Annotated in this window: 117 protein-coding genes, 7 tRNA genes, 2 rRNA genes and 2 pseudogenes (2 of these 128 cut by a window edge); 81 read left to right on the top strand and 47 right to left on the bottom strand. The window is 22.1% G+C overall.

Features of this window, described 5'->3' with window-relative positions; translation table 11 throughout:
• The 4 genes from dapF to RJT30_RS01980 all read left to right on the top strand — a co-directional run.
• A protein-coding gene (gene dapF, locus RJT30_RS01995; RefSeq protein ID WP_343190304.1) for a diaminopimelate epimerase crosses the window boundary here: on the top strand, window positions 1-344 show its end. It extends 493 nt beyond the left edge of the window; only the last 344 of its 837 coding nucleotides appear in the window; its start codon lies off the left edge, out of view; it ends in the stop codon at window positions 342-344.
• A gap of 101 nt (window positions 345-445) precedes the next feature.
• Window positions 446-1,702 carry an MFS transporter gene (locus tag RJT30_RS01990; protein ID WP_343190303.1) on the top strand — a complete coding sequence of 419 codons (1,257 nt, stop codon included), beginning with the start codon at window positions 446-448 and terminating at the stop codon, window positions 1,700-1,702.
• A gap of 194 nt (window positions 1,703-1,896) precedes the next feature.
• Complete coding sequence (locus tag RJT30_RS01985; RefSeq protein ID WP_343190302.1) at window positions 1,897-3,399, top strand: inorganic phosphate transporter; 1,503 nt, start codon at window positions 1,897-1,899, stop codon at window positions 3,397-3,399.
• A gap of 376 nt (window positions 3,400-3,775) precedes the next feature.
• Window positions 3,776-4,924, top strand: coding sequence for a hypothetical protein (locus RJT30_RS01980; protein ID WP_343190301.1), 1,149 nt, complete (start codon window positions 3,776-3,778; stop codon window positions 4,922-4,924).
• 83 nt (window positions 4,925-5,007) lie between these two features.
• Here RJT30_RS01980 and RJT30_RS01975 read toward each other — a convergent pair whose 3' ends face one another.
• The 3 genes from RJT30_RS01975 to hslV form a co-directional block, all read right to left on the bottom strand.
• Window positions 5,008-5,754 carry a ferredoxin--NADP reductase gene (locus RJT30_RS01975; RefSeq protein ID WP_343190300.1) on the bottom strand — a complete coding sequence of 249 codons (747 nt, stop codon included), beginning with the start codon at window positions 5,752-5,754 and terminating at the stop codon, window positions 5,008-5,010.
• Between the two features lie 112 nt (window positions 5,755-5,866).
• Window positions 5,867-7,198, bottom strand: a complete 1,332-nt coding sequence (gene hslU, locus RJT30_RS01970; protein ID WP_343190299.1) for an HslU--HslV peptidase ATPase subunit — start codon at window positions 7,196-7,198, stop codon at window positions 5,867-5,869.
• Window positions 7,199-7,206: 8 nt separating this feature from the next.
• A complete protein-coding gene (gene hslV / locus RJT30_RS01965) occupies window positions 7,207-7,737 on the bottom strand; it encodes an ATP-dependent protease subunit HslV (RefSeq protein ID WP_343190298.1) in 531 nt (176 codons plus the stop codon).
• Between the two features lie 172 nt (window positions 7,738-7,909).
• Here hslV and rpmE point away from each other — a divergent pair, with 172 nt between their 5' ends.
• Window positions 7,910-8,110: a 50S ribosomal protein L31 gene (gene rpmE / locus RJT30_RS01960; protein ID WP_343190297.1), complete on the top strand. Its 201-nt coding sequence runs from the start codon at window positions 7,910-7,912 to the stop codon at window positions 8,108-8,110.
• Window positions 8,111-8,140: 30 nt separating this feature from the next.
• Here the strand turns inward: rpmE and RJT30_RS01955 are convergent.
• Window positions 8,141-8,213: transfer RNA gene (locus RJT30_RS01955), tRNA-Gly, on the bottom strand.
• Window positions 8,214-8,503: 290 nt separating this feature from the next.
• On the opposite strand from RJT30_RS01955, the gene pgi reads away from it, so the two are divergent.
• The 8 genes from pgi (at window position 8,504) to cysQ (ending at window position 15,768) form a co-directional block, all read left to right on the top strand.
• Window positions 8,504-10,132: a glucose-6-phosphate isomerase gene (gene pgi / locus RJT30_RS01950; protein WP_343190296.1), complete on the top strand. Its 1,629-nt coding sequence runs from the start codon at window positions 8,504-8,506 to the stop codon at window positions 10,130-10,132.
• 248 nt (window positions 10,133-10,380) lie between these two features.
• Window positions 10,381-11,280: a tRNA (adenosine(37)-N6)-dimethylallyltransferase MiaA gene (gene miaA, locus RJT30_RS01945; RefSeq protein WP_343190295.1), complete on the top strand. Its 900-nt coding sequence runs from the start codon at window positions 10,381-10,383 to the stop codon at window positions 11,278-11,280.
• 213 nt (window positions 11,281-11,493) lie between these two features.
• Window positions 11,494-12,213: an SPFH domain-containing protein gene (locus RJT30_RS01940; RefSeq protein WP_343190294.1), complete on the top strand. Its 720-nt coding sequence runs from the start codon at window positions 11,494-11,496 to the stop codon at window positions 12,211-12,213.
• A gap of 81 nt (window positions 12,214-12,294) precedes the next feature.
• Window positions 12,295-13,593 (top strand): adenylosuccinate synthase, encoded by a 1,299-nt coding sequence (locus RJT30_RS01935; protein WP_343190293.1) that lies wholly within the window; start codon window positions 12,295-12,297, stop codon window positions 13,591-13,593.
• Between the two features lie 277 nt (window positions 13,594-13,870).
• Window positions 13,871-14,215, top strand: a complete 345-nt coding sequence (gene rpsF / locus RJT30_RS01930; protein WP_343190292.1) for a 30S ribosomal protein S6 — start codon at window positions 13,871-13,873, stop codon at window positions 14,213-14,215.
• Window positions 14,216-14,271: 56 nt separating this feature from the next.
• Window positions 14,272-14,499 (top strand): 30S ribosomal protein S18, encoded by a 228-nt coding sequence (rpsR, locus tag RJT30_RS01925; protein WP_343190291.1) that lies wholly within the window; start codon window positions 14,272-14,274, stop codon window positions 14,497-14,499.
• Between the two features lie 33 nt (window positions 14,500-14,532).
• The gene (gene rplI, locus RJT30_RS01920; RefSeq protein WP_343190290.1) at window positions 14,533-14,982 is read left to right on the top strand and encodes a 50S ribosomal protein L9; all 450 of its coding nucleotides are present in this window, start codon (window positions 14,533-14,535) and stop codon (window positions 14,980-14,982) included.
• A gap of 33 nt (window positions 14,983-15,015) precedes the next feature.
• Entirely contained in the window at window positions 15,016-15,768 is a 753-nt protein-coding gene (cysQ, locus tag RJT30_RS01915) for a 3'(2'),5'-bisphosphate nucleotidase CysQ (RefSeq protein WP_343190289.1), read from the top strand.
• 24 nt (window positions 15,769-15,792) lie between these two features.
• Here cysQ and pyrE read toward each other — a convergent pair whose 3' ends face one another.
• On the bottom strand, window positions 15,793-16,419 hold the full coding sequence (gene pyrE, locus RJT30_RS01910; RefSeq protein WP_343190288.1) for an orotate phosphoribosyltransferase: 627 nt from the start codon (window positions 16,417-16,419) through the stop codon (window positions 15,793-15,795).
• A 22-nt stretch (window positions 16,420-16,441) separates the two neighbouring features.
• Window positions 16,442-16,515, bottom strand: a tRNA-Ile gene (locus tag RJT30_RS01905).
• Window positions 16,516-16,618: 103 nt separating this feature from the next.
• On the opposite strand from RJT30_RS01905, the gene RJT30_RS01900 reads away from it, so the two are divergent.
• From RJT30_RS01900 to RJT30_RS01890, 3 genes are all read left to right on the top strand, one after another.
• Window positions 16,619-16,691, top strand: a tRNA-Asn gene (locus RJT30_RS01900).
• A 6-nt stretch (window positions 16,692-16,697) separates the two neighbouring features.
• Window positions 16,698-17,519, top strand: a complete 822-nt coding sequence (sbcB, locus tag RJT30_RS01895; protein ID WP_343190498.1) for an exodeoxyribonuclease I — start codon at window positions 16,698-16,700, stop codon at window positions 17,517-17,519.
• A gap of 14 nt (window positions 17,520-17,533) precedes the next feature.
• Window positions 17,534-18,136: a hypothetical protein gene (locus tag RJT30_RS01890; RefSeq protein WP_343190497.1), complete on the top strand. Its 603-nt coding sequence runs from the start codon at window positions 17,534-17,536 to the stop codon at window positions 18,134-18,136.
• On the opposite strand, the gene RJT30_RS01885 is transcribed toward RJT30_RS01890, so the two are convergent.
• The 6 genes from RJT30_RS01885 to dnaB form a co-directional block, all read right to left on the bottom strand.
• On the bottom strand, window positions 18,126-18,368 hold the full coding sequence (locus RJT30_RS01885; RefSeq protein ID WP_343190287.1) for an oxidative damage protection protein: 243 nt from the start codon (window positions 18,366-18,368) through the stop codon (window positions 18,126-18,128). The genes RJT30_RS01890 and RJT30_RS01885 overlap by 11 nt on opposite strands.
• 33 nt (window positions 18,369-18,401) lie before the next feature.
• Entirely contained in the window at window positions 18,402-19,442 is a 1,041-nt protein-coding gene (gene mutY, locus RJT30_RS01880) for an A/G-specific adenine glycosylase (RefSeq protein ID WP_343190286.1), read from the bottom strand.
• 39 nt (window positions 19,443-19,481) lie between these two features.
• Window positions 19,482-20,609, bottom strand: a complete 1,128-nt coding sequence (gene hemW, locus RJT30_RS01875) for a radical SAM family heme chaperone HemW (protein WP_343190285.1) — start codon at window positions 20,607-20,609, stop codon at window positions 19,482-19,484.
• Between the two features lie 62 nt (window positions 20,610-20,671).
• Window positions 20,672-21,076 (bottom strand): Holliday junction resolvase RuvX, encoded by a 405-nt coding sequence (gene ruvX / locus RJT30_RS01870; protein ID WP_343190284.1) that lies wholly within the window; start codon window positions 21,074-21,076, stop codon window positions 20,672-20,674.
• 56 nt (window positions 21,077-21,132) lie between these two features.
• Window positions 21,133-22,086: a glutathione synthase gene (gene gshB / locus RJT30_RS01865; RefSeq protein WP_343190283.1), complete on the bottom strand. Its 954-nt coding sequence runs from the start codon at window positions 22,084-22,086 to the stop codon at window positions 21,133-21,135.
• A 115-nt stretch (window positions 22,087-22,201) separates the two neighbouring features.
• Entirely contained in the window at window positions 22,202-23,596 is a 1,395-nt protein-coding gene (gene dnaB / locus RJT30_RS01860; RefSeq protein ID WP_343190282.1) for a replicative DNA helicase, read from the bottom strand.
• A 347-nt stretch (window positions 23,597-23,943) separates the two neighbouring features.
• On the opposite strand from dnaB, the gene ssb reads away from it, so the two are divergent.
• From ssb to deoD, 4 genes are all read left to right on the top strand, one after another.
• A complete protein-coding gene (gene ssb, locus RJT30_RS01855; protein WP_343190281.1) occupies window positions 23,944-24,450 on the top strand; it encodes a single-stranded DNA-binding protein in 507 nt (168 codons plus the stop codon).
• Between the two features lie 132 nt (window positions 24,451-24,582).
• Complete coding sequence (locus RJT30_RS01850) at window positions 24,583-25,167, top strand: NifU family protein (RefSeq protein WP_343190280.1); 585 nt, start codon at window positions 24,583-24,585, stop codon at window positions 25,165-25,167.
• A gap of 48 nt (window positions 25,168-25,215) precedes the next feature.
• Window positions 25,216-26,454, top strand: coding sequence for a phosphopentomutase (locus RJT30_RS01845; protein ID WP_343190279.1), 1,239 nt, complete (start codon window positions 25,216-25,218; stop codon window positions 26,452-26,454).
• A 39-nt stretch (window positions 26,455-26,493) separates the two neighbouring features.
• On the top strand, window positions 26,494-27,201 hold the full coding sequence (gene deoD / locus RJT30_RS01840) for a purine-nucleoside phosphorylase (protein WP_343190278.1): 708 nt from the start codon (window positions 26,494-26,496) through the stop codon (window positions 27,199-27,201).
• Between the two features lie 13 nt (window positions 27,202-27,214).
• Here deoD and RJT30_RS01835 read toward each other — a convergent pair.
• Window positions 27,215-27,299: transfer RNA gene (locus RJT30_RS01835), tRNA-Ser, on the bottom strand.
• A gap of 323 nt (window positions 27,300-27,622) precedes the next feature.
• Here RJT30_RS01835 and aroK point away from each other — a divergent pair.
• From aroK to trpS, 4 genes are all read left to right on the top strand, one after another.
• The gene (aroK, locus tag RJT30_RS01830; RefSeq protein ID WP_343190277.1) at window positions 27,623-28,147 is read left to right on the top strand and encodes a shikimate kinase AroK; all 525 of its coding nucleotides are present in this window, start codon (window positions 27,623-27,625) and stop codon (window positions 28,145-28,147) included.
• Between the two features lie 36 nt (window positions 28,148-28,183).
• Window positions 28,184-29,263: a 3-dehydroquinate synthase gene (gene aroB / locus RJT30_RS01825; RefSeq protein WP_343190276.1), complete on the top strand. Its 1,080-nt coding sequence runs from the start codon at window positions 28,184-28,186 to the stop codon at window positions 29,261-29,263.
• Between the two features lie 260 nt (window positions 29,264-29,523).
• Window positions 29,524-30,213 (top strand): ribulose-phosphate 3-epimerase, encoded by a 690-nt coding sequence (rpe, locus tag RJT30_RS01820; protein WP_343190275.1) that lies wholly within the window; start codon window positions 29,524-29,526, stop codon window positions 30,211-30,213.
• A 41-nt stretch (window positions 30,214-30,254) separates the two neighbouring features.
• Entirely contained in the window at window positions 30,255-31,262 is a 1,008-nt protein-coding gene (gene trpS, locus RJT30_RS01815) for a tryptophan--tRNA ligase (protein ID WP_343190274.1), read from the top strand.
• A 1-nt stretch (window position 31,263) separates the two neighbouring features.
• Here the strand turns inward: trpS and tsgA are convergent, their stop codons facing one another.
• The gene (gene tsgA, locus RJT30_RS01810) at window positions 31,264-32,418 is read right to left on the bottom strand and encodes an MFS transporter TsgA (RefSeq protein ID WP_343190273.1); all 1,155 of its coding nucleotides are present in this window, start codon (window positions 32,416-32,418) and stop codon (window positions 31,264-31,266) included.
• Between the two features lie 223 nt (window positions 32,419-32,641).
• On the opposite strand from tsgA, the gene tusD reads away from it, so the two are divergent.
• The 35 genes and pseudogenes from tusD (at window position 32,642) to rplQ (ending at window position 51,970) form a co-directional block, all read left to right on the top strand.
• Window positions 32,642-33,031, top strand: coding sequence for a sulfurtransferase complex subunit TusD (gene tusD / locus RJT30_RS01805; RefSeq protein ID WP_343190272.1), 390 nt, complete (start codon window positions 32,642-32,644; stop codon window positions 33,029-33,031).
• A 1-nt stretch (window position 33,032) separates the two neighbouring features.
• Window positions 33,033-33,395 (top strand): sulfurtransferase complex subunit TusC, encoded by a 363-nt coding sequence (gene tusC, locus RJT30_RS01800; protein WP_343190271.1) that lies wholly within the window; start codon window positions 33,033-33,035, stop codon window positions 33,393-33,395.
• Between the two features lie 8 nt (window positions 33,396-33,403).
• Window positions 33,404-33,691, top strand: a complete 288-nt coding sequence (gene tusB / locus RJT30_RS01795) for a sulfurtransferase complex subunit TusB (protein WP_343190270.1) — start codon at window positions 33,404-33,406, stop codon at window positions 33,689-33,691.
• A 51-nt stretch (window positions 33,692-33,742) separates the two neighbouring features.
• Window positions 33,743-34,117, top strand: coding sequence for a 30S ribosomal protein S12 (gene rpsL, locus RJT30_RS01790; RefSeq protein WP_343190269.1), 375 nt, complete (start codon window positions 33,743-33,745; stop codon window positions 34,115-34,117).
• A 92-nt stretch (window positions 34,118-34,209) separates the two neighbouring features.
• Window positions 34,210-34,680, top strand: a complete 471-nt coding sequence (rpsG, locus tag RJT30_RS01785) for a 30S ribosomal protein S7 (protein ID WP_343190268.1) — start codon at window positions 34,210-34,212, stop codon at window positions 34,678-34,680.
• Between the two features lie 58 nt (window positions 34,681-34,738).
• The gene (fusA, locus tag RJT30_RS01780; RefSeq protein WP_343190267.1) at window positions 34,739-36,841 is read left to right on the top strand and encodes an elongation factor G; all 2,103 of its coding nucleotides are present in this window, start codon (window positions 34,739-34,741) and stop codon (window positions 36,839-36,841) included.
• A 79-nt stretch (window positions 36,842-36,920) separates the two neighbouring features.
• Window positions 36,921-38,105 carry an elongation factor Tu gene (gene tuf / locus RJT30_RS01775; RefSeq protein ID WP_343190266.1) on the top strand — a complete coding sequence of 395 codons (1,185 nt, stop codon included), beginning with the start codon at window positions 36,921-36,923 and terminating at the stop codon, window positions 38,103-38,105.
• A 243-nt stretch (window positions 38,106-38,348) separates the two neighbouring features.
• Entirely contained in the window at window positions 38,349-38,660 is a 312-nt protein-coding gene (rpsJ, locus tag RJT30_RS01770; protein WP_343190265.1) for a 30S ribosomal protein S10, read from the top strand.
• A 40-nt stretch (window positions 38,661-38,700) separates the two neighbouring features.
• On the top strand, window positions 38,701-39,342 hold the full coding sequence (gene rplC, locus RJT30_RS01765) for a 50S ribosomal protein L3 (RefSeq protein WP_343190496.1): 642 nt from the start codon (window positions 38,701-38,703) through the stop codon (window positions 39,340-39,342).
• Window positions 39,343-39,948 (top strand): 50S ribosomal protein L4, encoded by a 606-nt coding sequence (rplD, locus tag RJT30_RS01760; RefSeq protein WP_343190264.1) that lies wholly within the window; start codon window positions 39,343-39,345, stop codon window positions 39,946-39,948. It begins immediately after the preceding gene.
• On the top strand, window positions 39,945-40,250 hold the full coding sequence (rplW, locus tag RJT30_RS01755) for a 50S ribosomal protein L23 (protein ID WP_343190263.1): 306 nt from the start codon (window positions 39,945-39,947) through the stop codon (window positions 40,248-40,250). Before rplD ends, rplW begins: the two co-directional genes overlap by 4 nt.
• 27 nt (window positions 40,251-40,277) lie before the next feature.
• Window positions 40,278-41,099 (top strand): 50S ribosomal protein L2, encoded by an 822-nt coding sequence (gene rplB / locus RJT30_RS01750; protein ID WP_343190262.1) that lies wholly within the window; start codon window positions 40,278-40,280, stop codon window positions 41,097-41,099.
• Between the two features lie 19 nt (window positions 41,100-41,118).
• Window positions 41,119-41,409 (top strand): 30S ribosomal protein S19, encoded by a 291-nt coding sequence (gene rpsS / locus RJT30_RS01745; RefSeq protein WP_343190261.1) that lies wholly within the window; start codon window positions 41,119-41,121, stop codon window positions 41,407-41,409.
• 9 nt (window positions 41,410-41,418) lie between these two features.
• Window positions 41,419-41,754, top strand: a complete 336-nt coding sequence (rplV, locus tag RJT30_RS01740) for a 50S ribosomal protein L22 (RefSeq protein WP_343190260.1) — start codon at window positions 41,419-41,421, stop codon at window positions 41,752-41,754.
• Window positions 41,755-41,771: 17 nt separating this feature from the next.
• Complete coding sequence (rpsC, locus tag RJT30_RS01735) at window positions 41,772-42,473, top strand: 30S ribosomal protein S3 (RefSeq protein WP_343190259.1); 702 nt, start codon at window positions 41,772-41,774, stop codon at window positions 42,471-42,473.
• 12 nt (window positions 42,474-42,485) lie between these two features.
• Entirely contained in the window at window positions 42,486-42,899 is a 414-nt protein-coding gene (gene rplP / locus RJT30_RS01730) for a 50S ribosomal protein L16 (RefSeq protein WP_343190258.1), read from the top strand.
• Window positions 42,896-43,084 (top strand): 50S ribosomal protein L29, encoded by a 189-nt coding sequence (gene rpmC / locus RJT30_RS01725; RefSeq protein ID WP_343190257.1) that lies wholly within the window; start codon window positions 42,896-42,898, stop codon window positions 43,082-43,084. The genes rplP and rpmC overlap by 4 nt, the downstream gene beginning before the upstream one ends.
• A 1-nt stretch (window position 43,085) precedes the next feature.
• Complete coding sequence (gene rpsQ, locus RJT30_RS01720; RefSeq protein WP_343190256.1) at window positions 43,086-43,340, top strand: 30S ribosomal protein S17; 255 nt, start codon at window positions 43,086-43,088, stop codon at window positions 43,338-43,340.
• A gap of 115 nt (window positions 43,341-43,455) precedes the next feature.
• A complete protein-coding gene (gene rplN / locus RJT30_RS01715) occupies window positions 43,456-43,824 on the top strand; it encodes a 50S ribosomal protein L14 (RefSeq protein ID WP_343190255.1) in 369 nt (122 codons plus the stop codon).
• Window positions 43,825-43,842: 18 nt separating this feature from the next.
• Window positions 43,843-44,163, top strand: coding sequence for a 50S ribosomal protein L24 (gene rplX, locus RJT30_RS01710; RefSeq protein WP_343190254.1), 321 nt, complete (start codon window positions 43,843-43,845; stop codon window positions 44,161-44,163).
• Complete coding sequence (gene rplE, locus RJT30_RS01705; protein ID WP_343190253.1) at window positions 44,163-44,708, top strand: 50S ribosomal protein L5; 546 nt, start codon at window positions 44,163-44,165, stop codon at window positions 44,706-44,708. The genes rplX and rplE overlap by 1 nt, the downstream gene beginning before the upstream one ends.
• Window positions 44,709-44,723: 15 nt before the next feature.
• A complete protein-coding gene (rpsN, locus tag RJT30_RS01700; protein WP_343190252.1) occupies window positions 44,724-45,029 on the top strand; it encodes a 30S ribosomal protein S14 in 306 nt (101 codons plus the stop codon).
• Window positions 45,030-45,054: 25 nt separating this feature from the next.
• Window positions 45,055-45,447, top strand: coding sequence for a 30S ribosomal protein S8 (gene rpsH / locus RJT30_RS01695; protein ID WP_343190251.1), 393 nt, complete (start codon window positions 45,055-45,057; stop codon window positions 45,445-45,447).
• A gap of 11 nt (window positions 45,448-45,458) precedes the next feature.
• Entirely contained in the window at window positions 45,459-45,995 is a 537-nt protein-coding gene (gene rplF, locus RJT30_RS01690; protein WP_343190250.1) for a 50S ribosomal protein L6, read from the top strand.
• Between the two features lies 1 nt (window position 45,996).
• Entirely contained in the window at window positions 45,997-46,362 is a 366-nt protein-coding gene (gene rplR, locus RJT30_RS01685; RefSeq protein WP_343190249.1) for a 50S ribosomal protein L18, read from the top strand.
• Window positions 46,363-46,374: 12 nt separating this feature from the next.
• On the top strand, window positions 46,375-46,884 hold the full coding sequence (gene rpsE, locus RJT30_RS01680; RefSeq protein ID WP_343190248.1) for a 30S ribosomal protein S5: 510 nt from the start codon (window positions 46,375-46,377) through the stop codon (window positions 46,882-46,884).
• 1 nt (window position 46,885) lies between these two features.
• A complete protein-coding gene (gene rpmD, locus RJT30_RS01675) occupies window positions 46,886-47,071 on the top strand; it encodes a 50S ribosomal protein L30 (RefSeq protein ID WP_343190247.1) in 186 nt (61 codons plus the stop codon).
• Between the two features lie 21 nt (window positions 47,072-47,092).
• Entirely contained in the window at window positions 47,093-47,548 is a 456-nt protein-coding gene (gene rplO / locus RJT30_RS01670; RefSeq protein ID WP_343190246.1) for a 50S ribosomal protein L15, read from the top strand.
• 5 nt (window positions 47,549-47,553) lie between these two features.
• Window positions 47,554-48,894 carry a preprotein translocase subunit SecY gene (gene secY, locus RJT30_RS01665; protein WP_343190245.1) on the top strand — a complete coding sequence of 447 codons (1,341 nt, stop codon included), beginning with the start codon at window positions 47,554-47,556 and terminating at the stop codon, window positions 48,892-48,894.
• A 23-nt stretch (window positions 48,895-48,917) separates the two neighbouring features.
• The gene (gene rpmJ, locus RJT30_RS01660) at window positions 48,918-49,034 is read left to right on the top strand and encodes a 50S ribosomal protein L36 (RefSeq protein WP_343190244.1); all 117 of its coding nucleotides are present in this window, start codon (window positions 48,918-48,920) and stop codon (window positions 49,032-49,034) included.
• A 90-nt stretch (window positions 49,035-49,124) separates the two neighbouring features.
• Entirely contained in the window at window positions 49,125-49,487 is a 363-nt protein-coding gene (rpsM, locus tag RJT30_RS01655) for a 30S ribosomal protein S13 (RefSeq protein WP_343190495.1), read from the top strand.
• 5 nt (window positions 49,488-49,492) lie between these two features.
• Window positions 49,493-49,888, top strand: a complete 396-nt coding sequence (gene rpsK, locus RJT30_RS01650; protein ID WP_343190243.1) for a 30S ribosomal protein S11 — start codon at window positions 49,493-49,495, stop codon at window positions 49,886-49,888.
• 14 nt (window positions 49,889-49,902) lie between these two features.
• A pseudogene (gene rpsD, locus RJT30_RS01645) lies at window positions 49,903-50,522 on the top strand (30S ribosomal protein S4).
• 25 nt (window positions 50,523-50,547) lie between these two features.
• On the top strand, window positions 50,548-51,552 hold the full coding sequence (locus RJT30_RS01640) for a DNA-directed RNA polymerase subunit alpha (RefSeq protein WP_343190242.1): 1,005 nt from the start codon (window positions 50,548-50,550) through the stop codon (window positions 51,550-51,552).
• Between the two features lie 28 nt (window positions 51,553-51,580).
• Window positions 51,581-51,970, top strand: coding sequence for a 50S ribosomal protein L17 (rplQ, locus tag RJT30_RS01635; RefSeq protein WP_343190241.1), 390 nt, complete (start codon window positions 51,581-51,583; stop codon window positions 51,968-51,970).
• Between the two features lie 48 nt (window positions 51,971-52,018).
• Here the strand turns inward: rplQ and fmt are convergent, their stop codons facing one another.
• Both fmt and def read right to left on the bottom strand, forming a co-directional pair.
• Window positions 52,019-53,026: a methionyl-tRNA formyltransferase gene (gene fmt / locus RJT30_RS01630; protein ID WP_343190240.1), complete on the bottom strand. Its 1,008-nt coding sequence runs from the start codon at window positions 53,024-53,026 to the stop codon at window positions 52,019-52,021.
• A gap of 7 nt (window positions 53,027-53,033) precedes the next feature.
• Complete coding sequence (def, locus tag RJT30_RS01625; protein WP_343190239.1) at window positions 53,034-53,477, bottom strand: peptide deformylase; 444 nt, start codon at window positions 53,475-53,477, stop codon at window positions 53,034-53,036.
• A gap of 205 nt (window positions 53,478-53,682) precedes the next feature.
• Here def and aroE point away from each other — a divergent pair, with 205 nt between their 5' ends.
• The 6 genes from aroE to cysS all read left to right on the top strand — a co-directional run bounded on the left by aroE (window position 53,683) and on the right by cysS (window position 59,816).
• A complete protein-coding gene (gene aroE, locus RJT30_RS01620) occupies window positions 53,683-54,513 on the top strand; it encodes a shikimate dehydrogenase (protein ID WP_343190238.1) in 831 nt (276 codons plus the stop codon).
• 122 nt (window positions 54,514-54,635) lie between these two features.
• Window positions 54,636-54,707, top strand: a tRNA-Glu gene (locus RJT30_RS01615).
• A gap of 114 nt (window positions 54,708-54,821) precedes the next feature.
• Window positions 54,822-57,741, top strand: a 23S ribosomal RNA gene (locus tag RJT30_RS01610).
• A 56-nt stretch (window positions 57,742-57,797) separates the two neighbouring features.
• Window positions 57,798-57,913 (top strand): 5S ribosomal RNA (gene rrf, locus RJT30_RS01605).
• Between the two features lie 166 nt (window positions 57,914-58,079).
• On the top strand, window positions 58,080-58,289 hold the full coding sequence (cspE, locus tag RJT30_RS01600) for a transcription antiterminator/RNA stability regulator CspE (RefSeq protein WP_009874442.1): 210 nt from the start codon (window positions 58,080-58,082) through the stop codon (window positions 58,287-58,289).
• 132 nt (window positions 58,290-58,421) lie between these two features.
• Window positions 58,422-59,816: a cysteine--tRNA ligase gene (gene cysS / locus RJT30_RS01595; protein ID WP_343190237.1), complete on the top strand. Its 1,395-nt coding sequence runs from the start codon at window positions 58,422-58,424 to the stop codon at window positions 59,814-59,816.
• 28 nt (window positions 59,817-59,844) lie between these two features.
• On the opposite strand, the gene folD is transcribed toward cysS, so the two are convergent.
• Window positions 59,845-60,702, bottom strand: coding sequence for a bifunctional methylenetetrahydrofolate dehydrogenase/methenyltetrahydrofolate cyclohydrolase FolD (gene folD, locus RJT30_RS01590; protein ID WP_343190494.1), 858 nt, complete (start codon window positions 60,700-60,702; stop codon window positions 59,845-59,847).
• A gap of 97 nt (window positions 60,703-60,799) precedes the next feature.
• On the opposite strand from folD, the gene RJT30_RS01585 reads away from it, so the two are divergent.
• Window positions 60,800-60,873, top strand: a tRNA-Arg gene (locus RJT30_RS01585).
• A gap of 104 nt (window positions 60,874-60,977) precedes the next feature.
• Here RJT30_RS01585 and htpG read toward each other — a convergent pair.
• The 7 genes from htpG to clpP form a co-directional block, all read right to left on the bottom strand.
• The gene (gene htpG / locus RJT30_RS01580) at window positions 60,978-62,855 is read right to left on the bottom strand and encodes a molecular chaperone HtpG (protein WP_343190493.1); all 1,878 of its coding nucleotides are present in this window, start codon (window positions 62,853-62,855) and stop codon (window positions 60,978-60,980) included.
• 231 nt (window positions 62,856-63,086) lie between these two features.
• Window positions 63,087-63,416: a YbaB/EbfC family nucleoid-associated protein gene (locus RJT30_RS01575; RefSeq protein WP_343190236.1), complete on the bottom strand. Its 330-nt coding sequence runs from the start codon at window positions 63,414-63,416 to the stop codon at window positions 63,087-63,089.
• 104 nt (window positions 63,417-63,520) lie between these two features.
• Window positions 63,521-64,720 (bottom strand): DNA polymerase III subunit gamma/tau, encoded by a 1,200-nt coding sequence (gene dnaX, locus RJT30_RS01570; protein ID WP_343190235.1) that lies wholly within the window; start codon window positions 64,718-64,720, stop codon window positions 63,521-63,523.
• A gap of 240 nt (window positions 64,721-64,960) precedes the next feature.
• Window positions 64,961-66,700 carry a SmdB family multidrug efflux ABC transporter permease/ATP-binding protein gene (locus RJT30_RS01565; RefSeq protein ID WP_343190234.1) on the bottom strand — a complete coding sequence of 580 codons (1,740 nt, stop codon included), beginning with the start codon at window positions 66,698-66,700 and terminating at the stop codon, window positions 64,961-64,963.
• 35 nt (window positions 66,701-66,735) lie between these two features.
• Window positions 66,736-68,457 carry an ABC transporter transmembrane domain-containing protein gene (locus RJT30_RS01560; RefSeq protein ID WP_343190233.1) on the bottom strand — a complete coding sequence of 574 codons (1,722 nt, stop codon included), beginning with the start codon at window positions 68,455-68,457 and terminating at the stop codon, window positions 66,736-66,738.
• 736 nt (window positions 68,458-69,193) lie between these two features.
• On the bottom strand, window positions 69,194-70,471 hold the full coding sequence (gene clpX / locus RJT30_RS01555) for an ATP-dependent Clp protease ATP-binding subunit ClpX (protein ID WP_343190232.1): 1,278 nt from the start codon (window positions 70,469-70,471) through the stop codon (window positions 69,194-69,196).
• A gap of 69 nt (window positions 70,472-70,540) precedes the next feature.
• Window positions 70,541-71,170 carry an ATP-dependent Clp endopeptidase proteolytic subunit ClpP gene (gene clpP / locus RJT30_RS01550; RefSeq protein ID WP_343190231.1) on the bottom strand — a complete coding sequence of 210 codons (630 nt, stop codon included), beginning with the start codon at window positions 71,168-71,170 and terminating at the stop codon, window positions 70,541-70,543.
• Window positions 71,171-71,571: 401 nt separating this feature from the next.
• Between clpP and cyoA the strand changes: the two genes are divergently transcribed.
• The 5 genes from cyoA (at window position 71,572) to cyoE (ending at window position 76,299) form a co-directional block, all read left to right on the top strand.
• A complete protein-coding gene (cyoA, locus tag RJT30_RS01545) occupies window positions 71,572-72,414 on the top strand; it encodes a ubiquinol oxidase subunit II (RefSeq protein ID WP_343190230.1) in 843 nt (280 codons plus the stop codon).
• Window positions 72,415-72,476: 62 nt separating this feature from the next.
• Window positions 72,477-74,471 (top strand): cytochrome o ubiquinol oxidase subunit I, encoded by a 1,995-nt coding sequence (gene cyoB, locus RJT30_RS01540; RefSeq protein WP_343190229.1) that lies wholly within the window; start codon window positions 72,477-72,479, stop codon window positions 74,469-74,471.
• Window positions 74,461-75,072 carry a cytochrome o ubiquinol oxidase subunit III gene (gene cyoC, locus RJT30_RS01535; protein WP_343190228.1) on the top strand — a complete coding sequence of 204 codons (612 nt, stop codon included), beginning with the start codon at window positions 74,461-74,463 and terminating at the stop codon, window positions 75,070-75,072. The genes cyoB and cyoC overlap by 11 nt, the downstream gene beginning before the upstream one ends.
• On the top strand, window positions 75,072-75,440 hold the full coding sequence (locus RJT30_RS01530) for a cytochrome o ubiquinol oxidase subunit IV (protein ID WP_343190227.1): 369 nt from the start codon (window positions 75,072-75,074) through the stop codon (window positions 75,438-75,440). Before cyoC ends, RJT30_RS01530 begins: the two co-directional genes overlap by 1 nt.
• Complete coding sequence (gene cyoE, locus RJT30_RS01525; protein WP_343190226.1) at window positions 75,433-76,299, top strand: heme o synthase; 867 nt, start codon at window positions 75,433-75,435, stop codon at window positions 76,297-76,299. The genes RJT30_RS01530 and cyoE overlap by 8 nt, the downstream gene beginning before the upstream one ends.
• A 9-nt stretch (window positions 76,300-76,308) precedes the next feature.
• Here the strand turns inward: cyoE and RJT30_RS01520 are convergent, their stop codons facing one another.
• The 4 genes from RJT30_RS01520 to ribH form a co-directional block, all read right to left on the bottom strand.
• Window positions 76,309-76,632, bottom strand: coding sequence for a TusE/DsrC/DsvC family sulfur relay protein (locus RJT30_RS01520; RefSeq protein ID WP_343190225.1), 324 nt, complete (start codon window positions 76,630-76,632; stop codon window positions 76,309-76,311).
• A 1-nt stretch (window position 76,633) separates the two neighbouring features.
• On the bottom strand, window positions 76,634-77,074 hold the full coding sequence (gene nusB, locus RJT30_RS01515; RefSeq protein WP_343190492.1) for a transcription antitermination factor NusB: 441 nt from the start codon (window positions 77,072-77,074) through the stop codon (window positions 76,634-76,636).
• A gap of 49 nt (window positions 77,075-77,123) precedes the next feature.
• The gene (gene ribD / locus RJT30_RS01510) at window positions 77,124-78,221 is read right to left on the bottom strand and encodes a bifunctional diaminohydroxyphosphoribosylaminopyrimidine deaminase/5-amino-6-(5-phosphoribosylamino)uracil reductase RibD (protein ID WP_343190224.1); all 1,098 of its coding nucleotides are present in this window, start codon (window positions 78,219-78,221) and stop codon (window positions 77,124-77,126) included.
• Between the two features lie 83 nt (window positions 78,222-78,304).
• Window positions 78,305-78,766, bottom strand: coding sequence for a 6,7-dimethyl-8-ribityllumazine synthase (gene ribH / locus RJT30_RS01505; protein ID WP_343190223.1), 462 nt, complete (start codon window positions 78,764-78,766; stop codon window positions 78,305-78,307).
• A 211-nt stretch (window positions 78,767-78,977) separates the two neighbouring features.
• On the opposite strand from ribH, the gene RJT30_RS01500 reads away from it, so the two are divergent.
• Window positions 78,978-79,051, top strand: a tRNA-Met gene (locus RJT30_RS01500).
• Window positions 79,052-79,135: 84 nt separating this feature from the next.
• Here the strand turns inward: RJT30_RS01500 and recD are convergent.
• The 8 genes from recD to RJT30_RS01460 form a co-directional block, all read right to left on the bottom strand.
• Window positions 79,136-80,872: an exodeoxyribonuclease V subunit alpha gene (gene recD, locus RJT30_RS01495; RefSeq protein WP_343190222.1), complete on the bottom strand. Its 1,737-nt coding sequence runs from the start codon at window positions 80,870-80,872 to the stop codon at window positions 79,136-79,138.
• A gap of 26 nt (window positions 80,873-80,898) precedes the next feature.
• Window positions 80,899-82,971 carry a 3'-5' exonuclease gene (locus RJT30_RS01490; protein WP_343190221.1) on the bottom strand — a complete coding sequence of 691 codons (2,073 nt, stop codon included), beginning with the start codon at window positions 82,969-82,971 and terminating at the stop codon, window positions 80,899-80,901.
• The gene (locus tag RJT30_RS01485; protein ID WP_343190220.1) at window positions 82,968-84,272 is read right to left on the bottom strand and encodes a UvrD-helicase domain-containing protein; all 1,305 of its coding nucleotides are present in this window, start codon (window positions 84,270-84,272) and stop codon (window positions 82,968-82,970) included. Before RJT30_RS01485 ends, RJT30_RS01490 begins: the two co-directional genes overlap by 4 nt.
• Window positions 84,273-84,283: 11 nt before the next feature.
• Window positions 84,284-87,328, bottom strand: coding sequence for an exodeoxyribonuclease V subunit gamma (locus RJT30_RS01480; RefSeq protein ID WP_343190219.1), 3,045 nt, complete (start codon window positions 87,326-87,328; stop codon window positions 84,284-84,286).
• Window positions 87,329-87,397: 69 nt separating this feature from the next.
• Complete coding sequence (gene mscS / locus RJT30_RS01475) at window positions 87,398-88,261, bottom strand: small-conductance mechanosensitive channel MscS (RefSeq protein ID WP_343190218.1); 864 nt, start codon at window positions 88,259-88,261, stop codon at window positions 87,398-87,400.
• 130 nt (window positions 88,262-88,391) lie between these two features.
• Window positions 88,392-89,471, bottom strand: a complete 1,080-nt coding sequence (gene fbaA, locus RJT30_RS01470) for a class II fructose-bisphosphate aldolase (protein WP_343190217.1) — start codon at window positions 89,469-89,471, stop codon at window positions 88,392-88,394.
• A gap of 28 nt (window positions 89,472-89,499) precedes the next feature.
• The gene (locus tag RJT30_RS01465; RefSeq protein WP_343190216.1) at window positions 89,500-90,666 is read right to left on the bottom strand and encodes a phosphoglycerate kinase; all 1,167 of its coding nucleotides are present in this window, start codon (window positions 90,664-90,666) and stop codon (window positions 89,500-89,502) included.
• A 166-nt stretch (window positions 90,667-90,832) separates the two neighbouring features.
• Window positions 90,833-91,417 (bottom strand): YhgN family NAAT transporter, encoded by a 585-nt coding sequence (locus tag RJT30_RS01460; protein WP_343190215.1) that lies wholly within the window; start codon window positions 91,415-91,417, stop codon window positions 90,833-90,835.
• A 240-nt stretch (window positions 91,418-91,657) separates the two neighbouring features.
• Between RJT30_RS01460 and asd the strand changes: the two genes are divergently transcribed.
• Entirely contained in the window at window positions 91,658-92,767 is a 1,110-nt protein-coding gene (asd, locus tag RJT30_RS01455; RefSeq protein WP_343190214.1) for an aspartate-semialdehyde dehydrogenase, read from the top strand.
• A gap of 50 nt (window positions 92,768-92,817) precedes the next feature.
• Here the strand turns inward: asd and RJT30_RS01450 are convergent, their stop codons facing one another.
• The 9 genes from RJT30_RS01450 to prfB all read right to left on the bottom strand — a co-directional run bounded on the left by RJT30_RS01450 (window position 92,818) and on the right by prfB (window position 103,726).
• Window positions 92,818-93,057: a sulfurtransferase TusA family protein gene (locus RJT30_RS01450; RefSeq protein ID WP_343190213.1), complete on the bottom strand. Its 240-nt coding sequence runs from the start codon at window positions 93,055-93,057 to the stop codon at window positions 92,818-92,820.
• Window positions 93,058-93,178: 121 nt separating this feature from the next.
• Complete coding sequence (gene holA, locus RJT30_RS01445; RefSeq protein ID WP_343190212.1) at window positions 93,179-94,189, bottom strand: DNA polymerase III subunit delta; 1,011 nt, start codon at window positions 94,187-94,189, stop codon at window positions 93,179-93,181.
• 30 nt (window positions 94,190-94,219) lie between these two features.
• On the bottom strand, window positions 94,220-96,733 hold the full coding sequence (gene leuS, locus RJT30_RS01440) for a leucine--tRNA ligase (RefSeq protein ID WP_343190211.1): 2,514 nt from the start codon (window positions 96,731-96,733) through the stop codon (window positions 94,220-94,222).
• Between the two features lie 49 nt (window positions 96,734-96,782).
• Window positions 96,783-97,622 (bottom strand): transporter associated domain-containing protein, encoded by an 840-nt coding sequence (locus RJT30_RS01435; protein ID WP_343190210.1) that lies wholly within the window; start codon window positions 97,620-97,622, stop codon window positions 96,783-96,785.
• Between the two features lie 59 nt (window positions 97,623-97,681).
• A complete protein-coding gene (ybeY, locus tag RJT30_RS01430) occupies window positions 97,682-98,032 on the bottom strand; it encodes an rRNA maturation RNase YbeY (protein WP_428994219.1) in 351 nt (116 codons plus the stop codon).
• Between the two features lie 163 nt (window positions 98,033-98,195).
• Complete coding sequence (gene miaB, locus RJT30_RS01425; protein WP_343190209.1) at window positions 98,196-99,518, bottom strand: tRNA (N6-isopentenyl adenosine(37)-C2)-methylthiotransferase MiaB; 1,323 nt, start codon at window positions 99,516-99,518, stop codon at window positions 98,196-98,198.
• 252 nt (window positions 99,519-99,770) lie between these two features.
• Window positions 99,771-101,030: a diaminopimelate decarboxylase gene (gene lysA / locus RJT30_RS01420; protein ID WP_343190208.1), complete on the bottom strand. Its 1,260-nt coding sequence runs from the start codon at window positions 101,028-101,030 to the stop codon at window positions 99,771-99,773.
• Window positions 101,031-101,127: 97 nt separating this feature from the next.
• A complete protein-coding gene (gene lysS / locus RJT30_RS01415; protein ID WP_343190207.1) occupies window positions 101,128-102,621 on the bottom strand; it encodes a lysine--tRNA ligase in 1,494 nt (497 codons plus the stop codon).
• Complete coding sequence (gene prfB / locus RJT30_RS01410) at window positions 102,602-103,726, bottom strand: peptide chain release factor 2 (protein WP_343190206.1); 1,125 nt, start codon at window positions 103,724-103,726, stop codon at window positions 102,602-102,604. Before prfB ends, lysS begins: the two co-directional genes overlap by 20 nt.
• A gap of 116 nt (window positions 103,727-103,842) precedes the next feature.
• Between prfB and RJT30_RS01405 the strand changes: the two genes are divergently transcribed.
• Both RJT30_RS01405 and gmk read left to right on the top strand, forming a co-directional pair.
• Entirely contained in the window at window positions 103,843-104,820 is a 978-nt protein-coding gene (locus RJT30_RS01405) for a hypothetical protein (protein WP_343190205.1), read from the top strand.
• Between the two features lie 59 nt (window positions 104,821-104,879).
• On the top strand, window positions 104,880-105,497 hold the full coding sequence (gene gmk, locus RJT30_RS01400; protein WP_343190204.1) for a guanylate kinase: 618 nt from the start codon (window positions 104,880-104,882) through the stop codon (window positions 105,495-105,497).
• Between the two features lie 13 nt (window positions 105,498-105,510).
• Here the strand turns inward: gmk and typA are convergent, their stop codons facing one another.
• Window positions 105,511-107,325, bottom strand: coding sequence for a translational GTPase TypA (gene typA / locus RJT30_RS01395; protein ID WP_343190203.1), 1,815 nt, complete (start codon window positions 107,323-107,325; stop codon window positions 105,511-105,513).
• Window positions 107,326-107,523: 198 nt separating this feature from the next.
• Here typA and yihA point away from each other — a divergent pair, with 198 nt between their 5' ends.
• Window positions 107,524-108,138 carry a ribosome biogenesis GTP-binding protein YihA/YsxC gene (gene yihA / locus RJT30_RS01390; RefSeq protein WP_343190202.1) on the top strand — a complete coding sequence of 205 codons (615 nt, stop codon included), beginning with the start codon at window positions 107,524-107,526 and terminating at the stop codon, window positions 108,136-108,138.
• On the opposite strand, the gene RJT30_RS01385 is transcribed toward yihA, so the two are convergent.
• Window positions 108,135-109,013 (bottom strand): 5'-3' exonuclease, encoded by an 879-nt coding sequence (locus RJT30_RS01385; protein ID WP_343190201.1) that lies wholly within the window; start codon window positions 109,011-109,013, stop codon window positions 108,135-108,137. The two genes, yihA and RJT30_RS01385, sit on opposite strands and share 4 nt — an antisense overlap.
• 224 nt (window positions 109,014-109,237) lie before the next feature.
• Between RJT30_RS01385 and RJT30_RS01380 the strand changes: the two genes are divergently transcribed.
• From RJT30_RS01380 to cysD, 5 genes and pseudogenes are all read left to right on the top strand, one after another.
• Window positions 109,238-111,040 (top strand): assimilatory sulfite reductase (NADPH) flavoprotein subunit, encoded by a 1,803-nt coding sequence (locus RJT30_RS01380; RefSeq protein WP_343190200.1) that lies wholly within the window; start codon window positions 109,238-109,240, stop codon window positions 111,038-111,040.
• Window positions 111,034-112,713: an assimilatory sulfite reductase (NADPH) hemoprotein subunit gene (gene cysI, locus RJT30_RS01375; protein WP_428994218.1), complete on the top strand. Its 1,680-nt coding sequence runs from the start codon at window positions 111,034-111,036 to the stop codon at window positions 112,711-112,713. Before RJT30_RS01380 ends, cysI begins: the two co-directional genes overlap by 7 nt.
• Before the next feature lie 37 nt (window positions 112,714-112,750).
• A complete protein-coding gene (locus RJT30_RS01370) occupies window positions 112,751-113,488 on the top strand; it encodes a phosphoadenylyl-sulfate reductase (protein WP_343190198.1) in 738 nt (245 codons plus the stop codon).
• Window positions 113,489-113,575: 87 nt separating this feature from the next.
• The gene (cysG, locus tag RJT30_RS01365) at window positions 113,576-114,952 is read left to right on the top strand and encodes a siroheme synthase CysG (protein ID WP_343190197.1); all 1,377 of its coding nucleotides are present in this window, start codon (window positions 113,576-113,578) and stop codon (window positions 114,950-114,952) included.
• Between the two features lie 46 nt (window positions 114,953-114,998).
• Window positions 114,999-115,343 (top strand): annotated as a pseudogene (gene cysD, locus RJT30_RS01360) (sulfate adenylyltransferase subunit CysD); it runs 563 nt beyond the window's last position.

The raw sequence follows: 115,343 nt of genomic DNA, 5'->3' as shown, positions 1-115,343 counted from the left end.
TTATACCAGTTAAAAATTTTAATTATGTAAATGTAAATAAATTAGGAAAATTAATAAGTTCTAATAATTTATTTCCAGAATCTGTTAATGTTGGATTTATGCAAATAATTAATAAAAAAAAAATTTTTTTACGTGTATATGAACGTCATGTAGGTGAAACTAATGCTTGTGGTAGTGCAGCATGCGCTGCAGTAGCAGTAGGTTGTATTAATGATATGTTATCTAATTCTGTTGAAGTAAATTTATTAGGTGGAAGTTTAAATATTAAATGGAAAGGTTTAAAATATGATTTATATATGAAAGGTCCAGCAGTACATGTATATGACGGTTTGATAAATATATAAATTTTTAAAAATCTATTTTTATTATAAAAATCTTAAATATTATTTAAATATAATATTATAAATATATTAAATATTATATATATTTTAAGAGAGGTTTCTCTGTGAATTTATTAAATTATTTATTTAAAATTTTTGTTTTTTTTTCTTTTATTAAAAAGAAAATAATTAAAAAAAAATATATTACCACTGGAAAAAAATCATATAAGTTTTTTATAATATCACTTTTTTGCGCTGGTTTAGCAAATTTTTCTACTTTATATTGTGTTCAACCAATATTGCCTATTTTTTCCAAAGTCTTTCAATTAAATCCAGCTAGAAGTAGTTTATCTTTATCTATTACTACTATTGTTATGGCTATAGGAATGTTATTTACAGGTAATTTAGCTGATGTATTTGGTAGAAAAAGAATTATTTCTTATTCTTTATTTTTTGCTTCTTTTTTTACTATTTTATGTTCTAGTGTTAGTAATTGGCACTCTATAGTTATATGTAGAGCATTAGTTGGTTTATCTTTAAGTGGTGTAACTTCTGTTATATTGACATATATGACAGAAGAAATTAAACCCAGTGATCTTGCTTTATCTGTTGGTTTGTATATTAGTGGTAATACTTTTGGTGGTTTCTTTGGAAGATTTTTTACAAGTTTTATTGTACATTATTATTCTTGGAATATTGCTATTTTTTGTATTGGTTTAATTTCTTTTATAGCATTTACATTTTTTGTATTATATTTTCCTTCTTCTAAAAATTTTATTACTGAATCATTTTGTTTAAAAACTTTTATAAAAAATTTAATTTTACCATTAAAAAATATTCAGTTGAGAATTTTATTTACTATTGGTTTTATATTAATGGGTAGTTTTATTACATTATTTAATTATGTTGGGTACAGATTAATGATTAAACCATTTTACTTAAATCATGTTATAGTAGGATTTTTATCTGTAATTTATTTAATAGGTGTATATACTTCACCTAAAGCTGGTTTATTAACAAAAATACACGGTTATGGAAAAGTGTTAATAGGATCTTTGATCTTAATGCTTTGTGGTTTATCTTTTACTCAATTTAATCAATTAATTATAATTTTTTTAGGATTAATATTATTCACAGGTGGTTTTTTTGCTGCACATTCTATATCTAGTTCGTGGATTGGGCATTGTTCAAGAAATAGTAAAGGTTATTCTTCTTCTGTGTATTTATTTTTTTATTATTTAGGATCGAGTTTTTTTGGAACTTTTGGAGGTTTATTTTGGTTTTTCGGTGGTTGGTTGTATATTTCATGTTTTATTTATTTTTTATTAGGTTTAGGTATTTTTTTTTCAGCAAAGTTAATAAATGTATCACAGCGTATTTAATTTTATTTTAAGAATGTAATATTATATTTTAAATATAATTATTGTAAATAAATATTTTTATAATTATATATTTATTTACAAATTTAAATATTTAAAGTGAATATAATTTTAAAAAATTTTTATTATATTATTAGAATTATATTTTTGAAATTTTATTAATATATTTTTATAATTTTAATGGTTGTGTAAAATTTATGTTACATTTATTACCTAATTTTTATATTAATACCACAACTGTTTTTATTATTTCTTTGTTGTTGGTTGTTTTGTATGAAATAATTAATGGATTTCATGATTCAGCTAATGCTTTAGTAATAGTAGTACATACAAAAGTTTTATCTCCTAAAGTTGCTATTATATATTCAAGTATATTTAATTTTTTAGGTGTGTTTTTTGGTGGTTTAAGTGTAGCTTATGCAATTATACATTTATTTCCATTGAAAGTTATATTTGATACATCTTCAAATAATGGAATAAAAATGATTACTTCAGTTTTAATTGTTTCTATTTTCTGGAATTTTTTAACTTGGTATTTGTGTTTACCTATTTCTAGTTCTCATACTTTACTTGGTTCTATTTTGGGTGTAAGTTGTATTGATGCTTTAATTAAAAACATTTCTATTATTCAAGTATTAAATATTTTAAATTTTAAATATGTTTTTTTATCATTTATTATTTCACCAATAATAGGTTTATTTTTTTCTGGATTATTGCTATTGTTTTTTAAAAAAATTTTAAATAAATTTTATAATAAATGTTATATTAATTTTAAAATAAATAATAAAAAAAAATCTTACAAAAAAAATAAACCGTCTTTAATAATGAAAATTATGTTGATTCTTTCATCTTTTGGTGTAAGTTATTCGCATGGGGCAAATGATGGTCAAAAAGGCGTAGGTTTAATGATGTTGATTTTAATTATCTTAACTCCATCTCAATATTTTATAAATTTTCAACTTACAAAAAGTGAAATTCATGACGTTCAATTTTTTTTTGAAAATTTTAAAACATCAATTTTTAAAAGTAATGAAGATTTAAAAAAAAAATATTTTTTTTCAAAAAATAACAGTTCTCCTTTAAATAAAAATAAATATGAAATTAATAGTACTATATTTATTACAAATGAACAAAAAAATATTTTATATTTTATAAGCTATTTAGAATATATTTTAAATTTATTAGATAATTTTCAAAATCTTACGTATAATGAAAAAAATCAAATTAGAAAACATTTATTATGTATTAATAATATTATTAAAGAAATAATATGTACAATAAAAATAAAAGAAGAAAAAATATATTTAAATAATATGAACATACAAATTTCTAAATTAACACAAAAAACTCCATTTTGGGTTATTTTTTTAATTGCTTTGTCTATTTCTATAGGTACAACTATGGGTTGGAAAAGAATTTTTAAAACAATTGGTACAAAAATAGGAAAAAAAAAAATTACTTATGAACAAGCAATTTCTGCACAAATAGCGACTGCTTTATCAGTAGGTTTTTCAAGTTATTTTGGTTTTCCAATATCTACGACACATATATTATCTTCATCTATAACTGGAGCAATTTTATTTGATGGTTTTCAATTACAAATGCACACAATTAAAAATATTATTTATGCTTGGTTTTTTACTTTTCCTATTGTTTTTTTTCTATCTGGTTTTATTTATTGGTTATTATTAAAAATATAGTTTATTAAATTTTTATAATTTAACATATAATTTATATAAAAAATTTATTTTAAATTTTTTATATAAATTATATATTTAAAAATATATCGAAATTATTTTATTTTTAAAAATAAATTATTGTAAATATTGTTTGTTTAAATTAGTTAAACATGTTATTAATGATTATATAATTTATAATTTATTATGCAACTTTAATTATAAAATTTTTTAATGTATTATTTAATAATAATATTATAAAATAATATTAACATATTTTAATTATTTTGTTGTATATTAAATAATTATATATCATTAACAGCACATTAAAAAGAGATAAAAATTATGAATAAAAATTTTTGCGAATCTCTATTTTATAAACACAAGAGGATGTAATATCATGTCATCTATTCTAGTGGTAGACAAAGAAAATGATGTTTTAATTAATATTAAAAATCGTATAGAAAATTTATTTTTACAAAAAAAAAATAAATTAAATAATTTTCATGATAAAAATAACATAATTTCTGATTCATGCGTATTACATAAAAAAGATGTGGATTATAATATTTACAAAAATCTTATAGATTATTCAGCAAATCCTAAAGAAGAACAAAAAAAAGAAATTAATAAAAAAATTGTTCATGAAAAATATTTAGATGATACATCACTTATGCCAATGTATATGTTCGATCAAGATAGTAAATTAGGTTATAATGGTACAGTAATAACTAATGGTAAATCTGATACATTAAGGATTTCTTCCTTACCAATTGATAAAAAAGATAATATACATATAAATGAAAATTCTATATATTTCACTGATGCAGAGATTTTAGAAAGAATTAATAACCTTATTACAAGTGAAAATAAAAAAAATGAGAAAAAATCTGAAGAAAAAATATTAAATAATATACAAAATAGTAAATATGATGATCTTGTAAATGAAGATAATTTATTAAATGAATATGAATTATCTCCTACTCTTTATGATATTTTGTCTTTTGGAAATGTAGATTATTCCAAGAACACTCCTTGGAAAATATCTAGAATTTTTGATAAATCTATTAAAAATTTTAGTACTAGCGGAGCTTTAAATTATAGTTTTAAATATTTAAGTAGAACTCAAGCATTAAATCCAAATTTTATTCATGATTTAAAAGATTTTGATTTAACTATTAATGGTGTTCAAATAAAATCTGATAAAGAGAAAGATATTTTAGAAAAATTTAAAGAATTAATACCAGAATTAAAATCACAACAATTAATTTCAACATATGTTAATAGAGCTATATTAGCACAACCTTATTTAAATTTGTTAAGAGAAAATCCAGAATTAACACAATTTCGCCCAACAAATTCAATATTAAAATGTAATATTGAAAAAATAAATGAAGATACATACAAAATTTTAATTACTGATATTACAACACTAGAAGTTGGACAAGATGCTGTTACAAAAATTTATGATTCATGTGGTGCTAGAACAGCAATGATTATTTCAAAAGTGGATGATCCAAAATTACAGCATTTATATTTTATTAAATAGTACTACAACTTCATCTATTTATTTTAAAAAAACAAAATAGAGCATTAAATTTATTTACATAATGCTCTATATATTTATTTAATTTACCAATAATTTTCTAGTGTTATATTACCGGTTTTATTTTTTAAATTAATGCTCATTTTTTTTTTTTCTTTTAATATTATACACATTTCTTTTATCATTTGAGGATTTCCGCATAACATTATATGTGTATTTTTTGCATTTATTTCACTTTGAGTATATTTTTCAATCAAATCGTTTTTAAATAATGTTGTAATTCTTCCATTTAAAAAATTTTTTTTTTTTTCTCTACTTAATATTATTTTTACTGTTATTTTGTTTTTATTTTTACTGTGTAATTTATTTATCAAATTTAAATAACTTAAGTCTTTATAATATCTTACACAATGTATTAAAATTATTTTTTTAAATAAATTTATGTTTTTATTTTCAGATAATATTGATAAATACGGTCCAATACCCGTACCTGTAGATATCATCCATAAATTTTCACATTTCGGAATATTATTAATAGTAAAAAATCCAAAAGATTTTTTACTAATAAATATTTTATCATTAATATTTATTTTGTTTAATGTTTGAGTCATAATCCCATTTTTAATTAATACTATATAAAATTCCAAATTTCTATTGTCAGGTGAATTTACATAAGAATATGCTCTATGTATTCTTTTATTTTTTTTAATAATTGATAATTTTGCAAATTGACCTGCTATAAATGGTTCAATATCAGCTTTTAAAATAATACTAAATAAATTTGAAGACCATTTTTTTACTTTTATTATTTTTCCTTCTATCCAATTGCTCATATATGACCCTATTATAAAAATAATGATAGATAAAATTATTTTTTATAATTTATTTTTAATTATTTCAGTAAAATTTTACTTATTTTAAATATTTAATAAGCAATTTAAACATTTATAAAATAAATCTGTTGTAATCTTCATTAGTTGATGATTCATTTAAATATTTAATTACGTATTTTGAATCAATTATTATTTTTTTACCTCTTTTTTTATCAGCATTAAATGAGATATTTTCCATAAGGTTTTCTAAAACTGTATATAAACGTCTTGCTCCAATATTTTCAGTAGATTCATTTACGTTCCATGCTTTTTCAGCAATTCTTTGGATTCCATCTTTTGTAAAATTTATGTTTACACCTTCAGTTTTAAGTAATGCAGCATATTGTACTGTTATTGATATTTTAGGTTCTGTTAAGATTTGTTCAAAATTTTTTATTGTTAAGGCTTTTAATTCTGCTCGTATAGGTAATCTTCCTTGTAATTCTGGTATTAAATCTGATGGTGTAGTAATTTGAAATGCACCGGAAGCAATAAACAATATATGATCTGTTTTTACCATCCCATGTTTGGTTGATATTGAACATCCTTCAATTAAAGGCAATAGATCTCTTTGCACTCCTTCTCTAGATATATCCGGTCCATTTGTATTTCCTCTTTTACAAATTTTATCTATTTCATCTATAAAAACAATTCCATTTTGTTCTACAGATTCAATAGCTTTTTTCTTTAATTCATCATTATTTATTAATTTAGATGCTTCTTCTTCTTTAAGTAGCTTCATTGCATCTTTTATTTTTAATTTTTTGCTGTTTCTTTTTTGGTTTCCTAAATTTTGAAATAAAGATTGTAGTTGACTGGTTAATTCTTCCATTCCTGGAGGGGCCATTATTTCTACTCCCATAGGTGTAGATATAATATTTATTTCAATTTCTTTATCATCTAATTCCCCTCTACGTAATTTTTTTCTAAAAGTTTTAATTGTAGTTAAAGGTTTATTTTTTTCACTTTCTTTTCCTGATTTATTTTTTATAGTAGGTACTAAAACTTCTAAAATTCTTTCTTCTGCCATTTTAGCAACTTTCATCTCATTGTTTTTAATTATTTGAGCGCGAATCATTTTAATTGCAGCATCAGTTAAATCTCGAATTATTGAATCAACTTCTTTTCCTACATAACCTACTTCGGTAAATTTTGTTGCTTCCACCTTTATAAATGGTGCATTAACCAATTTTGCCAATCTTCTAGCAATTTCTGTTTTTCCAACTCCAGTGGGTCCAATCATAAGTATATTTTTAGGTGTAATTTCATGCTTTAATTCGTTATTTAATTGCATTCTGCGCCATCTATTTCTTAATGCAATTGCTACTGTTTTTTTTGCTTTTTTTTGTCCAACTATGAACTTGTTCAGTTCTTTTACGATTTTTCGAGGGGTCATTTCAGACATAAGGATCCTTACTTTTCTGAATTTATTTCTTTAATAGTGAATATGTTATTAGTGTATATGCAAATGTCTGCAGTAATACTTAAAGCTTTTTTAACAATATTATTTGCACTTAATTGGGTATTTTCAATTAATGCTTTTGCTGCAGCTTGTGCATACACCCCGCCAGAACCAATAGCCATAAGATCATTTTCTGGTTGTATTACATCCCCATTACCAGTTATAATTAGTGATGTATTTTTATCAGCTACCGCTAATAATGCCTCTAGTTTTCTAAGAATACGATCTGTTCTCCAATCTTTTGCTAATTCTATTGCTGATCTTTTTAATTTTCCTTGATATATATCTAATTTTTTTTCAAATAATTCAAATAAAGCAAATGCATCTGCTGTTCCTCCTGCAAATCCTGCAATAATTTTATTATTATATAATGTTCTTACTTTTTGAACATTACTTTTCATTATAGTATTTCCTAATGTCGCCTGTCCATCTCCTCCAATAACAACTTTTTTTTTTATTCGTACACTTAATATTGTTGTCATAAATATTTCCTATTAAATTTCTATATAATATAATATTATATTTTAAAAAATTAAATTAATTTTTTTTTTTTTTTTTTTAAATAAATAATTTTTATAAAATTATTTCATTTTTTCGAATAATATTATATTGTATCTTATTTTATGTATAAATTTAATTTAAAGGAAATTAATTATGAAATCAAATCTTCATCCTAAATATTTTCCTATAACTGCTTTTTGTTCGTGTGGTAATATAATAAAAATTTTTTCAATAAAATTTAAAAATATTTATTTAGATATATGTGGTAGTTGTCATCCTTTTTATACAGGTAAACAAAGAAATATAGATAGTGGCGGTCGTATTGAAAAATTTAATAAAAAATTTAATATCTAAGTTTTTTATGTTTAATATTTTAAAATTTTTAGCGGGAAACGAGGTTCGAACTCGCGACCTCAACCTTGGCAAGGTTGCGCTCTACCAACTGAGCTATTCCCGCATATTATATTAAAATTCAATATTTTAATTACTTTCACTAATTATACAAAAACAAAATTTTTAAATTTTATTTACTTTTATATTTAAACAAATATTTATCTATTTGTCCAATAATTTTATGAATTTATTGTTTATATTTTTTTTATTTTTTTTTTTTTATTTTTTAAAGATAAATTTAAATTAATTTTATTATGTAATCAAGATTATTTTTTAAAAAATAAATATTATGTTATTATTAAAATAAATTTAATATGTATTATAAAATAATTATATAAGAAAATAAATATTATTATGAAAAATTTAAATCCTACATGCACTGCATCTTGGAAAAAATTAAATAAACATTTTGAAACTTTTAAAACTGCTCATTTATATAAATTATTTAATGATGATGTAAATAGATTTAAAAAATTTTCTATTTTATTTGAAAATAAAATTTTAGTAGATTTTTCTAAAAATCTTATTGATAATACAACTTTAAGATTACTTATAAATTTAGCTAAAGAAATGCATGTTCCGGAAGCAATATTAGATTTATTTAATGGTGAAAAAATTAATAAAACTGAAAATAGAGCTGTTTTACATACTGCGTTAAGAAATTTAAATAACGATATATATTATGAAAATAAATTAATATCTAATGAAATTCATTCTATTTTAAAAAAAATGGAGTATTTTTCTAATAAAGTGATTTCAGGAAGTTGGTTAGGTTATACTGGAAAAAGTATTACAGACATTGTTAATATAGGAATTGGTGGTTCTGATTTAGGCCCTTGTATGGTTACTGAAGCTTTACGTCCATACAAAAATCATTTAAATATGCATTTTGTTTCCAATGTGGATGCAACACAATTAATAGAAGTATTTAAAAAAATTTCTCCAGAAACAACAATATTTATTATATGTTCAAAAACTTTTACTACTCAAGAAACTATTATGAATGCTTGCAGTGCTAAAAAATGGTTTTTAAAATATGCTCAAAATATTTTATTTTTAAAAAATCATTTTTTTGCGGTTTCAATGAATATTAAAAAACCTTTACAATTTGGAATTGATATTTCTAATATATTTACTTTTTGGGATTGGGTAGGTGGAAGATATTCTTTATGGTCCGCTGTTGGTTTATCTATTATGTTATCTATTGGTTGTAAGAATTTTAAAAAATTTTTAAAAGGAGCATATGCTATGGATCAGCATTTTATAAACACTCCTTTAGAAAAAAATATTCCTATATTATTAGCATTAATAGGTATTTGGTATAATAATTTTTATAATATGGAAACAGAAGCAATTCTTCCATATGACCAATATATGCATAGATTTCCAGCTTATTTTCAACAAGGAAATATGGAATCTAATGGCAAATGTATAGATAGAACAGGAAAACTAGTAGAATGGCAAACTGGACCTATAATTTGGGGAGAATCAGGTACTAATAGTCAACATGCTTTTTTTCAATTATTACATCAAGGAACAAAAATTATACCATGTGATTTTATTGCTCCAATATTTTCACATAATGTTTTAGATGAACATCATATTATATTATTGTCTAATTTTTTTGCACAAACTCAAGCATTGGCATTTGGATCTAATTTAAATTTTTTTAAAAAGGATTATGTAAATTCTAAATATTCTATTTATAAAAATTTTGAAGGAAATCGACCTACTAATACTATTTTATGTAAAAAAATTACTCCTTATATTTTAGGTTGCTTAATTGCTATGTATGAACATAAAATTTTTACTCAAGGTGTTATATTTAATATTTATAGTTTCGATCAATGGGGAGTGGAATTAGGTAAAAAATTGGCACAAAAATTATATTTATCTTTAAAAAATAAATATAATTTTCGTAAATTTGATTCTTCAACACAAGGTTTAATTGATTTATATCACAATTGGAATTTTTTTAATTAAGTTTCTTTATAATTTTATTTTTTTAAAATAAAATAATAACATTTTAAAAATTTTAAATATTTTTATTGATATAAATTATAAAAATTAATATAATTAATTAAATATATAATTATCAAATTTTATATTAATAATTTATTTAATATTTTTGTATATTTTATTTTATTAAAATTTATAAAATTTTATTTTAAAAACATAAACATTTTATGTATAATTTTCAATATAACAACAAACCTAATATTATATTTTTGATGGGCCCTACTGCTGTTGGAAAAACTGATTTAGCTTTATATTTGTGTAAAAATTTTCCTATAGATCTTATAAGTGTAGATTCTGGTTTAATTTATAAATATATGAATATTGGAACAGGTAAATTAAATTCTTTAAAATTGTTAAAATATCCGCATCGTTTAGTTAATATTTTAGATCCTTTAGAAAAATATTCAGCTTTGCAATTTAAAGATGATGCATTATTAGAAATTGATAAAATTTTAAAATTAGGTCGTATACCATTATTAGTTGGTGGAACTATGTTATATTATAAAGTACTTTTACAAGGTTTGTCTAATTTACCTCCTTCAAATTTAAAAGTACAAAAAAAAATTTTATATGATATTCAAAAAGAAATTAATTTAACATTGCATTTAAAATTACAACAAGTAGATCCTATTTCTGCTAAAATGATTCATCCTAATGATCATAAAAGGTTATTACGTGCATTAGAAGTTTTTTTTATTTCTGGTAAAAGATTTAGTGATATATCATATTTTATAAAAAAAGATTTTCCATTTTCTGTAATACAATTTGCATTAAGACCTAAAAATAAAAAATGGTTATATAATCGTATTGTGAAACGTTTTAAAAATATGCTAGATTTAGGTTTTCAAAGAGAAATGGAATATTTATTTTATAGAGGTGATTTAAATGAGAATTTACCTTCTATGAATTGTATTGGATATAAGCAAATGTGGGATTTTTTTTCTGCTAAAATTAATTTTATAGATATGTGTAAGCATACTATTATTGCAACTATGCAATTAGCTAAAAAACAAATGACTTGGTTACATAATTGGCAAGGTATTCATTGGTTATCGGGTTGTGAAATTAAAAGATCTATTGAAAAAATATTTAAATTGCGTGCTTGTGATTAATATTAAATTTTTAAATTTTTATTAAATTTATTTGTTAAATTAAATTATTATTTTTCTTTATATATTTATATTAAAATGTTATTTTAATTTACATTATATTAATTTTAAATTATTTTAAAATTTTCATTTTTTATTTTAATTTAAATTTTTAAAATATGTAATTATATTTTTATTACAATTTTATTATTTTTCTTTTTATTTATTGCGAATGTTATGAAGAATTTTGCTCTTGCTTGTGTTGTTTTTATGTCTTTTATATTTAATACTTTTGTTTTTACTGTTAAAGAAGGTTTAGTTGGTATACAAGAAACATATGATTCATTTAACAAACATTCTAAAAAATATATATTTTCGTATGGTCCTGGATTATACATGAAAATACCTTTTTTTTCTGATATTAAATTGTATAATACAAAAAGCCAATTAAGTAAAAGTGGAATTTATAATATAAATATTAATAATAATGATCATTTTACTTTAGAAACTTTTATATTATGGAAAATTGATAATAATTCATTGTTTTTTAAAAAAACAGGTAATAAGAACATAGTAAAATTTACAGAATATTTACAATATGATTTTTATATTCGATATCATAAATTAATTAAGGATTTTTATAAACAAATTATACTGAAACAAATAAAAAAATTACATATAGAGAAAAAATTTAATTACGATGCAAATGATATTCAATTAATATATAACCATATTAATATGCAAAAATTACATTTAAATAATTTAGATTTTAATGCATATATTAAAAAAAATTTTATTTTAAATAAAAAAATATCTTCAAATTTTGGAATTCAAATATTAGATTATGGATTAATACATTTTAAATTTTCTGAAAATGATTTGAAAAAAATATTAAACAAATTAAATATGAAATATGAAAAATATTATAAAACACATCATTTGGATAAAATTTCGTGATTTATAGTTTATTAATTTGTTTATTTTGCTTTTTTTCAAATTTTTATAATTTGCATGTATAAAATAATTTCAGGAAAATATATGAATAATAATATTGTGGTATTAGGTCTGCAATGGGGTGATGAAGGAAAAGGGAAGATAATTGATTTTTTATCTAAAAAAGCAAATTATATTGTACGTTACCAAGGTGGTAATAATGCTGGACATACTTTGGTAATTGATAAAAAAAAAATAATTTTACATTTAATACCTTCCGGGGTGTTACATCCAAATGTTATTGGTATTATTGGTAATGGCGTAGTGATTTCTCCAAGCGATTTAATTAAAGAAATAAATCTTTTAAAAAAACAAAATATAAATGTAATAGATCGCTTAATTATTTCTGAATCCAGTCATTTAGTATTAAAATATCATATTAAAATGGATCAATCTAGAGAAAAATTTAAAAACAATACTATTATAGGTACTACTGGTAGAGGAATTGGTCCTGCATATGAAGATAAAGTAGCTCGTCGTGGTTTACGTGTAGGTGATCTTAAAAATATAGATTTTTTTTCTAAACGTTTAAAAGAAGTAGTTAATTATTATAATTATCAGTTTATTAATTATTATAAAGTTCCTCCAGTAAGTTATAAAGATATTTTAAAAGAGTTATTAAAAATTAAAAATATTTTATTTAATATAATGCGTAATACTAGAGAATTATTATATAAAATAATTATTAATAACAATAAAAAAATAATTTTTGAAGGTGCTCAAGGTACATTTTTAGATATTGATCATGGCACTTTTCCTTATGTAACTTCTTCAAATACAACTATTGGAGGAGTTTTTACTGGTACAGGTATTGGTCCTAAATATTTAAATTACACTTTAGGTGTAGTGAAAGTATATGCAACAAGAGTAGGAAATGGTCCTTTTATTACTGAGTTTTTTGGTAATTTAAGTGAATTATTTTATTCTAAGGGTTTAGAATTTGGTTCAACTACTGGTAGAAGAAGACGAATTGGTTGGTTAGATATTGTTTTATTGCGTGAATCTATATTTATGAATTCTATTACAGCTTTGTGTTTAACTAAATTAGATATATTAGATAATTTATCAGAAATAAAAATATGTATTGGATATAAAAATAATACAGGTAAATTAATAAATAATTTTTCTTATGTTGAAAATTTTTCTAATGATATTACACCTATTTATAAAATAGTTAAAGGATGGAATGTTTCTACTTTTGGTATAAGTAATTTTAATAAATTACCTAAAGAAGCTAAAGATTTTGTGTATTTAATCGCAGAATTAACTTCTACGCCTGTTGATATTATTTCTACTGGACCTGATAGAAAACATACTATTGTTTGTCGTGAAATTTTTACTTAATATAAAATTTATTCGTGAATTTTTCTATTTTTTAATAATATTTATTTATAATAAAAAATATTTTAAAATAATAAATAATTAAAAAATTTAATTTTTTGCGAATAAAGTTTTTTTATGGATTTGGTAATATATATATTTATATTAAATTTTTGTATAATTTATTTTTTTATTTATTTGATTTTTTATATTATTTATTATTATATTTTATATACTTATTTAATATTAAAATTTTTATCAAATGTAATTTTTTTGTAAGAATTATAAGGAATTGTATAATATGCGACATTATGAGTTGATTTTAATGATACATCCAGATAGTAGTGAGAAAGTTTCTAGTATTATAAAATTTTATAGCAATATGGTTTTAGAAAAAAAAGGTAAAATACATAGATTAGAAGATTGGGGTAGAAGGCAATTAGCTTATTCTATAAAAAAAATACATAAAGCGCATTACATATTAATGAATATTGAACTTGCACCTGATGTAATTGATAATTTAAGAACACATTTAAAATTTAATATTTCTATCATTAGAAGTATGATTATGTCTGTAAAGAATATTATTAATGAAATATCACCTATGATTAAAATAAAAGAAGAACAGAAAACAATTAAAAAATAACTTTTTGATATAATATTGATATATTTTAAGAGAAATATTTTTAAATAGGAAATAATATGATACGTTATTATCGTCGTCGTAAATTTTGTCGTTTTACTGTTGAAGGTATAAAAGATATAGATTATAAGGATATTGCTTTATTGAAAAATTATATAACAGAAAATGGAAAAATTGTTCCAAGTAGAATTACAGGAACAAAAGCTAAGTATCAAAGAAAATTATCTAGAGCAATAAAAATTGCTCGTTATTTATCTTTATTACCATATACTGATCAACATAAATAATTTTATATTTTTATTATTTCTTCTGAGGTATATATGAATGTAATTCTTTTACGTAATGTTAAAAATTTAGGTGAAACAGGTAGTATTGTATTTGTAAAACCTGGTTTTGGTAGAAATTTTTTAATTCCTAAAGGACAAGCTTGTTTAGCAACTAAAAAAAACATTTTAAATTTTAAAATAAAAAAAAAGGATTTTATTAAAAAGGAAAAAATTTTATATATTGAAGCAAATAAAAGATGCAAACAGTTGAGTACATTAAAAAGTATGCATATATTAGTTAAATCTAGTAGAGAAGGTAAAATATTTGGTTCTATTGGTGTGAAGGATATTAAGAATGTAATACAAAATTTAGGATTTAAAATAAGGAAACATGAAATATTTTTACCTAATGGTGTTTTAAGAAAAATTGGTTTACATGAAATTATTTTTCAACCTCATCCAGATATATTTAATTCTTTTAAAATTAAAGTTTTTTCGAAATAATTTTACATTTATATAAATTATTACAAAAATATTATGTTAAATAAACTCAAGGATCTAATAAAAGAAGCTGGAGAACAATTAATGTATTTTTATAATTATAAATATAAAAATATAACTATACAATATAAAAATAATGGTTCTCCTGTAACAAATATAGATAGCATTGTTAATAAATTTATTATGCAAAAATTATATGATATTAAGCCTAATATTCCTATATTATCTGAAGAATGTTTACCTGAAATTTCTATATGTAAAAAATGGGAACAATATTGGTTAATTGATCCTTTAGATGGAACTAAAGAGTTTTTACAGGGTATACCAGAATTTTCTATAAATATATGTTTAGTAAAACATGCAAATCCTGTTTTGGGTTTAATATATATACCTTTTTATAAAATTTTATATTATTCTTATTTAGGTATTTCTTGGAAAGAAGTGTATGAAAATAAAAAAAAAATTTATATAAATAAGTCTTCAAGTTGTAAAAATACATATACTATTGCAGTAAGTAGATATCATAATATAATTAAAAAATATCAATATATGAAAAATATAAAATCTTATTTTACATTAAAAATGGGTTCATCTTGGAAGTTTGGTTTAATTGCAGAAGGTAAAGTATCTTATTATCCTAGATTAGGAAATACTGGAATATGGGATACTGCTGCTGGTGAAGTTATTATTAAATCTTCTGGAGGGAAAATACTAGATTTATTTAATAAAAAACTAGATTATTCATTAAATAATTCATTTATTAATAATGGTTTTCATGCTTTTATATAATATTATTTAAATAATATATTTAATTTAATTAAACTGTTTCACAAATTTTTGATAATAATCTATAATTATTTCTAACTCTTTTGACATTATTTTATTATTTTTTAAAAATTTAATTATATCTTTTATATCAATTATAGAAATTATTTTATCTTTTTTTTGTTTAATTTTAGAATTATATTCTTTTCTATTAAATGCTGTTATTATTGCAGATATTTTTGTTTCTTTTGGTATTATTTTTTTTATTTTTTGTATTGTTGTACCTGCAGTTATGACATCATCTAAAATTATTATTTTTTTTTTAGATATATCATCGCCTATTAATATTCCTTTTTCTCCGTATTTTTTTTTTTCTTTTCTATTAAAACAATAAGGTATATTTAAATTATATTTTTTAAATAAAGTTAATATAACACTTGTTAAAATTGGTATCCCTTTATATGATAAACCAAATAAAGTATCAAATTTTAATTTGGAATTTATTATAGTTTGTGCATAAAAATTACTTAGTTTGTAAATATCTTTTCCTTTATAAAATACACTAGAATTGAAAAAATAAGGACTAACACGACCAGATTTTAAATTAAATTGGCCAAATTTTAGTGCTTTTTTTTTAATAGCAAATTTTATAAAATTCTTTTTTATATTGTTCAAATTTATACCTTTTTATTTTTTTTGGCCCCTGCTGGATTTGAACCAGCGACCTAGCGATTATGAGTCGCGTGCTCTAACCAACTGAGCTAAGGGGCCTGTTTAATTTTTTTATTATAAAACATATTTACATATTAATCCAGAAATGTTTTTTTTTTTTTTTTTGACATATAAAAATTAATTTGTTATAATTAAAATATATTCCTCTGTAGTTCAGTTGGTAGAACGGCGGACTGTTAATCCGTATGTCACTGGTTCGAGCCCAGTCAGGGGAGGTTTAAATTAAATATATTAATTTTTTTTTTTATGATTATGAAACATTTGGTATTAATGTCGGTTTAGATAAACCTGCGCAATTTGCATATTTAATTACAAATTTTAAATTTAAATTTTTTAAAAAAATTAAAAACATATATTGCTTTCCTCCATTAGATTATTTTCCAAATCCGGAAGCTGTTTTAACTAATAACATCACACCGCAAAAAACAATAAAATATGGTTTTAATGAATATAATTTTGCTAAAAAAATATATAATATTATGAAAACATCAAATACTTGTTTTATTGGATTTAATAACATATCATTTGATGATGAAATTACTAGAAATTTATTTTATAGAAATTTATTTGATCCATATGCTTGGAGTAATGCAAATAATAATACACGTTGGGATTTATTAAATATATCACGTGCATATTATGTTCTGAGTTATGAAAATATTATATGGCCAAAAGATAAATATCAACTCCCAATTTTTAAATTACAAAAACTTACAGAAGTAAATCATATTACTCATGAAGATGCGCATAATGCTATTTCTGATGTATATGCTACTATGTTATTAACTAAATTTTTTTATAAAAAAAATAAAATTTTATTTAAATATTTATTCAAATATAGAAAAAAAAAAAATTTATTTAAATTAATAGATTTTAAAAATATAAAACCATTTTTATATATATCTTCTATTTTTAGTAATTATTATAGTAATATAGGAATTATTTATCCTATTGCTTGGCATCCTGCAAATAAAAATATATTAATTGCAGTTGATTTAATGCAAGATGTACGATATTTATTTTCTATTAAACTTTTTCATTAAGTAAAAATGATGTTCTGAAGAATTTGTTTTATTCTGGATTGCATTTTATTAATATTAATAAATGTCCTATTTTAATTCCTTACGTTGGGAAAGTTTGTTACATAAAGTTATTATTATTAAATCTAAATAATAGTATTTATGAAAAAAATGTATCTTATATAAAAAAAAATACAATTTGGAAAAATAAAATTTTGTGTTTTCTTTCTAAAAAAAATTTTTTTTATTTTTCTAAAGATGTGGATTTACAATTATATAATGGTTTTTTTAATAATTTTGATAAATATTTAATGAATAAATTACATAAAATAGATATTTTTTCTTGGGAATATGTTGTTCATTGTTTTAAGGATTTAAGACTTAAAAAATTATTATTTCGAATGCAAGCTAGAAATTTTTTTAATACTTTAAATATTAAAAAGAAAAAAAAATGGATCAAACATTGTTGTAAATATTTTAATAAGCATGTTGTATATATTTATAAAGATAAGATTCATAATTTATATTCAAAAAATTTTTTTTGTGATAAAAAAAAATTTATTTTAATACAATTGCTAAATTATATAAATAGGAAAATAAATTTACTTTCATATTATAAAAAGAAATTTTTTATTCATTAGTTTTTTTAAAAAAAAAATTTTTCATGTGTTTTTTTATTTTTTTTCTATCTTTTTCGTTTGACATATTTAATTTTTTCTCATTGATTAAAATTGTTTGTTTTTTGATCCATAAATTCCAAGCATGTTGAGATATATTATTAAATATTTTTTTACTTAATTTTCCAGAATAAACCGAATATTCCATACCTGGTAGTTTTTTTTTAAAAAAATTGCAAAAAATTATTCTTTTCATATAAATTTCTTATATATTAATATTTTTTTATTATTATATCATATTTATTATTTTTTTAATAGTTGATGGTATTGCTATTTTTTTTGGTTTTAATATGTTATACCAAATTTTTTTTTTGTTTTTTTTTATTTTAAGTTTAATTTTTATTAAAATAACATGAATATGTAATTTTATATTGCTTAAATTATATTTTGTTTTTTTGATATTTCTTATTGATTTCCATGATATTTTATTTTTACGTATCCAATAAAATAGTTTTATTTTATTTTTAAACATTGGTAATATAAATAAATCTTTCCAAATTTTATATTTAGTGTTTTTTTTCAATAATATTTTTTCTTTTTTTTGCAAAATTAATATTTTTTTTTTTATTTTTTTTTTTTTGTTTTTTTTTTTAAAATATTTTGTGGGAATAAATATAGTTTTTTGTTTTTTTGTAAAAGATAAACAGATTTTTTTTATAGGACATAATATACATTTAGGTTTTTTTAAAATGCATATTGTTGCACCTAAATCCATCATTGCTTGATTAAATTTACCAGTATTATGTATTGGTATTAAATTATCTATTATTAACCATAGTTTTTTGTTAATTTGATAATTTATATTATTTATATTAATTTTATATAATCTAATAAGCACTCTTTTAATATTTGCATCTAATACAGGGAAATGATAATTTAAAGAAAATGATAAAATAGCTCCAGCAGTAGATCTTCCAATGCCGGGCAAGTTTATTATATCTAAATAACTTTCTGGGAATTTTCCATTATGTTTGTTTTTAATTATATTTATTGTAAGATATATACATTTTGCTCTTTTATAATAACCTAATCCACTCCATATATATAAAATTTCATTCAAAGAAGCTTTGGATAGACTTTGAATATTAGGATATTTTTTAATAAATTTTTTAAAATAAGGAATAACAGTTTTTACTTGTGTTTGTTGAAGCATAATTTCTGAGATCCAAATTTTATAAATGTTTTTATTTTTTTGCCATGGTAGATTTTTTCTTCCATAAATGTGATACCAATTTAAAACTGATTGTATAAAGAATGTTTTTAATAACATAATTTTTGAATTATTATGGAAATTTTTTTTTTATTAAATTTATAATAATATAGTTAATATAGAATTTAAAAATAAACGTCCTTTTTTAGTTGTTTTGCAGTAAATTCCATTATTTTTGATGTATTTTTTAGAAATAAGTTTTTTTATTTTTTTTTTTATTTTTTTAAATTTTATATTAGTTTGTTCTGTAAATTTTTTATATTTTATTGGTTTTAAAAGTCTAAATTTGTTCATAAAATATTCAAATATTTTTTTTTTTTTTGATATTTTTTTTTTTTTTATAATAAATTCTCCATTTATATAATTTATTATATTTTTATTTTTTTCAAAACGATATATATCTCCATTATTTTTCGTTATTTTACTATGTGCTCCGGATCCAATTCCTAAGTAATCACCAAAATTCCAATAATTTAAATTGTGTTTACATTCGTAATTTCTTTTTGTATAAGAAGAGATTTCATATTGTTTATAACCGTTTTTTTTTAGTATTTTTTCTCCTTTTTGTGTTATTTTCATTATTATATTCTCATTAGGTAATTGTATTTTTTTTTTATAAAAAAATGTGTTTTTTTCAATATTTAATTGATACCAAGATATATGTTTTGGTTTTAATTTAATGGCTTGTTTGATATCTGATAAAGCTTGTTTTAAAGTTTGTTTTGGTAAACCATATATAATATCAAAATTTATGTTTTTTTTTTTAATATTTTGTATTTTTTTTACAAATTCTATAATGTTATTGGAATTATGATCTCTACCGATTTTTTTTAATAAATTATTATTAAAAGTTTGAATACCTATAGAAATTCTATTTATACCTAATTTTTGGAATTTTTTTATTTGTTTTATTGTAATATTTTTAGGGTTTGTTTCTATTGTTATTTCTGTTTTTTTTTTTATTTTTATTTTTTTTTTTATTTTTTTTAGTAATATACTGAGTGAATTATTAGATAAAATGTTTGGTGTTCCTCCTCCTATAAAAATTGTATTTATTGTACGATTATTTATTAATTTGATATCATTTTTAAAATCTTGTATAAGGCTTTTAATATATTTTTTTTCTAAATTTCTATTATTAGTTATAGAATGAAAATCACAATAAAAACATTTTTTTACACACCATGGTATATGTATATAGAGACTTAAATTTGGTTTTTTATACATACAGTACTCTTAAAATATATGTTTTATAAATAATTTGTTATTAAATTTTAAAATTTTTTATTTCATTTAATATTTAGCCAACTTTCTAAAATTAATACTGCTGATATGGAATGTATTTTTTTATTTAATGCTTTAAATCCACCTTGTTGAAATAATATTGATTTTGCTTCTTTTGTGGTAAATCTCTCATCATGTAACAATACTGTGATATTATATTTTTTATATATTATTTTAGCGAAATTTTCTACTTTTTTAGTTATTTCTTGTTTACTTCCATTAATATTTAATGGTAAACCTACAATTATTTTTTTTGGATTCCATTCTTTTAATAAATTTTCAATTTCTATCCAATTAGGTCGGTTGTTTTTAATTGATATATTTTTTAATGATTGAGCTGTTTTTGTTATTCTTTGTCCAACAGCTACGCCTATATTTTTCGTACCGTAATCAAATCCTAATATAATCATTTTTTTAATTTTTTATTTTTTAGTAATTTGAAATTTATATATTTATTTTTATTAATTTATAATATTTGTAACTTTTTTTCTATCATATCAAGTATAATTTTAGTAATTGATATACAAGTATAATTTTCAATTTCACATATACCAGTAGGACTAGTTATATTTATTTCAGTTAATTTTTCTCCTATAATATCAATTCCTGTAATTAATAAACCCATTTTTTTTAAAACTGGTGATATTTTATTAGCTATTTTAAATTCTGTATTAGTAATTTTTTTAACTACAGCAATTCCTCCTTTAGCTAAATTTCCTCTATTTTCTCCAGTTTTAGGAATTCTGTATAAACACCAAGGTATTATTTTTCCATTGATTATTAAAATTCTTTTATCTCCTTTTTTGATGCTAGGTAAATATTTTTGAATCATACAAAAAGTTTTTTCATTATTTGTAATAGTTTCTAGAATTACTGCATGATTTTTATCTTTTTCTTTAATTCTAAAAATAGATTTTCCACCCATACTATCTAAAGGTTTTACAATGATGTCCTTATGAATATCGAAAAATTTTTTTATTTCACAATATTTTTTAGTAACTAAACTATCAGGTGTAATATCATCAAATTGTAATGCAAATATTTTTTCATTATTGTTTCTTATATTTTTGGGTTTATTAATTATTAAAACACCTTTTTTTTCAGCCATTTCTAAAATATATGTTGCATATATATAATTCATGTTAAATGGAGGATCTTTTCTCATTAAAATTACATTTAAATATGATAAATATACATTTTTTTTTTTATATAAAGTAAACCAATTTTTATTTGCAAGATTTATTTTTAATTTTTCTATTATAGCACAAGCTTGATTATTTTTAATAAATAAGTTGTTAATATTTATATAATAAATTTTATAATTTCTTTTTTGTGCTGCTAATAATATTGCTATACTGGAATCTTTTTTAATATCAATTGATATCATTGAATCCATAATAACACCTAATTTTATTTTCATTTAAATACACTTTTTAAAAATTGAATAATATTAATTTTATTATTATATTGTTATTTTAAAATATTTTTTTTAATTTTTTTTATTTTTTTTAAAATTATATTATAAACTAAGATTTTTAATATTCATAATCTTGCCCTGAGTAATTATCAAATCTAGACCATTGGCCATTAAAAGTCAAACGTATAGCACCTATAGGCCCATTTCTTTGTTTGCCAATAATTATTTCAGCTATGCCTTTTAAATCACTATTTTCATTATATACTTCATCTCTATAAATAAACATAACAAGATCAGCATCTTGCTCTAATGAACCTGATTCTCGTAAATCTGAATTTACTGGTCTTTTATCTGTTCTTTGTTCTAATGATCTATTTAGTTGTGATAAAGCAATTACTGGAACTTCTAATTCTTTAGATAAAGCTTTTAATGTTCTAGAAATTTCTGCAATTTCTAATGTTCTATTTTCTGCTAAAGAAGGAACTTTCATTAATTGCAAATAATCTATCATTATTAAACTTAAACCGTCATTTTCTTTATAAACCTTTCTTGCTCTGGAGCGTAATTCATTTGGAGTTAGCGCGCAAGAATCATCTATATATATATTTTTTTTTTTTAGTAAAATATTTATTGTACCTGAAATTCTTGACCAATCTTCATCACTTAATTGCCCTGTTCGTATATTAGATTGATTTACACGAGATAATGATGCTAACATTCGCATCATAATTTGCTCTCCTGGCATCTCTAAGCTGAATATTAATACTGGTTTTTCATAAATCATAGCAGCATTTTCACATAAATTCATTGCAAATGTTGTTTTACCCATAGATGGTCTTGCTGCTATAATAATTAACTCTGAATCTTGTAAACCTGCTGTTTTTTTATTTAAGTCATGATATCCAGTATTTACTCCTGTTATGCCATTATGTGGTGTGTTAAATAATTTTTCTATAGCTGAGATTGTAGAATCTAATATTTGAGATATATTTTTAGGACCTATATTTTTTTTTAATCTTTTTTCTGTGATTGTAAAAATTTTTGATTCTGCATAATCTAATAATTCTGCGCTTTTTCTACCTTTTGGGTGATAACCTGCATTAGCAATTTTATGCGCTACATGAATCATTTCTCTTATTATTGCACGTTCTTTTACTATATCAGCATATGCTTCTATATTTGCTGTGCTAGATATATTTTTAGATAGTTCTGCTAAATAAGAAAATTTTCCTACTTTATCTAATTCACCTTTTTGTTCTAAAGATTCGGATAATGTTATTAAATCTATTGGAGAACCAGTATTAAACAATTTTTGCATTTCTTTAAATATACGTTGGTGTGCTAAACTAAAAAAATCATTTTGTACTATTTTTTCTGAAATTTTATCCCATTTATTATTATCTAACATTAATCCACCTAAAACTGATTGTTCTGCTTCTAATGAATGTGGAGGAATATTAATTTTATGAAATACATTTTTTTGAAAATTATATTTATTTATTTTTTTATTCATATCAGCCTATTTATTAAATTTTTAAATAATTTTTATTATAAAATATTTAATAAGTATGTTTTATTTATATTTTATTAAATTTTTTTTAAAAATTAATAATATTTTATATTATTTTAAAAATTATTTAAAAATTATTTATATAATTTAAAATATTTTGCAATAATGTTAAAAATATAATTTTAATTTAATTTATTTTAAAAATATAAATATATTTATAATCGTTTTTGTTTTATTGTAAGTGGTATCATGTATTTATATATTTATAAAATTGTATTGAAAATTTAAATATTTGCATATCGTTAGATTTGTATATTTATTATTTTTTAAAATTAGTAAGAGAGCATATAATGGCTAGTAGAGGAATAAATAAAGTTATATTAATTGGTAATCTTGGTCAAGACCCGGAAGTGCGTTATATGCCTAATGGGAATGCTGTGGTAAACATTGCTTTAGCAACTTCAGATACATGGAAAGATAAAAATACTGGTGAAATGAAAGAAAAAACTGAATGGCATCGTATTGTTTTATTTGGAAAAATTGCAGAAATTGCTGGAGAATATTTAAAAAAAGGTTCGCAAATATACATAGAAGGTTCGTTACATACTCGTAAATGGAAAGATCAAAATGATATTGATAGATATACTACTGAAGTAATAGTTAATATTGGTGGAACTATGCAAATGTTAGGAAATAGACATTCTAATATTAATTCTTCTACATTAAGTAAATCTAATTCTAATGAAGATATAGATAAAATTAATAAAATATTTACTAAAAAAAGTAAAAAAGAATCTTTAAAGGAAAATAAAAATAATATTTTAGATGAAGAATTTGATGAAGATATACCTTTTTAATTATATTTGATATCAAGCCCCTAAAGTGGGGCGTAATATTACAAATTATTAAAATATTTTGTATTTAAAGTAATTATAATTTTTTCAGAAAAATTCACTCACATATTAATAAAATTATTATGGTTAAATTATATGATTAATGTTTCTAAATTAGCTCAAAAACATTTTGATAAGTTATTATCTAAACAAAAACCTAACACTAATATACGTGTATTTATAACTAATATTGGTACAACAGAAGCAGAATGTGGTATCGCATATTGTTCTAAAAATGATGTTTCAGATAATGATAATATTATAAAATATAATTCTTTTCATATTTATGTTAATGAAAATGAAATGTTATATTTACAAGAAACAATGATAGATATTAAAAATAATGATTTAGGAGTTCAATTAACTATAAATGCTCCTTTTTTAAAATTGCCTTTAAATAAAAATTACAAGTCTTTAAATGATAGAGTTACTTATTTTTTAGATTCAGAAATAAATCCAAAATTATTATTACATAAAGGAAAAGTGACTTTAGTTGAAATAACTAAAGAAGGTTTTGCTTTAGTTAAATTTAGTGGTGGTTGTAATGGTTGTTCTATGATTGAAGGAACTTTAAAAAAATTAGTTGAAAATAAAATAATTGCATTTTTTACAGAAATAAAAGGTGTACATGATATTACAAAACATCAAATTGGAAAACATTCTTATGATTTTTTTAATTAATAAAATATTTTATTTATTTTTATTTAATATAAAATTAAGTGTATTATAATGAAACGTGTGATTATTTTAGTTTTAGATTCTTTAGGTATAGGATCAAGTTTAGATTCTTATAAATTTAATGATAAAGGTTCCGATACTTTAGGTAATATTGCTAATTTTATGTTTTCTAGAAGTTATATTGATTTAAATTATAAAAATTTAAATATACCAAATTTAATTAAATTAGGAATTTCACATGCTGCAAAATTATCTACAGGTGTTTATCCTTTAGGTTGTTATATAAATACTGAACATTTAATAGCTAGTTATGGTTGCCTTAATCCTATATCTTATGGGAAAGATACATTAACAGGACATTGGGAGATTACTGGTTTACCTGTTTTTTTTAAATGGAATTATTTTAAAAAATGTGTAAATAGTTTTCCTGAAGATTTGTTAAATCAAATTATTTTAAAAACAAATATTTCTGGATGGTTGGGTAATTGTCATGCTTCTGGTACTGAAATTTTAAAAAAATTAGGTCAAGAACATATTTTCACACAAAAACCTATTATTTATACCTCTAGCGATTCAGTTTTACAAATTGCTTGTGATGAAGATACTTTTGGTTTAAAAAATTTATATTTATTAGGTTTAAAAATTCGCAAAATTTTAAATTACAGTAAATATAAAATTGCTAGAGTAATTATTCGTCCTTTTATTAAAAATAATAAAGGGGATTTTTTAAGAACAAAGAATAGATTTGATTTTTCATTACCTCCTTATGGAGTTACTGTTTTAGAAAAATTAATTACTGAAAAAAAAGGTTTAGTTGTTGCTATAGGTAAAATTGCAGAAATATTTTGCAATGTTGGTATTACACATTCATACAAAGTTTCAAATTTAGAAAATTTGTTTAATACTACTTTAAATGTTATGAAAGATAAATTATTTTCAAAATTTGATAGTATTATTTTTACTAATTTTGTTGATTTTGATTCTGTTTGGGGACATAGAAGAGATGTTATAGGTTATGCTAAAGGTTTAGAATATTTCGATAAAAGATTGCCAGAAATTTTAACATTAATGAATAAAAATGATATACTAATTATTACTGCGGATCATGGTTGTGATCCCACTTGGCCAGGCACAGATCATACTCGAGAAAATGTTCCTATATTATTATATCAACATAATAGAATTGCTCGATGTTTAGGTTATAGATATACTTTTTCGGATGTTGCGCAAACTATAGCAAAATATTTTTCTTTATCTTATATGAAGTATGGGAAAAATATGTTGTTATAATTATTATTTTATTAATTATACAATATAACTGGTTTAATTATGACTACCTTGCATATTAATGCGAAATTAAAAGATTTTTCTAAAAGAGTGCTTATTGCAGGTGATCCTTTGAGAGTTAAATATATAGCAGAAAAATATTTTAAAAATTCTGTTCAAATTACTAACGTGCGTTCTATGTTAGGTTATACAGGTATGTATAAAAATAAAAAAATTTCTATAATGAGTCATGGTATAGGTATTCCTTCTTGCATGCTATATGTGCAAGAATTAATTAAATACTTTAATGTTAAAAAGATTATTCGTATTGGTACATGCGGTGTTATTGATAATGATATTAATTTGCATGATATACTAATTAGTATAGGTGCATGCACTAACTCTAAAATTAATAGATTGCGTTTTAAAAATTATGATTTATCAGCTATAGCTAATTTTAATTTATTATATAAAGCAAAAAAAATATCAAAAAAAATGGGTTTAAAAGTCCGTTTTGGTAATTTTTTTACTAGTGATTTTTTTTATGAACCTAATCGTAAAGTTTTTAATTTAATGCAAAAATTTAATATATTAGCTATAGAAATGGAAACTGTTGCTTTATATAGCCTTGCATTAGAATTAAAAATTAAAGCTTTATCAATTTGTACTGTTACAGATCATATTTATAAAAATAAAAAAGTATCTGTTAATGATAGAATTCTATTATGTAATGATATGATTGAATTAGCTTTAGAAACAATTATTTTATAATAATATTTTTTTTTGGTGAGAAAGGGATTCGAACCCTTGATACATTTCTATATACATGCTTTCCAGGCATGCCCCTTAAGCCGCTCGGGCACCTCACCAAATATTTAATATTTGCATATTATTTATTAATTATATATTATAATAAAAACAAATATTAAAATATTTTATCAAACATTTATTAATTTAAATTAATATATTATATTTTTAAATTTTTTTTTTTATAAATTATATTAATATATTAAATTTATATTTATTTTTTTTAAAAAAATATATATATTTAAAATATTTATTTTAAAATTATAAGTTATAATAAAATTTATATAGTGTAAAATTTATTATAAATTTTATTTTTACAAATTATTTTATTCCAGTATTTTTTTTTACTGGGTTTCTATTAATTTAATTATGTTTAAAATATAAAATGGTAGAAAAACGAAATATTTTTTTAGTTGGTCCCATGGGTGCTGGAAAAAGTACTATTGGGAAACAGTTATCGAAGCAATTACATATGGAATTTTTTGACTCAGATTCTGAAATAGAAAAAAGAACTGGTGCAGATATTAGTTGGGTTTTTGATTTAGAAGGGGAAAAAGGTTTTCGAAAACGTGAAAAAAAAATTATAGATGAATTAACGCAAAGAAAAGGTATTATTTTAGCTACAGGAGGTGGTTCAATCCTATCTTGTAAAATTCGTAATTTTTTATCTTCTCGAGGTGTAGTAATATATTTAAAAACAACAATTGATAAACAAATTTTAAGAACGCAAAAAGATAAAAAAAGACCTTTGTTACAAGTTAAAACCTCTTCTGTAAAAACTGTATTAGAAAAATTAAAAAATTTAAGAGGCCCTTTGTATAAACAAATTGCAGATATAACATTAAGTACTGATAAATATAGTATTAAATCTGTTGTATTTAAAATTTTGCGACTATTAGAACAGATATAATTTATTTTTAAAATATTTAATAAAAAGGTAAAATTTGTGAATATAGTAAATATAAATTTAACTAATAAAAATTACCCTATTAATATTGGTTTTGATATTTTTAAGAAAGAAAATATTTTTTATCCTTTAAAGGTTGGAAAAAAATCTGTTTTAATAACAAATGAAAATATTGATCCTTTATGGAAAAATATTGTTTATGATTATTTGACAAAATCAGGAATTAAAGTTAGTACAATAGTTATTAAAGATGGTGAAAAATACAAAAATTTAAATATGGTAAATTCGATAATTACTAGTTTATTGCATGCCAATCATACTAGAGATACAATATTAATTGCTTTAGGTGGAGGTGTTATAGGGGATTTGACTGGATTTATTGCTTCTATATACCAAAGAGGTGTAAATTTCATTCAAATTCCTACTACATTATTATCACAGGTTGATGCTTCTATAGGAGGCAAAACTGGAGTAAATCATGTTTTAGGTAAAAATATGATTGGTTCTTTTTGGCAACCTGTTTCTGTATTAATTGATGTAAATACATTAAATACTTTACCTAAGAAGCAATTAATTGCAGGTTTATCGGAAGTAATAAAATATGCAATTATTTTTGATTATGAATTTTTTTGTTGGTTAGAAAATAACATAGATAATATTTTAAAATTAGATAAAAAGTCTTTATTATATTGTATTACTAAATGTTGTAAATTAAAAAAGAAAATTATTATTGAAGATGAGTATGATTTTGGAAATCGCGCTTTATTAAATTTTGGTCATACTTTTGGTCATGCAATTGAAACACATTTAGGATATAATAATATTTTACATGGCGAAGCAATTTCTATTGGTATGATGATTGCAACGCATATTTCAGAAATTTTAGGATATTTAAAACATGATCAAGTTCTTAGAATACAAAATATACTTCAACACACTGGTTTACCAATTAAAAACTCTAAAAATATGAATATTTCATCATATTATTCCTATATAGAACGTGATAAAAAAAATATTGATGGAAATATTACATTTATTTTACCAATTTCTATAGGAAAAGCAAAAATATTTAAAAATATTAATAAACAAGTTATTTGTTCAGCAATTGAGAAATGTTAGATTATTTTTTAAATAATTAATTATTTAATATTGTGAAATATTTTTTTTAAAATAATATTTAATTATTTTTAATTTATTTAATTAATATAATTAATTGGATTATTTAATTAATGATTTGATATTGTTTATTTTTTATATTTGATTTAAATATTCATAATTATAAAATATATTTTATATTTAAAAAATAAAATTATTTAGAAATATAATATGTATTTTATATATTATAATTTAAATGTTTTAACAATTTTCGGAAAAAAATAATGAAGCAATTTTTAATCGCTCCATCAATTCTATCTGCTAATTTCGCATGTTTAGGTGAGGATATAAAACAAGTTTTATCTGCTGGAGCGGATATAATACATTTTGATGTTATGGATAATCATTATGTTCCAAATTTAACTATAGGGCCAATGGTTTTAAAATCATTACGTAAATATAATATAACAGCTCCTGTTGATGTGCATCTTATGACTAAACCAGTAGAATCTTTAATTCCTAAATTTGCTAAAGCTGGTGCTAATTTTATAACTGTTCATCCTGAATCTACAAATAATTTAAGTATCACATTACAAAATATAAGAGATTGTGGTTGTAAATCTGGTGTTGTATTAAATCCAAATACTTCTATAAATTGTCTTGATTATATTTTAGATAAATTGGATTTAATTGTTTTAATGTCTGTTAATCCTGGTTTTGGAGGACAGTGTTTCATATCTTCTACTTTTGATAAATTAAAATATGTAAAAAAAAAAATACAAAATAGTTCATATAAAATATTATTGGAAGTAGATGGTGGAATTAAATTACATAATATTGCCGATATTGCTTTAGCTGGTGCTGATATTTTAGTTGTTGGTTCTGCTATTTTTAATAGTCTTGATTATATTTCTGTAATTACAAGTATACGAAAAAAATTAGATAAAGTTAGTAAAATAATTAATTATATTTAATTTGTACATATATTTATACATTTTTATATGGAATATAAGTTATGAAAAAAAATGAATTAATTGTATTTAGCGCTATTCAACCCTCAGGGCAATTAACTATTGGTAATTATATTGGTGTAATAAAAAATTGGGTTGAATTACAAAAACATTATAAATGTATATATTGTATTGCGGATTTACATGCTTTAACTAATGGAAAATTTGGTGATTGTAGTTTAATATATAAATCTGTTTTGGATATTTTATCGATATTATTAGCTTCAGGTATCGATCCAGAAGAAAATATTATTTTTTTACAATCTGATGTACATGAACACACTCAATTAAATTGGATTTTAAATTGTTATACTAATTTTACAGAATTAATGCGTATGACTCAGTTTAAAAGTAAAGTAAATATAGGTTTTAAAAAGAATGTTGGTTTATTTACTTATCCGTTATTAATGACTTCGGATATTCTTTTATATAATAGCAATATAGTTCCAGTAGGTTTAGATCAAATTCAACATTTAGAATTAACTAGAACAATAGTGCAACGTTTTAATAAAATTTATGGACCTGTTTTTACTAAACCAGATCCTTTTATATTACAATATGGTTCTAAAGTTATGGCATTATTAGAACCATTAAAAAAAATGTCTAAATCAGATTCAAATCAACAAAATGTTATATTTTTACTTGAAAACATCGTTAGTATTGTAAATAAAATAAAAAAATCTGTTACTGATTCAGAAAATCCTCCTCGTATTATATATGATATTCAAAAAAAACCAGGAATATCGAATTTACTTGTATTATTTTCATCATTAATAAATAAAGATATTGAATATTTGGAACGAAAATTTTTAAATAAAAGTTATAGTTTTTTTAAAAATAAGTTAGCAAATATTATTGTAAATATTATATATGAATTACAAAAAAAATATTGGATATATAGATCGGACAAATTTTATTTGCAAGAAATATTAAGTCAAGGTTCAAAAAAAGCTCAAAATATTGCTAATAAAAATTTGTGTAAATTATATCGTGCTATTGGTTTTAAAAAATAATTCATTTTTTTTTTTTAAAATATATAAACATAATAAATAAATTTAAAACAATAAAATATATTATATTAGCCATATATAATGCATATTTTTCATCATATATTTTAACTATAGGAGAGCTTATTAAAAATGTTAATAATGTACCTATTGTTCCAGAAATTAATGTAAAATTTATTATTTTTTGCGAAGGTGGGTTCATTTCTAGTGATGCTAGTGTTACAATACTACTGTAAATTGCACTTGAAAAAAATCCTAATGTTATAATTATATATTGTAGTAATTGATAATGATAAGTATGATTAAAAAGATATATTAATATAGTAGAAATTAACATCAAATTTGCGATTAATTTTTTAAAATTAAAAAATTTTATTATTATACTAAAAAACCACATTCCAATCATATATGAAGTCCAAAATTCACTAATTATATTTCCAGATTGTATAATATTTAAATTTATATATTTATTAACATAAATTGGAATCCAAGATATAAAAGTTAATTGACCTAATATATATAGAAATGCTATAAAATATAATATAATTGTGGTTTTTTTATATTTTTTTTTTTTAATTTCATTTTTTTTATGTACAACATATAATGGGAATGTAGTATTTAATGTAATTAAAAATATTATCATATAAATAACACTAATTATCATATATATATAATGCCATGAAAATTCTTTTTTTAATATGTATGCACTTATTAAAGGAAATATGGTCCCTGAGATACTAAAAAATGAATCAGTAAGTAATAACATTGGTGTTCTTTCTTTTTCAATATATTTTACGGTTATTAAAAATGTACCTATTGACATAGTTAAACCACTTACTAAACCATAAATAAATATTATTGCTGAAAATATTATTATGTTTTTACATATAAATAATAATATAGTAGAATTTATTAGTAATAAAAAACTTAATATTATTTGTTTTTTTATACTTACTTTTTTTATTATCCAGGAATTTATAATAATTCCTATTAAAATTCCTAAATTTAAAAAAGTAAATATCATACTTATTTTTGTTATTGGATAATTAAAAGATTTTGCTATTTGATTCATAACAATACCAGTTATTACAACTAATGACCCAATAAAAGAATAAGAAAGAAAACTTATTAAAGTTAATTTAATATCATTTTTTTTTTTCATTTTTAACCTTATGTTATATAATTTACTAATTTTTTATTTTATTATTTAATTTATTTTTTTAAAAATATATAATATATATTTATTTAAATATTTAAATAATAACTTTTTTTAAAATATTTGTATTATAATTGGATTGTTTTGTTGTATTTTTTTTATTTATTATTTTATATATTAACAATATGTTAAAATATTTATAATAATTTTATTATTTAATTTATAGTTTATGAGATATTTAATTTTAATTAATGGACCACCATACGGAACTCAAAATGCTTATACGGGTTTTTTATTTGCTAAATCTGTTTTAAAATTACATCATAAATTAGATAGTATATTTTTTTATTGTGATGGTGTTTTAAATGCAAATTTTATGATTAATCCTGCAAATGATGAATTTAATATAGTTAATGGATGGATTAATTTAAATAATATATATAATATTTCTTTAAATGTTTGTTTTAGTGCAGCAATGCGTAGAGGTGTAGTGAAAAATATTACAAATAATGTTCAATATAAAAAATTTATTGGTAATTTGCATCATTGTTTTAAATTAACAAGTTTAATTAAATTAGGTGAATCTTTACAAAAATGTGATAGGTGTATACAATTTTAGTATGAATAAATCTATAGCATTTGTTTTTTCATATGCGCCACATGGTTCTAGTATTGGAAGAGAAGGATTAGATGCTATTTTATCTATTTCTAATTGTACCAGAGAAATAAGTTTATTTTTTATTGATGATGGTGTATTTCAATTAATTGATAATCAAAAATCTAAATATATTTTATTGAAAAATTATGTAGCAGCATTTAAAATTTTATCTTTATATGATATAAATAATATTTATTATTGTTTAGATTCTATGCAAAAGCGTGGTTTAAATTCTAATGTTAATTTTGTAATACCTGTTATAATATTAAATACAGTTTTTTTAAAAGAAAAATTAACATCTTATGATTATATTTTAAATTTTTAAGGTTAAAATTGTTACATATATTAACTAATTCTCCTTATAAAAGAGATATTAAAATTTTAATAAGTATGATAAATCATACAGATAGTTTTATTGCTATTCAAGATGGTATCTTTATTGCCTTGCGAAATAGCATTTTTTTAAATGAAATATTAATTAGAACAAAAAAACTGTATGTTTTAAAAGAAGATGTATTATCTCGCGGTGTTTTAAAATATATATCTTCTATGTTTAAAGTTGTGAATTATTCTAAATTTGTTAACTTAACAGTAAAAAATAAATTACAAATGAATTGGTGATTTTTTTTTCTTTTTATTATATCATTAATTTTTAATATATGAGAAAATCATATGTCTACGGTAAATCAATTAGTAAGAAAAAAGAGATTAAGAAAGTTGTCTAAAACAAATGTCCCTGCTTTAAATAATTGTCCTCAAAAAAGAGGAGTATGCATACGTGTTTATACTACTACTCCTAAAAAACCAAATTCTGCATTAAGAAAAGTTTGCAGAGTACGTTTAACTAATGGGTTTGAAGTTACTTCTTATATTGGTGGTGAAGGACATAATTTGCAAGAACATTCAGTTATTTTAATACGTGGTGGTCGTGTAAAAGATCTACCTGGTGTTAGATATCATGTTATACGTGGTGCATTAGATTGCGCTGGTGTGAAAAAACGCACTAAAAGTCGCTCTAAATATGGTGTCAAAAGAATTAAAAAATAATTATTTTGTTTAAGTATATTATTTTATAAATATTTTAAATATTTAAAATATTTTAAATATTTTGAATATTTAAATATTTTAAGGAGTTTTGTATGTCTAGGCGAAGAATAGTAAATGTACGTAAAATTCTACCGGATCCTAAATTTTCTTCTGATATTTTAGCGAAATTTATTAATGTATTAATGGTTAATGGAAAAAAAACTGTAGCAGAAAACATTATTTATTCAGCTTTATCAATTGTATCTAAAAAATTTAATAAAACGGAAATTGAAATTTTTAATTTAGCATTAGAAAATGTCCGTCCTACAGTGGAAGTGAAATCTCGTAGAGTAGGTGGTTCTACATATCAAGTACCTATTGAAGTTCGCCCTGTAAGAAGAAATACTTTAGCTATGAGATGGATTATTTCTTCTGCACGTAAAAGATTAGATAATTCTATGGTTTTACGTTTAAGTAATGAGTTGTCTGATGCTATAGAAAATAAAGGTAACGCAGTTCGTAAAAGAGAAGAAGTACATAAAATGGCTGAAGCAAATAAAGCTTTTGCACATTATCGTTGGTAAAATGTTTTTAATTAAGCATTTTAAACAATTTAATTAATATGTGATTATGAGAATTATTATGACAAGAATAACACCTATACAAGATTATAGAAATATTGGTATTAGTGCACATATTGATGCAGGTAAAACAACTACTACAGAACGTATTTTATTTTATACTGGAATTAATCATAAAATTGGTGAAGTACATGATGGTGCAGCTACTATGGATTGGATGGAGCAAGAACAGGAAAGAGGTATTACAATTACTTCTGCAGCTACTACAGCTTTTTGGTCTGGAATGGCTGGTCAATTTAATCCTCACAGAATTAATATAATTGATACTCCTGGTCATGTTGATTTCACTATAGAAGTTGAACGTTCAATGCGTGTTTTAGATGGAGTAGTGATGGTTTATTGTGCAGTAGGTGGTGTACAACCGCAATCAGAAACAGTTTGGAGGCAAGCTAATAAATATAAAATTCCCAGAATTGCATTTATAAATAAAATGGATCGTACTGGAGCAAATTTTTTTAAAGTTATTCAACAAATGAAAGATCGTTTAGGTGCAAATCCTGTACCTATTCAATTACCTATAGGTTTAGAAGATAATTTTGTAGGTATCATTGACTTAATTAAAATGAAAGCTATTCATTGGAATGAAAGTGATCAAGGTTTAACTTTTAAATATAAAAGTATTCCTGTTGAATATCTCGAATTATCTAAAAAATGGAATCAAAATTTACTTGAAATAGCTGCAGAAAATGATGAATGTTTAATGGAGAAATATTTTAATGGCGAACAATTATCTAATTTAGAAGTGAAATCAGCTTTAAGAAAAAGAGCTTTAAATAATGAAATAATTTTAATAACTTGTGGCTCTGCTTTTAAAAATAAAGGTGTTCAAGCAGTATTAGATGCTGTAATTGAATATTTACCATCTCCACTAGATGTAAAATCTATATCTGGTGTTGAAAATTTAAATAGTTCAAAATTAATAACACGTAATGCAAGTGATGAAGATTATTTTTCTGCTTTAGCTTTTAAAATTTCTTCAGATCCATTTGTAGGTAATTTAACATTTTTTAGAGTTTATTCTGGTGTTGTAAAATCTGGCGATACTGTATTAAATTCTACAAAATTACAAAAAGAACGTTTTGGTCGTATAGTTCAAATGCATGCTAATAAACGTGAAGAAATAAAAGAAGTTCGTGCGGGAGATATTGCTGCTGCAATTGGATTAAAAAATGTTACTACTGGAGATACTTTGTGTAATTTAGTTAATCCTATTATTTTAGAACGCATGGATTTTCCAGAACCTGTTATTTCTATTTCTGTAGAACCGAAAACTAAAATTGATCAAGAAAAGATGGGTTTTGCTCTAGGCAAATTAGCACGTGAAGATCCTTCGTTTCGTGTTTGGACTGATAAAGAATCTAATCAAACTATAATTGCTGGAATGGGTGAATTGCACTTAGAAATTATTATTGATCGTATGAAACGTGAATTTTATGTTGATGCAAATGTTGGTAAACCTCAAGTAGCATATCGCGAAACTATTAAAAATGTAGTAAATAATGTTGAAGGAAAATATATTAAACAATCTGGAGGTCGAGGACAATATGGTCATGTTGTTATTGATTTATATCCTTTAAACAAAAATGATAAAAATTATATTTTTACTAATGATATTAAAGGTGGAGTTATACCTTCGGAATATATAACAGCTATTGATAAAGGAATACAAGAACAATTAAAATCTGGTCCTTTAGCTGGTTATCCTGTGGTTAATGTTGGTGTACGTTTATATGATGGTTCATATCATGATGTAGATTCATCTGAATTAGCTTTTAAAATGGCTGCTTCCATTGCTTTTAAAAATGCTTTTAAAAAAGCTAATCCAGTTTTATTAGAACCTATAATGAAAGTTGAAATTGAAACACCAGAGCAATATATGGGAGATGTTATTGGAGATATAAATCGTCGTAGAGGGATTATTGAAGGTATGAATACTGATGAAAATTTATTTAGCAAAATAGTTTATGCTAATATTCCATTATCGGAAATGTTTGGTTATGCTACTGATTTGAGATCTAAAACACAAGGAAGAGCCTCCTATTCTATGGAATTTATAAAGTATTCTATTATACCTGAAATAATTGCAAAAAATATTTTAAAATAAAATATTTTTGTAATAAAATTTTAAAATATGAGTTATTCTTTTTATTTAAATATGTTTTTAATATTTAAGGATTAAAATTATGTCTAAAGAAAAATTTCAACGTTCTAAATTACATATAAATGTTGGAACTATTGGTCACGTGGATCATGGAAAAACTACTTTAACTGCAGCTATAACTAATGTATTATCAGAAAAATATGGAGGGGTAGCTCGTGCTTTTGAACAAATAGATAATGCTCCTGAAGAAAAAGCGCGTGGTATTACAATCAATACATCTCATGTTGAATATGATACAGCAGTTAGACATTATGCACATGTTGATTGCCCTGGTCATGCAGATTATATTAAAAATATGATTACTGGTGCTGCTCAAATGGACGGTGCAGTTTTAGTAGTAGCTGCAACTGATGGTCCTATGCCTCAAACTCGTGAACATATCTTATTAGCGCGTCAAGTTGGTGTTCCGCATATTGTTGTTTTTTTAAATAAATGTGATATGGTAGATGATGAAGAATTATTAGAATTAGTAGAAATGGAAGTTAGAGATTTATTAACGCAATATGACTTTCCTGGAGATGATACTCCTATTATAAGAGGATCTGCTTTAAAAGCTTTAGATGGCGTGCAAGAATGGAAAAATAAAATTTTAGATTTAGCAAATGCTTTAGATACATATATACCTGAACCTAAAAGAGCTATTTCAGAACCTTTCTTATTACCTATTGAAGATGTTTTTTCTATTTCTGGACGAGGGACTGTTGTTACTGGACGTGTAGAACGAGGAATTATTAAAGTCGGAGAAGAAGTAGAAATTGTTGGTATTAAAAAAACTATCAAAACTACTTGTACTGGTGTTGAAATGTTTCGTAAATTATTAGATGAAGGAAGAGCAGGGGAAAATGTTGGTGTTTTATTGAGAGGAATTAAACGTGAAGATATAGAAAGAGGGCAAGTTTTATCAAAACCTGGAACTATTTTACCTCATGTACAATTTGAAGCAGAAGTATACGTATTATCTAAAGAAGAAGGTGGTCGTCATACACCGTTTTTTAAAGGTTATCGTCCGCAATTTTATTTTAGAACTACGGATGTTACAGGATCTATCGAAATACCAAAAGGTGTGGAAATGGTTATGCCTGGAGATAATGTAAAAATGTCAGTTACTTTAATTAACCCTATTGCTATGGATAATGGTGTGCGTTTTGCAATTAGAGAAGGGGGTAAAACTGTGGGAGCTGGAATTGTTACTAAAGTAATAAACTAATTTTTTAGAAAGAGTTTGTTCTTTTCTTTTTTATTATTAGAGAATTTTAATTTTTAAAATTTTATTTTTAATAAATTGTTTTTTAAATATTTATAATTTATTGATTTTTTAAAAATAATTAATATAATAAATTAAATTATTATGTTATATAAATGTAAATTTTATTTTAATAATACTTTACTATCTTTTAAATATATTAAAAGATATTAAAGTTTTTTTTTATATAATTGGAGTTCTGATATAATGCAGAACCAAAGAATTCGTATTCGTTTAAAAGCATTTGATCATCGTTTAATTGATCAATCTACAACAGAAATAGTGGCAACAGCTAAAAGAACTGGAGCTAAAGTCAATGGACCGATTCCTTTACCAACTCGTAAAGAACGATTTACTATTTTAGTATCCCCTCATGTAAATAAAGATGCTAGAGATCAATATGAAATTCGCACTCATAAAAGATTAATTGATATTGTACAACCTACTGAAAAAACTGTTGATGCTTTAATGCGTTTGGATTTAGCTGCAGGTGTTGATGTACAAATTAGTCTAGATTGAGAAAACATTTTATTTATTATTTATAAAGGGGGTGATTAAAATGATAGGTTTAGTTGGTAAAAAATTAGGAATGACGCGTATTTTTGCAGAAAATGGAATATCGAATCCAGTTACAGTTATTTTTATTGAAGATCATTATGTTACGCAAATTAAAACAATTGATAAAGAAGGTTATAATTCTATTCAATTAACCACAGGATTTAAAAAATTAAATAAGTTAAAAAAACCTGAAATTGGTCATTTTAAAAAATCAGGAATAAGACCTGGTATAGGTTTGTGGGAATTTAGATGCAAAGATATTAATTTATATTCATTAGGCTTAAAAATTACTATAAATATTTTTGATAAAATTAAAAAAGTAGATATTACAGGAATATCGAAAGGTAAAGGTTTTTCTGGTACAGTTAAAAGATGGAATTTTAGTATGCAAGATGCAACACATGGTAATTCATTATCACATCGTGCACCAGGTTCTATTGGTCAAAATCAAACTCCAGGAAGAGTTTTTAAAGGAAAAAAAATGGCTGGTCATTTAGGAAATAAACGTGTAACTATTCAAAATTTAAATATAATACAAATAGATTTTTCTAAAAATTTACTTTTAGTAAAAGGGTCTGTTCCAGGTTTTAAAGGTTCTAGAATTATTGTAAAACCAGCTGTTAAAATTTCTAGAGGTAAATAAATGCAATTAACTGTAAAAGATAAAAAAGAACATATTTCTGTTTCAGATTCAGTTTTTGATTTTAAGTTTAATCAAGCTTTATTACATCAAGTACTTGTTGCATATATGATGAATATTAGAAAAGGCACTAAAGCGCAAAAAAATCGTGCTGAAGTGTCTGGTTCAGGTAAGAAACCTTGGCGTCAAAAAGGTACAGGTAGAGCTAGAGCTGGTTCTATAAGAAGCCCTATATGGCGTTCTGGTGGTGTAACATTTGCGACAAAACCAAAAAAATATAATAAAAAAATAAATAAGAAAATGTATCGCGGAGCTTTAAAAGTTGTTTTTTCTGAGTTAATTAGACAAGATCGTTTAAGTATTTTTCATGATTTTTCTATTAATTTACCGAAAACTAAATTTTTAGTTGAGAAATTAAGATTTTTATATGTTAAAAGTGCAGTAATTTTAACATTAAATTTGAATAAAAATTTATTATTAGCTTCTAAAAATTTATATAAAGTACATGTTTGTTCTGTTAATTATATAAACATTATCAACTTAATTAATTGTGAAAAAGTTATTATAACACTTGAAGCAATTAGAAAAATAGAGGATATGTTAATATGATTAATGTTAGTCATCGTTCTTTAGAAATTTTATTATCACCACATATTTCAGAAAAGTCTACTGTTTTAATTGAAAAATTAAATACTTTAGTTTTAAAAGTTGTAATGAATGCTAAAAAAATAGAAATAAAAAAAGCAGTTCAACAAATATTTAATGTAAAAGTTAAAAATATAAATATTGTTCTAGTCAAAGGAAAGAAAAAAAAAAGTGGAAAAGATGTTACATTTCGTAAAAATTGGAAAAAAGCTTATATTTCTTTATATCCTGGACATAATTTAAATATAATAAATAATCAGGAGTAAATGTTAAGTTAGAGGATAAAGATAAGAATGACTATTATAAATTGCAAACCAACTTCTCCAGGAAGGAGACATGTTGTAAAAGTTAAACACGCTTTTTTATATACTGGAAAACCTTTCAAAAAGTTATTGTTTAAAAAAAATAAAAGTGGTGGTAGAAATAATATTGGAAGAATTACAACTAGACATATTGGTGGTGGACATAAAAAAGTTTTTAGAAAAATAGATTTTAAACGTATTAAAGACAATATCCCTGCAACTATTGAGAGAATAGAATATGATCCAAATAGATCTGCTCATATAGCATTAATTTTATATAAAGATGGTTTAAGAAATTATATCCTTGCTCCCAAAGGAATTAAAATAGGTGATATAGTTGTTTCTGGTAAAAAATCAAGTATTAATATTGGTAACACTTTACCTATGTTTTATATACCAATTGGTACAATATTACATAATATTGAATTAAAACCTGGTAAAGGCGGTCAATTAGTTCGTTCAGCAGGTAGTTATGCTCAAATGATTGCAAAAGATAATCGTTATGTTTCTTTACGTTTGCGTTCTGGGGAAATGCGTAAAATTTTATCTATTTGTCGAGCTACTATTGGTGAAGTTGGAAATTCAGAACATATGTTGAAAGTTTTAGGTAAAGCAGGGGCTTCTCGTTGGAGAGGTATTAGACCTACAGTACGTGGTACAGCTATGAACCCTGTTGATCACCCTCATGGAGGTGGAGAAGGTAGAAATTTTGGAAAACATCCAGTTAGTCCTTGGGGAGTACAAACTAAGGGTAAAAAAACGAGAAATAATAAAAGAACTGAAAAATTTATTATACGTCATCGTACTAAATAAATTATAAGGATTATTATATATGCCAAGATCTTTAAAAAAAGGGCCATTTATTGATATTAGTTTATTTAAAAAAGTTGAAAAAGCTATAAAAAATAATGATAAAAAAGTTTTACGCACTTGGTCACGAAGATCAACTATCTTTCCGAATATGATTGGTTTAACTATTGCTGTTCATAATGGTAGGAAACATATACCTATTTTTATTACAGAAGAAATGGTTGGGCATAAGTTAGGTGAATTTTCAATTACACGAACTTTTAAAAATCATTCAGCAGATAGAAAGATTAAAAAAACTACAGAAAAAAAATAAGGTTATTTTATGACAGAAACTATAGCTAAATATATAAAAGCTCCATCTTCACCGCAAAAATTACGTTTAGTTGTAAATTTAATTCGTGGAAAAAAAGTTTCTTATGCATTAAATATGTTATGTTTTAGTAAAAAAAAAGCTGCATGCTTGATTAAAAAATTATTACATTCAGCTATAGCTAATGCTGAGCATAATCATGGATCTGATTTTAATAAGTTAATAATTAGTAAAATTTTTGTTAATGAAGGTCCAACTATAAAAAGGATGATGCCTCGTGCTAAAGGAAGAGCGGATAGAATTTTAAAACGTACTAGTCATGTAACTATTATAGTTGCTCATAAATAATAATTGGAGTACGCGCGATGGGTCAAAAAGTTCATCCGAACGGTATACGTTTAGGTGTGATAAAATCTTGGGATTCAATTTGGTTTTCTAATGGAAAAGATTTTGCAAATAATTTATATGGAGATTATAAAGTTAGGAAGTTTTTAATAAAAAAATTATTTAAAGCAGCAGTTTCTAAAATTGTTATTGAAAGGCCATCAAAAACGATTCGGGTGACAATACATACCGCTAGACCGGGTATTGTAATAGGTAAAAAAGGAGAAGATGTCGAAAAATTACGTTCTTTAATATCTGTTATTTCTGGTGTACCTGCACAAGTTAATATTTCTGAAATAAGAAAACCAGAATTAGATGCTAAATTAGTTGCTGATAATATTAAAATGCAATTAGAGCGTCGTATTATGTTTCGTAGAGTTATGAAAAGAGCAGTACAAAATGCTATGAGACAAGGTGCGAAAGGTATTAAAATTGCAGTTAGTGGGCGTTTAGGTGGTGTTGAAATCGCTCGTACTGAATGGTATAGAGAAGGAAGAGTTCCTTTACATACTTTTAGAGCTAATATTGAATATAATACTGCAGAGGCGCATACTACATTTGGTTTAATAGGAATTAAAGTTTGGATTTTTAAAGGTGAAATTCTTGGTGGAATGGGTGTTATTGAAAGAAAAGATTATAAATTTAATCAAAATAGAAAATATAATAAATATATTAGAAAATAAATAGGGGTTTTTATGTTACAACCTAAACGTACCAAATTTCGTAAAATGCATAAAGGACGTAATCGTGGTTTGGTTGTTGATGATAATATAAATTTCGGTTCTTTTGGTTTAAGAGCGGTTACTCGAGGTCGTTTAACAGCTAGGCAAATTGAATCAGCTAGAAGAGTTATTACCCGTTCTATTAAAAGAATAGGTAAAATTTGGATTCGTGTTTTTCCTGATAAACCTATTACTCAAAAACCTTTAGAAGTACGCATGGGTAAAGGAAAAGGAAATGTTGAATATTGGGTTGCTTTAGTGCAACCAGGAAAAATATTATATGAAATGGATGGTGTGTCTGAAGAATTATCCAGAATTGCTTTTAAATTAGCTTCTGATAAATTACCTATTAAAACGACATTTGTTAATAAAATGGTGTTATTATGAGTATTAAAAAATTACGTAAAAAAAATATAGTTGATTTAAATTTATATTTATTATCTATATTACGTGAAAAATTTAATTTACGTATGCAACTAGGTTCTGGTAAATTAAAACAAACGCATTTACTTAAAAAAGTGCGCCGTAATATTGCAAGAATTAAAACTATTATTTCGGAAAAAAAAATATAATATGAATAAAAAAAAAAAAATTTTACAAGGTTTAATTGTAAATAATAAAATGAATAAGTCTGCTACTATATCTATCAAACGTTTTGTAAAACATCCAATATATGGAAAATATATTAAACGTACTACTAAATTACATATACATGATGAAAAAAATAGTTGTTCTATAGGTGATTTAGTTGAGATTTATTCTTGTCGTCCAATATCTAAAACTAAATCTTGGTGTTTTTCGCATATTATTAAAAAAGTTATTACTTAAATTTTTTTAATAAATATTTTATGAATTGATATATTTAATTTTTTTGTTATTTTACATAAATTTAATAAATATATTTCAAATTTTAATAATAAAAATGAACTGTTGAGTGCTAATTATGATACAAGAACATACTATATTAAATGTTGCCGATAATTCTGGTGCTAAAATTGTTATGTGTATAAAAGTTCTTGGTGGATCAAAAAGACGTTATGCTGGAATTGGAGATGTTATAAAGGTTGCTGTAAAGGAAGCCATTCCTAGAGGAAAAGTTAAAAAAGGTGAAGTTTTAAAAGCGATAATTGTTCGTACTAAAAAAGGTATACGTCGTTTTGATGGCTCTATTATACGTTTTGATAATAACGCTTGTGTAATATTAAATAATACTGATCAACCTATTGGAACAAGGATTTTTGGTCCAGTTACAAGGGAATTAAGAACAGAAAAATTTATGAAAATTATTTCATTAGCGCCTGAAGTACTGTAAAAGGAGAGTTATAAAAAGATGGCAATGAAATTTAAATATAATGATAAAATTATTATTACAACGGGAAAAAATAAAGGTCAAATAGGTACAATTAATAAAATATTATCTAATAATAAAGTTATTATAAAAGGTTTAAATTTAGTTTTTAAACATCAAAAACCTATTCCATCGCAAAATATTCCTGGTTCAATATTTAAAAAAGAAGCTCCTATTGATATTTCTAATATTGCTATTTTAAATATTTTGAAGAAAAAATCTGATCGTATTGGTTTTCGATTTGAAAAAAAACATAAAATTCGTTTTTGTAAATCTAATGGAAAAAAAGTAGGTGTGAAGTAATGAGTATATTGTATATTTATTATAAAAATAAAGTTGTTTCTAAATTAATGCGTAAATTTAATTATGGTTCTGTTATGCAAGTTCCTAAAATTGAAAAAATTACGTTAAATATGGGCGTTGGTTTGGCGATTACTAATAAAAAATTATTAAAACATGCAATTTCTGATTTAACTTTGATTTCAGGTCAAAAACCTGTTATTACTAAAGCCAAATCTTCTATATCAGGTTTTAAAATTAGAAAAGGAAATGAAATAGGTTGTAAAGTTACGTTAAGGGGTTTTAAAAAATGGAATTTTTTATATAAATTAATTACTATTGCGATTCCTCGTATACGTGATTTTCGTGGTTTTTTTTCTAAATCTTTTGATGGAAGGGGAAATTATAGTTTAGGGATACGTGAGCAAATTATTTTTCCAGAAATTGATTATGACAAAATTGATCAATTACGTGGAATGGATATAACAATTACTACTAGTACAAATTCTGATAAAGAAGCATATGCATTATTATCTTTATTGAATTTTCCATTTCGTAATAAAATTTAATATGAGAATTAATATATGGCTAAACAATCTGTAAAAGCTAGAGAAATTCGTCGTTGTAATTTAACTTTAAAATTTTTTACGCAACGTAAAAAATTAAAAAAAATTATATCTAATATTTCATATTCTAAATTAGACCGTTTTAATGCTATGTTAAAATTACAAACATTTCCAAGAGATTCTAGCCCAGTTCGTAAAAGAAATCGATGTATGCAAACTGGACGTCCGCATGGTTTTTTAAGAAAATTTGGTTTAAGTCGTATGAAACTTCGTGAAACTGCTATGCGTGGAGAAGTTCCAGGTTTAACAAAAGCTAGTTGGTAATTTTTTTTTTATTGGAGTTTATATAATGAGCATGCAAGATTCTATTTCTGATATGTTAACAAGAATACGTAATGCACAACGTGCAAATAAATTTTCAGTTGATTTACCTTCTTCAAAAGTAAAAGTAGCTATTAGTAAAGTTTTAAAGAATGAAGGTTATATACAAGATTATAAAATATTAAATTCATTAAAACCTATTTTGAATATTACTTTAAAATATTTTAAAGGTTTACCGGTAATTGAGGATATTAAACGTGTTAGTCGACCTAGTTTAAGAGTGTATAAAAATGTTAAAAATATTCCGAAAGTTATTTCAGGTTTAGGGATATCGATTTTATCTACTTCTAAAGGTATTATGACAGATGCAACAGCACGTAAATTAAATATCGGTGGAGAAATAATTTGTAATATATCTTAATTGGAGAAAATATGTCACGTATCGCTAAATTTCCTGTTTTAGTTCCTTCTGATGTAGAAGTAATATTATCTGTGAAGAAAATAGTTATTAAACATAATAATAGAACATTAAAGCATTATATTAACAAAAATGTTAATATAAAATATATAGATAAATATTTAACATTTAATGTTAAAAAAAATAATTCAAATTCATGGGCTCAGGCTGGTACGTGTCGATCTTTAGTTGCTTCTATGATTTTAGGTTTAACTGTTGGTTTTGAAAGGAAATTGCAATTAGTTGGTGTTGGTTATCGTGTTATAAATATAATAAATAATGTTATTAGTTTATCTTTAGGTTATTCACATATTATTACATATAAATTTCCAAATGATATTTTTATAGAAAACACAAAACCTACAGAAATTTTAATTAAAGGAGTAGATAAACAAAAGGTAGGTCAAGTAGCAGCAGATTTAAGATCATATCGTATTCCTGAAGTCTATAAAGGTAAAGGTATTAGATATCAAGATGAATTCATTCGTATTAAAGAGGCGAAGAAGAAATAATATGAATCAAGCTGTTATAAATAAAAAAAAAAAACGTTTACGCAGGGCTGTTAAAATTCGTCAAAATTTTAAAAAATTAAATAAAACACGTTTAGTGGTACATCGAACTTCACGTCATATTTATGCGCAAATTATATCAGAAAAATTTAATGTTATAGTATGTGCTTCTACTTTAGAAAAAAAAATAATCGGTAATTTAAAATATACTGGTAATAAGACTGCTGCTGCTTTAATTGGTAATATTATAGCACAAAGAGCTTTAAATAAAGGTGTTAAAAAAGTATCTTTTGATCGTTCTGGTTTTAAATATCATGGTAGGATAGAAGTGTTAGCAAATGCTGCGCGTGATGCTGGTTTAATTTTTTAAAAGGAAAATAATATGATTAATATGAACAAGAAATATAAAAATGATCTTAATGAAAAACTTATTTCTGTAAATAGAGTATCAAAAACTGTTAAAGGTGGTAGAATATTTTCTTTTACTGCGTTAACGGTAGTTGGAAATGGAAAAGGGAAAGTAGGTTTTGGTTATGGTAAAGCGCGTGAAGTACCATCTGCTATTCAAAAAGCTATGGAAAAAGCGCGTCGTAATATGATAGATATTTCTTTAAATAAAAGAACTATACAATATGCGATATATAGTTCTCACACTGGTTCTAATATTTTTATGAAGCCTGCTTCAGAAGGCACAGGGATTATTGCTGGAGGAGCAATGCGAGCGGTTTTGGAAGTTGCTGGTATACATGATATTTTAGCTAAAACTTATGGTTCAACTAATCCTATTAATGTAGTTCGTGCTACTATTAAAGGTTTAAAAAAAATTCATTCTCCAAAAATGATTGCTAAAAAAAGAAATAAATCTGTTAAATATATTTTAGGTATTAAATAATATGGATAATATAATTTCTATAACACAAATTAAAAGTAAAATAGGAATATTACATAAACATAAATTAACTTTATTAGGTTTAGGATTGCGTAAAATTGGTCATACTGTATATAGAAAAGATACAGATTCCTTACGTGGCATGATTAATAAAATTTCTTATATGTTGAAAGTTTGTAAAAATAAATAAATATTTGGAGTAATATATAATATGTATTTAAATAATATAACTTATCAAAAAGGATCAAAAAAAAAATCTAAAAGGTTAGGCAGAGGGATAGGTTCTGGTTTTGGAAAAACTTCAGGTAGAGGTCATAAAGGACAAAAATCTAGATCTGGTGGAGGAGTTCGCATTGGTTTTGAAGGAGGTCAAATGCCTTTATATCGTCGTATTCCTAAATTTGGTTTTCGTTCAAAAAAAAAAAAAAATATTGCTGAAGTACGTTTATCAGAAATTGAAACATTATTAAGAAATGGAAAAATAATTGATAATATAATTAATTTAGATATTTTAAAAAAATTTAATGTTGTTAAAAAAAATGTCAAAAATGCAAAAATAATTTCTTCTGGTAGAATTTTTTCCCCTATTATTATTGAAGGTTTAAAGGTTACCAAAGGTGTGTATTCAGAAATTAAAGTTTTAGGTGGGGCTATTAAAGGATATTAATTAGCATGGTGCAAAAATTAGGTTTGAATTTTAATAAAAGTAATTTTAATGAATTAAAAATAAGAATTTTATTTTTATTATTTGCAGTTATAATTTTTAGATTAGGTTCATTTATTCCAATTCCTGGTATTAATGCAATTTTATTATCAAAAATTTTATTTCAAAATCATGGAACAATTCTTGATGCGTTAAATATTTTTTCTGGTGGAGCATTAAATAGAGTATCTATCTTTGCTTTAGGTGTTGTTCCGTATATTTCTGCTTCTATAATAATACAATTATTAAGTTTAGTTGTCCCTTTTTTCAAAGAAATTAAAAAAGATGGAGATAGTGGACGTGTTAAAATTAATGAATATATAAGATATACAACTGTTTTTTTTGCTTTTTTTCAAGCTTTATTACTTTCTTTTAGTTTACCGCATTTTTTAAGTTCATATCATTTAGTTTTACATCCAATTCATTATTATTGTTTTATATCTACAATAAGTTTAGTTACTGGAACTGTTTTTTTAATGTGGTTAGCTGAATTAATTACAGAAAAAGGTATAGGAAATGGTATTTCGATATTTATTTTTATAGGTGTTGTTAGTACTTTACCTGCAATTATAATTAACACTTGTATGCAAGTTATTTTAGGTCAAATATCTTTATATGTTTTTTTTTTAATTCTGTTTTTTTTTTTATTTTTAATTTATTTAGTTGTGTATGTTGAATGTAGTTATAGGCAAGTTCCAATTTTTTATGCTCGTCGTCAATATACTAACCGTATTTATTCTAATCAAAGTTCGTATTTACCTATAAAATTAAATATTTCTGGTGTAATACCAGCTATTTTTACTTCTAGTATTTTAGTATTTCCTGCTACATTATGTTCTTGGTTTGATATTTATGCAATATTAAATAAGTATTATTTTTTAAATAATATTTTTATATATATACGTTCTAGTAATATTATTTATTTTTCAGTTTATATTTTTTTGATAATTTTTTTTTGTTATTTTTATAATTTTTTAATCTTTAATATAAAAGATACAGCAGATAATTTAAAAAAATCTAGTGCTTTTATTCCTGGTATTCGACCTGGATTAAATACAGAACATTATATTGAAAAAATATTATTACGTGTAACATTAATAGGGGCGTTATATATTTCTTTTATTTGCCTTACTCCGGATTTTTTAAAATTTTTTTTAAAAATTCCTTTTTCTTTTTCTGGAACTTCTTTATTAATTATAGTTGTGGTCATAATAGATTTTATATCACAAGTACAAACATTATTATTAACAAGTAAATATAAAAATGTGTTAAAGAAGTCTAATTTATATTTTAATAAAAAAAATTACTAAAAATAGTTATTAATAGGAAAAATATGAAAGTACGCGCTTCAGTTAAAAAATTATGTCGAAATTGTAAAATTATACGTCGTAAAAATATTATAAGAGTTACTTGCGCATATGAACCTAAACATAAACAAAGACAAGGTTAATATTTAATTTTACTTTAATCTTTTAATAATTATATGTATTATAATATTATAAATTTTAATTATAGTATTTTAAATCATTAGAGGTTAAATATTATGCGTATTGCAGGTATAAATGTTCCTGAAAAAAAACATGCTATTATTGCGTTGACAGCAATTTATGGTATTGGAAAAACTCGTGCTCGAATGATATGTTCAAGTATAGGTTTAAATATTAATATTAAAATATCAGAATTATCTGAAAAACAAATTGAACAGTTAAGAGAAAAAGTTACAAAATTTATAATTGAAGGGGATTTAAGAAGAGAAGTTACATTAAATATTAAACGATTAATGGATTTGGGGTGTTATAGAGGTTTACGACATCGCAAAAGTTTACCAGTACATGGGCAAAGAACTAAAACTAATGCTCGTACTCGTAAAGGTTCTAGAAGAAAAATAAAAAATGTTAGGTAAATTAAATGATAATAAAAAAAAATAATAAAAAAATTAAAAAACGTATTAAAAAATTAATTTTAGATGGTGTGGCACATATTCATGCATCTTTTAATAATACTATTGTTACAATTACAGATCGTCAAGGGAATACTTTAGGTTGGGCTACTGCTGGAGGTTCTGGATTTAGAGGTTCAAGAAAATCTACTCCTTTTGCAGCACAAGTAGCAGCTGAGCGTTGTGTGGATTTAGTTAAAGATTATGGTATAAAGAACTTAGAAGTAATGGTCAAAGGCCCTGGTCCAGGTCGGGAATCTACAATAAGAGCATTAAATGCATTAGGTTTTCGTATTACCAATATTACAGATGTAACTCCTATTCCTCATAACGGTTGTAGACCAGCTAAAAAACGTCGTGTATAAATTGGAGGTTGTAAATGGCAAAGTATTTAGGACCTAAATTAAAATTAAGTCGCCGCGAAGGAACTGATTTATTTTTAAAATCTGGTTTGCGTTCATTAGATTCTAAATGTAAATTAGATCATCCACCCGGTCAACATGGTACAAAAAGAATTAGATTATCAGAATATGGTATACAATTAAGAGAGAAACAGAAAGTTCGTCGTTTATATGGAATTTTAGAAAGACAATTTCGTAATTATTATAGAAAAGCTGTAAAATTAAAAGGCAATACTGGAGAAAATTTATTAATATTATTAGAAAAGCGCTTAGATAATGTTGTATATCGTATGGGTTTTGGAGCTACGAGATCTGAAGCAAGGCAATTAGTTAATCATAAATCTATTATGTAAATAATAAAATTGTAAATATACCTTCATATAATATTTTAATTAATGATGTAATTACTATTAAAGAAAAATCTAAAAGTCAATTACGTATAAAAGCAGCGTTAGCTTTATCAGCATCAAGAGAACCTTCTATATGGTTAGAAGTAGATACCATCAATATGATAGGAAAATTTAAATGCAATCCTGAGCGCATTAATTTACCTGCAGAAATTAATGAGCATTTAATTGTGGAATTGTATTCTAAATAGATTTAATACATTTAAAGAGGTAAATATGCAGAGTTTTATTAATAGTTTTTTAAAACCTCAAATAGTTGATATACAACATATTAGTAATACATACGCTAAGGTTATTTTAGAACCTTTAGAGAGAGGTTTTGGACATACTTTAGGTAATGCTTTAAGAAGAGTTTTATTATCTTCTATTTCTGGTTGTGCAGTTACTGAAGTGCAAATAGAAGGTATTTTGCATGAATATAGTACTAAAGAAGGTGTTAAAGAAGATGTAGTAGAAATATTACTAAATTTAAAAGGGTTGGCGGTAAAATTACATGGTAAAGATGAAAGTGTTATGACGTTACATAAAGTTGGTATTGGTATTGTATTAGCTTCAGATATTATACATGATAATAGTGTTGAAATTGTAAATTTAGAACATTTAATATGTAATTTAACATATGAGTATGCTTCAATAAAGATGAAAATCAAAGTTCAAAGAGGTATAGGTTATGCTTCTGCTTCTATGCGTAGATTGAATTATGTAGATCCTATTTCTAAAAAACTTTCAATTGGACGTTTATTTCTAGATGCGTGTTATAGCCCAATTGATCGTATTGCATATTATGTAGAATCCACTAGAGTGGAAAAAAGAACAGATTTAGATAAATTAATTATTGAAATGGAAACTAATGGAACAATTGATCCTGAGGAAGCTATAAGAACTTCTGCTACTATATTATCAGATCAATTAGAAGCTTTTGTATACTTAAAAGATAATAATCAACCTGAAAATAAAGAATTAAAACCAGAATTTGAACCTGTTTTATTACGTCCAGTGGATGATTTAGAATTAACTGTACGTTCTGCTAATTGTTTAAAAGCAGAATCTGTACATTATATAGGAGATTTGGTGCAAAAAACAGAAGTTGAATTACTAAAAACACCAAATTTGGGAAAAAAATCTTTAACTGAAATAAAAGATGTTTTATCATCCAGAAATTTATCATTAGGTATGAAATTAGAAAATTGGCCACCAGTAGATTTAGCTGATGGTGTATAATTTTTTTAAAATTAATTAAGGTTTAAATATGCGACATAGAAAAAGTGGTCGTAAGTTAAATAGAAAACGTTCTCATTTTAAACTTATGTTTAGAAATATGATATGTGCATTATTACAACATGAAGTAATAAAAACAACTTTAGTTAAAGCTAAAGAATTAAAAAAAATTATTGAACCATTAATTACTTTTTCAAGAAAGGATTCTGTTTCTAAACGAAGAATTATTTATTCTCGTATTCGAAATAATAAAATTGTTTCAAAATTATTTAATGATATAGGACCGTACTTTATAAATAGAAATGGTGGATATACAAAAATTTTAAAATGTGGTTATAGAACAGGCGACAAAGCTCCTGTTGCATATATTACGTTTGTTGGTAGAGAACATAATAAACAAGATATTATATTAAAAAAATAGTTTTTTTATTGTTTTTTGAGGTTTTATTAATTTCTATTTGAAAATATTTTATTTTTTTTTTATTTTATAATTAATTTGAAAATATTTTTCAAATAATCTTTTATTTTCTTTTTGTATTTTTTTAATAGCAGTAATTTTATATCCTGGAAATTGTAATTCTGTTATTATTATTACATCTTTTTTAGTTTGTACATGTATTTCGTTTTTATTTATTAAAATTATTTTTCCAGGTTCAATTTTTTTATCAGAATTATATTTTGAAGCCTTTGCTTTCCAAATTTTGATAATTTTATTTTTTATTTTAAAATATGAACCTGGCCATGGTTGCAATGCTTTAATTTGGCGTTCAATTTTTTCAGCTTCATCATTCCAATTAATTTTTCCATCCGTTTTTTTAAATTTTTTTGCGTATTTTTGTTTTTTAATATTTTGTTTTTCATTTGTCATTTTTTTTAAAAATAGTAATTTATTTAAAATATATATTAAAGCTTTTTTTCCAATAATGCTTAATTTTTTATATAAAGTTCCATTTGTATCTTTTTTTTTTATTTTACATTTAAAAACACAAATTATTTTTCCTTTATCAATAAATTCATTCATTTGAATAATTGTTATTCCTGTTTTTTTATCTCCTTTTAAAATAGCCCATTGAATTGGAGCTGGGCCTCTCCATTTTGGTAATAATGAAGGATGTATATTTATTCCTCCTAATGGAAATATATTGAGAATTTTTTTTGGTATAATAATGCCATAAGCTATAACTATGATTATATCTGCTTTTAGTTTCTTTATTATTTTTACTATATTTTTATTTGTAAGATTTGAAGGTTGTAAAATTGGGATTTTATTTTTTTCAGCGAGGATTTTAACAGGTGATTTTTGTATATTTAATCCTCTACCGGCAGGTTGATCAGGTTTGGTTATTACTGTTATTATTTTATATTGTTCTTTAATTAATTTTTTTAAATGAATATATGCAAAATTAGGTGTTCCAGCAAAAACAATTTTTAATTTTTTTTTGTTATATAAATATAACTGCTTAATATATTTTTTCATATTTTTTTTAAATATAATCTATAAATAATTTACCAATTAAATGATCTAATTCATGTTGAATACATACTGATAAAATAGATTTAGCATGTATAATTTGTTTTTTTCCGTAATAATTTATTGCAGATACGATAATGTATTTGGCTCTTTTAATTGTGGCTTTTTTATTGGGCAAAGATAAACACCGTTCTTTAAAGTATATTTCTCCTTTTTTTTGTATAATTTTAGGATTTATTAATATAATTGGTGTTTGTATATTACATATTCGACCGATTACTGCAATTTGTAAATTGATATTAACTTGCGTCGCTGCCAAACCAATACCTTCATTAAATTGCATAGTTTCTAACATGTTATTTATTTTTTTTTGTATTTTAAAATTAATTTTTTTAACTGGTTTGGCGACAATACGTAGTTTTTTATTTGGATATTTTAATATTTTTAATATAGTCATATTTTTAAAATAATTATATAAATATTATATTTTATAATGTAAATTATATTTTATTATATATTATTATATTTATTTTTGTTTAAAAATTTAATTTTAGTATTTTATTTCATTATATTAAAAATTTTTAAATAATAACATTTTATATTTTTGTGAAAATTTTTAAAATTTTTACAGATATATTTATAATTTTATAGTGGTATGTATAATGAATAAATTTTCATGTGTTGAAGGTATTTTTGGTGTGTTTGGAAATCCTATTTTTCATTCTAAATCCCCTTATATTCATGATTTTTTTTCTAAAAAAACTAATATTAAACATATATATCGATCTTATTGTATTCCATTGAATAATTTTGATGAAAGTATGAACGATTTTTTTAAAAATAAAGGTAAAGGTGCAAATATTACTACACCTTTTAAAAATAAGGCTTTTTTTTTTGCTGATATTGTTAGTGAAGAAGCACAAATTTCTCGTTCTGTGAATACATTATTAAAATTACGAAATGGTTTAATTTATGGTGATAATACTGATGGTAAAGGGTTATTATATGATTTAAAAAGATTAAATTTTATTCATAAAGATAATAATATACTTATTATAGGTGCTGGAGGGGCAGTTTATGGTATTATTTTATCTTTATTTCGTTTTAATTGTACAGTATATATTTATAATCGAACAAAATCTAAAGCTTTAAAAATAATTAAGTTATTTAAAAAATTTGGAAATATTTTTTTTTTAAATATAAATAATTTTGAATTAATACATTTTAATTTAATTATTCATGCAACTTCATTAGGTATATTAGGTAAGTATCCAAAATTACCTGTAAAAATAGTTAGAAAAAAAACACCTTGTTATGATTTATTTTATAGTAGTAAACAGACAACTCCTTTTTTATCGTGGTATAGTAACAATGGAGGTTCTTCAATATCTGATGGAATAGGTATGTTAATTGCTCAAGCTGCATATTCATTTAAATTATGGCATGGAATTAAACCAAATATTAATTATACTATTAATAAATTAAAGATATAAATTATATAAATATTTATATATATATTATTTTTATTTTATTTTAAATTACTTGACTCTTGTATTACCTTCTGTGAAAATAAAAATGTTATGTATTTTATTTTTGATTATAAAATTAATATTTCGTCCCCTTCGTCTAGAGGTTAGGACATTGCCCTTTCACGGCAACAACAGGGGTTCAAATCCCCTAGGGGACAAAATTTAAAATTTTACTATACTAAATTAAAATAATGTGTTAATATTATTTTTAATTTTTGATTTGTGTTCTTTAAAAATTTATATTCAGGTATTTAAACACCTGTGGGTTGCAAGGTTAAGTGAATAAGCGTATATGGTGGATGCCTTGGCAGTCAGAGGCGAAGAAGGACGTGCTAATCTGCGAAAAGCATCGGCGAGCTGATATGAAGCATTTAAACCGTTGATTTCCGAATGGGGAAACCCAATATACAATTGTATATTATTATTAATTAAATTCATAGATTAATAAAGCAAACCAAGAGAACTGAAACATCTAAGTACCTTGAGGAAAATAAATCAATTGAGATTCCCTTAGTAGTGGCGAGCGAAGAGGGAACAGCCTAGAGTATAATTTTAAATTATTTTTAGTAGAATGATTTGGAAAGATCAGCGAAACAGAGTGATAGCCTCGTACACGAAAAAAATAATTTTAATTACTCAAAGTATAAAGTAAAGCGAGACACGAGAAATCTTGTTTGAATATAGGGGGACCATCCTCTAAGGCTAAATACTCCTGACTGACCGATAGTGAACTAGTACCGTAAGGGAAAGGTGAAAAGAACCCCGGTGAGGGGAGTGAAATAGATCCTGAAACCATATACGTACAAGCAGTAGGAGCTTTTACATTTTTAAAGTGACTGCGTACCTTTTGTATAATGGGTCAGCGACTTGTATTTTGTAGCAAGGTTAACTTTTTTATAAGGAAGCCGTAGGGAAACCGAGTCTGAAACAGGCGTTAAGTTTCAAGATACAGACCCGAAACCCGGTGATCTAGCTATGAGCAGGTTGAAGGTTGGGTAATGCTAACTGGAGGACCGAACCGACTAATGTTGAAAAATTAGCGGATGACTTGTGGCTAGGGGTGAAAGGCCAATCAAACCGGGATATAGCTGGTTCTCCCCGAAAGCTATTTAGGTAGCGCCTCATGAATTCATCTACGGGGGTAGAGCACTGTTTCGACTAGGGGGCCATCCCGGCCTACCAATCCGATGCAAACTCCGAATACCGTAGAATGTTATCATGGGAGACACACAGCGGGTGCTAACGTTCGTTGTGGAAAGGGAAACAACCCAGACCGCCAGCTAAGGTCCCAAAATTATAATTAAGTGGGAAACGATGTGAAAAGGCATAAACAGCCAGGATGTTGGCTTAGAAGCAGCCATCATTTAAAGAAAGCGTAATAGCTCACTGGTCGAGTTTTTTTGCGCGGAAGATTTAACGGGGCTAAATTATATACCGAAGCTGCGGCAATAAATTTTCAACTTTATTGGGTAGGGGAGCGTTCTGTAAGCCGTAGAAGATATACTGTAAAGTATATTGGAGGTATCAGAAGTGCGAATGCTGACATGAGTAACGATAAAACAGGTTAAAAACCTGTTCGCCGAAAAACTAAGGTTTCCTGTCCAACGTTAATCGGGGCAGGGTTAGTCGACACCTAAGGCGAGGTCGAAAGGCGTAGTCGATGGATAACAAGTTAATATTCTTGTACTTAATATTATTACGATGGGAGGACGGAGAAGGTTAGATTATCCAGGCGACGGTTGTCCTGGTTTAAGCATGTAGATATGATAAGAAGGTAAATCCACTTATCTTAGTTGAGATGCGAATACGAGCTATTTATTTAGTGAAGTAATTAATACCACGCTTCCAAGAAAAGTCTCTAAGTATATATAATATTAAATCGTACCAAAAACCGACACAGGTAGTTAAGTAGAGAATACTAAGGCGTTTGAGAGAACCCAGGTGAAGGAACTAGGCAAAATGGTGCCGTAACTTCGGGAGAAGGCACACTGATATATTAGTGAAGGATTTACTCTTTAAGCTAAAATCAGTCGAAGATACCAGCTGGCTGCAACTGTTTATTAAAAACATAGCACTGTGCAAACATGAAAATGGAAGTATACGGTGTGACGCCTGCCCGGTGCCGGAAGGTTAATGAAAGAGGTTAAAGGAAACTTGAAGCTTTTGACTGAAGCCCCGGTAAACGGCGGCCGTAACTATAACGGTCCTAAGGTAGCGAAATTCCTTGTCGGGTAAGTTCCGACCTGCACGAATGGCGTAATGATGGCTAGGCTGTCTCCACCTGGGACTCAGTGAAATTGAAATCGCTGTGAAGATGCAGTGTACCCGCGGCAAGACGGAAAGACCCCGTGAACCTTTACTATATCTTGACACTGAATTTTGAAATATAATGTGTAGGATAGGTGGGAGATTAAGAAACCATAGCGCTAGTTATGGTGGAGTCAATGTTGAAATACCACCCTTTGTTTTTTGATATTCTAACCTCATACCGTGATCCGGTATAGGGACAGTGTCTGGTGGGTAGTTTGACTGGGGCGGTCTCCTCCCAAAGAGTAACGGAGGAGTACAAAGATTGGCTAATTACGGTTGGAAATCGTAAGGTTAGTGCAAAGGTAAAAGCCAGTTTAACTGCGAGCTTGATGAAGCGAGCAGATGCGAAAGCAGGTCTTAGTGATCCGGTGGTTCTGAATGGAAGGGCCATCGCTCAACAGATAAAAGGTACTCCGGGGATAACAGGCTGATACCGCCCAAGAGTTCATATCGACGGCGGTGTTTGGCACCTCGATGTCGGCTCATCACATCCTGGGGCTGAAGCAGGTCCCAAGGGTATGGCTGTTCGCCATTTAAAGTGGTACGCGAGCTGGGTTTAGAACGTCGTGAGACAGTTCGGTCCCTATCTGTCGTGGGCGTAGGAAGATTGAGGGGGGCTATTTCTAGTACGAGAGGACCGAAGTGGACGCATCACTGGTGTTCGGGTTATCATGCCAATGGTATTGCCCGGTAGCTAAATGCGGAAAAGATAAGTGCTGAAAGCATATAAGCACGAAACTTGCCCTAAGATTATTCTTCCCTGAAATTCTATTATAGAATTTACTGAAGGGACGTTGGAGACTACAACGTTGATAGGCTGGGTGTGTAAGCATAGTGATGTGTTAAGCTAACCAGTACTAATGACCCAAGAGACTTAACTTTGCAACACCACAGTTGTTTTATTTAAATTTTTTATAAAATTAAATTTTTTTTAATAACCTGGTGAAAATAGCGTATTGGTACCACCTGATCCCATCTCGAACTCAGAAGTGAAACATTACAACGCCGATGGTAGTACAAGGCCTCCTTGTGTGAGAGTAGGAAATTACCAGGTTTGAATTTTAATTAAATGAAATTAAGAATAAATTATCACTTATTATACATGTCATTATAGATTTAATGATATTTTTTATTTTGAATATTTGCAGATAGGTTTTAAATATTTTTAATTGATATTTTATATAAAAATTTTTTTATATTTTTTATCAAAGGTATTATAGATGTCCAAGATTAAAGGGAATGTGAAATGGTTTAATGAATCTAAAGGTTTTGGATTTATTACTCCAGAAGATGGAAGTAAAGATGTGTTTGTACATTTTTCTGCTATACAAAGCAATGGATTTAAAACTTTGGCTGAAGGGCAAAGTGTGGAGTTTGAAATTACAGAAGGAGCAAAAGGCCCTTCTGCCGCTAATGTAATTAGCTTGTAATAAAATTCTTAGATATTTTACATTATAATAAATGTGTACGAGTACGTTTTATATCTCCGTGCTCGTATTTTTCGTCAGAATTGTATTAATTGATTTATTAAAATTTTTTATATAACATTTTAAAAATATTATATGTTAAAGTTATTTAATACCAAGAACAAAAAAAAAGAATATTTTTCACCTATTCAAACTAATAAAATTAATATTTATGTGTGTGGTGTTACTGTTTATGATGCATGTCATATTGGACATGGTAGGACTTTTGTAGTTTTTGATATGATTATTCGGTATTTTCGTTATTTAGGTTATAATGTTAATTATATAAGAAATATTACTGATATAGATGATAAAATAATTTTAAAAGCATTTGAAAAAGATCTCAAAATACAAGATTTTACTAAAAAAATAATTAAACAAATGCATTTAGATTTTAATTTTTTAAATATCTTACCACCCAATTCAGAACCTAGAGTAACTAATTATATTGATAAAATTATAGAAATTATAGAAGTTTTATTAAAAAAAAAATATGCTTATATATCCTATTCTAATTTTGATATTTTATTTTCTATAAAAAAAGATGTAAATTATGGGATTTTATCAAATCAATATTTAGATACTTTTAAAAAGTCATTTATATTTAATACAAATAAAAATAATTTTTTTGATTTTGTATTATGGAAACAATCTAAATTAAATGAACCTGGTTGGTTATCTCCATGGGGATTTGGAAGACCTGGTTGGCATATAGAATGTACAGCTTTAAATAATTTTTTTTTTAAAAATCATATTGATATTCATGGAGGAGGAGTAGATTTAATTTTTCCTCATCATGAAAATGAATTATCACAATCTATGGCATATAATAAAAAATATATTATTAAATACTGGATGCATTCTGGTATGTTAATATTAAAAAATAAAAAGATGTCCAAATCTCTTAAAAATACTATTTATTTAAAAAAAGTATTTAAAAAATATCATGGAGAAACATTAAGATATTTTTTTCTGTTGACGCATTATAGAAAACCAATTTTTTATAATAAAGAAAATATTAAAAAATCTTTTTTTTTATTAAAAAAATTGTATAAAGTTTTAAATATAAAAAGAAATATAAATATTAAAAAAAAATGTATTTCATCTGTTTATTTAGAAAAATTTATAAACTGTATGAATGACGATTTTAATACTCCAAAAGTTTTAAAAATTTTAACTAATTTATCAAAAAAAATTAATATTTTAAAAAAAAAATATACAGAACAAAAATATGTTTTAATTACTACTTTAAAATATTTAGGTAATTTGTTAGGTTTATTTTTTGAACATCCTCATGATTTCTTAAATTATAATATAAAAAAATCTGATTTATATTATAAAAAAATTAACTATTTAATTAATAAAAGAAATATTGCTCGTAAAAAAAAAAATTGGTTAGAATCTGATTTTTTAAGGGATAAATTAATAAAAATGGGTGTAAATATTCAAGATAGTTTTGATTCATCTAAATGGTATGTTGATAATACCTAAATATGAAATAATGTAAATTGTGAATATTTTAATAATCATTATATTTTTCGCATGTTTCTAAGGTATTTTGTAATAATGTAGCTACAGTCATAGGTCCTACCCCTCCAGGAACAGGAGTTATATATGAAGCTTTTTTATACACAGATTCAAATTTAACATCTCCTACTATTTTTCCATTTTTTAATTTGTTTATTCCTACATCTATTATTATAGCACCAGGTTTTATAAATTTATCATCAATAAAATTAGGTACACCAATAGCTACTATTATTAAATCAGCTGATTGAATGTGTTGTTTTATGTTTTTTGTGAATCTGTGTGTTACCGTTGTTGTACATCCTTCTAATAATAATTCCAAGCTCATAGGTCTGCCGACTATATTTGAAGCTCCAATTATAACTGCGTGCATACCTTTCATTTTGATATTATAGTTTTTTAATAAAGTTATAATTCCTTTAGGGGTGCATGATCTTAATTTTGGTTTTTTTTGACATAAACTTCCTATATTATAGGGATGAAATCCATCTACGTCTTTATTTGGAGATATACTATGCATGATTTTTATAATGTTTAAATTTTTTGGTAAAGGTAATTGTACTAATATTCCATCTATTGAGCGATCATAGTTTAATTTATGTATTAATTTTAAGATTTTATGTTCGTGGGTTGTTTTTTTAAATTTCCATAATTTTGAAATAAATCCCAATTTTTTACAGGATTTTCTTTTTTTGTTTACATATATTTTTGATGAAATATTTTCACCAATCATTATTACAGCTAATCCAGGTATTCTTTGTTTTTTTTTTTTTCTTATTTTTATTTTTTTTTTTATGGTTTTTTTTATTTTTGATGCAATTTTTTTTCCATTAAGTATGATTGTTTGCATTTTTTCCACTCATTGTTAAATATTGTTATTTTTTAAAAAGGAACTTGTTTTTTGTGTTATTTTTGGTATATAATAAATATAATATTTTAGAAATTATGCGCTCTTAGCTCAGTTGGATAGAGCAACGGCCTTCTAAGCCGTAGGTCATAGGTTCAAATCCTATAGAGCGCAAATTTAAAAATTAAATTTTTAAAATAAAATTATTCAATTTAATTATATTTTAAAATATTATAATATTTTTCATAATTTTATTCAATTTACTTTTTTTAATTTTTTTATTGTTCAATATAATTATTTATTAGTATATTGTTCATGTTTTTAATAAATTTATTTGGGTCGTCTAAATTACCTCTTTCTGATAATAAAGCTTGGTCAAATAATAATTCTATCCAATCAGTTATTTGTTTTTTGTTTTTTATTTTTTGTATGTATTTTATAATGTTATGTTTAATATTTATTTCAAATATGTACTTTAATGGTAAAATTTTTTGCCCAGCAGCGATAAATAACTTAGACATTTGTGTACTCATATCTTGTTTATCAGATATTACTACTGCAGGAGTTTGTTTTAATCTATTTGTAATTCTAACGTCTTTAACACGATTTCCTAGTATTTGTTTAATTGTATTTATTAAGTTTTTGTCTTCTTCTGTTATTTTTTCTATTTCATCTGTTTTATTTTCAAATAATTCTGTTATAGAATCGTCTATTTTACTTACTGATTGAAACATATATCCTTTAAATTCTATTAAGTAATTCATCATCCATTCATCAATTCTATCATATAGTATTAAAACGTCTATATTATTTTCTTTAAATATTTCTAATTTTGGATTATTTTTTCCAGCATTGTAATTATCAGTTGTTATAAAAAATATTTTTTTTTGTTTTTTTTGCATGTTTCGAATATATTCTTTTAAAGATAATGTTTGTTGTTCTGATTTATTATTTATAGATGTAAAACGTAATAATTTATAAATTATATTTTTATTTGTTATATCTTCTGCTGGCCCTTCTTTAAATATTAAACCAAATTCTTTCCAAAATTTATTATATTTTTTTGGTTTTGATTTTGCTATTTTTTGTAACATATTTAATATTTTTTTTGTTATTGCAATTTTTATTTTTTTAGTTATAGTATTATTTTGTAATATTTCTCTAGAAACGTTTAATGGTAAATCTTGTGAGTCTATGAGTCCTTTTACAAATCTTAAATAATTTGGAAGAAATTGTTTATTATCATCCATTATATAAATACGTTTAATATATAATTTTAATCCACTTTTATTATTTTTATTCCAAATATTGTTTTTATTTTTTTTTGGAATATATAATAAACTTATATATTCAGGTATACCTTCGACTTTATTATGAAACCAAATTAACGGATTGGATGTATCCTGACTAATATATTTATAAAATTCCTGATAGTTTTCTTTAGTAATTGTGTTTTTATTTAATGTCCATAATGCTTGTGCTTTATTAACTTTTTCCCATGAAAATGTTTTTTTTTTTTCATCATAATTATAAATTTCTATTGGTACTGTTATATGATCAGAATATTTATTTATTATATTTCGTACTGTCCATATATCTAGAAATTTTTCTTCTTCTGGTTTTATAGTTAATGTTATTTTTGTTCCTAATATTTTTTTTTTAATTTTTGAAATATGATATGTTCCTTTACCATCAGATTCCCATTGTGTTGCTTTATTTTTTTTTTTGTTTGCTTTTTTTGTAATTACTTTTACTTTTTTAGAAACTATAAATGAAGAATAAAAACCAACTCCAAATTGTCCTATTAAATTATTATTTTTTTTTTCTGTTTCTTTAATAGATGATAAAAATTTTTTTGTACCTGATTGTGCAATTGTCCCTAAATTTTTTTTTGTGTCTTTATAAGACATTCCAATCCCTGTATCATATATACTTAAAGTTTTTTTTTCTTTGTTTATTTTAATACGTATATGTATTTCTTTTGGTTCAGAATATTTTTTTGGTTGAGTAAGTGATTTAAATTTTAATTTATCTATTGCATCAGAAGCGTTAGAAATTAATTCTCTAATAAAAATTTCTTTATTAGAATATAATGAATGAATCATTAAATTTAATAATTGTTTTATTTCTGACTGAAACGTGTGTTCTTTTTTTATATTTTTTTCTATTATTTTATTCATTAGAAATATGCACCTAAAATGTTTTAAATAAAAATTAATTTTTTTATTTTAAAAATCTTATTTTTATATTATATATTTAAAAATAATTATTATATAATATATTTAAAAATAATTATTATATAATATATTTAAAAATAATTATTATATAATATATTTAAAAATAATTATTATATAATATATTTAAAAATAATTATTATATAATATATTTTAAAAAGGTAAGTTAAATCCTGCTGGCAAAGGAGATTTTGAAGATATTTCAGACATTTTTTTTTTTTGCTCTTCTGCAATTCTTCTTGCAGCATCATTAAAAGCAGCAGCAGCTAAATCTTCTAACATTTCTTTATCTTCATTAAATAAGCTTTTATCTATTTTAACTTTTGTACAGTTATGTGAACCATTAATGGTAATTTTAACTAAACCCGCTCCCGATTCACCTGTAACTTCCATTATAGATATGTCTTTTTGTATTTTTTCCATTTTTTCTTGCATGTTTTGAGCTTGTTTCATCAAGTTCCCGAAATTGCTTTTGTTAAACATATAAACCCTTTTAAATTATGAAATTTTATTGGTTCTTTTAGTTTTTCTTTTACTTAATATTTTTTTTTTTATATTAATTAAATTTTTTCTGGAAATTATTAAAATTATAGTTTTAATTTTTGTTTTACTAATTGCGTTTTTTGTGAAATTTTTACATTTTTTTTTTTTAAGTATTGTTTTGTTTTTTTTGAATCATACAAAGAAAAATTTTTTTTTTTATGTAAATAATATAAAATTTTCAATAAGGTTATTTCTACTCCTATTCTTTGAGAGGGAGCAAAATTTAATTCTTTAAATCCTAAAGTTAAAATTTTATAACATTTATAAATTATCTTACTTGGTATTTTGTGAGCTATTTTTTTAATTTTGTTATTGTTTTTTTTTTTGTATTCAGTATTCCATAAATTTTTAAATGACTTAATCATAGCTATGTGATGTAATAATCTTAATGTTTCAATGAATATATTTTTCCATTCTGTGTTTGAAATTGATATATTGTTTAATATTATTATTATTTTTTTTTTATTATTTTTTAATAATGCTATTAATAATTTTAAAGATTCTTCTTCATGTAATTTCCCTAAAATATTTATAACGTGTTTTTTTTTTATTTTTTTGTTATTAATAGTTATAGCAAGTTCTAATAAATTTAATGCGTCACGCATACTTCCTTGTGAAGTTTCAGCAATTATATTTAATGCATCTTTATCTATTAGTATTTTTTCAAAATTTAATATTTCTATTATTTTTTTTTTAATATGCGATTCTTTTATTTTTTTAAGATGAAATATCATACATCTGGAAATTATAGTTTCAGGTATTTTTTCTATTTCTGTAGTTGCTAAGATAAATTTAACATGTTTTGGTGGTTCTTCCAGAGTTTTTAATAAAGCATTAAAACTATAACGTGATAACATATGTATTTCATCAATTAAATATATTCTAAATCTAGATTTAATGGGTTTATATTGTATGTTGTCTAGTAGTTCTTTTATTTCTTCAACTTTAGTGCGTGAAGCTGCATCTACTTCAATTAAATCAATAAAATTACCTTTATCTATTTCTACACATGTCGAACAAATATCACATGATTTAGCATTAACTCCTTTTTCACAACATAGATTTTTAGCTAAAATGCGAGCTATAGTTGTTTTTCCAGTTCCCCTCATACCTGTAAATAACCATGTTTGATGAATTCTACCTAAAGATATGGAGTTGGATAATGCTTTTAAAACATATTTTTGACCTATGACATCTCGAAATTGTTTAGGTCTCCATTTTCTTGCTAATATTTCATATGTCATTTTTTTCTTAAATATCAGGATTTATTTAAAAATTTTATCATATTTCTTACAAATATAAATATTTATTTTTCAATATTTTAAAAATAGTTTGCTTTTTAAAATTTTAAATATTATAATTAAATTGCTCTGTTGGCTTTAATATATTATTTTTTTGAACAAACGAGCAGGTCCGGGAGGAAGCATTCGAATCAAAATTAATAGTTATATTAATCATGCTAGCAGAGTCATTTAATTGAATTGTTAAATTTTTATTTGTTTTTTTTGCATTTTCCAGTATTTTTTTTTTATATTTATTAATTTTTTATGTGTTCCTGATTCTACTATTTTACCTTTATCTAAAACAACTATTAAATCTGCTTGAGTAATTGCAGATAAACGATGTGTTATAACAATAAGAGTGGTATGTTTTTTTATTAGTAATAAAGATTTTTGTATTATTTTTTCTGTTTCATGGTCTATATTTGCTGTTGCTTCGTCTAAAATTAAAATTTTTGGTTTTGTAACTAATATTCTAGCAATAGCGAGTAGTTGTTTTTGACCTGATGATAAATTATTTCCTTTTTCTACTAATTTTGAATGTAAGCCTTTTGGTTGTGATTGAACAAATTTTTTTAAATTCACTATTTTTAGTATTTTCCAAATTTTTTTTTCTGAAATTTTTCTTCCTAATGTAATATTTTTTAAAAAACTTTCTGCTAGTATTGTAGGTTCTTGATTTACTATAGCAATTCCCTTTCTTAAAACATTATTACTTAAAGAAGATAACGGTCTTTTATCAATAAAAATATTACCTTTTTTTATTTCATAATATCCTATTAATAAATTTGCTAAAGTACTTTTTCCACTACCGGTGGGTCCGATAAAAGCAGTAAATTGCTTAGATGGTATTGTGATATTTATTTTGTCGATTATTTTATTTTTATTATTTGTATAACTAAATGTTAAATTTTTAATGGTTATTTTACCAGTTTGTAATAATTTATTATCATTTCCGTATTTTTGTTTTGGAGAATCAATTAATTCAAAAATCCTTTCGCTAGCAACTAAAGCTTGTTGTAGTAAAGCTTGTTGAGTGGTTAAAGCAATTAATGGTTCATGTAATCTATTTAAATAACTAATAAAAGCATATAAAATACCAACTTCTATTGTTTTATCTGAAAAAAATATAAAAATTATTATAATTCCGCATAATAATATTGTAGATAATAAACTTAATAAAGGTCTTAATAAAATTCCATCTAATTTTAAAATTTTCATTCTTTCCAAATAATGTTGTTTACAAGTTTTTTTTATATAATCTCCAAATTTTTTTTCTTGATTAAATTGCTGAATTATATGTATTCCAGTTATCATTTCATTTAATTTATTGTTTATATTGGCTATGTAAGAACGAATATTTCTTAAAATAGGTGTACTGTAATGTTGATATATTATCATTATTAATAATACTAAAGGAAAAATTATACTTGCTATTATTGCCATTTTCCATTCTAAAGAAAACATTGCAATTAATACTATAATTATTAACGCTGTACTTTTACAGAAAGTTGCTATTACTGTATCGTATAAATCTTTAATTATTTCTGTATCATTAGTTATTCTTGATATAATTTGTCCAATAGGTTGTGTATCAAAATTCTTTATTGGTTGTTTTAGTGTTGCTTTCATAACATCTACGCGTAGGGTTTTTATTATGGATATAGCTGTTTTATTAAAAAAAATAGTTTGAAAGTAATGCAAGGTTGCAGAAAATATTTGTAATAAAATAAACGTAATGACTATTGAAATTATAAAAATTACATTAAATTCTTTTTTAATAATAAAATTTGTAATAAAAAGACTAATTAATATTGGAGCTATGACTTCTGCAATAGAAGCACTTAATAGCATTATAAATGCAATAGTAATTGTTTTTTTCCATTTCATGCCATATATTAATAATCTTTTTAATATAGGCCAAAATTTTTTTAAATTATCCATATTGTATATCCTATTATACTTAAAAATATTTTTTTTTATTTAAGTATTTGATAATTATACATATTTTTATACCATGTGTTATTTTTTAATAATTGTATATGTCCACCGCGAGAATCTATAGTACCTTTATTAATGACTAATATTTCATCTGATTTTGCTAATATTGGTAAATGATTGGAAATTATTATTTTCGTTTGTTTTTTATATTGTAATGTATTTAAATTTTTTAAAATTTTATATTCTGTCTCAATATCTACTGCAGATAATGCATCATCTAAAATTAAAATTTCTGTATTTAATAATAATGCCCTTGCTATTGCGATTCTTTGTTTTTGCCCACCAGATAAACTAATTCCTTTTTCTCCTATTTTTGTATTATAACCTTGTGGGAATTTTATTATTTCATGATGTATATGTACTAAAGAGGCTACATTTTCAATTTCTTTTAAAGAAGTGTTTTTTTTTCCTAAGCATATATTATTTAATATACTGTCTGAAAATAAAAAAGTTTTTTGGTTTACTACAGTCAAACGTTTTCTCCATATATATGGATTAATTTGAGATATAGGTATGTTATTAAATGTAATTTGACCAGAATAAGATGAAAAATTATTTTGAATTAAATCTAATATTGTACTTTTTCCTGAACCTGTAGGTCCGCATATTCCTATTATTTGCCCGGGTTTTATTTTTATATTTATATTTTTTAAAATTGTTCTGTTTTTATATGTGAAATTATTTATTTTTATATTTAATATTCCTTTTTTTTGTATTGGGTTTTTTGTTTTTTTGGGTATTTTATGTTTTATATTAAATATACATTGTATTCTTTCCCAAGCTGCATCACCTCTTTCCATTATATTAAACATCCAAGCTAAAGCTAAGATTGGCCAAACTGTTAAACCTAAATACATTATAAAACTAGTTAGTTGTCCTATGGTTATTTCTTCTGTCCAAATTAAATTTCCACCTGCTATTATAGCTATTAAGTTAGAAAAAGAAATCGCAAAATGTATTGTTGGGTCAAATTTTGCATCTATTTTAGCAACATCTATGTTTTTTTTTTCAGTTTTTTTAGCAATTTTAGTAAATTTTTTAAATAAGTGTTTTTCTAAACCAAATGCTCTAATCATGCGTATACTAGTTAAACTTTCTTGTGTTTGGTTATTTAATTTTGAAAATGCTTCTTGTGATTTGTGAAAATAATAATGTAGTTCTTTTCCGTATTTAATAATTATTACAGCCATAATAGGTAAAGGTAAGAGAGATAATAAAGTTAATTTTAAACTTATTTGGGTACTCATCATAATTAAAACTGACCCACCCATAACTATAGAGTCAACTAGAGTTAATACACCTTCACCAGCTGCAAAAACAATTTTATCTACATCATTCGTTGCTTTTGCCATGATATCACCGGTTCTATTTTTTAAATAGAATTCTTTATTTTGTTGATTTAAGTAAAAATATATCTTAGATCGTAATTTTATAGCTAAATTATATGCTGCGCCAAATAATAAAATACGCCATATATATCTTAATATATATATTATTATTGCTGTAACAGAAATTATACCAATCCAATACAACGCTGTTTTTGTGCAAATTTCATCTTTTACAATTAAATCTACTAACATACCTAATAATTTTGGAGGTATTAATTGCAATATGGAAATTATTATTAATATAATAATTGCTCCTAAATATCGTTTCCATTCAATTTTAAAATACCAACTTAATTTTTTAAATAATTGCACAAATATTTCCTAAAATTTATATAATTTCGAATATTTATATGAAATTAATTTAACATTAATTTTATTTTTATATATATTAAACATTAATTTATGAATTAATTAAATTGAATTTATTTAAAATTTTAATATATATTTTATTTTCAAATATTGTTCTTAAATAATTTTTTCATCTGGTTGTTTTATATTTTATTTTTTAAAATTTGGCGCAAATAACCAAATATTTATTTTTTACTTATAAATAATTTGCATTATTAATAAATATATTTTCAAAAATAAATATTTTAATTATCTGCGTTTTTTCATCTGGTTGTTTTATATTTTATTTTTTAAAATTTGGCGCAAATAACCAAATATTTATTTTTTACTTATAAATAATTTGCATTATTAATAAATATATTTTCAAAAATAAATATTTTAATTATCTGCGTTTTTTCATCTGGTTGTTTTATATTTTATTTTTTAAAATTTGGCGCAAATAACCAAATATTTATTTTTTACTTATAAATAATTTGCATTATTAATAAATATATTTTCAAAAATAAATATTTTAATTATCTGCGTTTAATTTTTTATGGCCTAAGTTTAAATATTAGGTTATTTTTTGATTTATTTACTTTTAAATTTAAATTTTTAATTATACTACATTTTTTTTTTTTAATTGTAATATAATCTTTATTTTTTTTAAAACTGTTTTATTTATTAAAATAAATATTTAAATTGAATATATTAATTTTAATCATTGTTCGAATAAATAATCTTCAGGATTATTAGTGTTATATAATATAATTGGTTTAGCTTTATTATTAATAACTAATTTATTTATAATCACTTTTTTAACATTCTTCATTGAAGGTAAATCATACATTATATTTAATAACGTTTTTTCTAAAATAGATCTTAATCCTCTCGCTCCTGTTTTTCGTATTACTGCTTTGCGCGCAATTGCATAAATTGCTTTTTTTTTGAATTTTAGTCTTACACCTTCTAAGTTAAATAATTCTAAATACTGTTTTATTAAAGCGTTTTTAGGTTTACATAATATTTCAATTAATGCATCTTCATTTAATTCGTGTAAAGTAGTTATTACCGGTAATCTTCCAATAAATTCAGGTATTAATCCAAATTTTATTAAATCTTTTGGTTTGATTTTTTGTAATAATTTATCAGAATTAATTTTATTACTTTCAAAATTTACTGTTGCTTTAAATCCTATACTTGAACCTTTTTTAGATCTTTGCGAGATTATTTTATCTAATCCAGAAAATGCACCACCACATATAAATAATATTTTTGAAGTATTAATTTGAAGAAATTCTTGTTGTGGGTGTTTCCTTCCCCCTTGAGGTGGAACTGATGCGATAGTTCCTTCAATTAATTTTAATAATGCTTGTTGTACACCTTCTCCTGATACATCTCTAGTGATTGAAGGATTATCTGATTTTTTAGATATTTTATCAATTTCATCTATGTATACTATACCTTGTTGCGCTCTTTTAATATCATAGTTACATTTTTGTAATAACTTTTGTAGTATATTTTCAACATCTTCTCCAACATAACCTGCTTCGGTTAATGTTGTTGCATCAGCTATAGTAAATGGAACGTTAAGTATTTTAGCCAATGTTTCTGCTAATAATGTTTTTCCACTTCCAGTTGGTCCGATTAGTAAGATATTGCTTTTTCCTAATTCTATATTGTTTGGAGCATTTGCATAACGTAAACGCTTATAATGATTATACACTGCTACAGATAACACTTTTTTGGATTTATCTTGTCCTATTATATAATCATCAAGATGTTTTTTAATTTCATGTGGAGTAGGTAAAGGAATATTGTTATCCGGTGCTGAAATATCTTTTATTTCATCATGCATTATATTTGCGCATAATTCAACGCATTCATCGCAAATATAAACCGTTGGTCCGGCAATAAGCTTACGTACTTCTTTTTGATTTTTTCCACAAAATGAGCAGTATAATAAAACTCCAGAATCATCTGTTCGATTCTCTACCATTATTTAAACCTTTCAGATTATATGAAAATATAATTTTATTAGTTAGTGGATTATTTTCATTAAATTTATTTATAATCTTTGAATTAAAATTTCATCAATTAAACCATATATAATTGATTCTTGAGCTGAAAGAAAATAATCTCTTTCAGTATCTTTTATAATCTGATTAATTGGTTGACCAGTGTTTAATGATAAAATTTCGTTTATTTTTTTCTTCATTTTTATTATTTCATTGGTATGAATTTCGATATCTGACGCTTGTCCTTGAAATCCACCAATAGGTTGATGTAGCATAATTCTTGAATTTGGCAAAGAGAATCTTTTTCCTTTTGTACCTGAAGATAATAAAAATGCACCCATGGAACATGCTTGTCCTATACAAATTGTACTAACATTTGGTTTTATAAATTGTATAGTATCGTAAATAGACATTCCTGCACTAATTATTCCACCTGGTGAATTTATGTATAAAAAAATATCTTTTTCTGTATTTTCTGATTCTAAAAATAACAATTGTGCTACAATGATATTAGCTGTATCATCATTAATAGCCCCTGTTAAGAAAATAATTCTTTCTTTTAATAATCTAGAATATATATCATAAGCCCTTTCCCCTCTTGCGTTAGTTTCTACTACCATAGGTATTAAAGTTTGATTAAAATTGTTTTTTGTTTCGCTTGAGTTGTTTTTAAATGACATTTATTTAGCCTTATTAAAGTGTTTATTTTAATTTAATATTATTATATATTATATTGTAATTTAAAAAATTAATATTAAAAGTTATATTTTTTGATTTTTAAATAATAACAGTTTTATTATCTATTAATCAAATAATTACTAAATATTTTTATAATATTTTTTAAAAAATAAATTTTTAGTAATATTTAATTTATAATATTTTAATAAATTTTAAATTTTTTATATTTATTTAAATTATATTCTATTTTATATATTATGAATAGCAAGAAATATTTTAAATATGTTTAATATTATTTAAAATAATTATATTATTTATTTTAAAATATTTTACTTTTTTAAATTATATTAAATTTAAAATAATTATAAATTTTAATATAATATTTTAAGGTATAATAATATTTATGAAAAGTAAAATTAATTTTTTTTTTATTTTTGTTTTAATTTCATTTATTTTTATCAAATGTGGTCATGCATCATTATTTTATCCTAAAGGTGAAATTGCTGTTCAACAACAGAAAATTATATTTTTATCTTTTTATACAATGTTAATTATTGTATTGCCAGTGATATTGATGACTATTTTCTTTGCATATAAATATAATGTAAAGAATAATAATAAAATTTATCAACCTGACTGGAATCATTCATTTAAAATAGAATTTATTGTTTGGTTTGTTCCAATTATTATAATTTTATTTTTATCGAATATTGCTTGGAAATCTACGCATAAATTAGATCCTAGTAATGCAATTATTTCCAAAATTTCACCTATTAAAATTGATGTCATTTCTTTAAATAAAAAATGGTTATTTATTTACCCAGATCAACATATTGCTACTATTAATCAATTAATATTTCCTAATAATACTCCAATAATTTTTAGAGTTACTTCTAATTCTTTAATGAATTCATTTTTTATTCCTTCTTTAGGAAGTCAAATATATGCTATGGCTGGTATGATTAATAAATTAAATTTAATAGCTAACGAACCTGGTTTATATAAAGGTTTTTCTGCAAATTATAGTGGTGTTGGTTTTTCTAATATGAAGTTTAATGTACTTGTTACTCCTGATAATATGTCTTTTCAAAATTGGCTTCATAACATTAAAAATAAAACTATAAATATAAATATTTTGAGTAAATTTGATAAAATTTCTAGTTCTCCTGAGGATTATAAAATGCGCTATTTTAATCATGTTAATTCTCATTTATTAGATATAATTGTGAATCGTTTTCATAATTAAGAATTATTTATATTAATATTTTTATTAAATTATTTTATATGTATTTAATTAAGGATATATAAATGTTTGGCAATTTAAAATTAAGTGTTATTCCATTTCATGATCCTATTATAATGACTACTTGCATTTTTATTATAATAGGTGTTTTTACAATTGCTTTATTATTAACATATTTTAAAAAGTGGGGATATATATGGAACAAATGGATTACATCTGTAGATCATAAAAAAATTGCTATTATGTATTTTATTTTAGCTTTTGTTATGTTATTTCGTGGATTTGCTGATGCAATTATGATGCGATTACAGCAATTTCTTGCTTCTACTGAATATAATAGTGCAGGTTTTTTACCAGAACATCATTATAATCAAATATTTACAGCGCATGGTGTAATAATGATTTTTTTTGTAGCTATGCCTTTAGTTATTGGTTTTATGAATTTTATTGTGCCTTTACAAATTGGTGCTAGAGATATGGCTTTTCCATATTTAAATAGTATTAGTTTTTGGTTAACATGCAGTGGAGCGATTTTAATTAATTTATCTTTAGGTATTGGGGAATTTGCGCAAACTGGTTGGTTAGCTTACCCTCCTTTATCTAGTATTCAATATAGTCCTGGAGTGGGTGTTGATTATTGGATTTGGAGTTTGCAAATTTCTGGTTTAGGTACTATTTTAACTTCTGTAAATTTTTTAGTAACAATATTATGTATGAGAGCAAAAGGCATGTATATGTTTCGCATGCCTGTTTTTACTTGGACTACATTATGTTCAAATATTTTAATATTAGTTTCTTTTCCAGTATTGGCTGTGACTTTATTTTTATTAACTTTAGATCGTTATTTGAATTTTCATTTCTTCACAAATGATTTTGGTGGTAATATTATGATGTATGTAAATTTAATTTGGATTTGGGGTCATCCAGAAGTTTACATTTTAATTTTACCTGCTTTTGGAATATTTTCTGAAATTGTTGCTACTTTTTCAAAAAAATCTTTATTTGGGTATTTTTCATTAGTTTGGGCAACTGTTGCAATTACAATATTATCGTTTATTGTATGGTTACATCATTTTTTTACAATGGGTGCTGGATCTAATGTAAATACTTTTTTTGGGATTATGACAATGATTATTGCTATTCCTACAGGTGTAAAAATTTTTAATTGGTTATTTACAATGTATATGGGGCGTATTTATATGCATTCTTCTATGTTATGGACTATAGGTTTTCTTATTACTTTTACTTTTGGTGGAATGACTGGTGTACTAATGTCTATACCAAGTATAGATTTTGTTTTACATAATAGTTTATTTTTAGTTGCGCATTTTCATAATGTTATTATTGGCGGCGTAGTTTTTGGTTGCTTTGCGGGTTTTAATTATTGGTTTCCTAAATTTTTTGGTTTTATTTTAAATGAAAAGTGGGGAAAAATATCATTTTGGTTTTGGTTTATTGGTTTTTTTATAGCTTTTTTACCTTTATATATTTTAGGTTTTATGGGTATGACTCGTCGTTTAAGTCAAAATATTGATACAGAATTTCATTTTTTATTATCTGTAACGATATTCGGTACATTGTTGATATTTTTTGGAATTTTATCACAAATTATACAAATTATTATTTCTATTTATGAACGTAAACAAAATATTGATATTACTGGCGATCCATGGAATGGACGAACATTAGAATGGTCTATTCCTTCTCCACCTCCTTTTTATAACTTCTCAAAAAGTTTAAATATATCTTGTAGAGATCAATTTTGGGAAGATAAAAAAAAATTAAATTTAAATAAAAAATTTTTTTATGAAAAAATTATTATGCCTAAAAATACAAGTATTGGTATAATTATAGCTTTTATTGCTTCCTTATTTGGCTTTTCAGCAATATGGCATATATGGTGGTTATTTACAATTTCTATAATATTTATAATACTTTATTTAGTTAAATTTAGTTCTTATGATGTAAAACATTATATTGTTTCTAAAAAAATAATTAAAAAAATAGAAAAAAATCACATAAAAATTAATAAACAGGTTAAATATTACAATGAAAAATAACTTTATTGTTAAAAACACTATTCAGTTAAATCAAAAAAAAGAATATTCTATTGATTATAAAAAAATACTTGGATTTTGGTTTTATTTAATGAGTGATTGTATTATTTTTGCTACATTATTTGCTGTTTATGCAGTTATGGTTAATAATGTAGCATTAGGACCTTCAGGGGTAGAAATATTTAAATTACCTTTAGTTGTCTTAGAAACAATTATATTGTTAATTAGTTCTTTTACTTATGGAATTTTTTTAGTTTTTATAATTAAAAAAAAAAAAAATATTCTATTATTTTTATTTTTGACTTTTTTTTTAGGTATTGTATTTTGTGGTTTAGAATTATATGAATTTTACACATTAATTCAAGAAAATTATGGACCTTATACAAGTGGTTTTTTATCTGCTTTTTTTGCTTTAATAGGTATGCATGGTATACATGTTATAGTAGGTTTAGTATGGATTTTAGTGATGGTTTATCAAATTTTATTTTTTGGAATTAATAAATTAATTTTTGGTAGGTTGATGTGTCTTGGGTTATTTTGGCATTTTTTAGATATATTATGGATTTTTATATTTACTTTTGTGTATTTATTTGGGGTTTTATGATGAAAAATAATATAAAAAAAAATAATTCTATTCTTGATTTTGATAAATGTATTTTTTTTGATAATTTTTTTTATGGTTATTGTATTGGTTTTTGTATTTCTTTGTTTTTGACTATAATATCTTTTTTAATAGTTTTTTTAAATTTATTTTCGAATGTTTTGACAATTATTGTTTTGTCATGTTTATTAATTATACAAGTTTTTGCGCAGATAAAATATTTTCTTCATTTAAATATAATGAATAAAAATTATTGGCATATGTTTGCACTAGTATTTGTTTTAATTATAATTTCTATATTGTTTGTTGGTACAATCTGGATTATGTATCATTTAAAGCATAATATGTTTGTGGTTTATATATATGAGTAAAATAAAAAAAATTTTTTGTTATTTAGAATTAATAAAACCTCGTTTAATAATAGGTAATATTATTACAATGATTGGTGGTTTTTTTTTAGCTTTTAAATCTGAATATTATATAAATTTTTATGTTTTATTGTATTCTGTTGTAGGTTTATTTTTTGTTATAGCTTCTAGTTGTTTATTAAATAATGTAATTGATTATAAAATTGATGCTAAAATGTATAGAACTAAAAATAGAATTTTAGTTCAAAATAATTTTTTACGTAAACAAGCTATAGTTTATGCTATAGCTTTTTTTTTTTTAGGTGAGTTTTTTTTTATTAATTATGTAAATATTTTAACTGCTTTTTTGTCTTTTTTAGGTTTATTTATTTATGTTGTTTTGTATAGTTTATGTAAACGTTATTCAATTTATTCCACTATAATAGGATCTTTTTCAGGTTCTATGCCTATTATTATTGGTTATTGTGCTGTTAAAAATAAATTTGATTTATGTGTTGTTTTATTATTTTTAATTTTAACATGCTGGCAAATATCTCATTTTTATGCTATTTCTATTTTATATGAAAATGATTATAATAATATAAAATTTCCTATTTTTTTAATAGAAAAAGGTTTTTTAAAAACACAATTAAATATTTGTTTACATATATTTTTATTTTTTATTTCTATTATTATGTTGTATCTTAATGGTTTTTTAAATACAACATGTAATTTTATTATGAATGTATTAATATTTATTTGGTTTGTAATTTCTTATATAATTTGTAAAAAAAAAAGTTCTATTTTTTTAAAAAAAATGAATGTTTATTATTCTATTATAATTATTGTTTCTTTTAGTTTTTTAATTACTGTTAATTATTAATTTATTTTTTTAAAAACATTTATTAGGTTTTGGTAAACCAGCAATTTTACTAGCTTGTTTTACCGGACCTTTTGGAAATAAAGACAATAAATATAAACTATTGTTTTTTTTTTTAAATTTTTTTTTTGTTTTTTTTAATAACATTCTATTAGATGGAACTAAATTATATTTTTTATAAAATTTTTTTATTAAATATATGATTTCCCAATGATCTTGACTTAAATTTATTTTTTCTATAGTAGCTATTTCTTGTGCGATGTTTATATTCCAGTCTGTTTTATTTTTTAAATATCCTTTTTCGTCTTTTGGTATTTGTGAATATTTTTTTTTCATTTTATGTATTTATATTATTTTTAAATTTTTTTGTTATTCTTTTTTTTTTAATTATTGCTGCATCTAAAACGCCATTTATAAATTTATGACTATTTTTGGAACCAAATTTTTTTACTAATTCTATGCTTTCATTTATTATTACTTTATTTGGTATATCATTTCTATATAATAATTCATAAAAAGAAATACGTAAAACTATTTTTTCAATTTGATCAAGATTATTAAATTCTCTATTTATAAATTTTTTTATATAATTATCTATTATTATATAGTGTGTTGTTATACCTATAATTATTTCATTAAAATATTGTATATCAAATTTTTTTTTTATTTGTTTTAAAAAATTTTTTTTAATATTTAAAATATTTTCATTGGATATTTGCCAAGAATATAAAGCTTGTAAAATATATTTTCTAGCTCTTTTTCTTTTTTTTTGTTTTATATTTTTATATAATGTATTTTTTTTCATATTAATTTAAATAATAGATTTGTTATTTTTTTATATTGAAATAATTAGTGTCTAATTTTATACGTATATCTTCACCTATTTTTTTAATGCTGTCAAATTTTAATTTTATTGCTTTAGATAAATTTATTGTTTTTATTATAGCTAATGGTTTTGAATTATTACCTAAAATTTTTGGTGAAATGTATAAAATTAATTTGTCTATTATTTTTTCTTTTAACAATGTGCTAAATAATTTTGGTCCAGATTCTATTAACAAGTTATTTATATTTTTATTCCCTAATAATTTAAATAAATGTATTAAATTTATTTTATTATTTATTTTAGGAATAATTAATTGTTTTACATGCTCAGGCCATATTTTTTTATCTTTTTTAAATCTTATTAAAAATATTTTACTTTTAAATTTTATTATTTTTTGGTTTGGTTGAATTTTATTTTTACTGTCTATAATAATTCTTATGGGTTGAGTATTTATTTTTTTTAGTATGTTTTTCTTTCTTATATTCAATAATGCATTATCTTTTATTACTGTATTACTTGTACTTAATATTGCATCGTTTTTTGCTCTTAATTTTTGAACATTGGATCTAGATTTTTCAGAAGTAATCCATTTACTATCTCCGTTTTTTAAGGATACTCTACCGTCAATAGATGTTCCCATTTTAAATGTTATAAAAGGTAATCCAGTTTGCATTCGTTTTATAAAACCTTGGTTTATTTTTTTAGATATTTTATTTAATAAACCTAATTTTACTTCTATACCAGCTTTTTTTAATTTTTTTAATCCTTTTCCAGAAACTAAAGGATTAGGATCAATCATAGAACATACTACTTTATTAATTTTAGCGGAAATTATTTTTTTATAACATGGAGAAGTTTGTCCATAGTGTGAACATGGTTCTAATGTAATATACATTGTGGAGTTAATTGTTTTTTTTTTAGCCATCTTTATTGCTATTTTTTCTGCATGTGGTGAACCTTTTTTTTCATGCCAACCTGATCCTACTATTTTTCCTTTTTTATTTACTATAATGCAACCAACATTTGGATTAGGTTTGGTTGTAAATTTTCCCTTTTTTGCTAATTTTATTGCTTTGTACATATATATTTTATCATTCATATTGTATTTAAATTATAGTATTTAATAATTAATAAAATATTGATATTATAATACATATGTTTAAAAATAAAATTTTTTATTTTTTAATTTTTTTGGTTTATTTTTTTTATTATTTTTATCATTTCTAATGCACATAATGCTGCTTCTGATCCTTTATTTCCCATCTTTCCTCCTGAACGGTCAATAGCTTCTGCAATGTTATTTGTAGTTAAAATTCCATAACTTATTGGTATATTATAATCAAGGCTTATTTGAGCAATTCCTGAGCTAGTTTGTTGGGAAATATATTCAGAATGTTTTGTATCACCTTTTATAATTGCACCTAAAGTAATTATTGCATTGTATTTTTTTTTGCATGCTAAGTTTTTAATTATTAATGGTATTTCAAAAGCTCCTGGAACTGTTATTATTTTTATGTTTTTTTTTTTTATTTTACCAATTCTTTTTAAGATGTCTAAAGCACCAGATAATAAGTTTTTATTAATAAAATGATTGAATCTCGATACAACTATTGCTATTTTTTTTTTAATATTTATTATTTTCATTTTTTTTTTTATCTTTTGAAAATTAATTTTATTTAATATTATTAATAATATTAAATTTACAATATTTTATTTATAGAATGTGTTATGAATACATGTAATTTTATTAATTTGCAATATTTTATTATTTAAATTTTAATATTTATTATATAATAAATATTAAATAAAAGAGTTGTTTTTTAAAAATATTTAATATATAATGTAACTATTATATAGCGGGATGGAGCAGCATGGTAGCTCGTCGGGCTCATAACCCGAAGGTCGTTGGTTCAAATCCAACTCCCGCAATTATTTTCATTTCATTTTTTTAAAATATATTTTATTTAAGTTAATTATTTAATTTTAAAATAATTTATTTTTGATTTTTTATTTTTAAAAATAATTTATTAAACCACAATATCTTTTTAATTTATTTTTGCAAATTTTAATAAATATTTTTTTGTTGCCGCAAATGGTTATTTTTTTTTTTGCTCTAGTTATTGCTGTGTATATTAATTTTTTAGTTATTTTTTTTTTAAATAAATTTGGTAAAATTATATAAATATTTTCAAATTCTGATCCTTGAGATTTATGTATTGTGGTACACCAAGTTGTTTCATAATTATTTATGTTGTATAAAGGTATTTTTTTGTTTTTAAAAAAAACTATAATATTATTATTAATTATTTTAATAATGCCTATTTCTCCATTAAATAAATTTAATATAGGATTATTTTTTGTAATCATAATTGGTTTTCCATCATATATAATGAAATTGTTTATTTTTTTATAAGGTTTTTTTTTAATTATATAATATTCAATATATTTATTAATTTTTTTTGTTCCAAATGGCCCTTTTTTAATTGTGCATAAAATTCTGTATTTTTTAAATTCTTGTTCATTTTTAATATTATGGTAATATTTAATTATTTGTTTTATTATTTTTTTATAGTCTGAAATTTTTTTTATTTTTATAAATTTTATATTTTTGTTTTTTTTTTTGATAAATTTTTTTATTTTTTTATTGGATTTTTTTTTTTCAAGTATTATTTGGGATAATTTATTAATTTCTGATGTTTTATTAAATCGAAAGTTAGTTGTTAATTTACATATTTTAGTTTTTGAATAGTTTATTTTATTTATATTATAATTTTTGTTTGTAATTAAAGTACTTGTTTTTTCTTTTGTATTTTCTTTATACATGTATTTACATATATTGTTAAAAAAACTGCTAGAATTAATTGGCTCAATTTGATTTGGATCACCTAATAATATTATTTTTGTTTTTTTAGATATTGCATGAATTAAATAATTCATTATAAAAAAATCTATCATAGATGTTTCATCGATTATTAAGATGTTTGCATTTATTTTTCTTTTTTTATTAAATAAAGGTTTTTGTGAATTTTTTTTAATTCCTAGAATATAATGTAAGGTACGTGCTTTATATTTTATTTTGTTTGTTTCTCTTTTTTTTAAATTACTATTTTTAATTATTTTATTGAATTTTTTTTTTAATACTAACGTTGCTTTTGCAGTAGGAGCAGATAATATTATTTTTTGTTTTTTTTTTTGTATTTTTATTAAAATTATTATTATTTTACCTACTATAGTTGTTTTTCCAGTACCAGGACCTCCTATGATTATTGTTTTATTGTAGGTTAATGTTTTTATTATTGTTTTTTTTTGTTTTTTATTAAAATGGTTTTTTATTAAATAATTAATTAAAATTTCTTTTTGTTTATATTTTAATGATATTTTTTTTTCGTTTTTTAAAAAAAAATTTGATATATTTTTTTCATAACTCCACATTCTATATAAATAAATATTATTTTTGAATATGATTAAAGGTTTTATTTTTTCACCTTTACTACATATATCACTATTTAATAACATTTTTTTTATTTTTTTTTTTTTTTTAAGTTTCTTATAATTATTATAAAGTTTGTTTTTTTTTATTATTTTTTTTATTGGTAAACAAATATTTCCTTTTTGTGTAAGTTTTATTAATAAATATAAAATAAAATTTATTTCTGGTTTTTTTTTTTTTTTTAGAAACAAAATAAAATAATAACTAGTTAAATTTATTTTTTTTTTTTTAAGTGCTGTTTTAAATATTTTTTCTTTCATTTTGTTATTCTTATTTATTTAAATATTTAAAATAAATTGTTTAGTTTTTGTATTAATTTTTTTTTTGGAAGAGTGTAGAATATCGCGTTTTTTTTTTTTTTTTTATTTACTGCTCTAATAAATAAAAAATATATTCCACCGAAATGTTTTTCAAATGAATATTTTTGTATTTTATTTTTAAGATATCTATGCAAAGCTATGCTATATATTTGATACTGTATATCATATCTGTATTGTATTATTTTTTTATATATGTTTTTTTTTTTATAATGACAATCCTCAGATCCTAGCCAATTAGATTTATAATCTAAGATATAATATTTATTTTTAAATTTAAAGATTAAATCAATATATCCAATTAATAAACCTTTTGTTTTTTTAAAATTCATTGTTTCTGATTTTTTAGAGAATTTATCAAATTTTTGTATTATTTTATTTATTATTTCGCATTTTAATTTATTTTTAATTGGTATGTAAAATTCCATTTCTTTAATATAGTCATTTTTTTTTAATTGTGTTAAAGAAAAATTTTCTTCATTTAAAGGATAATTTACAATGTATTTTATCCATTTTTTTAAATTTTTAAACCAATGTTTATCTATATTGTATTTTTTCATTTCTTTTTTAATTATTATTGTATCTATTTTTTTATTAAATGTTATTTTTTTTAAAATTTTATGTAACATCAATCCTGAATTTTTACCTTTCGGAAAAGTATGATTGTTTTTTTTTATTATTATTTCGTTTTTATATTTTTTTTTTATTACTTTGTTTTTTACGCATAATTTTGAATAACTAAGTACATTTATGTAGTTTTTTTTTTTTTTTTCTTTAATATAAGAGTATTTTTTAATTTTATAATATGTTTGTAATATTTTTTTAGGTTCGATTTTATTTTTATGAACATGAATATATGGGTCATTACTTAATTTTTTAATATTTTTTTTAAATTCCGCAATTGTGTCATCTTTTTTTTTTTGTATTAAATAACCTAAAGCACTTTTATGTGATTCTAATATTCTATTTTTTTTATATTTATGTTTTGATTGTATAATAGGTGCAATAGATATGCTACAATGTAATATAGACCTGGTTAAAGCTACATATAATAATCTTAAATTTTCAGCAATTTGTTTTTTTTTGGTTTTTTTTTCGATATTCTTGTTATTTGTAATTAATTTATTATTTTTTGTCCATGTTTTGTTGTAATTCATGGCAAATGGAATCCAGGTAATTAAATATTCTGAACCTTTGGACATGTGTATAGTACTAATATTTATATAATTATCATTTATTATATATTTTTTTTTATTTTTTATATTATTTTTTTCAAAAATTTTGTTTTTAAACCAAGCTATTAATTCATATTTATCAAAAATGTATTTTGATTTTTTTTCTATTAATTGACCTATATATAGTAAATTATTTATTTTATTAATATCACTAGAATATTTTTTTTTATTATAAGTATTAAAATCTTTTATTATATTCCATAATACAGCAAATATTCCTATTTTTTGCCATAAAATTTTATATTTATTAAATTTTTTAAGTATTTTTTCAGTTTGATTGAAATTATATAATTTTTCAAAATTTTTTGTTATAATATTTGTCGCAATAGCTGCATGAAATTTTTTTTTATTTTCTAAGTTTAAAATTGCGCGAAATATATATAATATCTCTTTTGCTTCTTCAGTTTTATAAATGTTTTTTTTTTTAGAATAGAATATAGATTGAATATTTAATTTACGTAATTTTTTTTTTATAATTTCTGCTTCGTATTTGTTATTGACCAGAATGGTTATGTCATTTGCTTTTATTGGACGTAATATATTTTTCATAATAATTAAATTATTTTTATTATCATATAGCCATCTACTAATAGAATTTACACATTGTTCAGCAGACCATTTTTTATATTCATGTAATTTTTGTTTTTTTGTGTTCGTAAATATATATAATGGTTTTATTTCTTGAGATTGAATTAATATTTTATTATTCGTGTGACAATTTGAAGACATAGTTGGTGTGAAATTTATTTTTTTTAAACAAAATGGATTTTTTTTTCTTTTAAAAAGAGTATTTATAGCGTTATTCATATTTGGAGAAGATCTCCAATTGGTATGGAGTGTGTAAATTTTTTGTGTTTTTTTTCTTGCTTAAAATATGTTTTAATATTTGCTCCTCTAAAATTATAAATTGCTTGTTTAGGATCTCCAATTAATAATAGTAAATATGTTTTTTGATTTTTATATATTTTGTTAAATATTTTATATTGTTTTCTGTCAGTATCTTGAAATTCATCAATGAATCCAATTGGGTATTTTTTTTGTATATGTTGTACAAATTTTTGTTTTTTATAAACTTTTTTGTATATCTCGTTAATTAAATCTTCATATTCTATATATTTTTTTTTTTTTTTTTTAACAATTTTTGGTATAATATTTAAAGCATGTTTTATTAAATATTGTTCTGTTTTTATTTTTTCTATATATACTTTATTTATAAAAATTATTATTTTTTTATTAAATTTCTTAAAAATTTTTTTTTTATTATTTTTTATTTTTTTTTTTAAAATACTTAATTCTTTAGGTATATCATAATTTTTAGTAATACAATATGCCCAATTATTTATTTTTTTAATACTTTTAAATATTATTATATTTTTTTTTTTTTTTTTTTTAATTTTGCTATATATTTTTATCCATTTTTTTTTGAAATTTTTTATTTTTTCAATTATTTTTAGGTGTTGGGTTATTATATTTCTTTTTTTTTTTGTTTTTTTTTTTATGGTTTTTTTTATTTGTATTATTGGGTATATAATTTTAAATAATTCATATGGGTTTTTCCAATATTTTAATATTATGGTGAGTAAATTTATTGGTAATGTACTGTAATATTTTTCCCAAAATTGGTTTGTTGCTTTTAGATATATTTTTTTTGAATCTTTTATTATTAATTTATTATTTTTTGATGGATATTTATATGAATAATTTTCTAATATTTTTTTACAAAAACCATGTATAGTATATATTTCAATGTTATCAATTTTTTCTTCTGCTTTTTGTAATAAATATATTGATTGTTTAATATTAGTAATATGTTTTAAAAAAAAAGTGAATTTTGTTTTTTTTTTATTAATTATTGTTTTTTTTAATTCTGAGATATTTTCTCTTATTCTTTTTTTTAATTCAAGGCATGCTGTTTTTGTAAATGTTACTATAAGAATTTGTTTAATTGAAAATGGTTTATTATATTTTTTTTTTAAATTAATACCAAGTAAAAATCTTAAATATAACATAATTATAGTAAATGTTTTTCCAGTTCCAGCAGAAGCTTCAATAAAAACATTTCCATATATTTTTTTTGCAAAAATATTAATATTTTTTTTGTATTTCATAATTTTTTTTATTATTTTCTATATTTAATTATAGGACTGTACCAAAATTTAGCTATTTTACATAATTTATTTACTATTATATTATTTTTTTCTGGTATTAATTTCGCAATATATGGATTTTTTTTTTCTCCTTTTTTAAAACTATTACCTTCCCATGTTTCGTGGAATTTTTTATTTTTTTTTTTAATATTTTTACAATATTTATTATATAAGTTATTTATACCGGAATTGGTTATTAATAATGGTTTGTTTTGACCTTGTAAGTATCCTTTTATATATAATTTTAAATATTTTATGGCTTTTTTTTTTTTTAAGTTTTTGAAACCCCATTTACTATTATTTCTCCCTAATATAATACTTTCTCCATTAATATTATATATACAATATATTAAATGTTGAATCCATAATTTAATTGTGTTTTTTATGTTTATTGTTTTCATTGTCCATAAAAATATTTTGTTTTTGTGTATATTTTTTAATTTACCATATAATTTTATATTATCTAAAAATATTTTAATTTTTATAATTTTATTTTCGTGATAATTATTATAAATATTTTTAATAAGTGGTAATATTTCTTTAATATTTTTATTCCAAATTATTTTTCCTATATTTCCGTATGGTATAATACCTGATAATTCATATTTTTTAAATAATTTTTGCATTTTATTTCTTTTAATTATATTTTTTAATATTTTTTTTTTTAAAATATATTCATTTTTAATTGTATCATTATATTTTAAGTTTTTATTATTAATTTTAAAATTAATATTTAAGGAATGTTGGAAAAAGTAATTTATGGGATTTTTCCAAAATTTTAATAAATTATCTAGATTTATTTTTTTTTTTTTTTTTTTTATTTTTTTTTTTTTAATTTTATATAATTTTATTTTTTTTTTAATTTTAATAGGTGTGTGTATATAATTATTAAATATAATATTTGAACATTTATTTTTAATTATTTTTTTTTTATTTTCATGTATAATATTAAAATTGTTTAATATAAAATTTTTTAATTCAGTGACGACTATGGAGGGAGGTATTTTCTTGTAATTTTCATAATTATAACCAATATAACTTATATAAAAATATTTTTTTGCAGATAAAATTAATTCTAGAAATAAATAACAATCTTGGTTAAATTTATTTATATCATTTTTTTTTGTATAAAATTGTGTTAAATCTTTATAGTGAAATTTTTGCTTTTTTGGAAATATAGTATTATTTAATCCAATAATGTAAATCATTTTAAATTCTATATTTGGCATATATTCTATATTACAAAATATTACAGAGCCTTTAATAAAATATGGTATATTATTTATATATACAAAAGAACTAATACTTTTTAAGAATGTTTTTTTTAATACTTCTATTTTAATTTTTTTTATTTTTTTATTAATTTTATTTTTTTCGGTTATTTTTTGCCATTTTTTTTTTATTTTTTTTATTATTTTTGTAAAATACATTTTTTTAGGTAAAAAATCTTTTATTAATTTTTTTAATATTTCACGTATTTTTTTAAATTTATGTTTTTTTTTTATTATTTTTTGCCATTTTTTTATTTTTTTAAGAAAAAAAATCAATTTACCTAATAAATCATTGGTTTTATTTATATATGTGTCACAAGGTAAAATATTATTCCATATTCCATATTTTTTATTAATAGAAATGCCTAATAAAATACGATTTATTCCAAATAACCATGTATTTTGAAATATTTTTGGTAATGATTGTTTATTTAAGTTTTTATTATCTAAACTAGATATTATTCCTGAATCTTCAATCCATATATTTATTTTTTTTATATCTTTTTTATTTATACCAAATTTTTTTGATATATATTTTAATTTTAAAAAATTTATTATATTTTTATTATTTATTACTTTTTTGTCTATATCAAATATAAAATTTATTATGTGTAATAAATTTTTTGTTTTTTTGTTTTTTTTTTTTAAAATAATATAAGGTATTTTATTTACATTATTAGAATAATTAAATATGGTGTGAATGTAAGGTATATATTTATCTATTTTAGTAGATAAAATTAAAATATTTTTTGGTGATAATTTATTTGTATTTATTAATTTTAACAAGTTAATATGTAAAATTTCTATTTCTTGGTGTTTTTCATTACAAGAAAAAATTTTAATTGAATTGTCTTTTTTTATATTTTTTTTTGTATTTTGTAATGCAAAATATGGATTTTTACTAATTAATTTATTTTGTATAATATTTAATATTTTTTTTCTTTTACATTTTTTATATAAATTTATTATTTTTATTTTTTTTTTAGTGAAATTATGTATATATTCATAACCTAATTTACCACATGATCGTAATAATTTGTTTTTAATATCGTAATATTTATATAAATTATTAATTTTATTTTTATAAATAAAATTAGGGCCAGGTAGAAATAAATATATTTTTAAAATTTTACTAATTTGATATAAAATAGATAAATATAATGGATTTATACTTAATAAATTAAATATAAAAATACGTTTTGGTATTTTTATTTTATTTATTTTAATGTTTTTTTTAAAAAAATATAATATTTTAGAAAAATGATATTTTTTTTTTTTAATATCGGATTGTATTAGTTTATTCCAAATTTTTTGATATAATTTTTGTTTAGTTTTTTTTTTTTTTTCCCAATTATGAATCCAATTTTTTCTATATATTATATATTTATTAAAAATATTTAATATTTCTTCAGCAATATAAAAGTATTTTGTATAGTTTTTTTCTTTATTGTCATTTATAATTTCAAATATTTTCCAAATTGTTTTTTCTTTTTTAAAAAATGATATTTTTTTTTTATTTATTTTACATGCCATTTTATATATAAATTTTTTTATATTTATATATTTTATATTAGCATGTATACTATATTTTTTTGCAATTAATATTTTAATCCATTGTGTAATATATTTGTTATTTGTTATAAATATTTCTTTTACCATTGGATTAGGTAATTTTTTTTTTTTAAAAATTTCAGATATTTTTGAAATCAATAAATTCAATGTATTCGCTTGATATAAAAAAAACATTAATATTTACCTATATAATTTTTAAAAAATTTATATAATAAAGCGTAGATTACTATCTACGCTAATACTTTAAGGTTGAGGTACAGTTGATATTTTTTTCTTAATGTTGATATTTATTTTATGAGGAGCAATTTGAATATTATTTTTATCTAAAGATTTTTTAAATTCATACATTAAATCCCAGTAAACGGAATTTAATTCATCATTTTTACTCCAACATCTGATAATAAAAATTAATGAAGTTGGTCCTATTTCACTTAACCCTATTGTTACACCTTGATCTTGTAATACTCTTTTTTCATTTTTTAAAACGTTATCAAAAATTTGAATTATAAAATCTATATCTACTTGATGTGAAACAGGTATTGAAAATTCATTTCTTCTTAAAGATTCTCTTGAATAATTAACAATATTCCCTGCGATTATTTTTCCATTAGGTATTACAGCTATCTTACCATCTAAAGTTTTTAACATAGTATAAAATATATGTACATTTAACACTGTTCCAGATATTGCACCTAATTCTACGTATTCTCCAGTTCTTAATGGTCTTAAAGTAACTAATAATACTCCTGCAGCAAAATTAGATAATGAACTTTGCAAAGCCAAGCATATTGCCATACCAGCGGCTCCTAATATTGTAATTACGGATGTTGTTTGTACTCCAATTTTACCTAAACTAGCGATAAATGTTAATGTTATAGTTATATATTTTGCTAATGCAGCAATGAACCCAGCTACAGTATTATCAATATGGCGTTTTATAAGCAGTTTTTTTACACCTTTAGAAATAATTTTTGCTAAAAATAAACCTAATATTAAAATTATTATTACTGATATACAATTTATTATATAACTTAAAAGTAGTTTTTGATTCAGTATTAACCAATTCCCTGCGTGATTAATATCATCAACTACATTTAAATCTTCCATGTAATATTTTCCAATTTATTAAATTAATAGTGATTTAAAATTTAGTATTAATTAAAATAAATAATTTATTTAATTAATATTCTTAGTAAAGAATAAATAAATATTTTTATTATGTATCTTTACATGATACTTATAGTATGTTATATGAATTTAGTTTTTTAAAATATTTTTTTAAATTTTTGTGTGCTGTATTTTGAGCACTTTGTATCCATATTCTAGGATCATAGAATTTTTTATTTGGCTCATTTTTACCACTCGGATTTCCTAATTGGCTTTGTAAAAATAATTTATTTGATTTATAAAATTTTAATATTCCTTTCCATGTGGACCATTGTAGATCTGTATCGATATTAAATTTCACTACACCATATTTAATAGAATTTTGAATATCTTTTTTAGATGAACCTGAGCCTCCATGAAAAACAAAGTTTAATGGGTTGTTTTTTAATTTATATTTTTTTTGTATATATTTTTGTGATTTTTTAAGTATTTCAGGTTTTAAAATTATATTTCCGATTTTATACACTCCATGAACATTACCAAAAGCAGCGGCAATAGTAAAGTTTTTGCTTATTTTATTTAATTTTTTATAAGCATATTTTACATCTTTCGGTGTAGTATATAATTTTTCTTGTTTTATATTAGTATTATCTATACCATCTTCTTCTCCACCAGTACACCCTAATTCAATTTCTAATAACATGTTTATTCTTGAGCATTTTTTTAGGTATTTTACACAAGTTGTGATATTTTCTTTCAGTGGTTCTTTAGATAAATCAATCATATGTGAGGAAAACAGTGGGAATTTATTCTTTTTGAAAAACTTTGTTCCTATATGAATTAATTCTTTTACCCAAGGTAATAATTTTTTATCACAATGATCTGTATGTAATATTACTGGTATTTTATAGTATTTTGATATGTAGTGTACATATTTTGCTGCAGCTACAGCTCCTATAATTGCATTGTTTTTTTTTTCTATTTTATATAGACTAGATCCTGAAAAGAATTTAGCCCCTCCATACGATAGTTGTATTATTACCGGTGAATTGCATTTATAAGCTGTTTTTAATACGGTGTTTATAGAATCTGTATTAATACAATTTATAGCAGGTATGGCAAAATTATTTTTCTTAGCAAAATTAAAAATTTTTCGTGCTTCGCTTCCTGAAATGACTCCTGGTTTAATAAAATTTAGTTCTTTAAGCATTTTATTTCCTATAGTTATTTTATTAATATTATATATTTTTAAATCGTTCTTTTAATATTTTAATACCAGGCATTTTATTTCCTTCTATAAATTTTAAAAATGCCCCACCGCCTGTAGATATATAAGAAATATTTTTTTTAATTTTATATTTATCAATAACAGCAATTGTATCACCCCCGCCAGCAATACTTAATGAATCACTATTTGCTATTTTTTGTGCTATAAATTTTGTTCCTATAGAAAAATTTGGAAATTCAAAAACACCAACTGGTCCGTTCCATAAAATAGTTTGTGCTTTTTTAATTATTGGTTCAATTATTTTTAATGTTTTATCACCAAAATCCATAATTTCTTCATTATCTTGAATATCATTAATATTTTTAATTATAGCTTGTTCTGTTTTTTTAAATTTCACTCCTACTCTAGAATCAATAGGTGTAATTATGTTATATTTTTCTTGTAGTTTTTTGGCTTTTATTATGAATTTGGGTTCATGTAATGATTTACCGACATTGTTATCTATTGCTAAAAAAGTATTTGCAATTCCCCCACCAACAATGACTGTATCTGCAATTTTGCAAATTGCATTTAATACATTAAATTTTGTAGATATTTTAGAACCACCTAATATTGCAATCATAGGTTTTTTAGGTTTTATAAGTACTTTTTCTAAATATTTAATTTCAGACTGTAATAAAAAACCAGCACATGCAATATATGAAAAACAACTTACTCCATAAGTTGAAGCTTGTTTTCTATGCGCAGTTCCGAAAGCATCCATAACAAATATATCACATAATTCTGCGTATTTCTTAGATAACACTGTATCGTTTTCTAATTCACCTTTATTAAATCTAACATTTTCTAATATTGCTAGTTCACCAGATTTAATATTTAAAATTTCAGAATATTGTTTTATAAAATACACTTTGTGTTTTGTTATTTTTTTTTGTATGTATTTAAATATAGGAAATAAAGAATATTTTTCTTTATTATCATTTATTTTTGGTCTACCTAAATGTGACATAACATATACTTTTGCTCTTTTTTGCAAAGCATACTTTATTGTTTTAAACGCAGCTTTAATTCTAGCTTTGGAAGTTATTTTTGTTCCATTCATTGGAACGTTTAAATCTGCACGTATTAAAATTTTTTTATTTGTAATGTTTAGGTTTTGTATTTTAATTACAGTCAAAATATATTTTCCTATTTAATTTATATTATATATATTATTTATATTAATAAAAATTCTATTAAATTAAATAATATTTATAATGATTTTATGATAAATTATTATATTTTATAAATAATATTAATAAAATATAATGATGTAATAGAATTTTTCATTTAAATACAAATATTTATAATTGCAACCAATCATGCAAACCGTTCATAAACATTTGAATAGAAATCATTATTAAAATAAAACCCATTAATTGCTCTACCGCTTTGATACCTTTTGTACTTAATATTTTTAAAAAAAATTCTGATAATGATAAAATAAAAAAATTTACACTCCATGCTATTAATAATGATATAGTTAATATTAAATATTTATTTGGGTTATTATGTATTAGTAATATTAAATTAGCTAACAGTGATGGTCCTGCAACTAAAGGAATTGCTAAAGGTACTAAGAACGGTTCATCATTTTTTTTTTTTTTTTCTTTTTTTTTTTTAAATATCATATTTAAGGACATTAAAAATAAAATAATTCCCCCAGATATAGATACTGTTTCTATATTTAAGTGTAATATTTGTAAAATTTTTTGCCCGGCAAATAAAAATATTAACATTGTTATCAGTGCGATTAACATTTCTCTAATAAATATACATTTTCTTTTTTTTTTGTCTATTGTATTTAAAATAGATACGAATATTGGTAAATTTCCTATTGGATCCATAATAATAATTAATAGAAAAGAAATATTAAACAATTCTAACATTATATAACCTTAATTTGAAATAAATTTTAATTATAATTTAATAATATTTTTATTAAATTATTATAATTTGTATATCAAAATATAATTTTTTAATGATAATAAATAAAATATTTAAATAAACAGTTTTTGAAAATATTTTTATGTTGTATAATATTATATAAATTTATTTATTTAAATATTAAGGAAATGAGTTATATTAAAGTATTATAATTTATTTTAATTTTATCTCATTATATAATTATGAAAAAACGTGTTGGTTTTGTAGGTTGGAGAGGTATGGTAGGTTCTGTTTTATTAGAAAGAATGAAAGTTGAAGAAGATTTTTTAAACATAGAAGTGTTTTTTTTATCTACTTCTCAATATGGAAATGTTATTAATATTTTAAATAAAAAACATTTTATTGAAAGTTCATATGATATTGAGATTTTAAATAGCTTAGATATTATACTTACATGTCAAGGTAGTGAATATACTAAATTTATATATCCTAAGTTATTAGCTTGTGGTTGGAAAGGTTATTGGATTGATGCTTCATCTGCATTAAGATCGAAAGCTAATAGTATTATAGTTTTAGATCCTATTAATAGTGATTTGATTAATTATGGTTTAGATAAAGGAATAAAAAATTTTATAGGTGGAAATTGTACTGTAAGTTTAATGTTGATGGCATTAGGTGGTTTATTTACTAATAATTTAGTTGAATGGATATCAGTTTCTACATATCAAGCTGTTTCTGGTAGTGGGGTAAAATGTGTTTTAGAACTTTTATCACAAATGGGTTTTGTTTCAAATTACATTTTTAATGATATGAAAGAATCAGTTTCAGTTACAAATATTATGCATAAAGCTTTAAAATGCATTGGAAAAGATAATTTACCTGATTTAAATTTAAAAGCTCCACTTATTTCGAATGTTATTCCTTGGATCGATGATGCTATGGTGAATGGTCAAAGTCGTGAGGAATGGAAAATGCAATTTGAAACTAATAAAATATTAAATAGTTCTAAGAATATTTCAATAGATGGTACATGTGTTCGTGTTGGAGCACTTCGTTCACATAGTCAATCATTTATTATAAAATTAAAACAAGATATATCTTTAAAAACTATAGAAGAAATCATTCAATCTCATAATTTATGGGTGGATGTTATACCTAATAATTTTGAAGATAGTATTAAGAAATTAACTCCTGTAGCTGTTAGTGAAACATTAAATATACCAATTGGTAGAATAAAAAAATTAAGTATGGGAAAAAAATTTATTTCTGCTTTTAGTGTAGGCGACCAATTATTATGGGGCGCAGCGGAACCGTTAAGAAGAATGTTAAATTTATTGATAAATTATATATAAAAAAATATTTAAATATAATTCTTAATGAATTATATTTAGATCTATTTTTTTTATTCAATTATTTTCTTTTGTATTAAAAATTTATATATATTACTTTTATAAATTGTTAATAACAAAATGTGATTCATAAATGTGCAAAATCTTGGTATTTCATATTTAGTTGTTTGATCATCTGAAATGACAAATATTAAATCTCCATTTTTAATTTTATTAATCTTAATTCTGATTTTAATAATTGAATCTGGGCAACGTGATCCCATTATGTTTAATATGTCTTTTTTTCTAATCATGTTTTTAAAAATTCTGATTTTGTAAAAATGATTAATTATATTATAAAAGATCGTTTTTACAAAATATAGTGTTTTTTATTTTTTCAACATATTCATAATAATAAATATTTAAAATATTTTTTTAGTAAAACATAAAAATAAGTATTTTTAATGGAAACCATATCTTTTTATTATATTTTTTTTTTATATTAATTTCTATTTTGGTTAGTAAATTTATTATTTTATATAATTTTTTAATGCTGTGTGTTTTTAAAACGTACAAAAACATTTTTTTTTTCTTTTTACTAGATATTTTATTTATTTTATTAACGTATTTTGCATTTTTTTGTAAAATTAATGTTTTAATTTTTATTATTTTGATAATGTTTTTTTGTATTTTTCGGGTTATTATAATAGGATTTTCTATTTTTTTTTTTAAATTGTTTAGAATTTTTATACTTTTTTTTATTTTACCTAAAAATATATTATATATTAAATATTTTATATCAAATTTTGGTGATTCTAATATTATTTTTGATATATTTTTTTTTCTAATTAATTTATTAGGCCAAATTAATGCTATAAAATCTAATATTTTAAAAATTTCTAATAAATTATTTTTATATGCATTACTTAATATTTTTATTCCAGATTTTGAAATATTTAATTTTAGTTCTTTTATTTTTTTATATAACCATTTTTTTTCTGTGTTTAATTTATTTTTAAAACAATCAATAATTAAGTATCTTCTTTTGTGGTATATCTTATTAATATTATATTTTAAATTTTGCGTTGAGATTGTTTTTTTAATATTTATTATTAATAATACATTTTTTTTTTCAAAATTTAGTATTTTTTTAATATTTTCAAATATTATCACATTGTCTTTTTTCTCATTCAATGTATTAATTTCTAAAATGGTTTTTTTAAAAAAAATATTTTTTTGTAAAAAAAATAAAAAAACTTTATTCCAATCTTTTTTATGTTCAATGTATATTGTTTCTTTGATATTGAATTTTTTTTTTTTACTGTATTTTAGTATTTTTTTTTTGCTATAATGTCTTAATGATATTTCATTGCCTGTTATCAAATATGTTAATATTTTTTTTTTTTGAATTGATTTTTTTATATCTTCAGGTGAAATAATATTCATATTTTTATATCTTTGTATTAGTTTTAAATTTTATATAACAAAATTTAATATTTTGTTTGGAATATAAATTATTTTTTTTATTTTTTTATTTATTAAATTGTTTTTTATATTTTGTTTTTTTATGACTTTGTGAATTATTTCTCCTTTGGTTTTTTTATTATATATATTTAATATTTTTTTTTTTTTACCATTAATTTGTATAATTATTGTTATTTTATTTTTTTTTTTGTTTGGTTTTAAAATTGGCCAGTTTTCATTATCTATATTTTTTTTATTTGTTAATTTTTTCCATACAAAGAAACTAAAATGTGGAATAAAAGGATGAAAAATTTTAATTATAATTAAAATTACATCTCTTATAAAATTGTGGTTTTTTTTGTGGCAAAATTTACTTTTTATAAGATTATTAACTAAAGATATTATTTGTGCTACTGCATTATTTAGTTTATTTATTTTTTCTATGTAATATGTTACTTTTGTAATTGTTTGTTGTAGTTTTACGTAAAATTTTAATTCTTTTTGGTTCATTTTTTGTTTTGTTTTTTGTGGTTTTATTAAATAATGTTTATTAATAAATTTCCAAAATCTATTTAAAAATTTATATATTCCTAATACCCCTTTTGGGTTCCATGTTAATGATGATTTTGGTGGTGCAGCGAATATTATAAATAATCTTATTGTATCAGCTCCGTATTTTTTAATTATTTTTTTAGGTGATATACCGTTTTTTTTAGATTTTGACATTTTTATTATACCTGCGTAAGTTACAGGTTTTTTTTTTTTTTTTGTATAGGCTTGAATTATTTTTCCTTTTTTATTATGTATGATATTTAATGATTTTTTATTAATCCATATTTTTTTTTTATTTTTTATGTAATAAAATGCATCAGATAATACCATACCTTGACAGAGAAGTTTTATTACTGGTTCTGGGTTTTTAATAAAATTTAATTTATATAATAATCTATTATAAAATCTAAAATATATTAAATGCATTGTTGCATGTTCTATTCCGCCAATATATTGATCTATAGGTAACCAGTAATTTGCAGATTTTTTTTCAACCATGCCATATTTATAATTAGGGCAAGTGTAACGAATATGGTACCATGATGATTCCATAAAAGTATCAAAAGTTTCATTTTCTAAAGTTATTTTTTTATTATCGATAGTTATTTTATTTTTTTTTTTAATATCTTGGTTTTTTGGTAATAATATTGGTAAAATTTTTTCTGGTAATTGTATTATTTTATTGTTTACAGTACCCATAGGTATAGGTGTGCCCCAATGACGTTGTCTGGAAACACTCCAATCTCTAAGTTTAAATGTTGTTTTTTTTTTTATTTTTTTAAATAATTTTAGTATTTTATATATTTTTGATAATTTAATTTTTTTATTTTTGTAGTATATATTATTTTTTTTCTTTTTTACATTTTTATTTGTTATTGTATTTATTTGATAATTGTTTGATTTAAAATCTGAATTTTTTTTTATATATTTATTATTTATATTATATTTTATAATTTTAATTTTTGTTTGATAGGAGTGTTGAATATTTATAGTTTTATCGATCCATATTGGTATTTTTTTTTTAGTTATTGGATTTATAGCATATTTATTAGTGAAAATTTTTTTTTTTGTTTTGTATTTATATTTATTGTATATATTTAATTGTATATTCTTATTATTGATGAATTTTTTAATGTTTATATTTGTGTTTGAAAATTTTTTAGTTATATGATGTAGTGGTGATAATATAATTGCATTTGTATTTATTACATTTTCTAAATTTTTTGTAAAAATTTTAATTTTATTTGCAGAATTATATATATCAAAAATTATTTGCATGCCTTTAGAACGCCCTATCCAATTTTTTTGCATCAATTTTACTTCTTTTGGCCAAAATTCTAAATTTTCAATATTTTTAAGCAGTTCTTTTGCAAATTTTGTAATTTTTATAAACCATTGAGGAATAATTTTAATATTAATTTTTGTATTACATCTCCAACATTTACCTTTAATTACTTGTTCATTAGCAAGTATAGTTTGATCATTTTCACACCAATTAACTGGTGCAGTTTTTTTATATACTAATTTTTTTTTGTATAATTGTATAAAAAACCATTGTTCCCAATAAAAATATCTTGGATCACAAGTTTTTATTTCTCTATCCCAATCATAACTAAAACCTAACGATTTTAGTTGTTTTTTCATTTTTTGAATATTTTCTTTTGTCCAAATTTCTGGTTTGGTGTTATTTTCTATTGCTGCAATTTCTGCAGGAAGTCCAAATGCATCCCATCCTATTGGTTGCAAAACATTTTTGCCTAACATTCTTTGATATCTTGAAATGACATCACTGATAGTATAATTTCTTACATGACCCATATGTAAGTCACCTGAAGGATAAGGTAACATTGCTAAACAATAATATTTTTCTTTTTTTTTATCAACTTGTACTTTAAATGTTTTATTTTTTTCCCAATATTTTTGAACTATTTTTTCTATTTTTTTGGGCAAATACTGTTCTTGCATTTTTTTCATAATATAATTTTAATTATTTATAATAGGTTTAATAAATTTTCACATTGTTTTATTTTTTTTGTGGTGTTTTTAAATATATATTTATAATTCTTCTATTATTAGATGAAGTGATATTAAATTTATATCCATTAATAAAAATATATTCTCCTTTTTTAGGCAATCTTCCAAATTTTTTGATTATCAATCCTCCAATAGTATCTATTTTTTGATCATGAAAATTTGTGTTAAATATTTTATTAAATTCTCTTATTTGTGTTATTGCTTTAATTGAAAAGGTGTTTTTATTAATTTTTTGAATGTTTTTGTTTTCTATATCATCATATTCATCTTTTATAGATCCTACAATTATTTCTAAAATATCTTCTATTGTTATTAATCCTGATATATTACCAAATTCATCTATTACTATAGCTATATGATGTTTTTTTAAACGAAATTCTTTCAACATATAATTTATATACTTACTTTCTGGGGTGAATAAAATTGGACGGATAATATTTTTAAGTAAAAAGACATTAGTTCGTTTACTGCGCATAAATGGTAATAAATCTTTTGCTATTATAAATCCTTCTATGTAATTTGAGTCTTCACTTGTAACAGGTAGTCTAGAATGAGAAGATTGTATTATTACATCTAAACATTTATTTAAATTGAAATTTGTTTTTAATGTAATCATTTCTGGTTTAGGAATCATAATATCTTTAATACGTATATTAGGAATTTTCATTACCCCTTTTAACATTTTATATGTATCTTTATCAATTAAGGATTTTTTTTTATTTTTTTTAATAATACATAATAATTCGTTTTTTTTTTTCTTTTTTTTTTTAAATATATATTTTTTTAAAATAGATAATATTTTTTTTTTTTTCGGATATTCGCTATTCATTATATTTTTTAATTTTTATAAAATTGAAAGAACCCATTTATTATTTTACTTAGGATGAATTAAAGTGTATAAGGATTTTTAAAATTCTGTTTTTTAAGAGTTTTGATTTCTATTGATTCCATTATTTTTTTATTTTTTTTATTATCATGAGTGTAACCAATTAAGTGTAAAGTTCCATGTATTATTATATGCGCCCAATGTGCGGTTTTTTTTTTTTTTTGTTTTTTAGCTTCTTTGTGAATTATTTCATCACAAACAACTAAATCTCCTAAAAAAAGTGTTTTTTTTTTTATAAATATATTATAAGGAAAAGCTAAGATATTAGTGTAATATGGTTTTTTTCTATAAATTAAATTTAAATTATATATTTCTTTTTTTGAAACTAATTGAATTGTTATTATATTATTTATGTATGGATTAATAATTGTTTTAATCCATTTTTTTATTGTTTTTTTTTTTGGTGTGTTTTTTTTTTATTTTGTATATTTATTATTATTTTTTTTTTTTTCATATTTTTTTTTTAAAGAAATTATTATAGAAATATAACATATTATTTTATTTATATATAGTATTTTATATATTTTTATTTATTAAAATCCCTAATAATATATTTTTATAAATTTTTATTATTTTTACATAAGTTACTTGACCAATAATGTTTTTTTTAGAATAAAAATGAATCAATCTATTATTATCTGTAATACCCATTAATTGCATAATATTAAATTTTGAAATTTCTTGAACTAATATACGTTGTATAGTTCCAAGCATATTATTTGTCCAATTTATAACTTGTTTGTTAATTTTTTTTTGTAAAATATATAGTCTTTTTTTTTTTTTACTTTGTTTAGTTTGATCATATATTTTAAACGCTTTTGTTCCAGGGCGAGGGGAATAAATAAAACTATAACTAAAATCGAAATTTACATATTTTATTAATTTTATTGTTTCTAGAAAGTGTTTTTTTTTTTCTCCAGGAAATCCTATTATAAAATCTGAACTAATTTGTATATAAGGTGCAATAGAAATTAATTTTTTAATAAGTTTTTTGTAATATTTTATATTATATATTCTTTTCATTTTTTTTAAAATTTCATTTGAGCCACTTTGTACCGGTAAATGTAAAAAATTTGCTAATTTTGGTGTTTTTTGGTAAACGTTAATAATGTCATTAGTTAATTCTATTGGATGACTGGTAATAAATCGAATTCTACTAATATTTTTTATTTTTGCAATTAACATTAATAAATTTGAAAATGTGCATATTTTTTTTTTTTGTTGATCATAGTATGCATTGACATTTTGTCCTAGTAATGTAATTTCTTTTACTCCAATATTTGCTAAGTTTTGAATTTCTTGAATAATTTCTTCATATGGTCGGCTTATTTCTTTACCTCGTGTGTATGGTACTATACAAAAAGAACAATATTTATTACATCCTTCCATAATTGAAATAATAGCTTTTTTTTTTTTTGTATTTAATGGTGCATATTTAAATTTTTTAATACTTTTTTGTTTTATATCTATAATTATTTTTTTTTTTTTTTTCGCTAATTTAATTATTTTTGGTAAATTTTGTATACTTCGAGTGCCAAAAATTATATCTACATAGTTAGCGCGTTTATATATTTTTTTTCCTTCTTGTTCTGCTACACATCCTCCTACGGCAATTATTATTTTTTTTTTTTTTTTTTTTAAATGCCTCCATCTTCCTAATTGATGAAAAATTTTTTCTTGTGCTTTTTCACGTATTGAGCAAGTATTTAATATTAAAATATCGGCTTTTTTTTTTTTTTTTGTAATTTTGTATTTTTTTTTTTTAAGCGTCGAAGAAATGATATTTGAATCATATTCATTCATTTGACAACCCCAAGTTTTTATATATATATATTGCATCTTAATAGCTCTTTATTTAATTTTTATTTGATTTTACAATTATTTGTAATAAAAATAATTAGATTAAATAGTTATTATTTATATTTATATATTTTACTATATATTTTAAAAATATAATATTATTTTTAATATTGAATAATGTGATATTTTTTTATTTATATATTGTAATTATATATGTCAATTTTAATGAAATATGTTATTTAATGAGAAAATATATTTTAAAATTTTATTAAATAATTTTGTTTTTTGTTATTAAAATTTTATTTTTTTACAGTTTTGCTCTAATTTTAATATATTTTTAATTGATTGATTATTGCGAATTATATATGCTTTTCCTTTTTTAAATAAAATTTCTTTAATTAATGGTCTTGTATTATAATTTGATGACATTGTTGATCCATAAGCCCCTGTATCATGAAATATTAAGTAATCCCCTTTCTTTATTTTTGGTAGTTTTCTACTTTTAATGTTTCCTTTTGGATCTTGTGTAAATATATCTCCTGATTCACATAAAGGACCGCAAATGATATATTTTTCTTTATTTCTTTCAGAATTTTTACTTTTAAGAACAGAAATATGATGATAACTACCATACATACATGGTCTAATTAAATCGTTGAAACCTGCGTCTATTAAAACAAATTTTTTATTATTAATTTTTTTTATTATATTAACTTTTGTTATTAATAATCCAGATTGTGCTACTAAGAATCTTCCAGGTTCGATTTCTAAAGTTATATTATGTCCTATATATGAAGCAATATAATTTCTAGTATTATTCCATATTTTAAAATACTCTTTAATGTTTATTTCTTTTTCTTTATAATAATATGGTATAGGTAAACCACCTCCAGTTGAAATTGATTTTATATCAATGTTAACTTTTATGATATTTTTAATCATAGATTTACACATTTTTAATAAATGATTATAATTAGCTCCAGAACCAATATGCATATGTAAACCGATTAATTTTAATTTATATTTTTTAATAAGTATTAGTGCTTTTTTTATATCCCAAATTCCATGTTTGCTATTTACGCCTCCAGTATTAGTTTTTTTATTATGTCCATTACCAAATCCTGGGTTTATTCTTAACCATATTTTGTGTCTTTTTTTTTTTTTACCTATTATTTTTAATATATTTGTTGAACCGGCATTAACAGTAATTTTTTTTTTTGTAATTATATTTAAAGTATCTTCATCTATACTATCTGAAGTAAATATAATTTCGTCTTTTTTTGGTTTAAAATTAGAAATTAATGCTCTTTTGATTTCTCCATAAGATACTGCATCAATTTTTAAACCGGTTTTTTTCATCAGTTTTAATATATTTATATTTGAACACGCTTTTTGCGCATATCGAATAATGTCAAATTGTTTTAATAATTTTATCTTTTTTTTAATAATTTCCCATTCGTATATCCATATTGGAGTGTTGTGTTTTTTAATAATCTTACATAAATTATTATAGTTTAAGGAATTTTTAGTATTATTTAATTTTATAGGCATAAATTTTACATATTTTATATTTAAATATATTAATTTATATTATAATACATTAAATTGTTTCATATTTAAAATAAATATATTATTTATATTTTTAATATTAATCATTATTTTTTTTAAGTGTTGGAAATAAAATTACATCACGTATACTATTTTGATTTGTGAATAACATTATTAAGCGATCAATTCCAATACCTAAACCAGCTGTTGGCGGTAATCCATATTCCATGGCTAAAATATAGTCTTTATCATATTTTTTTTTTTCTTTTTTTGATGTTTTTTGATTAATAAATCTTTTTTTTTGCTCTATAGGGTCATTAAGTTCTGAAAATCCATTTCCTATTTCCAATCCCCCAATAAATAATTCAAATCTGTCTACAAAATTTTTATTTTTATCATTTTTACGTGCTAAAGGTGATGTTTCAATAGGATATTTTGTAATAAAAGTAGGTTTAATAATTTTTTTTTCTGTTGTTTTTTCAAATATTTTTAAAATTAATTTTCCTTTTGTATATTCTTCTTTATATTTTATTTTTTTTTTTTTAGCTAATTTTATTATCTCTTTTGTATCATTTAATTGTTTTAATTTTATATCTGGATTAAATTTTAAAATTGCATTTATCATGGGTATTTTTTTAAAAGGCTTATTTAAATTAAATACATAATTTTTATATTCTAAATAATAATGATTAAAAAGCTTTAAAGATATATATTTAAACAAATTTTGTATTAATTTCATTAAATCATGATAGTTTGCATATGCTATATATAATTCCATCATAGTAAATTCTGGATTGTGATATGTTGATATACCTTCATTTCTGAAATTTCTGTTTATTTCAAAAATTTTTTCAAAACCTCCAATAATTAATTGTTTTAAATATAATTCTGGAGAAATTCTTAAAAACATATTACTATTTAATTTATTATGATATGTTTTAAAAGGTTTAGCAGAAGCTCCTCCTGGTATATTTTGTAACATTGGTGTTTCTACTTCAATGAAATGATGTAAATGCATAAAATTTCTTATATATCTTAATATTAAAGAACGATTTTTAAATATTTTCTTCAAATTTTTGTTTGTTATTAAATCTAAATATCGTTGCCTATATCGTTTTTCAGTATTCTTTAAACCATGAAATTTATTTGGTATGGGTTTAATAGATTTTGTTAAGAGTTTGATTTTTATACAATTAATAGATAATTCTTGAGTTTTTGTTTTAAATATTACTCCATAAGCACCTAATATATCTCCTAAATTCCATGTTTTTATTTCTGCATATTTTTCATTATTTAGTAAATTATTATATCCTATATATAATTGTATTTTTTCTTCTAAATTTTTTATAATTATAAATGTTGCTTTTCCCATTACTCTTTTTTTAATTATTCTACCCGCTATTTTAACTTTAATATTTAAATTTTTTAATTTGTCATTTTGTTTATTTTTAAAATTTTTTATAATATTTTGTATAGTATAGTTCGTTTTAAATGTATTTGGAAAATTAAATTTTCCTTTACTTGTTTTTTTTATTTTTTTTATTCTTGTTTTTTTTTGTAAATAAAGAAAATTTTTATTTTTTTTTTCTGTCATTTTTTTTCCTGTATATTATTTTAAGATTTTTTTTAATAAATTGATCTAATTCACCATTTAATACATTTTGTATATTATTTGTCTCTATACCAGTTCTTAAATCTTTTATTAGATTATTATCTAATATATATGATCGTATTTGATTCCCCCATCTTATTTTTGATTTTTTTTTTTCTACAATTTGTTTTTTTTTATATTTTTTTTTTAATTCTAAGTTGTATAATTTATCTTTCATTTGTTGCATGGCTTGTTCTTTATTTTTATGTTGTGAACGTTGTTCTTGACTTTGTGTAACTGTGCCAGTAGGAATATGTGTAATTCTAACTGCAGATTCTGTTTTATTTACGTGTTGCCCACCCGCTCCTGAAGATTTATATAAATCTATTCTTAATTCTGTATTATTAATAATTATGTTAATGTTGTTATCAATTTCAGGGTATACAAATATTGAACTAAATGAAGTGTGTCTTCTTTGTCCTGAATTAAAAGGACTTTTTCTTACTAAACGATGAACACCAGTTTCGGTTTTTAACCAACCAAAAGCATATAATCCAGATATTTTAATAGTGGCGGATTTTATACCAGCAATTTCTCCTATTGTTTCATTTATGATTTGGGTTTTGAATTTTTTTTTATCTGCCCATTTTAAATACATTTTTAATAACATTTGAGCCCAATCTTGTGCATCTATCCCACCAGATCCTGATTGAATATCTATATAACAATTTTTAGAATCATTTTTATTATTAAATAAAACATATATTTCTATTTTTTCTAATTTTTTATCTATTTTTTTAATTTCTTTATATATTTCATTTTCATAATCTAAATTTTCTTTATTGTTAAATAATTTTATTAATTCATAAGTATCAATAATCATGTTGTTGATTTTTTTTATTTTTTTTATATTATTTTCTATATTTTTTTTTTTTTTGTTTAATTTTTTTATTTTTAGTGGAAATTTCCATATTTCAGTTTTATTAAATATTGTGTTTATTTTAATTATTTTTTTTTTTTTTTGTTTATATCCAAATAATTTTTTTATTTTTTTATTTCTTATAGCGCAACTATTAATATATTTTTTTAAATAATTTACAGAAAACATGAGTTAATTTCAAAGATATTGTAAATTTTAATTATAATAATTTTACCACATTATATTAATTTACATTATATTGAATTACATTTTAATATTTATTTTTTTTAAAATATAGGTTAAGTATGAAGAAATATTTACAAAATAATATATCTTATTATGATATTAATAAATTACCTATTGCATTATTTAATTTAAAAAAATGGGTTTTTGTTACTATTTCTGGTATAGATGCTGCAAAATATTTAAATAATAAATTTACTATGAATATAAATTTGTTAAATTTTAAAAAATATTTTCATTGCGCTAATTGTGATATTTATGGAAAAGTTTTATCTAATTTTTTAATTTTTAAATATAATAATAATTATGGTTATGTAATAAGAAAAAGTATATTAAAAATTCAAAAAAAAGAATTTAAAAAATATCTAAATTTTTATAAAATTTATACACAACGTAAAAAAGAATTTTTATTGTTTGGTGTTTCAGGTACTAATTTAAGATTGTTTTTATTAAAATTTTTTAAATTATTACCAGATTATCATAATACTATAGTTAATTATGGAGATATTATAATTTTACAATTTCAATATCCTGAAGAACGTTTTTTATTTATTGTAAAATTTTCACAAGTTTTGTTTTTTAAAAATATTTTTAGGAATTTTTCTGTTTTTTATGATGATCAATGGTCTATTTTGCACTTAAAATCTGGAATACCAATTTTAGATCGTATTAATTCAAAGATTTTTTTACCACAATCAGTGAATTTGAGAATTCCTGATAATATTGATATTTATAAAGGTTGTTATATAGGTCAAGAAATAATATCTAAAGTTTTTTTTAAAAAAATAAATAGGAAATATTTATATGTTTTAGAATTATTGACAAAAAATTTTACTTATAATTTTGAAAATTGTGTAATTCGTTTTACAGATATGTATAAAAATTATATAATAGGTAGAATTTTATTTACAGTTAAATTAAATAATAAAATATTTTGGTTGCAAATAGTATTAAATAAAAATTTACCTTTAAATACAATTTTATTATTTGAAAATATTTGTCCAGTATATTTTAAAGTTAAATATAAATTTTATGTTTAAATGTAATATTTTATGTTTATTTTATATAATTAAATTATCTAATTTTGTGTGTAAATTTTATGTCTTTAGGAACATTATTTATAATATCTGCTCCTAGTGGAGCAGGAAAAACAAGTTTAATAAAAGCAGTTTTAAAAAAAAAAGCATTAAGTGAAATATTTTTGTCTATATCATATACAACACGTTTAATACGACCAGGTGAATTTAATGGGAAAGATTATTATTTTGTATCTAAAGAAAAATTTGTAGAAATGAAAAATAAAGGTAAATTTTTAGAATATGAGAAAGTTTTTAATAACTATTATGGAACTCCTAGTAATATAAGTAAAATTTTGTTTAATGGAATAGATGTATTATTAGATATAAATTGGAGAGGTGCAAAAAAAATATATACTTTATTTACAAAAATTAAAAGTATTGTGATTTTACCCCCTTCTAAAAAAGAATTATACAAAAGGTTAATTTTACGTAATACAGATACACATCATGCAATTAAAAATCGTATGAAACATTCTATTGATGCAATGATGCATTATAAATCATATGACTTTTTAATTATTAACGATAATTTTAATACAGCTGTAAAAAGTTTATATAGTATAATTTTTACTGAAAGTTTATATTTAAGAAGGCAAAAAAAAAAATTTGTTCATTTGTTAAACATATTTAATTTGTAAATATTAAATATGTCTATTTTTTTATTTTTTTCTTTCTTTGATTTTCTAATAGAAACATTTTTCTTAATCTTATAGATTTTGGTGTTATTTCAACTAATTCATCATCATTAATAAAACTTATAGCATATTCTAAATTTATTTTATTAGGAGGGGTTAATATTATTGATTCATCAGAACCAGATGCGCGCATATTTGTTAATTTTTTTCCTGTTATACAATTAACTGTTAAATCATTTGATCTATTATGTATACCTATAATTTGTCCTTCATATACTTGTTCTCCATGTTTTATAAATAATTTTCCTTTATTTTGTAAATTAAAAATAGCGTATGCTACAGCCATTCCTGTATTATTAGATATTAAGACTCCATTCGTTCTTTGTCCTATATTATGTTCTTCTTTTTTTTCATAGTGACTAAATGCAGTATATAATAGTCCTTTTCCAGAAGTTAAATTAATAAATTCTGTTCTAAATCCTATTAATGCTCTACTAGATATTAAATATTCTAGATGTATGCTATTATTTTTTACATCATGATGTATGTTTTGAAGTTTTCCTCTTCGTTCTCCTATTTTTTTAATTATTTTTCCTTGATATTTTTCTGGGATGTTTAATGATACATTTTCATATGGTTCTTGTATTTCATTATTAATTGTTCTAAAAATTATTTTAGGTCTTGATACTTCTAACTCAAATCCTTCTCTACGCATATTTTCTATTAATATTGCTAAATGTAATTCTCCTCTACCTGAAACAGAAAAAGTATTAGTGTTATTTGTAGATTTTATTTTTAAAGCAACGTTGTGTATACTTTCTTTTTTTAATCTTTCTAAAATATGTCTAGAAGTAATGTATTTCCCTTCTTTAGAAGAAAAAGGGGATGAATTTACTGAAAAAAGCATATTTACAGTTGGTTTGTCAACTTTTAATTTCGGCAAGCGTTTAATATTATTTAATTCACAAATTGTATCAGAGATATTTAAATTATCTATGCCTGTTATAGCAATTATATCTCCTGCTTTTGCTTTGTTTATTTCAACTCTTTTTAAACCACAATAATATAGTATTTTATTTATTTTACCAAAAGTTATTTTTTTATTTTTATTAATTATAGCAACATCTTGATTTTTTATTATAACACCTTCTTTTATTCTACCAATTCCAATTACACCTAAATAATTACTATAATCTAATTGTGATATTTGCATTTGTAATGTTTTAGACTTGTTTATTTTAGGTATTGGCGCATGTTTAATTATTGCTTTATATAATGATTTCATGTTTGTTTTTTTAACAGGGTGTTTTTTACTTGCCGCACCTTGTAATGCAGATGTATAAATAATAGGAAAATCTAGTTGTTCATCAGTTGCATTTAAATCAACAAACAAATCAAATATTTTTTCTATTACCCAATCAGTTCTAGCATATTTTTTATCAATTTTATTAATTACTACAATTGGTTTTATTCCATGTAAAAAAGCCTTTTGTGTAACAAATCTAGTCTGAGGCATAGGTCCGTCTTGTGCATCTACAATTAATAAAACAGAATCTACCATAGATAATATTCTTTCTACTTCGCCACCAAAATCTGCATGTCCTGGAGTATCTACAATATTTATATGATATTTTTTAAATTGTACAGATGTTATTTTAGAAAATATTGTTATTCCTCTTTCTTTTTCCAAGTCATGTGAATCCATAACTCTTTCTGTTATTTTTTCATGTTTTTTAAAAGCTCCCGATTGTTTTAACAATTGATTAACTAAAGTAGTTTTTCCATGATCGACATGTGCAATAATAGCTATATTTCTTAAATATTTTGTCATATAATTCTCATTTATAAAATAAATATTATTTATTATAAAAATATTTTATTTAATATTACATTATTATTTAATATTTTAATTTGATTAGATTATTTATAATTTTATTATTTTATATATTATTGATATTCAATTTAACAATATTTATTGTTTTTTAATAGATGGTTAATATTTGAATTTATTGTTATTTTTGGAGTATTTATGTTCTTTAATTCTTTTTATAATGCCATTTTTTATAAAAGTTTTCATGATATTTCTAAAATAAATATTTATAAAAATACAGAAATAGCTTTTTTTGGATATTCAAATTGTGGAAAGTCTAGTGTTATTAATAGTTTAACTAATCAAAAAAAATTATCTCGTGTTAGTAAGAAACCAGGAAGTACTAATTTAGTTAATTTTTTTAAAGTTAATAATGATTTTTTTTTAGTAGATCTTCCAGGTTATGGATATGTTAATCACTCAAAAAAAAAAAAAAAAAAAATACAAAATTTATTATTTAATTATTTACAATATAGGCAACAATTAATAGGTATAATATTATTAATGGATATAAGAAATCCTTTAAAAAATCTTGATAGAATTTTTTTAGATTATGTTAAAAATTATACTATTCCTGTAGTTATATTATTAACCAAATCTGATAAATTAAGTACACAAGAACAAAATAAACAACTTTTATTGATTAAAAAAAAAATTTTATTTATCGAAAATATTCTAGATATCATAATTTATTCATCTTTGAAAAAAAAAGGAATAGAGTTATTAAAGAATAAAATTATTGCCATGCATCAGAAAAAAAATACATTATATTAAAAATTTTTTATATATTTTGTAAAATTTTTAAAATTATAATATTGAATTATTTTAACAATTTTTTTATTTAATATATTAGATATTTTAAAAGAATATAATGTGAAATTTATTTTAACATTTAGTTTTATTTTTATTAATTTTTGGTTTAATTGTAGTTTTTTTTTTTTTTTTTTTAGATTTTCAATTATTTTTTTTTTATTACGTATATTAAATAAATGTGTTTTTTCAATATTTTTATAGATATTTTTTGTAGAATTAAATATATTTAAAAGTTTAATTGCGGTTTTTTTACCTATTCCTTTAATACCTTTTACATTATCTGATGTATCACCTATTAAGGAAAATAATTCGATTATTTTTTTAGGATGTATTCCATATTTTTTTATAATTTCTTTAATTCCTAAAGGTTTGCAATTTATTTTTTGTATAATTTTTATTTTATTATTTACTAATTGTGCAAAATCTTTATCATTACTATGAATTAATATTCTGTATTTTTTTTTTTTTTTTGTAGCTATTGTACCTATAACATCATCTGCTTCTACTTTTGGGATAATTAATGTAGTAATTTTTAATATTTTTATTATTTTACATAATTTTTGAAATTGATATATTAAATTTTCAGGCATGGGTTTGCGATTTATTTTATATTTTTTAAATAAATTATTTCTAAAGTTTTTTTTTGGTGAATCAAATACAATACTCATTTTTTTTGGTTTATATTTTTTATATATCTTTTGTATCATTTTTAAAAAACCATATATTGCACCTGAAAAATTTTTAAATTTATCAATTATATTTGGTAATGCGTAATATACTCTATATAGGTATGAATGTCCATCAATTATTAAAAAATAAGGTTTTTTTTTAAACATATTTTTATTTTTTTTAAAAAAATATTTTATTATTTATTTTATATTAAAATATAATTTAATGATATTATTTATATATTTACATTATCTTATTAATATTTAATTTTTTAATATCCAAATATTTTAAATAATTTATATTTATATAATAAATATATTAATTATATTTTATATAACATATAATATTCTTATAATATTTAATTTTTTATTTAGTTATGTGTAGCGTTATAATGGATAAATTAATTACGCAGGATTGTTGTCCTATAGATTCTAAAAATATGGATGTTATAAAATCAATTACAAATAATTTGTCAAATATGCAGATTTCTTGGTTATCAGGTTATTTTTGGGGAATTGCAAATAATTATAAAAATCAAAATATTTCTTGTGAATTTACAAATAATGATCATATAACAATAATTTCCGCTTCACAAACAGGAAACGCACGTCTTTTATCGGAAAAATTTTATAAAAAATGTATTGAATTTAATATTTCTGCGAAATTACTTGATGCTGATGAATTTAAATTTAAAAAAATTATTAATGAAAAATTATTAATAATCATTATATCTACTCAAGGTGAAGGGGAGATTCCTGATAATGCTTGTGATTTTTATAATTTTTTAATTTCTAAAAGAAGCCCAAAATTAGATAATTTACATTATTCTATATTTAGTTTAGGTGATAAAACATATGATTTTTTTTGTAAAGCTGGGAAAGATTTTGATAAGATCTTACGTTCTTTAGGTGGAAAACAATTATTACCTAGAGTAGATGCAGATATTGAATATAAAATTATTGCTAAAAAATGGATTAAAAAAATTTTAAAAATAATTATTGATAAAAATAAAAATTTTTTAAATGTTCAAAAAAATATACAAAAAAAATATATTAATCAAACCTATAAATTAAATAAATATACAAAAAATAAACCATTTAAAACTTCTATCTTAATTAATCAAAAAATAACTGGAGAATATGCTAATAAAGATATTCGACATATAGAAATTGATTTAGCTTCTTCTGGTATACAATATCTACCTGGTGATGCTATAGGTGTATGGTATCAGAATAATTTAAATTTAATTTTAAAAATATTGAAATTATTAAATATTGTAAAAAATACACTAATTAATTATAATGGTAAAGATATAAAAATTTTATATGCATTAAAAAAATATTATGAATTAACTGTAAATACATATAGTGTTGCTAAAAAATATTTATCCTTAATTAATTATAATTATTCTTTAAATATTTTAAAATCAAAAAAAGAAAAATTGAAATTATATTCATACTTTACACCTATTGTAGATATGATTAGTTATTTTCCAAAAAAAATAAATTCTGATGTATTAATTAATATTTTAAGACCTTTACAACCGCGTTTATATTCTATATCTTCATCACAATTAGAAGTCGATAATGAAATACATATTACAGTTGCAGTAGTAAAATATAATTTTAATAATAATATGCGTTTTGGTGGTTCATCTTATTATTTATCTAATTTATTAACAGATAAAAATAAATTAAAAATCTATGTTCTTTCTAATAAAAATTTTCGTTTACCAGAAGATAAAACAGTTTCTATTATAATGATTTGTGCTGGTACTGGAATTGCTCCTTTTCGTGCATTTATACAGGATCGTTACGCTTCAAAAGCTTCTGGTAAAAATTGGTTGTTTTTCGGAAATCAATTTTTTACAGAAGATTTTTTGTATCAATTAGAATGGCAAAAATATTATAATTCTGGTATCTTAACACGTATAGATTTAGCTTTTTCGAGAGATCAACATATTAAAGAAAGATATATTCAAGAAAAGATTAATCTTCGTGGAAAAGATATTTGGCAATGGGTGCAAGAAGGTGCGCATATATATGTTTGTGGAAATATTAAAACTATCGCTAAATCTGCAGAAATTGCTTTATTAAAAATTTTTATAAAATATGGCAATATGAATAGTAATATTGCTTATGATTATTTAAATAAATTACGTTGTTCTAAACGTTATCAAAGAGATGTATATTAATGAAAAAAAAAAAAGATCTTATAGTATGTGGAAATTTAACCAACGAAGAACGTATAAAACGTGAAAGTAATTTTCTTCGTGGAACTATCAAGAAAGATTTAATAAATCAAATAACTAATGGATTTACAGGAGATAATTATTCATTAATACGATTTCATGGAATGTATCAACAAGATGATAGAGATATTCGTAAATTAAGGATTGCGCAAAAATTAGAGCCTAAACACGCCATGATGTTGCGTTGTAGATTACCTGGTGGTTTATTAACTTCTGAACAATTTTTAAAAATAATTGCTTTTTCGGAAAAATATACAATATATAAAACAATTAGATTAACAAATCGTCAAACATTTCAAATACATGGTATTTATAAAAAAGATTTAAAAAAAATACATAAAATGTTATCGAGTTTATCATTAGATTCAATAGGTACTGCAAATGATGTAAATAGAAATGTTTTATGTACTTCTAATCCTATGCGTTCTGAATTGCATAATGAAGTGTATAATTGGGCAGTAAAAATTTCAAAACATTTATTACCAAAAACTAAAGCGTATGCAGAAATATGGTTAGATAAGAAAAAAATTTATGGTTTAGATGAAGAACCGATTTTAGGGAAAACATATTTACCAAGAAAGTTTAAGACAGCAATTATAATACCTCCAGAAAATGATGTTGATATGAATGCTAATGATATGGTGTTTATAGCTATACATAAAAATAATAAATTAATTGGTTTTAATTTATTATTAGGTGGTGGATTATCTATAGAGCATGGAAATAAATTAACATGGCCTGCATGTGCACAAGAATTTGGTTTTTTTTCTGTAGAACAGACTTTAATTATAGCTGAAACTGTAATTGCTATACAAAGAGATTGGGGTAATCGCACTAATCGTAAAAATGCAAAATTAAGATATACAATTGCTAGAGTAGGATATAAAATTTTCAAAAAAGAAATTGAAATTAGGTCGGGAATTGTATTAAAGAATATTAAAAATTATAATATTACTAGCCGAGGAGATAGGTTTGGTTGGTTGAGGGGTTTAGATAATATTTGGAGTTATACAATATTTATTAAGAATGGTCGTATTTGTGACAATGAGGCGCAACAATTAAAAACCGCTTTGATTAAAATTGCAAATGTATATAATGGAATATTTCGTATTACTGCAAATCAGAATTTAATAATATCTAATATTGATTCTCAAAAAAAGAAAAAGATACAAAATATTATAGATAAATATAATTTATGCAATTCTATTAGTAAAATACGTTCAAATTCTATGGCTTGTGTGTCTTTACCAACATGTCCCTTAGCTATGGCTGAAGCAGAACGGGTTTTACCTGATTATATTATAAATATAGAAGAAATATTATTAAAATATAATATGTTTAAGGAAAATATATCATTTAGAATTTCTGGTTGTCCTAATGGTTGTGGAAGATCTTTATTAAGTGAAATTGGATTAATTGGTCGATCTTTGGGTCGTTATAATTTATATATCGGAGGTAATAATATTGGAACACGTATAGCTAAAATTTATTGCGAAAATATTTCTAAAGAAAAAATTTTAAATAAAATTGATAGTTTAATAGCTTTATGGTCAAAGAAAAGACAAAAAAACGAATTTTTTGGAGACTTTGTGATTCGTTTAGGTTTAGTTAAATAAATATTTTATAATTAAATTTAAATTCAGGAAATTATATATGAAGATTAACAATTTATTTAATAATCATATATTTAATAAAAATATATATTTTAAAAATTTATTAAAATTAAATAAAATTTTACATAAGTTATCTGCTACTGAAAGAATTACATGGGCTTTAAATAATTTATTTTCTAATTTTGTATTAACTTCTAGTTTTGGAGTGCAATCTGCTGTTTTATTGCATTTAATGACTACACAAAAACCTAAAATACCAGTTATTTTAATTGATACTGGATATTTATTTCCTGAAACATATAAATTTATAGATATTTTACATTCTCGTTTATGTTTAAATTTACATGTTTTTAATGCTAATATTTCATCATCTTGGCAAAAAGTACGTTACGGTGAATTATGGAATATGGGATTGGAAGGTATTAATCTATATAATAATATTAATAAAATACAACCTATGAACAAATCTTTTAGTAAATTTTCTGTTAGAACTTGGTTCGCTGGTTTAAGAATACAGCAATCTTCTACAAGAGCAAAATTATCATATTTATCTTTACAAAAAAATATTTTTAAATTTTTACCAATATTAGATTGGAGTAATTTACATATACATAAATATCTAAAAAAACATAATTTACCGTACCATCCATTATGGGATAAAGGTTATGTATCTGTAGGAGATGTGCATACTACTAGAAAATATATTCCAGGTGAATCAGAAGAAAATACACGTTTTTTTGGTTTAAAAAGAGAATGTGGTTTACATGATTTAATTTAATTTTTTATATTTATACATATTAATAATTTATATTATTTAAAAATATTTTTAAAAAATATTAATTATTTAAAGCATTTATAATGACAAATGGATTATATGAAATATTTACCTATATTTATTAATTTGAAATTTAAAAAAGTTTTAGTTTTTGGTGGTGGTATGATTGCTTACCGTAAAATAAAATTATTATTACAATGTCATGCAAATATTCATATTATTTCAAAGAAATTATGTAAAAAATTATTTTTATATATGTATAATAAAAAAGTAATTTGGATTAGTATGAATTATTTTAAAAAATATCTTAAAAATGTGTGTTTAGTAGTCATAGCAACTAATAATAACAATTATAATAATAGAATTTATAAGTTAATTAATAATAATAAAATTTTGATAAATACAGTAGATAATGAAAAATTATGTTCATTTATATTTCCTTCCATAGTTAATAGAGATCCAATTTTAATTGCAGTTTCTTCTAAAGGAAAATCACCTGTATTAACAAGAATAATAAGAGAAAAAATTGAAATTCTTATACCATATAATTTTGGGAATATTGCTTTATTATCTGGAAAATTTAGGAAAATAATTAAATTTTATTCTAGTAATTTATCTGAAAGGCGTTTTTTTTGGGAAAGTGTTTTTGATAGTTCATTTATAAATGAAATTTTACATAATAATTTTAAAAATGCTATACAAATTTTATATAGTTACATGATTAACAATGTTAAACGAGATGGTGAAGTAGTTTTAGTTGGCGCTGGTCCAGGAGATAGCGAACTTTTAACTATTAAAGGTTTACAAACATTACAAAGAGCCGATATTGTGTTATATGATTATTTAATTAGTAGAAATATACTGCAATTAATACGAAAAGATGCAAAACTTTTATGTGTAGGTAAAAGGTTTGGTTTGAATTCTATTACACAAAATGAAATTAATGAATTATTGATAAAATTTGCTAAACAAGGTTATCGAGTAGTTCGTTTAAAAGGAGGAGATTCTTTTATTTTTGGCAGAGGTGTAGAAGAATTAATTGCTGTTAAAAAAGCTGGTATTAAATTTAAAATTATTCCTGGAATAACTAGCGCTGTGGGTATATCTGCTTCTATTGGCGTTCCTTTGACTTATAGAAAATATTCTAGTAGTGTATTATTTTTAACTGCAAATTTATATAAAAATAGTAATATTAATAATTCTATTATTTATTCTAAAAATGCAGAAACTTTAGTATTTTATATGTGCAAAACAAAAATACAAGATATTTTAAAGTCGGTTTTATCCAAGGGGTTTTTTCTAAATACACCCATAGTTTTAGTTGGTTTTGGGACATTATTATATCAAAAGGTTCTTTTTGGTCAATTGAAAGAAATTGTATTCTTATCTAAAAAATTAAGTAATCCCATTTTGTTAATTATTGGAAAGGTTGTAAATTTACATAAAAAATTGTCATGGTTAAATTGAAATAATTATATAATTTATTTAATTATTTAATATAAGGTTGAATATGATAAGAAAAAATTATTTTACTCATTTGCAGAAATTAGAATCAGAAAGTATATATATATTTAGAGAGGTAGTAGCAGAATTTAATAACCCTGTCATGTTATATTCTATTGGCAAAGATTCTTCTGTAATGTTACATTTAGCTCGAAAAGCATTTTTTCCTGGAAACATACCTTTTCCTTTATTACATGTTGATACGTTATGGAAATTTAAAGAAATGTATGAATTTCGAGATAATATAGCTAAAAAATTAAATTTAAATATTATCATTTATTCTAATGAAAATGGTGTATTAAGTGGTATTAACCCTTTTCAGGATGGTAGTGATAAATATACTAATATAATGAAA

It is taken from the genome of Buchnera aphidicola (Mollitrichosiphum nigrofasciatum) (assembly GCF_039388045.1).
Classification (GTDB): Bacteria; Pseudomonadota; Gammaproteobacteria; order Enterobacterales; family Enterobacteriaceae; genus Buchnera_K; species Buchnera_K aphidicola_B.
The sequence above is the reverse complement of the archived record's forward strand: the minus strand, read 5'-3'. Positions and strand labels throughout refer to the sequence as shown.

Coding starts and splice junctions, on each gene's coding strand:
- cyoA (WP_343190230.1), top strand. CDS start 71,572: ATGAAAAGTAAAATTAATTTTTTTTTTATTTTTGTTTTAATTTCATTT.
- rpsG (WP_343190268.1), top strand. CDS start 34,210: ATGTCTAGGCGAAGAATAGTAAATGTACGTAAAATTCTACCGGATCCT.
- RJT30_RS01485 (WP_343190220.1), bottom strand. CDS start 84,272: ATGAAATACAAAAAAAATATTAATATTTTTGCAAAAAAAATATATGGA.
- rpsE (WP_343190248.1), top strand. CDS start 46,375: ATGATTAATATGAACAAGAAATATAAAAATGATCTTAATGAAAAACTT.
- rpsN (WP_343190252.1), top strand. CDS start 44,724: ATGGCTAAACAATCTGTAAAAGCTAGAGAAATTCGTCGTTGTAATTTA.
- rplC (WP_343190496.1), top strand. CDS start 38,701: ATGATAGGTTTAGTTGGTAAAAAATTAGGAATGACGCGTATTTTTGCA.
- RJT30_RS01490 (WP_343190221.1), bottom strand. CDS start 82,971: ATGAATAACGCTATAAATACTCTTTTTAAAAGAAAAAAAAATCCATTT.
- RJT30_RS01640 (WP_343190242.1), top strand. CDS start 50,548: ATGCAGAGTTTTATTAATAGTTTTTTAAAACCTCAAATAGTTGATATA.
- RJT30_RS01520 (WP_343190225.1), bottom strand. CDS start 76,632: ATGAAAAAAAAATATTCACAAATACCAAAAGACGAAAAAGGATATTTA.
- asd (WP_343190214.1), top strand. CDS start 91,658: ATGAAAAAACGTGTTGGTTTTGTAGGTTGGAGAGGTATGGTAGGTTCT.
- rpsF (WP_343190292.1), top strand. CDS start 13,871: ATGCGACATTATGAGTTGATTTTAATGATACATCCAGATAGTAGTGAG.
- hemW (WP_343190285.1), bottom strand. CDS start 20,609: ATGTATAAAAAACCAAATTTAAGTCTCTATATACATATACCATGGTGT.
- RJT30_RS01935 (WP_343190293.1), top strand. CDS start 12,295: ATGAATAATAATATTGTGGTATTAGGTCTGCAATGGGGTGATGAAGGA.
- ruvX (WP_343190284.1), bottom strand. CDS start 21,076: ATGATTATATTAGGATTTGATTACGGTACGAAAAATATAGGCGTAGCT.
- rplD (WP_343190264.1), top strand. CDS start 39,343: ATGCAATTAACTGTAAAAGATAAAAAAGAACATATTTCTGTTTCAGAT.
- tsgA (WP_343190273.1), bottom strand. CDS start 32,418: ATGAAAAAAAAAAATGATATTAAATTAACTTTAATAAGTTTTCTTTCT.
- recD (WP_343190222.1), bottom strand. CDS start 80,872: ATGAAAGAAAAAATATTTAAAACAGCACTTAAAAAAAAAAAAATAAAT.
- gmk (WP_343190204.1), top strand. CDS start 104,880: ATGTCTTTAGGAACATTATTTATAATATCTGCTCCTAGTGGAGCAGGA.
- rpmC (WP_343190257.1), top strand. CDS start 42,896: ATGAGTATTAAAAAATTACGTAAAAAAAATATAGTTGATTTAAATTTA.
- dnaB (WP_343190282.1), bottom strand. CDS start 23,596: ATGAATAAAAAAATAAATAAATATAATTTTCAAAAAAATGTATTTCAT.
- rpmJ (WP_343190244.1), top strand. CDS start 48,918: ATGAAAGTACGCGCTTCAGTTAAAAAATTATGTCGAAATTGTAAAATT.
- hslU (WP_343190299.1), bottom strand. CDS start 7,198: ATGTCTGAAATGACCCCTCGAAAAATCGTAAAAGAACTGAACAAGTTC.
- aroE (WP_343190238.1), top strand. CDS start 53,683: ATGAATAAATTTTCATGTGTTGAAGGTATTTTTGGTGTGTTTGGAAAT.
- cysS (WP_343190237.1), top strand. CDS start 58,422: ATGTTAAAGTTATTTAATACCAAGAACAAAAAAAAAGAATATTTTTCA.
- pgi (WP_343190296.1), top strand. CDS start 8,504: ATGAAAAATTTAAATCCTACATGCACTGCATCTTGGAAAAAATTAAAT.
- yihA (WP_343190202.1), top strand. CDS start 107,524: ATGTTCTTTAATTCTTTTTATAATGCCATTTTTTATAAAAGTTTTCAT.
- tusC (WP_343190271.1), top strand. CDS start 33,033: ATGAATAAATCTATAGCATTTGTTTTTTCATATGCGCCACATGGTTCT.
- rplV (WP_343190260.1), top strand. CDS start 41,419: ATGACAGAAACTATAGCTAAATATATAAAAGCTCCATCTTCACCGCAA.
- rplE (WP_343190253.1), top strand. CDS start 44,163: ATGAGTATATTGTATATTTATTATAAAAATAAAGTTGTTTCTAAATTA.
- holA (WP_343190212.1), bottom strand. CDS start 94,189: ATGAATATTATTTCACCTGAAGATATAAAAAAATCAATTCAAAAAAAA.
- fbaA (WP_343190217.1), bottom strand. CDS start 89,471: ATGCTTAAAGAACTAAATTTTATTAAACCAGGAGTCATTTCAGGAAGC.
- cysG (WP_343190197.1), top strand. CDS start 113,576: ATGGATTATATGAAATATTTACCTATATTTATTAATTTGAAATTTAAA.
- ssb (WP_343190281.1), top strand. CDS start 23,944: ATGGCTAGTAGAGGAATAAATAAAGTTATATTAATTGGTAATCTTGGT.
- RJT30_RS01575 (WP_343190236.1), bottom strand. CDS start 63,416: ATGTTTAACAAAAGCAATTTCGGGAACTTGATGAAACAAGCTCAAAAC.
- rpmE (WP_343190297.1), top strand. CDS start 7,910: ATGAAATCAAATCTTCATCCTAAATATTTTCCTATAACTGCTTTTTGT.
- def (WP_343190239.1), bottom strand. CDS start 53,477: ATGACTATATTAAAAATATTAAAATATCCAAATAAAAAACTACGTATT.
- rpsK (WP_343190243.1), top strand. CDS start 49,493: ATGATAATAAAAAAAAATAATAAAAAAATTAAAAAACGTATTAAAAAA.
- RJT30_RS01380 (WP_343190200.1), top strand. CDS start 109,238: ATGGATAAATTAATTACGCAGGATTGTTGTCCTATAGATTCTAAAAAT.
- RJT30_RS01985 (WP_343190302.1), top strand. CDS start 1,897: ATGTTACATTTATTACCTAATTTTTATATTAATACCACAACTGTTTTT.
- rplR (WP_343190249.1), top strand. CDS start 45,997: ATGAATCAAGCTGTTATAAATAAAAAAAAAAAACGTTTACGCAGGGCT.
- rpsJ (WP_343190265.1), top strand. CDS start 38,349: ATGCAGAACCAAAGAATTCGTATTCGTTTAAAAGCATTTGATCATCGT.
- rplB (WP_343190262.1), top strand. CDS start 40,278: ATGACTATTATAAATTGCAAACCAACTTCTCCAGGAAGGAGACATGTT.
- fusA (WP_343190267.1), top strand. CDS start 34,739: ATGACAAGAATAACACCTATACAAGATTATAGAAATATTGGTATTAGT.
- rplP (WP_343190258.1), top strand. CDS start 42,486: ATGTTACAACCTAAACGTACCAAATTTCGTAAAATGCATAAAGGACGT.
- cyoB (WP_343190229.1), top strand. CDS start 72,477: ATGTTTGGCAATTTAAAATTAAGTGTTATTCCATTTCATGATCCTATT.
- typA (WP_343190203.1), bottom strand. CDS start 107,325: ATGACAAAATATTTAAGAAATATAGCTATTATTGCACATGTCGATCAT.
- RJT30_RS01980 (WP_343190301.1), top strand. CDS start 3,776: ATGTCATCTATTCTAGTGGTAGACAAAGAAAATGATGTTTTAATTAAT.
- deoD (WP_343190278.1), top strand. CDS start 26,494: ATGACTACCTTGCATATTAATGCGAAATTAAAAGATTTTTCTAAAAGA.
- rplX (WP_343190254.1), top strand. CDS start 43,843: ATGGCAATGAAATTTAAATATAATGATAAAATTATTATTACAACGGGA.
- miaB (WP_343190209.1), bottom strand. CDS start 99,518: ATGCAATATATATATATAAAAACTTGGGGTTGTCAAATGAATGAATAT.
- leuS (WP_343190211.1), bottom strand. CDS start 96,733: ATGAAAAAAATGCAAGAACAGTATTTGCCCAAAAAAATAGAAAAAATA.
- RJT30_RS01940 (WP_343190294.1), top strand. CDS start 11,494: ATGAAGAATTTTGCTCTTGCTTGTGTTGTTTTTATGTCTTTTATATTT.
- rplO (WP_343190246.1), top strand. CDS start 47,093: ATGTATTTAAATAATATAACTTATCAAAAAGGATCAAAAAAAAAATCT.
- gshB (WP_343190283.1), bottom strand. CDS start 22,086: ATGAAAATAAAATTAGGTGTTATTATGGATTCAATGATATCAATTGAT.
- RJT30_RS01480 (WP_343190219.1), bottom strand. CDS start 87,328: ATGTTTTTTTTATATCAAGCGAATACATTGAATTTATTGATTTCAAAA.
- rpsQ (WP_343190256.1), top strand. CDS start 43,086: ATGAATAAAAAAAAAAAAATTTTACAAGGTTTAATTGTAAATAATAAA.
- RJT30_RS01370 (WP_343190198.1), top strand. CDS start 112,751: ATGAAGATTAACAATTTATTTAATAATCATATATTTAATAAAAATATA.
- miaA (WP_343190295.1), top strand. CDS start 10,381: ATGGGCCCTACTGCTGTTGGAAAAACTGATTTAGCTTTATATTTGTGT.
- RJT30_RS01385 (WP_343190201.1), bottom strand. CDS start 109,013: ATGTTTAAAAAAAAACCTTATTTTTTAATAATTGATGGACATTCATAC.
- rpsS (WP_343190261.1), top strand. CDS start 41,119: ATGCCAAGATCTTTAAAAAAAGGGCCATTTATTGATATTAGTTTATTT.
- fmt (WP_343190240.1), bottom strand. CDS start 53,026: ATGAAAAAATATATTAAGCAGTTATATTTATATAACAAAAAAAAATTA.
- trpS (WP_343190274.1), top strand. CDS start 30,255: ATGAAAAAAAATGAATTAATTGTATTTAGCGCTATTCAACCCTCAGGG.
- RJT30_RS01405 (WP_343190205.1), top strand. CDS start 103,843: ATGAAGAAATATTTACAAAATAATATATCTTATTATGATATTAATAAA.
- cspE (WP_009874442.1), top strand. CDS start 58,080: ATGTCCAAGATTAAAGGGAATGTGAAATGGTTTAATGAATCTAAAGGT.
- cyoC (WP_343190228.1), top strand. CDS start 74,461: ATGAAAAATAACTTTATTGTTAAAAACACTATTCAGTTAAATCAAAAA.
- tuf (WP_343190266.1), top strand. CDS start 36,921: ATGTCTAAAGAAAAATTTCAACGTTCTAAATTACATATAAATGTTGGA.
- rplW (WP_343190263.1), top strand. CDS start 39,945: ATGATTAATGTTAGTCATCGTTCTTTAGAAATTTTATTATCACCACAT.
- rpsL (WP_343190269.1), top strand. CDS start 33,743: ATGTCTACGGTAAATCAATTAGTAAGAAAAAAGAGATTAAGAAAGTTG.
- RJT30_RS01565 (WP_343190234.1), bottom strand. CDS start 66,700: ATGGATAATTTAAAAAAATTTTGGCCTATATTAAAAAGATTATTAATA.
- folD (WP_343190494.1), bottom strand. CDS start 60,702: ATGCAAACAATCATACTTAATGGAAAAAAAATTGCATCAAAAATAAAA.
- dnaX (WP_343190235.1), bottom strand. CDS start 64,720: ATGACATATGAAATATTAGCAAGAAAATGGAGACCTAAACAATTTCGA.
- rpsC (WP_343190259.1), top strand. CDS start 41,772: ATGGGTCAAAAAGTTCATCCGAACGGTATACGTTTAGGTGTGATAAAA.
- rpsR (WP_343190291.1), top strand. CDS start 14,272: ATGATACGTTATTATCGTCGTCGTAAATTTTGTCGTTTTACTGTTGAA.
- rplI (WP_343190290.1), top strand. CDS start 14,533: ATGAATGTAATTCTTTTACGTAATGTTAAAAATTTAGGTGAAACAGGT.
- hslV (WP_343190298.1), bottom strand. CDS start 7,737: ATGACAACAATATTAAGTGTACGAATAAAAAAAAAAGTTGTTATTGGA.
- rpe (WP_343190275.1), top strand. CDS start 29,524: ATGAAGCAATTTTTAATCGCTCCATCAATTCTATCTGCTAATTTCGCA.
- ribH (WP_343190223.1), bottom strand. CDS start 78,766: ATGAAAATAATAAATATTAAAAAAAAAATAGCAATAGTTGTATCGAGA.
- rplQ (WP_343190241.1), top strand. CDS start 51,581: ATGCGACATAGAAAAAGTGGTCGTAAGTTAAATAGAAAACGTTCTCAT.
- ribD (WP_343190224.1), bottom strand. CDS start 78,221: ATGAATGATAAAATATATATGTACAAAGCAATAAAATTAGCAAAAAAG.
- RJT30_RS01845 (WP_343190279.1), top strand. CDS start 25,216: ATGAAACGTGTGATTATTTTAGTTTTAGATTCTTTAGGTATAGGATCA.
- mscS (WP_343190218.1), bottom strand. CDS start 88,261: ATGGAAGATTTAAATGTAGTTGATGATATTAATCACGCAGGGAATTGG.
- rpsH (WP_343190251.1), top strand. CDS start 45,055: ATGAGCATGCAAGATTCTATTTCTGATATGTTAACAAGAATACGTAAT.
- prfB (WP_343190206.1), bottom strand. CDS start 103,726: ATGTTTTCTGTAAATTATTTAAAAAAATATATTAATAGTTGCGCTATA.
- clpX (WP_343190232.1), bottom strand. CDS start 70,471: ATGGTAGAGAATCGAACAGATGATTCTGGAGTTTTATTATACTGCTCA.
- rplF (WP_343190250.1), top strand. CDS start 45,459: ATGTCACGTATCGCTAAATTTCCTGTTTTAGTTCCTTCTGATGTAGAA.
- secY (WP_343190245.1), top strand. CDS start 47,554: ATGGTGCAAAAATTAGGTTTGAATTTTAATAAAAGTAATTTTAATGAA.
- lysA (WP_343190208.1), bottom strand. CDS start 101,030: ATGCCTATAAAATTAAATAATACTAAAAATTCCTTAAACTATAATAAT.
- aroK (WP_343190277.1), top strand. CDS start 27,623: ATGGTAGAAAAACGAAATATTTTTTTAGTTGGTCCCATGGGTGCTGGA.
- RJT30_RS01850 (WP_343190280.1), top strand. CDS start 24,583: ATGATTAATGTTTCTAAATTAGCTCAAAAACATTTTGATAAGTTATTA.
- RJT30_RS01885 (WP_343190287.1), bottom strand. CDS start 18,368: ATGAAAAGAATAATTTTTTGCAATTTTTTTAAAAAAAAACTACCAGGT.
- rpmD (WP_343190247.1), top strand. CDS start 46,886: ATGGATAATATAATTTCTATAACACAAATTAAAAGTAAAATAGGAATA.
- mutY (WP_343190286.1), bottom strand. CDS start 19,442: ATGTTATTAAAAACATTCTTTATACAATCAGTTTTAAATTGGTATCAC.
- RJT30_RS01450 (WP_343190213.1), bottom strand. CDS start 93,057: ATGATTAGAAAAAAAGACATATTAAACATAATGGGATCACGTTGCCCA.
- tusD (WP_343190272.1), top strand. CDS start 32,642: ATGAGATATTTAATTTTAATTAATGGACCACCATACGGAACTCAAAAT.
- cysQ (WP_343190289.1), top strand. CDS start 15,016: ATGTTAAATAAACTCAAGGATCTAATAAAAGAAGCTGGAGAACAATTA.
- clpP (WP_343190231.1), bottom strand. CDS start 71,170: ATGTCATTTAAAAACAACTCAAGCGAAACAAAAAACAATTTTAATCAA.
- RJT30_RS01460 (WP_343190215.1), bottom strand. CDS start 91,417: ATGTTAGAATTGTTTAATATTTCTTTTCTATTAATTATTATTATGGAT.
- cyoE (WP_343190226.1), top strand. CDS start 75,433: ATGAGTAAAATAAAAAAAATTTTTTGTTATTTAGAATTAATAAAACCT.
- lysS (WP_343190207.1), bottom strand. CDS start 102,621: ATGACAGAAAAAAAAAATAAAAATTTTCTTTATTTACAAAAAAAAACA.
- RJT30_RS01975 (WP_343190300.1), bottom strand. CDS start 5,754: ATGAGCAATTGGATAGAAGGAAAAATAATAAAAGTAAAAAAATGGTCT.
- rplN (WP_343190255.1), top strand. CDS start 43,456: ATGATACAAGAACATACTATATTAAATGTTGCCGATAATTCTGGTGCT.
- RJT30_RS01530 (WP_343190227.1), top strand. CDS start 75,072: ATGAAAAATAATATAAAAAAAAATAATTCTATTCTTGATTTTGATAAA.
- RJT30_RS01435 (WP_343190210.1), bottom strand. CDS start 97,622: ATGAATAGCGAATATCCGAAAAAAAAAAAAATATTATCTATTTTAAAA.